The organism is Mesoplasma corruscae, from assembly GCF_002930145.1.
In the GTDB taxonomy this organism is placed as follows: Bacteria; Bacillota_I; Bacilli_A; order Mycoplasmatales; family Mycoplasmataceae; genus Entomoplasma; species Entomoplasma ellychniae.
Map to the genome: position 1 here is coordinate 1 of NZ_PHNF01000003.1, position 82,742 is coordinate 82,742.

General features: G+C 24.9%; 49 protein-coding genes, 2 pseudogenes and 1 CRISPR repeat array. Of the genes and pseudogenes, 13 read left to right on the forward strand and 38 right to left on the reverse strand.

Annotated features, from left to right (window positions below):
• The 5 genes from MCORR_RS03475 to recD2 form a co-directional block, all read right to left on the reverse strand.
• The coding region (locus tag MCORR_RS03475; RefSeq protein ID WP_146063416.1) for an ABC transporter permease family protein at positions 1–447 on the reverse strand (447 nt) is incomplete at its 3' end.
• Between the two features lie 137 nt (positions 448–584).
• Complete coding sequence (locus MCORR_RS03735) at positions 585–2,801, reverse strand: BspA family leucine-rich repeat surface protein (protein ID WP_146063417.1); 2,217 nt, start codon at positions 2,799–2,801, stop codon at positions 585–587.
• Between the two features lie 145 nt (positions 2,802–2,946).
• A complete protein-coding gene (locus MCORR_RS03485) occupies positions 2,947–3,261 on the reverse strand; it encodes a BspA family leucine-rich repeat surface protein (protein WP_104208185.1) in 315 nt (104 codons plus the stop codon).
• Positions 3,262–3,420: 159 nt separating this feature from the next.
• Positions 3,421–4,047, reverse strand: a complete 627-nt coding sequence (locus tag MCORR_RS03490) for a hypothetical protein (protein WP_104208186.1) — start codon at positions 4,045–4,047, stop codon at positions 3,421–3,423.
• A 128-nt stretch (positions 4,048–4,175) separates the two neighbouring features.
• Positions 4,176–6,407, reverse strand: coding sequence for an SF1B family DNA helicase RecD2 (gene recD2, locus MCORR_RS03495; protein ID WP_104208187.1), 2,232 nt, complete (start codon positions 6,405–6,407; stop codon positions 4,176–4,178).
• An 81-nt stretch (positions 6,408–6,488) separates the two neighbouring features.
• On the opposite strand from recD2, the gene MCORR_RS03500 reads away from it, so the two are divergent.
• Positions 6,489–7,511, forward strand: a complete 1,023-nt coding sequence (locus MCORR_RS03500; RefSeq protein ID WP_104208188.1) for an alpha/beta hydrolase — start codon at positions 6,489–6,491, stop codon at positions 7,509–7,511.
• Between the two features lie 7 nt (positions 7,512–7,518).
• Here the strand turns inward: MCORR_RS03500 and MCORR_RS03505 are convergent, their stop codons facing one another.
• From MCORR_RS03505 to MCORR_RS03555, 11 genes and pseudogenes are all read right to left on the reverse strand, one after another.
• Positions 7,519–9,090: a hypothetical protein gene (locus MCORR_RS03505; RefSeq protein WP_146063418.1), complete on the reverse strand. Its 1,572-nt coding sequence runs from the start codon at positions 9,088–9,090 to the stop codon at positions 7,519–7,521.
• A gap of 166 nt (positions 9,091–9,256) precedes the next feature.
• A complete protein-coding gene (locus MCORR_RS03510; protein ID WP_104208190.1) occupies positions 9,257–10,651 on the reverse strand; it encodes a glycoside hydrolase family 1 protein in 1,395 nt (464 codons plus the stop codon).
• A 14-nt stretch (positions 10,652–10,665) separates the two neighbouring features.
• On the reverse strand, positions 10,666–12,561 hold the full coding sequence (locus tag MCORR_RS03515; protein WP_104208191.1) for a PTS transporter subunit EIIC: 1,896 nt from the start codon (positions 12,559–12,561) through the stop codon (positions 10,666–10,668).
• Between the two features lie 68 nt (positions 12,562–12,629).
• Entirely contained in the window at positions 12,630–13,364 is a 735-nt protein-coding gene (locus tag MCORR_RS03520) for a MurR/RpiR family transcriptional regulator (protein WP_104208192.1), read from the reverse strand.
• A gap of 176 nt (positions 13,365–13,540) precedes the next feature.
• Complete coding sequence (locus MCORR_RS03525) at positions 13,541–16,252, reverse strand: DEAD/DEAH box helicase family protein (protein WP_104208193.1); 2,712 nt, start codon at positions 16,250–16,252, stop codon at positions 13,541–13,543.
• Positions 16,253–16,733: 481 nt separating this feature from the next.
• Positions 16,734–17,741: an alpha/beta hydrolase gene (locus MCORR_RS03530; protein WP_104208194.1), complete on the reverse strand. Its 1,008-nt coding sequence runs from the start codon at positions 17,739–17,741 to the stop codon at positions 16,734–16,736.
• A 92-nt stretch (positions 17,742–17,833) separates the two neighbouring features.
• Positions 17,834–20,569, reverse strand: a complete 2,736-nt coding sequence (parC, locus tag MCORR_RS03535) for a DNA topoisomerase IV subunit A (RefSeq protein ID WP_104208195.1) — start codon at positions 20,567–20,569, stop codon at positions 17,834–17,836.
• 20 nt (positions 20,570–20,589) lie between these two features.
• Entirely contained in the window at positions 20,590–22,515 is a 1,926-nt protein-coding gene (gene parE / locus MCORR_RS03540) for a DNA topoisomerase IV subunit B (RefSeq protein ID WP_104208196.1), read from the reverse strand.
• A 161-nt stretch (positions 22,516–22,676) separates the two neighbouring features.
• Positions 22,677–23,561 carry an HAD hydrolase family protein gene (locus tag MCORR_RS03545; protein WP_181021231.1) on the reverse strand — a complete coding sequence of 295 codons (885 nt, stop codon included), beginning with the start codon at positions 23,559–23,561 and terminating at the stop codon, positions 22,677–22,679.
• Between the two features lie 203 nt (positions 23,562–23,764).
• Positions 23,765–24,160: pseudogene (locus tag MCORR_RS04005) on the reverse strand (DNA topoisomerase IV subunit B); the annotation flags it as partial.
• A gap of 115 nt (positions 24,161–24,275) precedes the next feature.
• Positions 24,276–25,007: an aquaporin gene (locus MCORR_RS03555; protein WP_104208199.1), complete on the reverse strand. Its 732-nt coding sequence runs from the start codon at positions 25,005–25,007 to the stop codon at positions 24,276–24,278.
• A gap of 197 nt (positions 25,008–25,204) precedes the next feature.
• On the opposite strand from MCORR_RS03555, the gene MCORR_RS03560 reads away from it, so the two are divergent.
• The 5 genes from MCORR_RS03560 to MCORR_RS03580 all read left to right on the forward strand — a co-directional run bounded on the left by MCORR_RS03560 (position 25,205) and on the right by MCORR_RS03580 (position 34,324).
• Entirely contained in the window at positions 25,205–27,802 is a 2,598-nt protein-coding gene (locus tag MCORR_RS03560) for a glucose PTS transporter subunit IIA (protein ID WP_104208200.1), read from the forward strand.
• The gene (locus MCORR_RS03565; protein ID WP_104208201.1) at positions 27,789–29,240 is read left to right on the forward strand and encodes a glycoside hydrolase family 1 protein; all 1,452 of its coding nucleotides are present in this window, start codon (positions 27,789–27,791) and stop codon (positions 29,238–29,240) included. Before MCORR_RS03560 ends, MCORR_RS03565 begins: the two co-directional genes overlap by 14 nt.
• Positions 29,241–29,375: 135 nt before the next feature.
• Positions 29,376–31,967 (forward strand): PTS glucose transporter subunit IIABC, encoded by a 2,592-nt coding sequence (locus tag MCORR_RS03570; RefSeq protein ID WP_104208202.1) that lies wholly within the window; start codon positions 29,376–29,378, stop codon positions 31,965–31,967.
• Between the two features lie 8 nt (positions 31,968–31,975).
• On the forward strand, positions 31,976–33,391 hold the full coding sequence (locus MCORR_RS03575; RefSeq protein ID WP_104208203.1) for a glycoside hydrolase family 1 protein: 1,416 nt from the start codon (positions 31,976–31,978) through the stop codon (positions 33,389–33,391).
• Positions 33,392–33,433: 42 nt separating this feature from the next.
• Entirely contained in the window at positions 33,434–34,324 is an 891-nt protein-coding gene (locus MCORR_RS03580; RefSeq protein ID WP_104208204.1) for an HAD hydrolase family protein, read from the forward strand.
• A 57-nt stretch (positions 34,325–34,381) separates the two neighbouring features.
• Here the strand turns inward: MCORR_RS03580 and MCORR_RS03585 are convergent, their stop codons facing one another.
• Genes MCORR_RS03585 through MCORR_RS03600 form a run of 4 tightly spaced genes read right to left on the reverse strand, consistent with a single transcriptional unit; the run spans position 34,382 to position 38,265 of the window.
• Positions 34,382–35,149 (reverse strand): MurR/RpiR family transcriptional regulator, encoded by a 768-nt coding sequence (locus tag MCORR_RS03585; protein ID WP_104208205.1) that lies wholly within the window; start codon positions 35,147–35,149, stop codon positions 34,382–34,384.
• A 43-nt stretch (positions 35,150–35,192) separates the two neighbouring features.
• On the reverse strand, positions 35,193–35,813 hold the full coding sequence (udk, locus tag MCORR_RS03590) for a uridine kinase (RefSeq protein WP_104208206.1): 621 nt from the start codon (positions 35,811–35,813) through the stop codon (positions 35,193–35,195).
• A 3-nt stretch (positions 35,814–35,816) separates the two neighbouring features.
• On the reverse strand, positions 35,817–37,022 hold the full coding sequence (gene dcm, locus MCORR_RS03595; RefSeq protein ID WP_104208207.1) for a DNA (cytosine-5-)-methyltransferase: 1,206 nt from the start codon (positions 37,020–37,022) through the stop codon (positions 35,817–35,819).
• Between the two features lie 55 nt (positions 37,023–37,077).
• Positions 37,078–38,265, reverse strand: coding sequence for an MAG4270 family putative restriction endonuclease (locus MCORR_RS03600; protein WP_181021232.1), 1,188 nt, complete (start codon positions 38,263–38,265; stop codon positions 37,078–37,080).
• An 801-nt stretch (positions 38,266–39,066) separates the two neighbouring features.
• On the opposite strand from MCORR_RS03600, the gene MCORR_RS03910 reads away from it, so the two are divergent.
• The 4 genes from MCORR_RS03910 (at position 39,067) to MCORR_RS03815 (ending at position 41,057) form a co-directional block, all read left to right on the forward strand.
• Complete coding sequence (locus MCORR_RS03910; protein ID WP_245851784.1) at positions 39,067–39,258, forward strand: DNA cytosine methyltransferase; 192 nt, start codon at positions 39,067–39,069, stop codon at positions 39,256–39,258.
• Positions 39,195–39,725 carry a DNA cytosine methyltransferase gene (locus MCORR_RS04010; RefSeq protein WP_425437735.1) on the forward strand — a complete coding sequence of 177 codons (531 nt, stop codon included), beginning with the start codon at positions 39,195–39,197 and terminating at the stop codon, positions 39,723–39,725. Before MCORR_RS03910 ends, MCORR_RS04010 begins: the two co-directional genes overlap by 64 nt.
• Before the next feature lie 198 nt (positions 39,726–39,923).
• Positions 39,924–40,289, forward strand: a complete 366-nt coding sequence (locus MCORR_RS03610; RefSeq protein ID WP_104208209.1) for a DNA cytosine methyltransferase — start codon at positions 39,924–39,926, stop codon at positions 40,287–40,289.
• Positions 40,290–40,892: 603 nt separating this feature from the next.
• Positions 40,893–41,057 (forward strand): hypothetical protein, encoded by a 165-nt coding sequence (locus MCORR_RS03815; RefSeq protein WP_181021233.1) that lies wholly within the window; start codon positions 40,893–40,895, stop codon positions 41,055–41,057.
• Positions 41,058–41,656: 599 nt separating this feature from the next.
• Here MCORR_RS03815 and MCORR_RS03620 read toward each other — a convergent pair.
• The 5 genes and pseudogenes from MCORR_RS03620 to dcm (MCORR_RS03640) form a co-directional block, all read right to left on the reverse strand.
• Positions 41,657–41,812: pseudogene (locus tag MCORR_RS03620) on the reverse strand (zeta toxin family protein); the annotation flags it as partial.
• An 83-nt stretch (positions 41,813–41,895) separates the two neighbouring features.
• Positions 41,896–43,554: a DUF262 domain-containing protein gene (locus MCORR_RS03625; RefSeq protein ID WP_104208211.1), complete on the reverse strand. Its 1,659-nt coding sequence runs from the start codon at positions 43,552–43,554 to the stop codon at positions 41,896–41,898.
• Positions 43,555–43,562: 8 nt separating this feature from the next.
• The gene (locus MCORR_RS03820) at positions 43,563–44,855 is read right to left on the reverse strand and encodes an HNH endonuclease (RefSeq protein WP_181021234.1); all 1,293 of its coding nucleotides are present in this window, start codon (positions 44,853–44,855) and stop codon (positions 43,563–43,565) included.
• A gap of 4 nt (positions 44,856–44,859) precedes the next feature.
• Positions 44,860–45,969, reverse strand: a complete 1,110-nt coding sequence (locus MCORR_RS03635; protein ID WP_104208213.1) for a DNA cytosine methyltransferase — start codon at positions 45,967–45,969, stop codon at positions 44,860–44,862.
• A gap of 12 nt (positions 45,970–45,981) precedes the next feature.
• Entirely contained in the window at positions 45,982–47,049 is a 1,068-nt protein-coding gene (gene dcm, locus MCORR_RS03640; protein ID WP_104208214.1) for a DNA (cytosine-5-)-methyltransferase, read from the reverse strand.
• A gap of 1,118 nt (positions 47,050–48,167) precedes the next feature.
• On the opposite strand from dcm (MCORR_RS03640), the gene MCORR_RS03645 reads away from it, so the two are divergent.
• Positions 48,168–48,503 (forward strand): hypothetical protein, encoded by a 336-nt coding sequence (locus tag MCORR_RS03645; RefSeq protein ID WP_104208215.1) that lies wholly within the window; start codon positions 48,168–48,170, stop codon positions 48,501–48,503.
• Positions 48,504–49,153: 650 nt separating this feature from the next.
• On the opposite strand, the gene MCORR_RS03650 is transcribed toward MCORR_RS03645, so the two are convergent.
• From MCORR_RS03650 to MCORR_RS03700, 11 genes are all read right to left on the reverse strand, one after another.
• On the reverse strand, positions 49,154–49,354 hold the full coding sequence (locus MCORR_RS03650; protein ID WP_146063419.1) for a hypothetical protein: 201 nt from the start codon (positions 49,352–49,354) through the stop codon (positions 49,154–49,156).
• A gap of 599 nt (positions 49,355–49,953) precedes the next feature.
• Positions 49,954–50,979: direct repeats of the CRISPR family, unit length 36 nt; unit sequence GTTTTAGCACACAAAAATTTTACAGGGTAGAACAAC.
• Between the two features lie 84 nt (positions 50,980–51,063).
• Entirely contained in the window at positions 51,064–51,339 is a 276-nt protein-coding gene (locus MCORR_RS03655) for a hypothetical protein (RefSeq protein ID WP_104208217.1), read from the reverse strand.
• Between the two features lie 42 nt (positions 51,340–51,381).
• A complete protein-coding gene (gene cas2 / locus MCORR_RS03660) occupies positions 51,382–52,263 on the reverse strand; it encodes a CRISPR-associated endonuclease Cas2 (protein ID WP_181021235.1) in 882 nt (293 codons plus the stop codon).
• A gap of 4 nt (positions 52,264–52,267) precedes the next feature.
• The gene (gene cas1 / locus MCORR_RS03665) at positions 52,268–53,176 is read right to left on the reverse strand and encodes a type II CRISPR-associated endonuclease Cas1 (RefSeq protein ID WP_104208219.1); all 909 of its coding nucleotides are present in this window, start codon (positions 53,174–53,176) and stop codon (positions 52,268–52,270) included.
• A gap of 115 nt (positions 53,177–53,291) precedes the next feature.
• Complete coding sequence (cas9, locus tag MCORR_RS03670; RefSeq protein ID WP_104208220.1) at positions 53,292–56,510, reverse strand: type II CRISPR RNA-guided endonuclease Cas9; 3,219 nt, start codon at positions 56,508–56,510, stop codon at positions 53,292–53,294.
• 1,028 nt (positions 56,511–57,538) lie between these two features.
• Positions 57,539–57,916, reverse strand: coding sequence for a hypothetical protein (locus tag MCORR_RS03675; protein WP_104208221.1), 378 nt, complete (start codon positions 57,914–57,916; stop codon positions 57,539–57,541).
• 116 nt (positions 57,917–58,032) lie between these two features.
• Complete coding sequence (locus tag MCORR_RS03680) at positions 58,033–59,865, reverse strand: ABC transporter ATP-binding protein (protein ID WP_104208222.1); 1,833 nt, start codon at positions 59,863–59,865, stop codon at positions 58,033–58,035.
• Positions 59,866–59,875: 10 nt separating this feature from the next.
• Positions 59,876–61,702: an ABC transporter ATP-binding protein gene (locus MCORR_RS03685; RefSeq protein WP_104208223.1), complete on the reverse strand. Its 1,827-nt coding sequence runs from the start codon at positions 61,700–61,702 to the stop codon at positions 59,876–59,878.
• A gap of 64 nt (positions 61,703–61,766) precedes the next feature.
• Positions 61,767–62,480, reverse strand: a complete 714-nt coding sequence (locus MCORR_RS03690) for an RsmE family RNA methyltransferase (RefSeq protein ID WP_104208224.1) — start codon at positions 62,478–62,480, stop codon at positions 61,767–61,769.
• Positions 62,473–62,646, reverse strand: coding sequence for a hypothetical protein (locus tag MCORR_RS03825; protein ID WP_181021236.1), 174 nt, complete (start codon positions 62,644–62,646; stop codon positions 62,473–62,475). The genes MCORR_RS03690 and MCORR_RS03825 overlap by 8 nt, the downstream gene beginning before the upstream one ends.
• 226 nt (positions 62,647–62,872) lie before the next feature.
• Positions 62,873–63,526: a J domain-containing protein gene (locus MCORR_RS03700; protein ID WP_104208226.1), complete on the reverse strand. Its 654-nt coding sequence runs from the start codon at positions 63,524–63,526 to the stop codon at positions 62,873–62,875.
• A gap of 109 nt (positions 63,527–63,635) precedes the next feature.
• On the opposite strand from MCORR_RS03700, the gene MCORR_RS03705 reads away from it, so the two are divergent.
• Both MCORR_RS03705 and MCORR_RS03710 read left to right on the forward strand, forming a co-directional pair.
• Positions 63,636–64,781: a phosphatase PAP2 family protein gene (locus MCORR_RS03705; RefSeq protein ID WP_104208227.1), complete on the forward strand. Its 1,146-nt coding sequence runs from the start codon at positions 63,636–63,638 to the stop codon at positions 64,779–64,781.
• Positions 64,782–64,810: 29 nt separating this feature from the next.
• Positions 64,811–66,001 (forward strand): phosphatase PAP2 family protein, encoded by a 1,191-nt coding sequence (locus tag MCORR_RS03710; RefSeq protein ID WP_104208228.1) that lies wholly within the window; start codon positions 64,811–64,813, stop codon positions 65,999–66,001.
• A gap of 549 nt (positions 66,002–66,550) precedes the next feature.
• Here the strand turns inward: MCORR_RS03710 and MCORR_RS03715 are convergent.
• Together MCORR_RS03715 and MCORR_RS03720 are read right to left on the reverse strand one after the other, a co-directional pair.
• Positions 66,551–75,220 (reverse strand): BspA family leucine-rich repeat surface protein, encoded by an 8,670-nt coding sequence (locus MCORR_RS03715; RefSeq protein WP_104208229.1) that lies wholly within the window; start codon positions 75,218–75,220, stop codon positions 66,551–66,553.
• Between the two features lie 1,117 nt (positions 75,221–76,337).
• Positions 76,338–82,742, reverse strand: a 6,405-nt coding sequence (locus tag MCORR_RS03720; RefSeq protein WP_146063420.1) for a BspA family leucine-rich repeat surface protein, incomplete at its 5' end; no start/stop codon positions are given.

Below are 82,742 nucleotides of genomic sequence, written 5' to 3' on the forward strand. Positions count from 1 at the left end.
TAAAATATTTTGTAATTGATCTTTAATTGTAGAAATATCTTTGGTTTTGTCATTAACTTCATTTCACTCATGAATTAAAGTAACAGAATTATTGTATTTATAAGTATTTTCAAAAGTTGCATTACCAGTAAAAGTGTAAGTATCTTTGTGATAAACACGTTTATTTTCAAAGTTTTCTAATTTTTGACCAGCATCAATACTGATCCCACCAGCAACATCGATATTATCATCAATTATAGCTTGATTTAATTCTTCAACACTTCATTTACCATCAGTTTTTGAATTTAAAATATTTTGTAATTTATCCTTGATTAATGAAATATTTTCTTTTTTCTCATTAACAATTGTTTTTTGTTTTTTATTCATAACATAAATTACAGGTCCAGCAATTGCAACTATAAGTAGTAAAGATGATATTATTGCAAATAATATTTTTTTCTTTTTCATTTTTGCCTCCAAGTTAATTAAACTCAACTCAATTATTACAAAAAAAAAAAAAAACAATACATTATGAAAATAAGTTTGAAATCACAAATAATATTGATTTTAAACTTATTTCTAATATTGTTTTCTTAATTAACTTTTTATTTAGTAAAAATTGGCTGTTTATCTCATTTTATATTTTTGTCATTTCAAAATTCTGTATGGTTATTAACCTGACTAACATTTCAATTAGTTAAATCTTGTTTAAAACTCATTTCTTTACCATTAAATGATGGTAAATAATCATTTCAAAACATTTGCGTCATATCTGTAACTTTTGCTGTATCTCAAGCTGTATATTCTTCACCATTTTTATCTTTTACTTTTTTAGTAGATATATCTTGATTAAATGAAAATGCATCGCAAAACATATAGCTCATGTTAGTTACACTGCTTGTATTTCATTTCGAAATATCACCATTGAAATTTAATGCATCGCAAAACATATAGCTCATGTTAGTTACACTGCTTGTATTTCATTTCGAAATATCACCATTGAAATTTAATGCATTGCAAAACATATAGCTCATGTTAGTTACACTGCTTGTATTTCATTTCGAAATATCTTGATTAAAGTTGGCACATAGTTGAAACATTCCACTTATGTTAGTAACTTTTGATGTATCTCAATTTGATATATCTCCATTAAAAGACATTTCTTTAAATTCAGAAGTTGATGCAAACATTAATGACATATTTGTTACCTTTGATGTATCTCAATTATTTATATCTTGATTAAAATTTGATGCATTAGTAAACATAGCATACATATTAATAACATTACTTGTATTTCAATTATTTATATCTTGATTAAAATTAATTGCGTTTCTAAACATTCATGACATGCTAGTAACTTTTGATGTATCTCAATTATTTATATCTTGATTAAAATTTGATGCATTATTAAACATAGCACCCATATTAATAACATTACTTGTATTTCAATTTGAAATATCTTTATTAAAAGATGAACCATTTTGAAACATTCTGTACATATTTGTCACTTTTGAAGTATCTCAATTATTTAAATTTTGGTTAAAAGAAGAAGCACCATCAAAGGTTGATTCCATATTAGTGACATTACTTGTATCTCAATTTGAAATATCTCCATTAAAAGACGAAGCACCATCAAACATTCTAAACATATTTTTTAATGATGAAGTATTTCACCCTGAAATATCTTGATTAAAATTTTTAGCATTTAAAAACATTTGAGTTGCATTGTTTACTTTTGAAATGTTTCAGTTTGAAATATTCCCATTAAAATTAGTTGAACCATTAAAAATGTTAATCATATTTTCTACTTTTGAAGTGTCTCAATTATTTAATTCTTGGTTAAAATTGGATGCACCTTCAAACATTGACGACATATTAGTAACATTACTTGTATCTCAATTGTTTATCCCTTTAATTGAATTTAATGAAGAATTTGCAAAAAATGCTTTTAATGAAATTATTTGTTTAGGCAAAATGTTTGGTAATGATTTTACAGTTTTTAAATCATGTATTGTTGAACCATCTGTTTTAAATCCAATTTTATATATTTCAACTGCATTTAAATTTGAAAAATTTATTTCACTAGTTTCTAATAAATTACCATTTTGATCTTGATAAACAGTAATATTATCTGCTAATGGTTTACCAGAAATAATTGATGTGACTAATTCAATTGAACCATTATACTTATAATCATTATTAACTTCACCTTTACCAGTAAAAGTGTATTTTATTTGATTAACTGTTGTTGTTTCATTTTTTAAAGGTTCTAATTCTGCTTTTGCAACTTCAATTCCACCAGCAACATCAATCATAGAAGTAATTATAGCTTGATTCAATTCTTCAACACTTCATTCACCATCAGTTTTTAAATTTAAAATATTTTGTAATTTATCTTCAACTTCAGAAATATCTTGTGTTGTATCGTTTTCTTTATTTCACTCATGAATTAAAGTAACAGAATTATTGTATTTATAACTATTTTCAGAAGTCGCATTACCAGTAAAAGTGTAAGTATCTTTATGATAATCACGTTTATTTCCAAAGTTTTCTAATTTTTGACCAGCATCAATACTGATCCCACCAGCAACATCGATATTAGCATTAATTATAGCTTGATTTAATTCTTCAATACTTCATTCACCATCAGTTTTTGAATCTAAAATATTTTGTAATTTATCTTTGATTAATGAAATATTTTCTTTTTTAGCACTAACAATTGGTTTTTGTTTTTTATTCATAACATAAATTACAGGTGCAGCAATTACAACTGTAAGTAGTAAAGATGATACTATTGCAAATAATATTTTTTTCTTTTTCATTTTTGCCTCCTGTATCCAAGTCAATTAAACTCAACTCAATTATTACAAAAAAAAAAAAAAAACAATACATTATGAAAATAAGTTTGAAATCACAAATAATATTGATTTTAAACTTATTTCTAATATTGTATTCTTAATTAACTTTTTATTTAGTAAAAATTGGCTGTTTATCTCATTTTATATTTTTGTCATTTCAAAATTCTGTATGGTTATTAACCTGACTAACATTTCAATTAGTTAAATCTTGTTTAAAACTCATTTCTTTACCATTAAATGATGGAAAATAATCATTTCAAAACATTAATGACATATCTGTAACTTTTGACGTATCTCAATTTGAAATATCTTGATTAAAAGATAAAGTATTTTGAAACATTCTGTACATATTAATCACTTTTGAAGTGTTTCAATTATTTAAATCTTGATTAAAATTAATTGCGTTTCTAAACATTAATGACATATTAGTATCATTACTTTTTATTTCAATTGCTTATCCCTTAATTAAATTTAATAATGAATTTGCAAAAAAATGAGTGAAGATATTAATTAATCAAAATAAAAATTATCAACATTCAACAAAGTGATAAAAAATAAGAACAAATAAAAAACTTAATATTTTTTATATTTCTTCGTCAAATGGATTAATTTTATTTCTATTTGTTATATCTTGTTGAAGTATTTCTTGGGCTTGTTTAGTTCTATTTTGATTACTTGCTAATGCTTCAGCTTGATTTTTATCTAACTCATGTTCTTTTAAAAGATTTTTAAGTGTTTTTTGTTTATTTTCCTCATATGAAGTATATGCTTTTTGATTTAAAAAAACTTGGTATTGAATTCTTGAATATAATTCTAATATTGAACCAATCATCGATAAAACAATTATTATAACTATATGTAAAATGTATTCTCAAATAAGTATTTTTGTAAAGTGTACTAAAATAATAAAAATTATAGCAACAATAGCTTCAGCTACATAGCATGATAAAGAATACAAACCAAACCTTTTGTCTTTATTTGAAAATTTAAATTCTTTTGAAATAAAAATATCTTTTAATTTAACAAATCAATAAGTAAACAACAAACTAAAACCTATCAATCAAAATAACACTACAACTGAAGTTAATCATGATGGAACAATACTTGTTAGTTCTTTTCTTAAATAAATAAAAATTGTAGAAATACTAATTAAGAATGCAAGAGTTGCCACTGTTAATAAATATTTTAAATATACTTGTCTTTTATCCATATTATTTGTTTTCTCTCTTTTTATAAGTTTATTGGTAACTTATAATAATTTTACATTAATAAAATAATTAAAATTAAAAATCACTAATACAAGTTAGTATCAATTTTAAAAACATTTATCTAATTAATTTATTTAAATAATTTCATAGTTAATAGTTTATTAACTAAAGTTGTTTGTCTTAATCGTTCGTCTTTTTCGATTGCATCAAATAATGTATGTGAACTACTAAAAATATGTAAATTTTCTTTAGTTCTTGTTATTGCTGTATAAATAAGTGAATTAGTTAAAAATATTGAATTATAGGCATTATTATCTAATACTAATACAACGTTTTGATATTCACTTCCTTGAGTTTTATGAACACTAGTAGCATATGCTAATTTGACATCAATAAAATCAGATGGTTTAATAACTATTTCTTTTTCATTAAATTCACATACAACAGCTTTTAAACGTTTATAAGCATTATATTGAAATGCAACAATTTTACCAACATCACCATTTGATAAATCATAATCAGGTTCATTTCTTAAAAACATAATTTTATCATCAACAACAAATCTATAATCCCCTCTTTGAAATATTTTTGTTTGATCATTAATATTTTTATTAAATTTATATTGGATTTCAGCATTGATTTCATCAATTCCTAAATTTCCTCCATACATGGGGCAAATGATTTGTAAAAAATTTTGTTTTGTTTTTAAATCATCTCAATTGTTTTTTACAATTTCAGTTATTTGGTTTAAAACTTCTTCATTAGTTTTGTCTAGTTGAGAAAAAATATTTGTTTTATCAATAATGTCTGATAACTCTAATGTTTTTGCTAAAGTTTTATAAGCAATATCTATAATCTCGCTTTTGTTTTTTTGTCTATGTATTTGATTTAAAAATATTGTTGAAATTGTTTTACTATGGATCATATCTTTAAATACATTTCCATACCCAACACTTGGTAATTGATTAGCATCCCCTACAAAAACTATTTTTTCAACATTATCACAAGCTTTTAATAAGTTTGAAAATAATCAACTATCAACCATTGAACACTCATCAATGATTATTAATTGCTCTTTTAAAGGATTATTTTCATTAATTTGAAACTCATTAGTATCTTTTGCTTGCAATAGTTTATGAATAGTTGTGGCGTTAGAATTTTTAAAAGTTTCTCTGATTCGACTAGCAGCTCTTCCAGTTGGGGTTGCTATTGCGAAATTATTTGAATTATTTAGTCTATAAAATAATTTAACCATGGCTTTAATTAAAGTTGTTTTGCCAGTCCCAGGTCCACCAGTAAGAATTAATAAACGATTGTTAGCAAAAGTTTTTAAGGCTTGAATTTGAATATCATCAAATTTAAAATCTTGAATATTATTTTCATAAGCTATTTCTTGAGCTATCAAACTTATTTCAAAGTCTAATTTATTTTGATTAACTAGTTTTGATTTTAATTTACAAAATGCCAAAGATTTTTCAGCAATTACTATCTCTTCTTCATAAGATTCTTTAGTATATATTTTATTATCTTCAAAAATTAAAATACCTTCTTTTTTAGCAAATAAAAATCCTTTCATAATTAAATCTGGTTCTAAAATATTTAACTTTTTAATTAATAGTCTTGATAAAACATTTTTATCAGTATAAGAATCGCCTTTATCAAATAATATCTCATTTGTTAATTTTCAAGCTCAATAACCAATTCTTTCATCTGAATGTAAATCTAATCCAAATCAAACAGCCACTTTATCTAGATCATCAAATGACGCTATATTCTTTTGATAAGTGTATGACAAAAAATTATTTTCAAAATAATTTTGAATAGTTTGATTATCATTTTCAAATTTGTTTTCCATTCAATCTAAAATAGAAGTTTTTAATCCATTTTCAAAAAAGATGTATCTTAATCTTTGTTGTCCTTCTTTTTCGATATTGTCTTTTATTCCGTTAATAATCACTGGAATAAAAGATTTAGGTAAATCAGGAATTTGATCTAAAATATCTAAGTTTTCACTTAATTTAACAATTGCGTCTTCTTTAAAAAAGTTAACTATTGTTTCAGCTGTTTTTTTTCCAATGCCAGGAAAACTTGGACCTGATAAAAAATTAATTTGATCTTTTGTAGAATGGATTGGTGCTTTTCTAAAACTAGTTACTTTAAAGCTTCTTCCATATCTTGGATGTTCTTCAAATTCACCTGTTATTTCATATAAAGTTTTTTTAGTCATAGAACCAATAATTCCTTTGATACTTAATTGATTTTTCTCATTATCTTCCATACTAAAAATTCCAGTTCCTCAACCAGAATCATTTGATACACCATTTTTAATTAAATATCCACGATATGTTTTACTTTTTAGCATATAAACCTTTCATTATTAGATTTTATATTAAAATTCTATGTGAAAGAGAGTAAAATTAAATAAATTGATAAAGGGTGCAATATGAAAGATAAATATAATTTTAAAACTAGTAAAAAATATTTAAAAAAATATAAATATACTTTTTGAAAAAGAATATGGGTAATTCTTTTATTTCCAATAGTATATCCTTTAAGCTGATTTGTAACTCTTTTTTTTAATGCATATTTGTTTAAATATGATAGAAAAGGTCTTGATAAAAATGGAGATGAAGTTAATACTTTTAATCACTTTTTAAAAGATATAAAAGCAAAGAAATTAAAAAATTTAGAAATAGACCCAAATGCAATTAAAGCATTTGAAATTCAACATAAAAAAAATCAATCAATTAGTTGTGTGATGCTGAATAATAAAACAAGCAAATGAGTTGTAGCTTTACATGGTTTTAAACGTAATAAATACTTAGGAATTAGAAATGCGATTAATTTATTTAAACAAGGTTATAATGTTGTTAGTTTTGATGCATTTGCACATGGTGATACTTTTGGTGAGTATTCAGATTTCGGGGTTACTAATTCAAAACTTTTAAACACTGTGATATCTTGAATTAAATCGAATAATAAAGTTGAAGAAATTGGCGTGATTGGTGTAAGTATGGGGGGAGGTACTGCTGTTTATTGAGCTCAACAATTTTATCTAACTAATAAAGTTGACTGATTAGTATCAGATTGTGCTTTAACTCAACCAGTTGAACAAATAAGATTTTTTTTAAAAAGATATTTCAAATGATTTGCTTGATATTTTTGTTCTTTTAATATAAATGGAAGATTTAAAAAAGTTTCTAAAACAAATTTAAATGATATGAATACTCAGATCAATCTTGAAAGCATAAAAGATCTACCAATATTATTTATACATGGTAAAAAAGATGATTTTATTACTTATCATAATTCAATAGTTACATATTATGAGCAAAAAAAATATAGCTTTAATTCTTTATCAGAATTAAAGCTATTTGAGAATGCACGACACAGTGAAAGCATTGTTAAACATCAAGACGAATATAATGAATTAATAAATAATTTTATAAAAAAAGTTAAAAAATAATTTTATATTAATCTTTTTCTTTTTCTTCATTTTTTTTACGTGATTTATAATTTAATGATAAATAAGTTATTGAAACCACACTAACAATTCCAATTGCACCAATTATTATTGTTGATGAAGGGTCTTTTCAAAATTCAAAAGTAAAATCAGAGGTTGGAATATAGTCACCAAAAATATTTCCAGAATACATTTCTCAATAATGGATATCTTTTTTATAATTGTTAGATCTAGCTGAATTTGGTTTACTCCCAAAAGCATCAAGTGCATGTCCAAACTCATGAATTAATGTATTGAACTTTGCTGGTGAACTTCAAAATCCCATTGTATATTGAGAATTAAACTCTTTATATGTTAAACTAATTCCTGTTAATACAATGTATGAATATTCTGCGCCTTGATTTGAACTAGATGTACTAGTGTATCCCATTACATTTTCATCATTTGACTTTAAAGGGGAATCTGGAGAAACAATAAAACCAGTAAGTAAATTTTCAACTCATGTCTCGTTTGAAATTAGTGAAAATAACATGTTGTACAAAAATAAAGTCAATTCTTTTAAATTTTGTGTGTCAGCATATGTTCATTGCTCAAAATCATTTGAACTTTTAGGTGTTTTTAGTAAATAAGTTGCTTCTAAATTATCATAAATTTTTTTAAATGGTAATCTACTAACTTTATCATTTGCCTGGGAAATATCCAAAAGTTCATTATCTAATTCATCAAAGCTTGAATATGTATTGGTATTAAATGCATTAAAACTAGCAATTGATTCTGAAGAAGCTGGTGTGTATGAATCATACATTCAATTTTTTACAACACTATAAGCTTTTTCAAGAGCTGAATAATTTTGTGATGAAAATTGTTTGCTAATATAATTTAATGCTCCAGCATCATTTTGTCCTATACCTTTTCAATAATTTTTTGCAAAATTTTGTAAACTTGTTGAACCATATTTTAAATCAACTGGATCTGAAGGTAGATTTATTAAAGTAGTGTCATAAGTAACTAAACTTTCTGTGTCTATTTTTTTATTAACAATATCTACAATTTTTTCTTGAGTATATTTTAAAACTCCTGCTTGTTTTAAAATATCAGGTAAAATTTCAATAAAAAAATTATTTGTAATTTCTCAACTTTTATTTTTTTGTTCATCAGGTGTATTTAATCATTTTGAAAAAGATTCGGCAAAAAATTCAGCATCACTACTTGAACCATAAATACTGATATTTATTGTAGATGAAAGTAAATTTTGAATTGCAAATGCTTTATCTGCATCACTAAAATCTGCAAAAAATAATTCTAATTCATCAATATCTGTGTCTTTAACTTTAATTGAATTTGCATAATAGTATTTTAAAACTCTACCATAATACAAAATACTTTCTTGCTCTGTGGATGTTGATGACGGTGGAATAAAATCATTATAGTTAAATGTTTGAGTTGATTCACTTTTATTTAAAACATCATCATGAATAAAACTTTGATAAACTTTTTGCTCAGTTTGAATAAAGCTTAGAGTATACAAAATAAAAGTTGTTAATAATAAACTAGCAATTAAAATTTTAAATTTTTTTTTCATCAATTTCATTTTTCCCTAATTAATTATATGATTATTCTATTTATTATAACTTATTCAAAAGTATAATAACAAAAAATTAAATCAAAATTTAAAAAACTGATATTTGATAAAATTATCACAAATATTAGTTTACAGATTAGTTGTTATTTACTTGTATTTTTTTATTTTAAAGGTTTTCACCGTTTTCTGCAATTAATTTTTTATATCAAAAAAAACTTTTTTTTGGGTACCTTTTTAAAGACTTTAGGTCAAATTCATCTCTATCAACAAAGATGAAACCATATCGTTTCTTAACACCTTCATGTGTTGAAACTAAATCTATAGCACTTCAAGGGTTATATCCAATAACATTAACACCATCTAGTAAAATTGCCTTTTTCAATTCAGCTAAGTGTAATTGATAATAATCAATTCTGTATTGATCATTTACAACTCCGTTTTCTAATGTATCATACCCTCCAATACCGTTTTCAGTAATCATTAAAGGAAGATTATATCTATCTCAAAGTTCACGCAATACTATTCTAAATCCTAATGGATCAATTTCTCAACCAAATTGAGTTTTAGGTAAATTGTCATTTTTGACCTGATGATATAAACCTTTTAAACTTTTTATTTTTTGTTGATCTGCTATGCTTTCAAAATCTTCTTCTAATGTAAACTTTGCAGTTGAAGAAGCATAATAGTTAAAGGCAATAAAATCAGGTTTACCTTCTTTTAAAATTTTTTGTTCTTCATCTGTTATTTGAAACATTGCATTATTTTTAATTAAATAGTTAATAACATTTTTGTTATATTCACCAAAAACACAAGTATCTAAATAAAATCAATTTCTAAAATGTCGCATGTTAAATGCAGCGATTTGATCAATTGGATCATTTGAGTTTGCATAAACCGGATTAATATTTGGTGCAGGACCAATAAGACCATTTTTAACTATTTTGTGACATTTTATAATTGCTTTAGCTTGAGCTAACATCATATGATGATTTATTTTATATAAATCTTTTGTTTTATTTTCAGACTTAGATAAATCTATACCTACTATTTCACCAAAAAGTATCATTACATTTTGTTCATTTATTGTTAATCAGTATTTAACATATTCACCAAAATGTGTATATAAAGTTTCAGCATACTTTTCAAAGTATTGTACTATATCAGGGTTTAATCATCCCCCAAGTTTTTCTAAACCATAAGGTAAATCAAAATGATACATTGTTATAATTGGTTCAATATTGTATTTTTTTAATTCTTTAATTAAATTTTTATAAAACTTTAAACCTTCTTTGTTTATCTCACCATACCCTAAAGGCATTATTCTAGATCATGATATTGAAAATCGATACGATTTAAGCCCCATTTCAGCCATTAAAGTAACGTCTTCTTGTCATTTGTTATAATGATCTGAAGCAATTTTAAAGTCAGTTGTGCCTTCAGGGATATTAGTTCTGACATCTTGTATTGATGGTCCCTTCCCATCTTGGTTTCAACCACCTTCAACTTGATAAGCACTAGTTGATGCTCCTCATAAAAAATTATTTGGAAATTTATTTTTCATATTATTTACCTCTTCTAATTTGAATAGTAAGCTTCAATTGAATTTAAAGCTTCTTTATATTTCATTAAAATATCTTCATTTTTAATTTCAATTTTAATTTTGTTTGTTAAATCTTTAATTAACAAATTATATCTTTCTTGAACTTTTTCTAACTCTAAAATTAGAACGTTTCTTTTATTAATTAAAATTGATATTTTATTAACCAAATATTTATTATATTTTATTCTTAATATCTCTACTTTTTCTTTTTGACCTTTTAAGTGTAGTTTATTAGCTTTTTCTTTGATTTTAAATTTAGTCTGATTTTGATTTTCTTCTAAAGTCTCTATAGTACTGTCAAGTTTTATTTTACCTTGCAATAAATCTTCATATTTTTTAATAACTTCATTAGTTTTTAAAACTGCAACTACTTCAGAAAGAGTTTTGTTAGTATTTTTTTTGAAAGTTTTTTTATTGATTTTTTTAACTAAAATATATTCTGGTATCCTATCTTTAAATAGCATCAAAGTTATAATTAATGCTACGCTTAAAGAAACAAATCCAGATATAATTCCCATATATAAACTAACACCTGTTCCAAGTCCCATTCATGACATTATACCAGTTCCTGTTCTTTGAAACTGAGCTACACCAGTTGCACCAGCTAAAAGACCACCAAATAATCCACCTATACAACCAAATAAAAATGGTTTTATTTTAGGTAAATTGATACCATAAATTAAAGGTTCTGTAATTCCAAATATTGCACCTGGAATACCACCCATAATTGCAATTTTAGTTTTTTGATTTTTTGCTAGAATAGCAACTGCAATACTAGCTCCTATTTGACCCATAACAGCAATTTGAACCGCTGTATACATTGGTGAAGGATCTCCTGTAGTTGTCATGGGTAAAGTTATAGCAGTTACAACAGCTACATGTGTACCAGTAAGAACAAGAGGTTGTCATATCATAGCTAATATACCAGTTCCGATTCCCCCTGGTATTTTACCTGTCAAAATAACAAATTTACTTATAAACTGTTCTATTATTCTAAAGAATGGCCCAATAGTAAACAACATTATAATAAAGCAAGTAAAAAAAACAATTGCAGGTCTAAATACAACATCAATTTGAGTTGGCATTCATGATTTTACTCATTTATTTATATAGTGTAATAAGAATCCAGCTGCAATCATAGGCAGCACTGTTCCCTCATAAGATTTAATTGTTATTGGTTGTCCAAAAAGTGTGAATAGTTCTCAACCATTGCCAAATAAATATCTTGAAGTTAATCCTAAAGCTAAAAATATTGCTAAATAAATATCTCCTTTAAGATAGTTAACTACACTTATAAGAAATACCACTCCAACTAATTCTAGACCAACCTTTGATGCTACAAACATAATAGCACTAATTAAGTTTAAATCTGTTATACTACCCCCAGGAGCTGGAGTTTGCAAAACATGTAAAATAACTAATAATGATTGAATTCCTCCAATAATTCCGCTACCTATAAGAATAGGAATCGTTGGGAATACAACTGCTGTAATTGCAGGCATTATTTTTTTAGTAAATTTAATATTATTTTTTTTAACTTCTAATTCACTTTTCTCTAAAATAAAATTATCTTTTTGGTTATAAAAATTCTCAATAGCTTTTTCTAAAGATATACCTTCATTTAAAATAATGTTGCACTGGTCTTTAACTTTATAACAATCACCACCAATAATTATTTGTAATTCATCACCATTTCAATTAGTGTTTTTTACAATATTAACTTTTTTGATTTCTTCTTCGTTTACTAACTTTTTGTCAACTATTTTAAATCTAAGTCTTGTCATGCAATTATAAACATTAGTCTGATTTGAAATACCACCAATAGCTTTAAAGAAAGTTAAGGCATACTCATAATATTTACTTTTTTCCATATTTACCTTTCATTGTTAGAAATTTTTCTAACTACTTTAATTTTATATTTGAAAACAAGAAAAAAATTTTACTGTTTGTAAAATTTTTTTGTGTAATATTCAGTTACTTTTATTATTAATTCATCAATATTGTGAGTTCTATACATAGTTCTTAAAATAAACTCTTTACTTTTTATCTGATCTTCTACAAAATATGATGAATCTTCTAAATTATATTTTTTTACTAAATCACGATTTGCTTCAGTTGTGATTAAAAATATATTTATTTTATAGTTCATATATAAGTCTATATTATTTCACAATTCGCTAATTTCTAAACCTGTCGCAAATACTATAAACAAAGTTTTATTATCTATAAAATTAACATAATACTTTTCTAATTTCCTTCTTTTTGTAAAAACAACTTTTTTTTCAAAAGATAGAATACTAATCAAAAAATCTATAAAAACACTTGAAGTTTCTTCTGATTTTAAAAAAAATATTTTTTCACTGTTATGAATTCTGTTAACTAAATCTAAAATTTTAGGATCATTGTTTTCTTTATTATTTGAAATTATATTTTTTTCAGTCTTATAAAACTCTTTTTCTATCATTACCCTGTAGTATAATTCTGAATATCCATCATAGCCTAATCTTTTAGAAAAAAGTGTTAATGTTGAAACTGAAACATTACATAATTGAGAAATTACTTTTGGTTTTATACTCTTGTTTTGTTCATAATTTAATAAAATTTTATGTGCTATTAAAGAATCAAGACCATTGTTGTAGTTAACTAGTTCTTTTAATCTGCCTATAGTTCTCATTTTTACCCCATTATTTTATTATAGTTCATATTTGTTTATTAAAAACAATTAAACCTGTTTTATAAGGATTGATTTTAAATAAAAGCTATCTTGTATTCTAACAACTTTTGAATATTTTTACTAGAATTTTAGTTTATTTTTTTACATACTTTGATTTTGTAAAAATGTTTAGCATACTATAATTTAAACTTAACTGTTAAAACATCTTCAAATAGCATTTCTTCAAATTTACCAACTCCAACAAATTTATATAGTTTTAAAAATAAGTTTTTTGTATTATAGTTTTGCTTATCATGAATAAACAAATACTTTTTAATAGCTTTATTTTCAAAGTCTTTAATAATTTTATTTTTAATTGTCATTTTTTCAGGTAAAGATCAGTAAAAAAGCTTATCTTCACTTTGATATTTGGTTTTCTTTCCATAATTTTCACTATCTTCATCTGCTAAAATAATTTGTTTTGAATTATCAAAAGTTAAATATCCAGCTTGAAATGTTAAAACTTTTAAATCGTCTCGATAGTGTAAAAAATTTGTACGATTAACAACTGATAATACTTGTTTTACCGTATAAGTTGCTTTTAGGTTTAATAAAGGTTCAACTTCATTGGCAAATATTAAAGTTTCATTTTCCAACTTATATTTTAAAATCATTATTAATTCTTCAACAATTATTTTATTATGTAAAATAAAATGTTCAACAAGATCATTAATTTGTAGATATTCTGGATATAAACTTAAAAATTTTTCCATACTTGTTATTTCATATAAACATGAAGTTATTAATAAATTATCTAAATCTAAATCAATTTTTTTATTTGTAATTTTTAAAGTTAATCTGTTGTAGAAATATTTAACAATTTTATAGTTATCTAAAAATAAAAATTGTTTTAATATATTTTTATTTCTTTTTGTATCATTTTCAAAAGGGTTGTACTGATTTATTTGTTTGGCTATTGGTATAAATAAATTATCTAAGTTATTATAAAAATCTAAAATTGAAATTTCATAATCCTTTAATAACATTTTAAAAGCATCCTCTTGATATTTTTCATAATATTCAACAATATAACTTTTTATTGAATTTTTATTAATGTATCATTTTTTTAAACTATTAATTATAATTTCTTCTGTATGTTTTTCTAAATTAATAGTGCAATTGTAAGGCAAACCCTCTTTTGCACTAAATGATTTGTTATTTTTTATCATTGGATTAAATAAATTTCTAATTCCTAGTGTGATATCATATTTATTATCAATATTTGAAATTAAATCATATACTTCTAATTTATTTTTAAGTTCAGTTTTTCTTAAGCCTCTACCTAATTGTTGCAAATAAACTGTTTTTGAATTTGTTGGTCTTAACAAAATTATAGTATTAATTTCAGGTATATCTACACCTTCATTAAAAATATTTACAACACATAAATAATTAATACGTCCAATTGCAAATTCATGTAAAATTCTTTTACGATCTTTTGTATTTTCTGAAGTTAAAGCTTCAGCTTTTAAGTTTTTTGATTTTAAGTAATTTGCTATATTAATTGCGTGTTTTACAGTAACACAAAAAATAAGCGTAGTTGGCCTTGCATGAACTCCTAAATATTTACTAATTGTTTTATATAATAATTCATTTCTAGAATCTGTATTAATAACTTTAAATATTTCTTTATCAGAATTTAAATCAACACCATTTAGATTAGTATTTGTATCATCAATACAATAATAATCAAAAGGACATAATAATTTTTGATTAATAGCATCTCATAGTCTTAATTCAGTTGCATATTCATTGTCAAAGTATACTTTAATATCTTTGTTATCTTCTCTTTCTGGAGTTGCTGTTAATCCAAGAATTTGTTTTGGTTTAAAGTAGTTAAATACTTTATCAAAAGACATCGCTGAAATATGGTGAGCTTCATCAAAAACTATAATATCAAAATCATTTGGTTTAAACAGATTAAGCCTTGTTGACAAAGTTTGAATTGTTGCAAATAAATGTTTTGGATTATTATTAATAGTTCCATCATACATAACATCACCAAATTCATTGTCTTCAAGCACTTGACGATATGTTTTAATAGCTTGATCAATTATTTCTCTTTGATGTGCTAAGAATAAAAGTCTAAGACTAGTTTTAGCTTGATCTATTTGTCTTTTGTAATCAAATGCAGATACTAAGGTTTTACCAGTTCCAGTAGCCATAATAACTAAGTTTTTATTTTTATTTGTATATCTTCGATAACTTAATTTATCAACAATATCTTTTTGAAATTTATATAAGTATTTTTTAGTCAAACTACTAGTTAGTAATTCTAATTTTGAATTATATAGTGTTTCTTGGTTTTCTTTAATTTTTTGAATTAATAAATCTCTTTCAAATGAATCTGAAAAATCAATAAGTTCTTCTTTTCATAAACTTTCAAATTCATTAATCATTTTTTCAATTAAATCTTTATTATTTTTTTCTGTAAGTTTGATATTTCATTCCCTTCCAGAAATCATACCTTTAACAGTTAAATTAGATGAACCTATAATAGCAGTAGATAAACCATTTTCTTTTTTAAAAATAGATGCTTTAATATGAATTCTTTCACTATTTCTTTCTAAGTTATTTTCAATTTTAATTTTAATATTAGAATACTTTTCAACTAATATTTTTAATTCATTCAAATTGTTAAATTGAGATAAATCGTCAAAAGTAGTTGAAATAATTTTAATCTTAATATTATTGTTTTTACAAAACTCAAAAGTTTTAGATATCTTATTTAAAATATTTTTAGATATAAAAGGATAAATTAAATAAACTTCTTTAGAAGTTATAATTTCATTATTTATTTCTTCTAAAAGCGATTGCTCATCTTTATTTGTAAAAAGTTTTTCTTTCATTAGTTTATGCCTTTTCTATTTATTATATTTTCTCATAGTTTATGTTTTTAATGAAACTTTTATAGTTTCTTTAAAACAGACATCCTTCTTTGACTCCACTTGTGTTATCTTTAGGCTGTCTATTTTAGAATTAGTATAATTTCAAATATAATTATAGAACTATAATTTTCCTGATTTTTTAATTTTAAATCAATATAATTATTTGAAAAATCTTTCTTTTTAAATTTTATTGTACTTAATTTCTACTTTATCATAATTATCATTTTTAACTTTTTTTGAAAATTTAAATTATTTAAAAGTACACAAATAGGCAGTATCAGTATTAAAATACCTAATAATAGTTTCATTTTTTGTTTTCATTATTAATGTTTACTAGTTTAGTCTTAGTTTATTTTTTAGTCAAACTATTCGCTTGAGATATTAATATAAAAATTAGTAACATTAATAAACAAAAAAATAATTAGTTAAAATAAATAACTAATTATTTTTCATTTTTGTTTGCAAAAGCAATTGTTTTTTCTACATAATCTTTATTTAAATCAGCAATAATTCAAACATGACCAGATGAATTTGGTGTTCAAAGTTCACTTATTATTTTTTTCTCATAAATTACTTTTTCAACAAACATTTCTTCACTCATAAAACAAGGAACAAATGTATCTTTCTTAGAATGAATAAAAAATATTGGTATTTCTTTAGCTAACTTCATTTTCTTCATTAAATTAAATTTATTTTGATTTGATTTTGTAATTTTTGAAAATTTCTTAATGAATGCAAAACAAACTTTATATCAATCTTGTTTAGCAAAATTTTGCTGATTATAATATCTGTATTGCAGTTTAATATCATTAAACCCACAATCAGCAACAATTCAATTAATCATTTCTTTATTGTTAGCTTTTTGTGCATATAAAACAGCTGAAGAAGCCCCCATACTATTACCAATTAATCCAATATGCGAAGCTTTAAATTCGACTTTAATATAATCAACTACTTTTTCAACAATTGGTAATGATGATAGCCCAATATCAGTATTATCACCATAAGTATCACCATGAGCATAACTATCAAATGTTAATACGTTATATCCAACTTGTCAGTAATGAAATACTAATCTTAAAGCAAGATACTTGTCTTCTGTTCAACCATGCATCCCAACAACTCATTTATTAGAATTAGGATTAGTTATATAAATACAACTAATATTTTTACCACTCAAATTTAAATTTAATGTTTTAATATCTTTTTTATCAAAAGTTGTTAAACTCATTTCTTTTCATTTTAGATCTTTAATGTGTGCTTCGTATGAGTTAACAATAATTGGTTCATCTAATGCTTTTGAATAATCACTAACTCTTGGATAATTTAAACAAAAGTCTTTATAAGCTTTGAAGTTAGCATTTGAAGCTTTTTTTACTTTAATAAAATTAAAAATTGTATAAAGTATAGTTTTTAAATTGTATTTATAATTTTTACTGTTTTGATTCATTTTAATTACCTTGCTTTATTTTTAAAATATCTTTTATCATTATATACTATTTAAAGTGTGCAAATAAATAAAAAAAGAACTCATATTGTTCTTTAATCAAATAAATCATCTAATTCTAATTGTATATCTTTAACTTTTTCTTTTTTATCTTTTGGTTTATTAGCACCAACATTATCTAGTAATGAAGAAATGTCACCTAAAAGATCTCCAAGACCAGATGATAAAGAATGAATTCTTTGCGCACTTTCTTCTTTATTAGTTTTACTTATTACAACTTTTGAAGATGCTTTAGTTTTATTAAATTCTTGTTTTTCTCTAATTTGTGCTTTCGACACATAACCTTCATTATCATCACTAGCTGATAATGAAGATGGTGGAATATCATTATTAATACTAATATTAAAATTTTGAAAACTAGCATGCAAAATATCTTTAATTTCAAAATCACCAGTAACACTTGTTAATTCCACATGATGATATTTTGAAATATTTGCTTCATGATAAGCGTCTTTTTTATCTATTGCCTTAATAATAACTTCTTCATTTGAACTAAACTTAGCAACATAAATAATGTCTTCCGTTCCTCTTTTTCTTTCAGGAAGAATTCTAACCCCACGTTTTGGTCTTGTGTAAACTGGTAAAATATTTGATCTTAATTTTTTAATTCCATCTTTTTCAGTTAAAAAAACAATTGAGTCATTAAGGTTTAAACTTAATCCAGAAACAATTTCATCATCAGCATTTAAATTAGCTGCTTTAACCCCTTTTGAATTAGTTCCTTGTACAGGAACATCTTCAATGTTATAACAAACACCATATCCTTTTTTAGTAATGATTCCAACAATTTGTGTTTTAGAGCCAACTAATTGTGCGCTAACAATTTCATCATCATTAAGTGTTTTCATTATTCTAAATGCTTTAGTAAAGATTTTAGTTTCTAAATCTTTAATTGGGGTTCTTTTGATATTACCATTTTTAGAAGTAATTAAAATTTGTTGAGTTGCTTGATCAAAACCATTTACTATAAAACTACTAATTAAGTATTCTGAAGGGTCCATTGTAGCAATCGTATTAACATGCACTCCTATTTCTTTTCATTTATTCATAGCCAATTTATATAAAGGAATTGAATAATATGTTCCTTTATTAGTAATTAACAACAAATGCGATAAGTTAGAAACAACACCACTTGATATTCAAATATCATTTGGTTTTCTTCCAAATAATAATGGATCATTTCTTGAAATTAGATTAGATTCAATTGCTTTTAAATAACCATCTCTTGACACTCATAAATCAAATGTTTTTTCAACTAAAACTTCTTTAGCTTCAACATCAAGGTTTTCAACATCATTTTCAACAATTGATCTTCTTGGTATTGCAAATTGTTTTTTAACTTCTTTTAATCTAGCAACAATAGTTTCATCTAATACTTCACTACTATTTAAAATTTCTTTTAATAGTTTAATGTTATCTAATAACTCATTTTTTTCATTTTCTAGTTTGACAACATCAGTTGAAGTTAAGCGATATAAACGCATATCAACAATAGCTTGTGATTGGGGTTGAGTAAATGCAAACTCATTAATTAAATTTTCAATAGCATCAATTCTATTGTTAGATTTTCTAATCACTCTAATAACTTGATCTAATATATCCATTGCTTTGATCAAACCCAAAACAATTTCTAATCTTTTTTCTGCTTTATTTAAATCAAATTGAGTTTTGTATGTAAACACTTGCTTGTAGTGGTTAATATATGCTTGTAGTAATGCTACAATATTTAATTGTTTTGGTTGTAAGTCAACAATAGCAACATTATTATAGTTATATGAAACAGATAATGGTGTTGATTTAAATAAGAATTTTCTTACAGTGTCAATATTAGCTTTATCAGATAAATCAATCGCTATTCTTAAACCATTTCTATCAGTTTCATCTCTAACTTCTAAAATACCTAATCCAGGATTAGCATCAATTACATCACCAATCTTTTTAACTAAATCTTGTTTAACAACTTCGTATGGTATTTCATCAATAATAATGTTATTTTTTTCTTCATGTCATTTTGAATTAATAATAACTTTACCTTTACCAGTTTCAAAAGCATCTTTAATTCCGTTACGCCCTTGAACAATACCACCAGTTGGAAAATCTGGGCCCTTAACAACGTCTAAAATAGTTTCTATTCTAGTATTTGGTGTTCTGATTAACTTAACAGTTGCATCAATTATTTCACCTAAGTTATGTGGCGGCATGTTTGTAGCATAACCAGCTGCAATTCCAGTTGAGCCATTAACTAAGATATTTGGAAAGTATGCTGGTAATACTGTTGGTTCTTTTTCACTATCATCAAAGTTTGGTGCAAATGCTACTGTATTTTTATTTAAATCATCTAATAATAAATCAGAAATTTTTTCTAAACGTGTTTCAGTATAACGCATCGCAGCTGCACTATCACCATCAATAGACCCATTATTTCCTTGCATATCAATTAATGGCATGTTTAGTTTTCATCATTGACTCATTCTAACCAACGCATCATAAATAGAAGTATCTCCATGAGGGTGGTACTTACCAATAACTTCTCCAACAACTCTAGCTGATTTTTTATAAGCTTTTTCTGATGTTAATCCCAATTCATTCATTGCATATAAAATACGTCTTTGAACTGGTTTTAAACCATCTCTTGCATCTGGTAGTGCACGTTCTTGAATAATATATTTAGCATATCTTCCAAAACGATCTCCCATTAGTTCATCTAAAGGAAAACTAATGATACCTTTTTGATTTTCAACATTTGAATTGTCTATTAATTTTTTAGCCATATTAGTTTTCCTTTCTTTTTTTAATTATTAATAATATCTATTTGTTCATCTTCTAAAGTAAACTTAACATTTTCTTGTATTCATTCTTTTCTTTTTTCAGCATCTTCACCCATTAAGGTTCTAAATGATTTTTCAGCTAATAATACATCTTCAATTGTTACTAAAATTAATTTTCTAGCTTGAGGATTCATTGTTGTTTCTCATAATTGATCAGCATTCATTTCACCCAACCCTTTATATCTTTGTAATTCAAATTTCTTTGAATTAACTTTATTAAAGTCATTTAATTCTATTTCATCTCACAAGTATATGAATTTTTTATCAGCAAATGTAACTTTATATAATGGAGGTAAAGCAATAAAAATATGTTTGTTAGTAATAAGGTCTTTCATATATCTATAAAAGAAAGTTAACAATAATGTTTGAATATGTGCTCCATCAGTATCAGCATCAGTCATAATAATAACTTTTCCATAGTTAATATCACTAACATCAAAATCTTGACCAATTCCAGCTCCAATTGCTGCAATAATTGTTTGAATTTCTTCATTTTTTAACAATTCATTCAACTTAGCTTTTTCAGAATTAATCACTTTTCCTCTTAAAGGTAAAATGGCTTGAAAAACTCTATCTCTGCCAGATTTAGCACTACCCCCAGCACTATCTCCTTCAACAAGGTATAATTCATTAATTTCTTTTTTTCGACCTTGAGCTGGTGTTAATTTTCCAAGCATTGTTCTTGAAGTTTTTTTACCTTTAGAATCTCTAACAGCTTGTCTGGCTTTTCTAGCTTCATCTCTTGCTTTTCTTGCAAGAATTGCTTTTTCAATAATTTTAGTAGCAGCAACTTTATTTTCAATTAATCAAAAGTTCATAAAATCATAAACAACTTGTTCAACTGCATTTTTAGCATCTGGAGTTCCTAGTTTTGCTTTTGTTTGTCCTTCATATTCGATTAGATCTTCAGGAATCTTAACAGTCACAATAGCTACTAATCCTTCTCTTAAATCATTTGAATCTAAACGAGCATCTTTATCTTTTAATATTTTGTTATTTTTAGCATAATCATTAATTGCTCTAACTAATCCAATTTTAAATCCAGTTATATGTGTTCCACCATCTCCTGTTTTAACATTATTAGCAAATCCTAAAATAGTTTCATTAAAATCTTCTGTATATTGTAAACATATTTCAGATTCAATTCTTTTAGCTGCATTTTTAATTGTGATAGGTTCAGTAATTGGTGTAAACTCACTAGATAATTCTTTAACAAATTCAATTAATCCATTTTCAAATTGATATTCAACTGATTTAGAATTTATTTTATCTTCTAAGGCTATTTTTAATCCTGAATTTAATAAAGCTGATTCTTTTAATCTTTCACTAATAACTGAAAATGAATATTTAGTTGTATTAAAAATTGAATCATCTGGTAAGAAGTTAACCATAGTTCCTGTTTTATAAGTTGTTGAAACTTGAGTTAATGGTTGAACTAATTTCCCACCATTCCCAAACTCTATTTCATGAACTTGTTTATCTCTATAAATTGTTACTTTGAATTTTTTAGATAAAGCATTAACAACACTTGAACCAACTCCATGTAATCCTCCAGAAGTTTTATATCCACTTCCACCAAATTTACCACCAGCATGTAAAATACTAAAAATTACTTCTGGTGTTGATTTACCAGTCGCGTGCATTCCTGTTGGAACTCCTCTTCCATTATCTGAAACAGTGACACTTCCATTTTTTTCTAATACAACATTAATTTCATTACAATATCCAGCTAAAGCTTCATCAATTGAGTTATCAACTATTTCTCAAACTAAATGGTGAAGTCCACGTGTGTCAGTTGAACCAATATACATTCCAGGACGTTTACGAACTGCTTCTAGTCCTTCCAGGACCTGAATAGCAGATTCATCATATTTAACTTCTTTAGCCATTGATTCACCTTTTCTATTTAACAAATTATATTATACAATATTTTCATTACCCACACAACATAAGGATTATTAAAGCACAAAACAATTATTAAAAGTATTAATTAAATTTGATTAATTTTTTATTTTCAAAACTTAGGTAAAAATCTAAGTTTTTACTTTAATTAAACTAATATTTTTTTTAAATAAAACCCAATTGCCCCATCTTTTGAATCACATGATATATCAAATGCAAGTTCTTTAATCTCTGGTATAGCATCATTTACAGCTATACAGTATTTAAGATTTTTAAAGACTGATAAGTCATTTTCATTATCACCAAAATAAATAACATTATTTAATGTTAAATTAGTATCATTTTCACTATTTATAATTTTTAACAAATGTTTAATTCCATTATATTTATTAGTTGTACCTATCGTTAAATCAACACCATCATCAGATCACCATGTGGTATTAATTTTTTCATCTTTAAATTCTTCTTCAAATATTTTAATTATTTCAAGTTTATCTTGAGGTAGCACATTTTTCATGGATATTCTTGGTGAATATTTAAAGTTATTTAAAATTTCTTGTGTTAAATCTTTTCGATGTAAACGACCATTCAATGAATTGTCTTGTTGTATTAATTTTTCTTTAAACACACGATCAGAAAAATAGATCACATCCCCGTTTTCACTAGCAATAAAATAAACTAATTTGTACTTTTTTATTTTATCAACAATTTTCATTATTAATTCTTTATCAAAATAGTTTTCAACTATAGACTCATTTGTCTTAAAATTGTAAATTAAATTGCCAGTGCAAGAAATAAAATATTTATTGTAATCATTAATTTCACCTGAAATATCAATTAACATATCTTTTAAAAAGAATGGTAAATTACCTGTATTCATTACAAAGTATATATTGTTTTGAATTGCTTTTTTAACTCAATCAATATTTTGCTGATTATTGACACGTCATAATGCTTTATGATCCATTGGATATAATGTGCCGTCTATATCAGTTATAATTATTTTAATTTCATCGCTATTAATTTTAAACATAGTTCTCCTTTTTAAATTAATCAACTTATATTTTTTATGATAATAACCTAAATCCCATTTGTCAGCATTATAAGAGATATCAAAAGCTTTTGTTTTATCTTGGGTATGCATTACTAAAAGTTGTGTGCATTTTAAATTTTCAAATACAAAATAGATCATATTATCTAAAGTATAACTTATGGTTTTTTCTTCATTAATTATTTAACAGTCATGCCTGTTTTATATGTTTTTGAAACTTGAGTTAATGGTTGAACTAATTTCCCTCCATTACCAAACTCTATTTCATGAACTTGTTTGTCTTTATAAATTGTTACTAAAAATTACTTCTAGTGCTGATTTACTAGTGGTATGATTCCAATTGGAAATCATATAACATTATCTGAAGCAGTTACACTTCCATTTTTTTCTAATACAACATTAATTTCATTACAATATCCAGCTAAAACTTCATCAATTGAGTTATCAACTATTTCTCAAACTAAATGGTGAAGACCTCGTGTGTCAGTTGAAGCAATATACATTTCAGGAGGTTTTTCAACAGCTTTTAGTTCTTTGAAGACGTGAATAGCTGATTCATCATATTTAAATTCTTTACCAATAATTAACTTTTCTATTTAACGATTTATATTATAAACAAAAAACTAAAAAGTAATCTAAGTTTATTTTCAAAACAAAAAGATAAAAACAAATTTTAGAGTTTATTATAAATAAGTTTTAAATTATTAAAAATACTAACCCTATCACTATTGTTCCCAAAATAGACCCTAAAATCAGTGGAACACTCTCTTTAAATTCACTAGAACCTTTATTTTTAAAAGGAATTATTTTATGCATAAGTCTTAATGAAATATCTCTTGTTGGAGATAATGAAGGTCCTGTAACACCACCAAGTGATAAAACAATACAAATAACAATAATAAAAATGAAAATAAAAGAAGTGTGAGGACTTAATATTTGACGAGGATTTTCAATTATAAAATAAATTGCTAATAAGAAGAAAATAGCACCGATAAATTCAGCGATAAAAACTTTCATAAATTTTTCATTGTTTCTTGTATAACAATATGAGTTTAAATATTCTTGTTTAAACCCATCAGCCAAAGATTGTTTTATTTTTCCTTGATACAAAAAAACAACACAAATTTGTCCTAAGACAAAACCTATAATTTGTGCAATGATAAATATCCAAAACAATCAATATGGCCCAATCGAACTTCAATTATAGATTAAATAAAATAAAGAAATAATAGCATTGAGATGTCCAACACCCCCAAGCATTAAAGAGAATACTATTCCAACAGTTACTCCAGAAGCCCAACAAATGGCAATAATTACTTCGTTTGGCTTCTTTTTAGTTAATAATTGATTAGCCATACCACCATTGCCTAAAAGTGACAAAACTAACGAACCAATTATTTCAGATAAAAATACAGTGCCAATTGACATATTATCACCTCTTTTAAAATATTTTTTATTATATTATAAAAATCAGCAAAATAATAATCAAAAGACTTTTAATATTTAAAAATCTAATAAGTGTGAAATATTTCACAAAGTGTATTGTTTTTTACATGCCATTTAAACTTCAAAAATTAGAATTGTTTTAATCATAAAATTATCTTGAAAAAATAGAAAGGATTAAAATGAAAAAAATAATTAAGATCTATTCACCTGTTGATGGAATAGTTAAACCATTAGTTGAATTAAATGATGGAGTTTTTTCAGAAGAAATGCTAGGTATTGGTTTTTATATTGAACCAAAATCAAATGTGTTTTTTTCTCCATTGGCAGAAGGTGAATTGACACAGATTTTTAATACAAAGCATGCTTATTATTTTAAAGATTCACAAGGACCAGCATTTTTAATGCATATTGGTTTAGATACAGTTAATTTAGAAGGAAAGCCATTTGATGTAAAAGCTCAAATTGGTGATAAACTTTCTTTAAAAAAAGAAATAGTAGCTGTTGATTTTAAAATGATTGAAAAACATAAAATGTTAAAAGCAACACCAATTGTTTTAGATTTAAATGAATTTACTGGATGAAAATTTGAAATGCAAAAAGATGGTGAAGTTAAACAAGGTGATTTGATTGGAACTTTTACTCATAATGATGTTCAAAAGGAAGAAAAAAATGTTAGAAATATTGTTTTAGATATTTTAGAATCTAAAAACAAATATAGTATTCTAGCTGAAAAAATTTTAAATTTAGTTGGGGGGCAAAGCAATTACACTCAAGTACACAATTGTATGACTCGTTTAAGATTTGAAATAATTAATAAAGATAATGTTGATAATGAGTCGATTAAAAAAATCGCAACAGTTAAAGGTGTTGTTTGAGTTGGTAACCAAATTCAAATAATCATCGGACAAGATGTATACAAAGTTAAAGATGCTTTGTTAATAAATATTGAAAATTCCAAACACTCAACACTTGCTCAAAATGAAAAAATTAATATTAAAGCAAGAACTAATTTCTTTATGCGGCTTATAAAAGCTTTTATTGCAATTATAGTTCCGAACATTCCAGTTTTAATGGCTTCAGGGCTTCTTATGGGAATTAAATCAATTTTAGTTTTAACAAACTCAATTCAAGACATGGGAATTGGCGGACAATTAAATACAAATATTGATGCTTTCTCAATATTTGTAAATGTATTGTCAGAAACCGGTTTAAAACTTTTAGGAATATTTATAGCCTATAACACTATCAGATATTTAGGAGGGCCTGAATTAACTCAAATTTTTATTTCATTAATCATAACTGGAGCTACAATTGGTTTAAGTTCTTTACCATCAGTCAATTTATTTTCTTTAGGAAGCATCGATTTTAAATTAAGTTTTTATACAAATTCAATCATTCCTCATATGGTATCAGCGGTAATTTTATATCATGTTGACAAATTCTTAAAAAATTGAGTTCCTAGTTCATTAGATATAATTTTTAGACCTTTTTTATCAGCTGTTATAGTCTTTGGATCAATTTATTTTATTTTAGGGCCTTTTCTTTTTTTAATCGAACAAGGATTAGGAAGTGTGGTTGGTTTTGTATCATCAATCCCTTATGGTATTGGTTGTTGCTTATTTGGTGTTCTATGACAACCGTTGGTATTGATTGGCATGGCTGGTATTCCGGGAATACCAGTTTCAATGGCACTTATTGGTGGAGAACCTTCAGTTTTAATTACATCCATTACAATAAGTGGTTTTGCACAATTAGGAGCTGTGATTGGTGTTGGTTTAAAAACTAAAAATAAAATTACAACAGTTGCAGCACTAGCAACAATCCCTGGTGGGCTTTTAGGCATAACAGAACCTATAATGTATGGAATAAATTTGCCAAAAATAAAACCATTTATAGCAGCTTTAATTTCAACAGCGATCATTAGTTTATTTGTTGGTTTACTAGGGATTGAAGCAAGAGTAATGTCAGGTAGTGGTATTTTAAGTTTTACAGGAATCTTGATTCCTCCAAAACCAAATTCTTTTGCAAACATTTTTACAGGTTCAGCTAATGGACTTGTCTTAAACACTATATTGTGATTCTTAGCTATTGTGGCTGTATCAGTATTAGCACTTTGTTTATCATATATTATGTATTACGACCGTTTAAGTGAAAAAAAATCAATTGCAAAAACTAATAAAAAATATATGAAAATGCTTGCAAAAATAACAAATCAAAAAGTAAAAAATTTAGATTCTAATTATTTAAGTTCATTAAACAATGTAATAACACAAGATGATGTTGAAAGAATAAAAGAAATTGAAAATGAATTAATCTTAATAACAAACAAAAATGTTTTATTAGCAAAAAAAGAAGAACAAATTGAAAAAAAACATCAAAAGCTATTTAATCAAGTTACTAAAATTGAAACATCAAAAATGGATGAAAAAGAAAAATTACTTCAGCAAGAAATACTTATTGACAAATATGAAATGTATGTTGATAAGACAAATCTTAAAAAAGTTGAAAATGAATTAATTGAACTTAAAGTTAATAATGAAAAAAACATTGTGTGAATTAATGAATTTGTAAACTCAAAAATAAAATTAATTTTAAATAAAATCAAAGAAATTAATTCACAGAATAACTCAGATGTTCTTTTAGATATAAAAAATGATTACTGAAATTCTCTTAACTCTTTACAAATAACTTATCAATTAGTCGAGAAAAAACCAATTTTAATTAATAATAAAAATTTAAAAATTTCAAATAAGGAGAATAAAAATGTACAAAAATAATAAAGATTTTTTGTGGGGTGGTGCAACTTCTGCATGTCAAATAGAAGGTGGCTATGATATTGGCGGTAAAAGTTTAACTATTTCTGAAATGAGACCATTTAACCCTAAATTAAATAGAAAGAATTTATCCGAAGTTTTTGCTTACAATAAACAAGACTACATTGATTCCATAAAAAATGATAAAGGTTTACATTATCCAAAAAGATATGGAATTAATTTTTATAATAACTACAAAGAAGATATTGCTTTATTTAAAGAATCTGGAATGAATGTTTTTAGACTTTCTATTTCTTGAGCTAGATTTTTTCCAAAGGGGGATGAAGAAAATCCTTGCAAAGAGGCTATTGAATTTTACAAAAATGTTTTTACAGAATGTCATAAAAATTCCATAGAACCAGTAGTAACAATTGAGCACTCAGATTTACCTTATTCAATAATTGAAAAATATAATGGTTGATTAAATCCTGTGACAATTAAATTATTTATGAAACTAGTTAAAGTTTTATTTAAAGAATTTAACCAATATGTAAAATATTGAATGCCATTTAATGAAATAAATACTGTGCTCATGGCCCCTGATTCTGGAGCTGGAATTTTTAGAGAAGACTTTAAAAATGAACACGAATATTTACAAGCTTCATATCAGTCTTTACATCACAAATTTATAGCACAAGCTGAAGTTGTTAAATTAGCACATAGTGACTATAAAAATATTCACATAGGGTGTATGGTAGCCAATATTAGCACCTACCCAATAGATTGCAATCCAATTAACGTTTTAGAAAATGAAAAATACCAACAGTTAATGAAATATTTCTTTTTTGATGTGATGGCTAAAGGTTTTTATCCAACTTACATGCTAAAATATTTTAAAAATAATAGTATCGTTTTAGACATAAGTGATTATGACTTAAATTTATTAAAAGAAAATACAGTTGATTTTATTTCATTTAGTTATTATTCTTCAGGCACAATGGGTCAAAAAAACGAAGAAGTAAATTCAAGCAATTTAGTTTTATTAGGAAAAAATCCTTTCTTAAAAGAAACTGAGTGAGGATGACAAATTGATCCTATAGGTTTAAGAATAACTCTCAATGATTTATGAAATCGTTACAATTTACCTTTATTTATTTCAGAAAATGGAATTGGTGTTTTAGAAGAATTAAACTCTGATGAAACTGTTGATGATTATTACAGAATTGATTATTTAAAATCTCATATTAAACAATTATTACTAGCTATCGAAGATGGCGTAGACCTTTTTGGTTATACAATGTGAACACCAATTGATGTAGTCTCAGCTTCTACAAATGAGATGTCTAAAAGGTATGGTATGATCTATGTCGATTATGATGATTATCATAAAGGTACAGGTAAACGTTATAAAAAATCTTCATTCCACTGATTTAAAAACTTTAGAAAAACTGGAAAACTTTAATTTTGAAGAAGTTAGCTTGTAATTTTAATTTAAAATCAGAATTTTGTAAATGTGAAAATACAATCGTTGTTTTTGCACAACTTAAAAATAATAAAATTAGATTTAAATTAATGATATAAAAATGAAAGGATTAAAATGAAAAAAATAATTAAGATTTATTCACCTGTTGATGGAATAGTTAAACCATTAGTTGAATTAAATGATGGAGTTTTTTCAGAAGAAATGCTAGGTATTGGTTTTTATATTGAACCAAAATCAAATGTGTTTTTTTCTCCATTGGCTGAAGGTGAATTGATACAGATTTTTAATACAAAGCATGCTTATTATTTTAAAGATTCACAAGGACCAGCATTTTTAATGCATATTGGTTTAGATACAGTTAATTTAGAAGGAAAGCCATTTGATGTAAAAGCTCAAATTGGTGATAAACTTTCTTTAAAAAAAGAAATAGTAGCTGTTGATTTTAAAATGATTGAAAAACATAAAATGTTAAAAGCAACACCAATTGTTTTAGATTTAAATGAATTTACTGGATGAAAATTTGAAATGCAAAAAGATGGTGAAGTTAAACAAGGTGATTTGATTGGAACTTTTACTCATAATGATGTTCAAAAAGAAGTAAGTTATACTGATGATATTAAAGAAATTTTAGAGTCAAAAAATCATTATCAAATAACTGCTGGTAAGATTTTTAATTTGATTGGAGGTGAGTCTAATTATACAAATGTTTATAATTGTATGACAAGACTAAGGTTTGAAATAATAGATAAAAACAAAGTAGATCAAGAAGCTATTAAACAATTATCAATTGTTAAAGGTGTGCTTTGAGCTGGTAATCAAATACAAATAGTTATTGGTGGTGAAGTTTACAAAGTTAAAGATGCAGTTTTAGAGCACGTAGAAAATTTGCATAAAAACCCAAATGAAAAATCAAATGCAAGAACTTTTACAAAAGTTTCAATACCTAAAAAATTAATGCAAGCTTTTGCAGCTATTATTTTACCAGCATTGCCTATAATGATGACATCTGGTCTATTAATGGGAATAAAAACAATCTTAGTTATGACTGGTGCTATTGTTGATATGAAAATTGGGTTAGGTTCACCTATAAACATGCAAGTCGATGCTTTTTCAGTATTTATGAATGTAGCTGCTGAAACTGGTTTAAAACTTTTAGGTATATATATTGGTTATAACACGATAAAATGGTTAGGCGGTCCTGAGATAATTCAAATATTTGTATCATTAATGATTGCTGGGGCTACATTAGGATTAGGTTTAGTTCCTAACTTATCGCTTTTCTCAATAGGAAACTTTTCAGTTAAAATAAGTTTTTATTCTTCATCAATTATTCCTCACATTGTATCTGCTTTTATTTTGTATTATGCAGACAAATGGATTAAAACATGAATGCCAACTTCAATTGATGTTTTATTTAGACCTTTATTGGGTGTGATGTTTGTGTTTATTTTAATATTCTTTGCTTTAGGACCAATTTTATTTTTAATTGAACAAGGAATAACAAAATTTATGGGGCTTTTATCACAAATACCATACGGAATTGGAGTTGGATTATTTGCCATAGTATGACAACCTTTAGTTTTAACAGGTATGCACACATCAATAATTGTGCCGATATCAATAGCAGTATCTCAAGGAATACCTTCAACTTTACTAGCACCAACAAATATTGCTGTTTTTACTCAAGTTGGGGCTGCTATAGGAGTTTGTATTCTAACAAAAAATAAAATTACAAAAGTGGCTTGTTTAGCAGCTTTACCTGGTGGGATTGTTGGGGTTACTGAGCCTATATTATATGGAATAAATCTTCCAAAATGAAGACCATTTTTAGCAGGATTAATAACAGCTGGGATTATTGGGCTATTTTCAGGACTTTTAGGAGTTGAAAATAGAACTACTGGAGGATTAGGAATTTTTGGATTTACAGCTTTACTAATGGAGCCAAGCAAAAACAGTGTTAATAATGTGTTTATAGGTGCACCAAATACTCCTGTAATGAATTGTGTATTTTGATTAGTTACTAACTTGTTAGCAATTCCATTAGCAGCTTTTGTTTGCTATCTGATTTATGTTGACAGAATTAATGAGAATAAAGGTGTTGGTAAAACAACAAATTTACTTATTAAAGTTTTAGCATTAAAAAATCATCAAAAATTAAAAGATTTAAATACAAAATATGCTAACGAAATAAAAAATTTAAAAAATATTTTTTCAAAAGAAGAAATTGAAAAGTTAAAAAAAATAGAAAATCAAATTGTTTTAATCACAAATAAATCTGTTTCATTAGACAAAGCACAAATGCACTTAGAAAAACAAAAAGAAAAATTAAAACATCAAATAAAAAAAATAGAATTATCCAAAATTATTGGAAAAGCAAAAATTGAAAAACAAAAACCATTAATTGATAAATATAATTTAATCAAAAATGGAGAATTAACTCATAAATTAGAAAAAGAAATTGAAAAATTACAAATAGACAATGCAACTGATATGCAATGAATTTCAAAAACTTTAAATACAAAGTTTGAATACATTGAAAATATTATTGACAAAATATTTAAAGAAAACAATTCTGAAGATTGTAATAAAATTATGAATAATTATTGAAACTCACTTCATTCACTAGAATTAAATTATGAATTAGTGGCTAAAAAAATAAACATTATAACAAAAAAAGAAATTAAAAAAGCATTAAAAAATGCATAGGAGAAAATATGAAAAAAATACCCAGTAATTTTTTATGAGGAGCATCAACTAGTGCTTATCAAGTTGAAGGTGGTTGAAATATTGATGGTAAGGGTCCATCAGTTCAAGATGTTTCAAATGGTGGTTTTCTTTCTGATTTAAAAGTTGGAGGAATTACAGACTTTAAAGTTTGTGCTGATCATTATCATCATTGAAAAGAAGATGTTGCCTTAATGGCTGAAATGGGATTTAAGTCTTATCGATTTTCAATAAACTGAACAAGAATATATCCAACAGGGTTTGAGGATAAACCCAATTCTAAAGGATTAGAATTCTATCATAATTTAATTGATGAATTATTAAAACATGAAATCGAGCCTTTAGTAACAATTCATCACTTTGATGCACCAATTGTTTTAGAAGAAAAAGGTGGTTGAGCTAATAGAGAAGTGATGGTACCAGCTTATTTAAAATTTGCAAAAACACTATTTTTAGAGTTTAAAGATAAAATTAATTATTGACAAACTATTAATGAATTAAATATGGTAATTTTATTTTCACATGTATTAAGGAAACAAAAAAAAGGTCATGATACTGGAACTGAATCTTATCAATCATTTCATAATGCAAATGTTGCACAAGCTTTAGCAATTAAAGAACTACGTAAGATTTCTCCAAGTGCTAAAATAGGCCCTGCGCCAAATATATCATTAGTTTATCCAAAAACATGTGCTCCAAGTGATGTTTTAGCAGCAGATAATGCGAATGTTTTAAGAAACTGAAGTTATATAGATCCTTTTGTAAAAGGATATTACAGTGAGATTTTAATTGAATATTGAAAAGCTAATAACTATCAAGTTGTAATCCTACCAGAAGATGAAGAGTTGTTTAAATCAGTAAGTATTGATTTTATTGCTTTTAACTATTACAATAGCACAACAGCACAAGCTCCTATTAAAGATTCTGAATACAAAGTTGGAGATCAAGAAATGGGATTTAATATTGAAAATATGTTCCAATCAGCTGATAATAAGTATTTAGAAAAAACACCATATGGATGACAAATTGACCCAATTGGTTTTAGATTGACCTCAAGAGCATTACATGATAGATACAATTTACCTATTATTATTACTGAAAACGGATTGGGTGCTAAAGATGTTTTAACAAGTGATGGAAAAATTCACGATGATTATCGTATTGCTTATTTAAGAGATCATATAGCTCAAATACCTTTAATTTTAGCTGATGGAGTTAAGTTAATTGGTTATAACCCTTGAAGTGCTATTGATTTAGTATCAACACACCAAGGAATTTCAAAAAGATATGGGTTTATTTATGTTAATCGTGACGAAGATGATTTAAAAGATTTAAAACGTTACCGTAAAGATTCTTTTTACTGATATAAAAAAGTGATTGCATCAGGTGGAGAGGATTTAAAATAATCTTAAATTACAACCAAATGTGATAGTTACAAAGGGGGATTAATGTTTAAAATAAATAACGATGAAATTAAAGTTATCATTACTGATATGGATGGAACATTATATAGTTTAGACCCTAACAAAAAAAGTGAGCACAAAAATCATATAAACAATATCAGATGATTGAAACAAGCAATTAAAGATGGTGTTTATGTTGTTATGAATACTGGGAATCTTCCGTTTTTTATGAAATGAGCAGTTAATGAATTAACTGGTGATATTCAAGAATTTAATAAGTATTTTATTTCTTGTACAGGAAATTTAATACATGATTTTCAGTCAAATAAAACTTGAATTGAAAATGTGTTTAATCATAAAATAATGTTAGAAATAATTACAATTATTAAAAAGTTTGATTTAGTTTATGACATAACTTCTCAAAAAGGTGATGTAATTTATTACTCAAATGAAGATTTTAGAGATTTAATGCGAAGTGTGCAAAAAACAGGCGATGCTAATTATAATCACCAAATTTTAACTGATGAAATACTTAACTCAATCCATGATACACCTAAAATAACTATGAAAAGAATTAATCTTTTACAAAAACCAGAAATAATAAAAATAATTGAACAAACATTCTCAAAGTACAATGTTAAAGCAACCTGGTGATCTGTTGATGGTGTTGATTTAGTAATTGGTGAAACTAATAAATATAACGGTATTTTAAAACTTTTAGATATTATCAATCAAGATACAAAGCAAACCTTGAAACCAAAGAATGTTATTTACTTTGGAGATAGTCACAATGATATATCTGTTTTTGAAAATTTAAAATATTGTATTGCTGTTAAAGATGCAACACCTGAAGTCATAGCAAAAGCCTATGATGTTTCATGTGATTCTCACGATGGTGCTTTAGGGCATTACTTAGCTAAAATTTATCATAAGTAAATTAACTCTTAATAACAAAAAATTACTTTAAAAATAAAGTAATTTTTTTTGTTTTATTTAATTTAAATGTAAATCAATTTGCATAATAATATAGCTTAATGAAAATGTTCTTTCAAAGAAATTATGACTTAAAAAGTCTGTATCAATAATTATAGAATTATTGGGGTAATTAAATTTAAAAATTTTAGAGTGTGTACAAAATAAAAAAATATTTTCAACTTGAAATTTATTATATAATTGTTGAAAATAAAAGTTAATTTCATCTGAACCACTACCCCCAATAAAAAATAAACATAAGTCTTTTTTAGAAATATTATCAAAAATTGATATCATGCTATTTAGTTTATTCATGTAAACAACATTTATCCCTTTAGATAAAAGCATGATATTCATTAATTTAGCAACATCTGAAAAATAGTTTGTTGAAAAAATATAAATTTTATTAGCGTTTTTTATTAGATTAATTAAAGAGTTCAACTTCTCTTTTATAAGTTGAAAATCTCTAATAGTATTAATAGCATTAATTTCATTTTCTTTAAATAAACTATCTGAGTTATCAAAAATAGTGCTAATATTTTTATGACTTCGATCAATTATTTCAATTTGCATTTTTACGCTTAATTCTTTATATCCATTAAATCCTAAGTTTTTAGAAAACTTGGTAATCATTGATGGAGATACAAAACAAGAATTAGCTAAAGTTACTAAATTAGGTAATTCTTGTTTGTTCTTATAAAACTTTATTAGTTCACTTGAAATCTTTCAAGAAGTTGTATTTTTAGTTTCACTACACATAGAAGCTATTTGATCTAATACTGAATGCATATATACCTCTTTATATTAATTAAAGCACAAATACATACTTATTTTAACTTAATAAACTACTGATTTTAGTAGCCACTAAATCAATTGCAACTTCATTGCCTTCTTTATAAGGAACAATTAAATCTGCATATTCAATGCTTGATCCAATAAAAGTATCATGCATTGGTTTAACTTCAGTTAAATACTGATGTATAACACTTTCAATAGTTCTATCTCTTTCAATCATATCTCTTTGTAATCTTCTGATAAATCTTAAATCATCTTCTGTTTTAATAAAAATTTTAATATCACCAAATTTTCGTATATCTTTAATAGCTAAAGTAAATATACCATCCAAAATAACTACATCACTTGGTTTATAAGTGATAAACTCTTCTGTTCTTGCAGAAGTTTTAAAATCATAGATTGGAACTTTAATTGGTTGATAATCTAATAATGCAGTTAAATCATTTGTTAACATTTCAACATCAACACTATTAGGGTGATCAAAGTTTATTTTTTTTCTTTCATCAAAAGTTAACTCACTAAAATCTTTATAATAATTATCCATTGATATATGAGTTACTGATTTATCTTTTAGTATTTCATTAGCTAATCTATGAGCTACAGTTGTTTTACCAGAAGCAGTACCACCAGCGATCAGTATTATTGTTACCTTCTTCATAAATTATTGATTCCTTTTTTCTAATTCATAAATTAGTTTAAAAATAGATTCTAAAACATTAACAACTATTGAGTTTCCAGCAAATCCCCTTATTTTCTCATCACTCAAATTCATTTTAATCATTTTAGAATAATCTTTTTTGTCAAAACCCATAAGTCTTAAATTGTCTAACCCCGATAATTTCTTAACTTCAAACTCATTGTTGTTGTTTTGGTTCAATACTCTTATTCTAGAATTCTCTCCTGAAAATGTTATTGTTGATATATTTTGTTCTTCTATTCCATGAACTATATTAGCTTGATTAAAAGATGGGTATACACTAAGATTCTTAAATTTGTGTTGCAATGGTTTTTCAATGTTATCATTATGAATACATTTTTGTATGGCTAATACATATTGTTCCCACCTTGGAGTTAATTGCATATTATTTCATTCTATAAATTCTTTAAATTTTCTATTGCTTTTTGTATAAAATTTTTCAAGATTTAATTTATTGTCTTCAGAAAATTCTAGTATAGATAACATAAAAAATCTTTTTCTTTGTTGAGGAATTCCATGATCTACAGCGTTTTCAATAAATTCAAAAGAAGAATACCCTAGTTCTTTTAATTCTTTTTTAAATGAATTTAAATTGTCAACATGTTTTATATGTTTTATAGCTGTAACGTTTTCCATCAATAAATACTTAGGTAGTTTTTGGTGTTCTTTTAATTCAACTAATATTCTTTTTATGTTTCAAAGTAAACTACTTCTAGAATTTGTCTCTTCAGACATTCCTTTACCCTTGCCAGCTATAGATAAATCTTGACATGGAAATGAATAAGTAAGCAGATCTATTTTTTCTACTAGCTGACTTCCTTTTATGCTTTTAATATCTCCTAAATTATTATTTCTAATATTTGAATTATAAAGAGTCTCAAAATATTTTGGGTTCTTTTTAATTTTTGTTTCAATATTAGCAATTGGGGTTTTACTATCTTTAGAAAAAGTGAATTTTGAAAAGTATTGAGTTAGTTCTGTTAATGTTATTTTTGTGTTCTTTTTATTATCATGATGAATTGCATCATATGCTATTATTGCATCAGAATATCACTCACTAGTATAAGAAATTTTAAAATCAAAATCATTAAATTGTTCTTTAACTCTTTTTAAAGCTTTATGCTGCGAACCTATGCCTGCAAATGTTTCAAATACATTTAATTTGATCATAATTTCTCCTTTCGTTATATTTTATCAAGTTAAAGTTTGAATGTCGAGTCATTTCTTAAAAGTTAAATATTTTTCTGTTATTTAATGATATATCTCATTCTATGTATTTTAAAAACTTATCATTTTTGACTATCTCTTCTTTTAACTCAATTTGATTGTATTCTTTTTGAATTAATTCACCTCTTGGCGTGTTGTTGTATATTATTTTTCCAGTTGAAGAAAAATAAATTTCATTTGAATCAAATGCTTTATGTAAATTAGGTTCTAATAATAAACAGTTGTACGGATCAATAGCTGATTCATAATCTTTAAGTATCTCTACCAAATAAGAAAATTGTACAATGTGTGCTTTTTCTACTATTGGAAAGTTTGAGTTTTTAATGTAGTTTTTTATCAATAATTTTTTAGATAAAGCTTCAACTCTAAAAGAGAAAATAGTTCTAAGCCTTCTTTTGAAAGTTTCTACAGTCATTTCATTCATCTCATATGTTTTTTTAAGAATTTCTAATCCCTCTTTATAATAAGAATCACAAACTTTTTTTTGCTTAATTAAAATCAATGTATCAGCCAGAACATTATCTTCTAGTTTTGCATATTTCTGATTTTCATATTCTTCATAGTTATCTATTGAAATATCAAAATTGTATTCTAAAAAAGTTTTTTTATGAATATCAAATTCTTCAAAAAAATCATCAATGTTGATCATATTAATTTCTTTTAAATCAGTATATTCAAATTTTGTTCTACCTTCTTTACTTAAAGTTATTTTTTTAAAAAAATTAATAAACCTATAAAATTTATATTTTGTTGTATTGTTTTTAATACCATCGATAAGAATTGGTGAATTATTTAACTTAGTCTCAGAACCAGATGTATTGCTTCCTGTTAAAAACTCATTTGTTTTTAAATGGGTTGTGAAAATACTATTATTTTGCATTTTACTATTTATTATTTTTACTTCTTCTTTTGTAAGTGTTTTTATCTCTGGTTTATCAGTAAAAGGAAAAATTTCTTTCCTTAATTCTATAAATTTTTGATTTCGCCAATATTCTGTTTTTTGCATTTGAGCATCATTGGTTCTATATTCACACCCTTCGTTTATTTGAGTAAATGTTTGAGTTATAAAACCATTTTCATTAAAAACATAAAATATTGTTCCTGAAAAACTGTATTTATTGCTTTTTGAACCTAACTTTAAATATTTTTTACTTCCAAATTCTACTTTTAAATACCTAATTGCCATTATTACCTCTTTTTTAGATTTTATCATTTTGATACAAAATAATATATAATATTTTATAAAATTAGATAAGGGTTATTCTTGAGAAAAATAAGTAAATACTTATTGATATTTTTTATAATTTTTATTTCGAAGGGTGCATAAGTTTTTTGTTGGACATAATGATTCAAATTTCGACAATAATCAAATTGATCAAGATACATGAAAAAATACAAAAAGATTTCATAATCCTTTTGAACCAAAATAACACATTCTATTAAACATTAAAGGTATTCAATTAATGTAATGTTATTGAGATATCTTTGTGTCTAAAAAACTATAAAAAGGTCCAAAAAGAAAAATAACAAAGTGATTTGAGGAACTATATTAATATAGTAGGTATTCAATCAAAAAGCATTTTAATTTAGTTATTGATAAGAATGGAGTTAATAAATAATGGATAAAGAAATTAAAAATATAATTAGATAACTTTATGTGGTCATTCTATCCAGATCCAGAAGAAAGAACTGAGTAAAAATACAAATCGTTCTGGTGAGTGATTAATTAGAAAAATAAAATCGGTTACTATATTGAAATTAATTGAATTTTAAAAATTTATTTAATAGGAAAAATAATACTCAAAAGCCAGATTGAAGATAAAGAAGTCTTACATACATGCCCTATCAAAAACACTAAGAAAAATAAGTTTTTAATGTTATTAGAAACTATAAAAAAAGAAAATTAAAAAGGGTAAATGGCTAAAATTTGATTAAAATGTTATAATTAATTTAGTTTTTAATATCGCTTTAGAAGGAGTTCATTTATATGAAAAAAGTTAAGTTTATTGATTTATTCGCAGGTATTGGTGGTTTTCATAAGGCATTAGAATTAGTTGCTAAAAAAATAATTATAATATTAAGTGTGTATTCGTTAGTGAAATTGATCAAGAATCAATTCAAACATATTCTAATAATTTTTCAATATCAAAAGAAAAAATTATTAATATTCGTGATTTAGATGAAAATGCATCTCAAGTCCCAGAACATGATTTTTTATTTGCGGGTTTTCCATGTCAAACCTTTTCAAATGCAGGTAAAAAGAAAGGTTTTTTAAACAAAATAAGAGGAACATTATTTTTTGATATTGTAAAAATATTAAAAAATAAAAAACCTAAGTATATTTTATTAGAAAATGTAAAACATTTAGTAAATCATGATAATGGAAAGACATGAGATATAATAATTAAAACTCTAAAAGATGATTTAGGTTATATTATTCCTGAAAAACCACTTATATTGTCACCACATGAATTTGGAATTCCACAAGAAAGACAACGTGTATTTATTCCCGGAGTTTTAAAAGAAAAAACATCAATTAAAGAGGAATATATTTCATTCAATTTTGATAATTTAAAATTGAATGAATTTGCGATAATGATTCAAATCCTGATGAAATTAGAAAATATATTTTTGATAATTTTTTAAAAAAAAATGTTGATGATAAATATATTTTAAATAAAAAGAAAGATTCATACTTATTGAATGTATTTGAAGCTTGAGACGATTTCTTAAAAAATGTAAAAAAACAAGTGGATAGAACATTACCAGTAATTTGAACTTATGAATTTGGTAAAAATTATAATTTAGAAGGATTTCCTGAATGAAAAAAAATATATTTTAGATATGAGAAATATCTACGAAATAAATAAAGATTTTATAGATAACTGATTGATAAAATACCAAGTTAATAAATGAAAAAAACGTGAGCAAAAATTTGAATGACAAGCAGGTAAAGATATAAGTGATTTAAAATACTCTTTTATTCAGTTAAGACAGTCAGGAATAAGATGTAAGAGACCGATAAAATTTCCTACATTAGTAGCAATGGTTCAGATACCTATAATTTATGATAATTTTAATAATGCATGGCGTTATTTAACACCTAGAGAAACTGCAAATTTGCAAAGTTTCCCTAAAAACTATAAGTTGCATAATGAAATTAAATTAGAAAATAAAGATTTTTATTCTTATAAACAAACAGTTTGGTAATTCGGTCAACGTTTCAATAGTTTCATATATTCAAGAATATTTATTAGAAAATTATTAGAGTCATTTAGAAAAGAATATCCTTATAAATATAAACATATAGTTTCAGAAAAAATTATTGATTCAAAGAAATCACACCCATTAGATCATTTAAAGGATAATCAATTTTTATTTAATGATTTGAATACATATTTATTTGAAGATATAAGTGAAAAGAAGAAGAATTTATTTAGAAACTATCTAAATAAAATGTACTATAATATTTTTATTAAATTTCTAGATGGTAGTGGAATAGACAAAAGTTTTAATAAAACTGATAAAATAATTGTAATTCCACACCATCAAAACTCTTTCATAAATATTATTAATAATTATGAAAAAGTTTTAGTTGTAAATATTTATGTTCCCCCTAATACTAAAGGAGAATCTGATTTTTTAAGGAGGTTTATTTGACCGTTGACCCTAAAGAATTTTATCTGTCAAAGGTTGTTGAAAAAGGAAATAGCAATTCGTCTTCTAGATGAATTAAATTGGAAGATATAATTGATGTAATCAAAAATAAAATATATAAGCAAAAGAATATCTATATTATTTAAGGATAAAAACATGAATTTAAAACAATTAAAAAATCAAAATGGTTTTATTGATGTTACAAAATATACAAGCAGAAGAAAAGTATTTCAAGGTATTTATCATCAAATTTATCCAACAAATATTTGGTTTGAAACTTTAATTCCATTTAAAACAGTTATAGAAAGTACACAAAAATAACGAGGGAAAACCTATGAGATGTACAGTTACAACAGGTGCAGAAATGGGAAAAGAATTTTTATATAATAATCATTATCTGAGTATACATTAGAAAATGCTTCTATTGATAAGACATTTAAAGTTACAAGACAATATTTGTTTTTAAGAAAATGGCGCCTGAATTAATTTCAAAAGAGTTAAGTAAAAATTGAAGCTTCAAGTGCATAACTTCAATACAAAAGTAAAAAAATCTAGATACTGCCATTGATGCTCCAAAATTAAGAATTCAAAAAGTTAATTTGAGAGAAAAGGGCTAGATATTCACAATCAAATAATTGATCAATGTTATTTACAAAGAATGGATACACAAAAGGATTTTATGTTAAATTAATTGAATCATTAAAAGTCTTTGATTTCGTTTTCAAAGATGAAACACAACATAACCTGAAGAATAGTTGATACTATTCTTTTTTAAATTAAAAAGAGAAAACATGGTAGGTACAAAAAATAATTAAACTAAAAAAATTATTAAAAATAATAGATTTATGATTTAAAGAAAATTTTAAATAATTGTGTTAATTGCTTAGTTAAGCATCCTACAAAAAAGTTAAGCACCCAAAAGTTAGTTCACTAAAATCTTTATAATAATTATCCATTGATATATGAGTTACTGATTTATCTTTTAGTATTTCATTAGCTAATCTATGAGCTACAGTTGTTTTACCAGAAGCAGTACCACCAGCGATCAGTATTATTGTTACTTTTTTGTTTTTCATTTTAACTAAATTCTCCTAAAACTTTAATTCATTTATTTTTATCAAAATAATGGGTAAAATATGCTATAAAAAACACATCATAGCTATAGACTTATTGTAAATATTTTACAAATTGTTTTTGCCAGTTCCTCAGTTCTTTGTTCAATTTCTAGTTTACCTCACTTATTTGATTCAAGTATATACTTATTTAAAATTGTAAACTTAGAATTTTGCTCTTTTAAAATTCTTTTCTTTTCATTAAAAGTTTTGTTTGACAAGTCGGGATTATAACCAGTTAAGCTTAGATTGCCAATTTTATGCAAGTACTTTTCATGAATATCTTTGTAATGTTCTCCAAGCTCAGTTTTCCATTCATTAGTTAACTTTTGGGGCATTATGTGCTCAATAGATATTTTATCAAGTGAAACGGTTTCTTTACTTCCATTATGTTCTATTTCTTGAAGGACAAAATTACAAATTGATGCTTTTACACGGTATAGGTTTATATTTTTCAATGATTCCATAAATTCAAAATCTTTTGGAACCCTATCTGATGTATCTACCTCATTCATATAGTCAATAATTGCTTGTTGATAATTTTTTTTATTAAATCTTGAAAAAATTTTAGCATATAAATTTGCAAAAAATTTGTTTAAGTTTTTGGTGCTTTTATCAACTATTATTCTTCTTAAAATATAATTTTTAATGTAGATAAAGCAATTCAACATTGTGTTCTCAGAAATAATTTTATCACTATAATCTCTTACTATGTGCATAAGAAATGGATAAACAGTTTTTTGATTAAGTAAATGAAAGTCATTAATAATTTTTTTAAATTTATGATTTGTAATATTTTGTCTTCCTATTATCAATGAAAAATACTGAGATGCTTTTAACATTTCCTCTAAAAAAACTTCTCTATCTCAATTATTTTTTTTAAAAAAATCTTTAAATGATTCGTAAATTTTATTTGACGCAATAGCTTCTTCTGATTTATATATTAAAAAATAATGCATAAAAAGTTCAATATTTTTAGTTTCTAGATCTTTTTCCATTTTATATCAATAATCTCTAAATATTTTTTCCTCGTAACCATCTTTCATCATTAAAAAGTTTCTTATTAAGTCAGTTGGCGTTAATTTTATACCTGTAGAATTTATTCTCTCAAAAATTATTTGAGGATGATCATTATTGTTTATAAATATCATCACAGATACAAGTTTGTTAACACCATTAATAATGTCTTTAATTGAAAATAAATTATCATTTTTTAAATAATAGCTTATTTTATTAAAAAAATAGTTGTAATTTATTCATATTTCACTTTTTTTATTAATTGTTTCATCATTTTTTAACAAACTAATGAAATTTTTATTATCCTCTAGATTTAACACTAATTTTATAATGGGCTCATCTGAAACAGATTCTTTTCTTATAAAAAGAAATTCATCTAGTTGTTTAATTTCTATATCGTTTGTGGATAAATCTCTTAAAACTTTCATCAATAAAAAAATTGTAGTAATTCTTTGCTGGCCATCAATAATAATATTTTCATTTATAAACGTTTTATTGTTAGATTTTCTATCTAATACGAAATTACCTAAGTAATGTTCTTTATTTTTTATTCCTGCCTCAATGATATCATTTAATAAAGTGTCGCACTGTTTTTTTTGTCAAGAGTAATTTCTTTGAAAAACAGGCACCAAATATTTTTCACTTTGTTCTAAAATATTGTTTCTTATATGTTGTTTATTTGCTTCCATTTAGTATTTTAACCTCATTTCTTTTTTAAAATTTCTTTATATGCTTTTAAGAGTCATTCAATTTCAATCATTCCATAGGATTCAATAAAATTATGAGTTCTCTTAGATAAAAGCAATTTCTCCAATGATTTTTTTTGTTCTTCTTCTTTTGAAAAATGAACTTTTCTGTGGCAGTTAGGGCATAAAGAAACCAAGTTATTTCAATAATCAAATGTACGAATATTTTCTCCGTATTCTTTTTTATACAATTCATACATCTTTTTATTATGCGGAATTAAATGATGAATTTCAAAATAATTCTCATTTTTATCATTAACCAAAAAAGTATTTTCAACAAAACAAAGTTCACACTTTTTACTAGAATCATAATATTGTTTTCTTAATGTCACATTTCTAGATAATTTTTTTTTAGTTTCCGTAAATATATGTTCTAATTCTTCATTTTTAAATTCTGGGGCTATAGTGTCTGATTTAGCAAATAACGAACTTTGATAGTTTTCAAAAATATCTTCATCTAAATTTGAATTGTCTCAAATATTATCCAATGTTCTTATTTCTTCATTTTCGAATTCTGGGGCTATAGTGTCTGCTTTAGCAAATAACGAACTTTGATAGTTTTCAAAAATATCTTCATCTAAATTTGAATTGTCTAAAATATTATCCAATGATTTTATTTCCTTTTTTGTATTTTTTAAAACCATAGTTTTTGACCTGAAGTCAAGATAGATATTAGTTAATCCTCCTATAAATAAGTCTTTTAAAATAATTGATTTTTCACCTCAAGGAACTAATTCATTTTTAACCATTTCAAAAAAATTACATTGTACCCTACTATCATTATAATCTCAATCAGGTAAAGCTTTTTTAGTTTTAAAACCACTTGGCTGTATTTTTATATATATTTTAATATTACTATTATAATTATTTTCGTTAAATTTTATTGTTTCTTCATAGTTTATAAAATCATTTTTTTGAATTAAAACTTCTTTTTTAGCTTCTTTTATGTATTCTTTTATATTTTTTTTGCAAAGATTCATTTCAATATAATTATCATTATAATATTCTTTTTTTAAAACTTCGAAAAGATTTAAAAAAAGATATGGTTGTTCTTGTTTATCTTTATTTGAGTTTCATGTTCCTAAGTGAATATCATAATATCCACTATTTATTTTATCTTTATCATTGTTTTTTCTTTTATATTTTGTACCATGTCTTGCTGATAATTGTATTGGTAAAATTTTATTATTAAGTTTTTTGTATAATTCTTCTTCTGTAAAATTTCTAAACTCATTATTATTCATATTTTTAATTAAAAACTCCACTTTTTTCTATTTCTTTCAGAATATTTTGTGCTACTGTAACAACAATCGAATTTCCAAATTGTTTGTATGCTTGAGACCTAGATACAACTACTTTGAATGAATCTGGAAAACCCATTAATCTAGCAACTTCTCTTTCATGTAGTCTTCTAATTTTTCCTTCTGGGGTTAGAGTGTAATTATCGATTCCAGCTCTATGAGTATTTCCCATAGTTTTAAGCAAAGTTCTTGCAATTTTTAAGTTTATTTCAGGTTTTTGATAAAAAGTACCTGTACCACCCTTTAAAATATATTTTACCAATTTATCAGAAAGTATACAGTCATATGGTATAAAACCTTTTCCTTTTTTAACTGTTGGGACCATTTTTTTATATGAAAAGCTTCCTACAGCGCAATCGTCAAGTAATAAATCTTGCATAGAAAGTTTTAAATCATATTTATTCGGAAAATTAAAATTAGTTGCATTTTTTTTAAAACCAACAACAAATATTCTTCGTCTTGTTTGAGGTATCTGATAATCACTTGAATTTAAAATTTTGAATTTAAATTCATACCCTAATTCAGCAAAAGTTTGTTTAATGATTTCTCATGTTTTTCCTTTATCGTGGTTAATCACATTTCTAACATTTTCATAAATAAACACTTTTGGCTGAGATTCTTTTATAAGTCTTGCAAATTCAAAAAAAAGCGTACCTCTAGTGTCTTCAAATCCTCCTTTTTGACCAACTGAAGAAAAACTTTGACAAGGAGAACCACCGATCAGCAAATCTAGTTTACCATTATATTTATATCCATCTAAAAACCTTATGTCTTGATAAAAATTTTTATGGTCTAAATTAAAATTGGTTAAATATGTTCTTTGAACAAAATTTTGTTTATTTGACTTAGCATAAATTAATTCTATAATTTTGGTTATATTTTCTCTTTCAATATTTTCGTCAAACTTTTTTTTAAAATCATTATAATTTTCTATAATTATTTCTCTTTCGCCATTATCACAAGCAAAGACAATTTCATGTTCAAAGCCTAAATTTTTAAAAGCTTGTTCAAATGAGCCAATTCCTGAAAAAACTGTGGCAACTTTTATTTTTTTCATATATGTCCTTTCTTATTTTAAATTATTTATAACTTGTTTAAAAATTTCTTTTAAAACAGGTACAGCAATCGAATTACCACTTTGTCTATATAATTTTTGATCGTTTATTTCATCTTTTGGAATGATAAATTTTCTTGAGAAGCCCATTAAATTAAAACACTCTCTCGGAGTCAATTTTCTTATACTTCCAAATTCACCGTTAAATAAACCAAAATGTTTGCCTTCAATTTTTTTATTTTTTTCAAAAATAAAGTTTCCATTTCAATTAAATTGTTGATTAGCTTTTTGACACATTATTATTTTTTCATTAACTTTTGCTCTATTTTTGTATTTTTTATTTGTAACAAATGCAAAACCCTTTGGACTTAAGTAATAATCATTTGAAATTTCTTTTTCCAAAAAATCAAACATCGATAGTTTTAACTCTACTTTACTAAATTCCAAGACATTTTTAGGTTTATTTAAGAATCCAATTAAGAAAACTCTTATTCTATTTTGCGGAAGATTAAAGTCTTTCGCATTTAAAATATATTCGTTAACTTCATATCCTAGTTCTTTAACAATTTCTTTCATTCTTAATCAGGTTTCACCACTGTCAATATTTGTTATCCCTAAAACATTTTCATATATGAAAACTTTTGGCTTACATTCGTCTATTGCTCTAGCAAAATCATAAAATAATGTTCCTCTAGCATCATTAATTCCTTTTCTTTTTCCTAATGCAGAAAAAGATTGACAAGGAGAACCGCCTATCAAAATATCAACTTTATCTTTATAGTAACTAAAATCCCCAAATCTAATATCTTCTATCCAATCACCGTGGTTGAGTTTATTATTTGCTAAATATGTTATTTTTGGATAGTTAATTTTTTTTGTCTCTTCGAAATAAAGTTCTTCTATGTATTGATTAGTTTTTTTTGAAGACATTCCTTTTGTTAATTTTTTTATTTCATTGTAACTAGATTTTAATTCTCTTTCTCCATTATCTGATGCAAAAACTACTTTATGCTTTATTTTAAGCTGTCTTAAAGCTTCCTCAGGAGCTCCTATCCCTGAAAATAATGTTGCTATTTTTAACATTTAAACCTCTTCTCTGATATATTATATCAGACAAAAATAAAAATCAGTGTTAATTAAACAAGATAATTACATTATATAAAACTTGATAAGAGATACCTTCGAGAAAAATAAGTAATACCTTTTTATTTAATAGCTTTTTGCTTTTTTGCTTTTTTTTAGTTTTAAAGCACCAATATAATTGTTGACATGATTATCATTTCTAAATTTATAAAAACCTTAAACTTGCAATGCAGTTAAGATAGTTAAATTGGTAATAATTAAAAAGATAACTCAAGCTAAGTAAACTTTCCATTTAGTTTGAATAATATAATCTTCAAGATAGGTAACTATCTTTACCAAAATATCCCAATAAATATTAACGCTATCCACATTATTAATCAAGATAAACTTAACTTATTGTATAGTTTTTTACAAACCATATGATATGTTGGTTCCTTCCATATTTAAAAAAATGTAACAGTTTTTGATCTATTATAAAATCCTTTTCTATTAATAATTGGAATAGTTGATTGATAAAACATTATTAATTATTTACATAAATTGCAAGTTATTTTCCACCTTTTTAATAAATATACAAGTCTTTTTTCTTTATTGTTTTAATAGTCATATTGTATTCATTTTTAATAAAGAAAAGTTTTATTAATTAAATAAGTAAAAAAATAATATAGTTTATCTAAAAGTGTTAATATTTTATGAATACAAAAAACAAAGAAAATTAATTTTCTAATTTTGAAATTATTAAATATTTATTGTAAAAATATTTAAATGATTAGTTATATGAGTTATTTATTTTTATTTTAGCTTGCATTTCTATTCCTGGCTTTATTTATTAGTAAATAGTATTTAACAAAAATAATGAATATTACATTTTAGCTTCTTATTTATTATTAACATCTATTTTTTATTTATAACAAAAAAAAGTTAACAACATTAATTCATCTATTGAATAAAAATATAACGAGAATAATCAATATTTACAAAAAATAAAATGAATCACAAAAAATAAGTAGTAATTAAAAAATTAGTACATCCAATTTAAGAAAAAAATAACATTTTTTGAAATATTAAAAAAGCAAAAGTTTCAGTAAAAATTTTATAAAATTAGAAAAGGGGTAATCTTGAGAAAAATAAGTAAATACTTATTGATAATTTTGACAATTTTTATTTCAAACATAGTAACTTATAATTTTGTAATAAAGCCAATACAAGTTTTACATGCTGAAAAAGATAATGAAAAATATTTATTATTTTTAGAACAAACTTTGTCATCACAAATAGAGCATTTTGTATTTTTAAAAAAAACTAATAAATCAATTCAAACGAATTTAAAATTATTAAATTCAGTAATAGAAATTGAAAATAAAATGAAAAATAATCAAAAAAGTGTAAAGCTTTTCATGAAATTGATTACTGAATTTAATTTAGCAATTAAAAAATATATTGACAGTGAATAGAAAATAATTTTCTTTTATAAATTTAAATTGGAAGTACAGTGCTTCTAAACAAGTACCTCATAAAATTCTTGAATTGATTTATAGTTCAGAATTTTATGAGGTATTTTATTTATTTGATTTAACGTCTAATTATATTAAATTTAACTTTTTAATAATTTAATTGTTGATTCTTATGGGCAGTGACTAAATCAAAGTTGGGGAGTCTAGAAAAAGTAGGAAAATCTCACTTTTTTATTTGTTAATTGATACATATATAGTGTTTCTAATTTTCTATATATGAAAAACACTTTTTGTACCCATTTTAATATTCAAATTGAGTGGGCTTTTCTATATATAGTTATAAAAATGTTGATAAAAATGCAGCGCTTATTGTATCGACTGTAATACGTTATAACTTTTCCTTAAGGAAAAGTTATGAATAGTGTATTATGTCTTGAATATCTTAATGATATAATACATAAAATTTTTTTAATAATTTATCAAGGTCATTTATACTCTACATTAACATTTCTGGTTCATATTTATCTTTGAAGTACTTTACTTGTTCTTTAAGTTGAACAATTTCTTCTTTTAGTTGTGCATTCTCTGTCTTGAGTTCATTTATTGTATTTATAGCAAATTCTTTGAATTCTTCAAATTCTTTTCTTAGCTTAAAATATTCAATTAGAATCTTTTAAGTCTCTATTAGTCAACATTTGAACTTTGAACTTTGCATTTTCAGGATTATAACTAAGTATGCAAGCTATTCTTTTTTCTGGTTTATTTTTTGTTTTTTTAAAGTTGTCTCCATACAATGGTGAAACAACATTAACTCATTCGTAAAATCTTCATATTTTTTCTGGTTTTTTCATATAATCAATATAAAAAAGAGCAATCAATGTTGCTCTTAAATATTTACTTCATGTCCACCTCTTTTGTCGATGAAAGGATGGTATGCAAGAATTCAATCAACACATTGACTGCTTAAAGATTGCTTGCCGGTCATAATTACTAACCACTTACAAGATTTGCACCTTGTACATAAATATTATACAACAATTATTTCAATAATGTAATCGACTCTTTTTTATTTTTTCTATAAAGTTACACTTTCTTCGATTTCTTTAGAATCTTCTTGTTCCAAATTTTTTCTATGATCATCAACTCATTTTTTTACTTCTTGAGTGTTAGCTTTAAGAATTTTATCAAATTCAAAGAAAGTGATTTCTTCACTAGTGAATGATTTAGTTTCTCTTATTTTATTTCTAATACTGAAATTTTAATAATTTTGGTTTCAGGTAAATTAACTCTAAAGAATGATTGTTTATCAAATAACGAATTAACTTCTTTAAATTATTAATTTTTTTCTTTAAGTTTGGTTTTAGAGAAGTTGTAATTTTGTAGAAAGTGACACTCAAATTCTTTTTTCTTAACCGTTTTTTTAGTGATTTGAATTCTATACTAGCTAATTCTTTTAGCACACAAAAATTTTACAGGGTAGAACAACAACTTCTTGTTTTGACAACTCACCAAAAATGTTTTAGCACACAAAAATTTTACAGGGTATAACAACTGAATTGCAAAACCCAATCGATAATCCAAAGTTTTAGCACACAAAAATTTTACAGGGTAGAACAACACCTTTTATTTTTATAGCTTGTGTTTTAAGTTTTAGCACACAAAAATTTTACAGGGTAGAACAACGACTATACACTTTTTAATCACATATTATTAGTTTTAGCACACAAAAATTTTACAGGGTAGAACAACGCATCAGATTTATTTGGTTCTTGCAAATTAGTTTTAGCACACAAAAATTTTACAGGGTAGAACAACAGGATTAAAGCTTCTATCTAAAAAGATAATGTTTTAGCACACAAAAATTTTACAGGGTAGAACAACGTCATAGAAGTTGCTGATTTTTCTAAAACTTGTTTTAGCACACAAAAATTTTACAGGGTAGAACAACGAAAAAGAGTTACATTCCCTTTATATAAACGTTTTAGCACACAAAAATTTTACAGGGTAGAACAACATGGTCTAACAGATGAAGATGTTTGAAATAGTTTTAGCACACAAAAATTTTACAGGGTAGAACAACATATATATATTATCTCATAAATTAACTTAAGTTTTAGCACACAAAAATTTTACAGGGTAGAACAACTAATCTCTCAAATTACTTTCGGATTACTTTGTTTTAGCACACAAAAATTTTACAGGGTAGAACAACAAAATACATTGTCTGAAAATGACTGACAAAGTTTTAGCACACAAAAATTTTACAGGGTAGAACAACTTAAACAGAGTTTTGACGAAAATGAAAAGTGTTTTAGCACACAAAAATTTTACAGGGTAGAACAACGATAATCAACTTCAACATCACCTTTTAAATGTTTTAGCACACAAAAATTTTACAGGGTAGAACAACAACTAGTTATATTAAAGCACAATTATTTTTGTTTTAGCACACAAAAATTTTACAGGGTAGAACAACCTCAAGTCAAGTCTTTTATGAAAAAAATTATTTAATTATAAAAAAATGCTTTGAATAGAGTTTCTGAATGAACATCACTAAATTTTATTTTTTCAAAAAAATTGAATCATATAAATTATAATTTTCTAAAAAGATTTTTAAAATTTTTGGTAAAAGTTTTTTTATATCAATTTCGCAATAAATTTGATAATTTTCTATATTATTTAAAATTGAACTAAAATCTTTATTAAAATTTTTGTCTATTAAACAAATATTTTTTATTTCATCATCACTAACATATGGGATTCAACTTGCAATAATAAATTTATTCTTTAATTTTTCTAGACTTTTAAAATATTGTTTTGCTTCTTCGTAATTCATTCCTATAAATGGATCATTAAAAATAAAAATAATTTCTTTTTCTTAAAATGTTTCAAATATTGATAAAAATCTTAAATAAATTTGTTTCAAATCGTAAATGGTAATATTGGTCTCATCGACTAAATTATTGTCTTTCTCAAAATCAATGGAAATTGAATTAACAAGAAATGATACGAAATTAGGGTTAAAGAAAGTTTTTAGTTTTATTTTTAAGTCATTTTCTACTTCATTAAACTCATTGTTAATATATTCGTTCTCATTTTCTATTTTAAAAGTATTTAATATATTTGCTGCTTCAATTAAAATCTCACTTTTAGATTCTAAGGTTTCTAATAGAACTGTTAGCATAAGTTTATAAACACTTTTTGTTCCTAAAAGAAAATCTTTCTGAAAATCAATAAAACTCGGCACCTCAATTATCTCTAAATTTTTAAAGTTATAAGCATTATCATAATCATCAATTTTTATTTCTGCATCACTTTTTTTATTTTGGAAAAATGTTTTCAAAATATTGATAAGATCTGCATTAAAAAGCAAGTCACGACATAAAAAATATTTGTTATCAGTTAAATTAAAGTTCAAATATTTAATACGGTTATAATTTCTAATAATCATTAAATCACCACCAATCTTTTGTCATTTTGGAATATTTCTTGATTGCTTTTTTTTACCGCTTATAATTTTCATTTTTAAATATTGCTTTTCTGTAACCTGTAGAATTCTTACGTTTCCATATTTAGGTGAAAGTTTTTCTACTTTTTTGATTGCTAAATTTAATGAATCTTGGTTAGTGCAAAATTTAGAATAAATTGAGTATTGCATCATCACAAAACCATTACGAATTAAATTATTTCTAAATTGAGTATAAATTTTTACATATTGACGAGAATTCATTGGTAAATCATAAAGAATAATTAAACGCATGAATCTATAACTCATAATATATGGGCTGGGTCGTAATTAATGGAAAAACTATTTCATCAACATTCAATGTTTCCATGTAATTAATTATTTTTTCAATATATACATTAATTGCATTATGGACATATAACATTTTATTATCGAATAATACTTGTGAATTTAAAATATTTATAAGTTCCATCTTTTGATTTTTTCCAAAATAATCTCACTTAATGTGATTATTGTATACATAATCATCAATAATAGGTCTAAATGGTTCCATTAAGTCGTCTGACAAAGCAAAATAGTCATAACGATTAGAATGGAATAATGAAATCGACGGGTGAAGTCCTTTAGCGACTATACTTCGAGAAAACGCTGCTCTTAATATAGTGTATCCATAATTAAGAGCTGAGTTTATTAATGAATTTTGTTCTCGATTAAAATCTCTTCCGAATAATTCATTAAAATACACTTTTGCTGCATGGCCTTCTCGATTAGTTAAATCGCCTTCTTGGATTTGTTGAATATATTCATACAATTTAATGATTTTACTTTGATTTTTCCTATTTATTTTTAAAATATCAATTTGATTTTCAATTTTTTGCTTGACAATTAGAGTCCACAAGACTCTTTTATCGAGATAATTCCAATTAATTTGATCACGAATTCTTTTTTGTTGGATATAATGTCCTTTAATGGATTGCATTAACACTGAAGGTTCATTGCTTTCGTTACAAATAATTATCATAACATTATTTTCAACAAGTTTAGAAATGATTTTTGTTGTTAGTAATGTTTTATAATCCTCAATTATAATTGAGTTTATATCTGAAATTAAAAATTTTGTACTTATACCTTTTTGAGAAATTACAATATTATCTAAAAATAATGATAGTTTATCTGAATCTCTTATAATTAATGTTTTTCAGCTCATAGTTGCTTTCAAAAATAAAAAAAGGGCAAAGCCCTTTGGCTACAGTTTAAAACTTTTTTGTCCTAGACCTGTAAAATTTTTGTGTGCTAGTAAACACCGCTAAATGTTTACAAAATTATTTTAACACATATTTAGAAGATTTAATACCAAGAATGTCAATATTTAATAATTTAATATCTTGAAATCTTGATGTTGACATTAAATCTCGATTGTTCCCAACTTTTTCCTCATTACTTTTCAAGATGTTTCGATGAAATCTTTTTACTTCGAAAGTTCCTGGCTCTTGTCCACCAACAGCATATCAAAGTGTTCATTCATTATTCACTTTAATTGCTATTGTGTCTGAAGGTTGAACAGATAAGTAAAAATCAAAATTATCATCTATTTTTAATGATTTTAAATGGCTTTGATATTTTAAAGGGTCAATTTTAATTTCTTTATCACTGACAATGTTTTTAACATCATTTACATTTACTAAGCACATTCGAAAATTTTTAGTTTTCTTATCTCTATAAAAATCAATTCTAAGAGGTTTTAAACTCTCAAAACCAACGATTTTATCAGAAGAAATGTTTGAATATTTATGAGAAATATTCAACAGTTTATTTGATTTATTACCAATGTATTTAATAGATTTAATAGGGATTTCTGAACTAGTATTTTGTTTAACAATTTTATAACCGAGTTCTTCAGTAACATATATAAAAGGATTTTTTACGATTAACTCTTTTACTTGAATTTTTTTATCTTTATCTGTATATTCCTTAACATATTTCATATCAATAAAATCATTAAATATTTTTTTTAAATATTCAAATGATTGTCTATCTTGTTTGTACATTAAAACATTTTCAGGTTTAACATTAAAAATTTCATTGAGTTTCTCTTTACCACTATTAAATAAATCAAGTGTTAGAATTTTACGGAATTCTCCATCTTCTGACTTACGAAATGAATATAAAGTTTCATCTGTTTGTTTTTTATTATAATTATTGGTCTTCATTTTTGAAAAACGATAATCAAAATTATTTATCAAAACTTTTTGATAAGCTCATTGTTCTTTATTATTAGACTCATTCATAATTAATGATGAATATGATAACACAATTGCATCAATTGCATGATGTTTAAAGTCATCGCGATTTTTTGCATCTAGGTAGAAATAATTTGTTCTGAAATTATGTGTTACTGAACCATTTATTGTTTTAATTTTAAATTTTTTTTGATATGTGTTTTTATATTGTTCAAGATATTCTTTAAATAAAACAGTGGCATACCTTGTATCATTTAAATTACGATTAATAAAATCGTCTTTAGTATCTTGTTTAGAAAAGTCGTTTTCGTTCAAAAGATTATCAATTTTTCTATTAAAATATTTTTTATTAATTTTGGTTTTATTTTCATCATAGAAATCATTTAGTATAGAATTTTTAAAATCATTCCAAGACATTGATGATTTTTTAGAAGAAAAATACTTAAACGGTGTTAAATTATTTTTAACACTATTTTCAATACTATGCGCTAAAACAAGGTTATCCATTGAAGATGTAAACGAAATACTTTCAGGAATAATATGGTCAATATCAACATAGTTTGAATTTATAACTTTTTTTAAATCTAATTCTTCAAAACAATAAATGCACTTATGATTTTGTTCAATCCACAACTTTACTTTTTGGATATTTTTTTTATTAAATGGAATATTAGCACCATGTTGCATGATAATATCTTTAATATCTTTATTATTCTGTTCATTATTTTTTTGTTTTTTATTAATAAATTCTTTAAAATCTTTTTCGTTTTTTTCTCGTGCAAGTTCTATAACAATTTCATCAATCAGATAATCAGGGTATTTTCTTTGAATTTCTTTTAAAATTTTAAGGGCTTGAATAAAGCTTCTTTTGACAACTGGTGAAATAAACATTTCATTAATCTCAGAAACATAGACCGGGATCGTTTTTGAATTATTATTGAATTTAAATTTGGTCTTTTTTTTCATATTAAGCGATGAGAATAGAGCTTGAGCATTTTTGTTGCTATCCATCATTTCATTAATTAAAATTTTAATTGTTTTATTGCTTAAAGAATGAGTGCCACTTAGTTTTATAAATGCTAACGTTTCACTAATTTCTTTGCTTTGAGTTATTTTATTTTCAACCAAAACTTGTGAAATTTCTTTTGAACGCGTTTCATAAGACTGACGTGTTGATAAAATTTCAACCACTTTATCAATTGAATCAATATTGTCGAAATTAATTCACGAGTAATCAAAATTTTTTTCCACTAAAATTTTAATAATTTTTCCCAAAGCTTCAAATTTAGTAAACTCAGGCTTTTGAGAACTATTAATTCTATACTTTGATATTTGATTAACATTAACCTTGAGAATTTTAGCTAATGAATTAATAGTAATATTATTTTGTTTGCCTTTGCTAAAATCAAAAACGAAATTAATTATCTGTTCTTTTTCACTAAAACTTATTTTTGATGATTGTCTAGAACTATCAGAAATTTCAAGATTATTGAGATCGTTAAGTAGATTGTATAAATTGGCATATATCCCAAATTTTGGAGCTCTTAATTCCTCATAATTGTATAAATCTCTACCCAATAGACGTTTGTAGAATTCTTCTTCACTTTGATTTCATCCTCACTTTGAACCAGGTCCTGGCCCTGTATAAAATTCTCTTTTTCGATTAAATAACTCTAAATAATCATTTGCAAAATTTTTAGAAATCAATTTAAAATGTATTTGTTTGTTAAGTAGTAATTCAATTTCCTTTGAATACATTTTGTGAGTGATCAATCTGTTACCTGAACCGCGAAATTTTCCTGTTTCATTAAACGATTTTAATTGTATATCAATTGGTAAGATTTCTTCATTTTCGTTAAAAACACTAATATTATCATCTTTATTACTTTTGATAGATTCATCAATTAAATCATCAACAAAATTAAAAGTTCCACGTCTTTTCATGTAATTAAAGAGAACAACAATGATTTCTTCTTTTGTTAATTCTTCTGTGAGTCCTTTTTTTCTTAAGAATAACAAATTTTCACTTTCCAAAAAAATACTATACAAATCATCAGGTGAATTGATAATCTCATATTTGATAAATAATCTAATTAAATCTTCTCTTCTTAACTTATTACGGCGGTATTGACGGCGTTTAGAACGATTTTCACGTGTTGAAGCAGCAGTTTGGTAATTTGTATTGTTAGCCTCATTAAATATTCTTGAACCTGCATCAATGATTTCAAATTTATCAGCATTTACAATTGCTCATCCAACTGATGCAATACCTATATCAAGTCCAATATTAACTTTTTTCATAATTACTCCTTATGATTATAATTATAATAAAAAAAGTAATTTTTAATTGTTTTCAATAAATCGAAAGTGATTTTATTGTTTTTTTAGTAGTTAAAAAATTTAGTATCATTTTGTAAGTGTGTGACTTTAACAAAACTTTTTAAGACACAAAATTAATCCTAAAACTTTTAATTTACTAAATATTTGCATTTTAAAAAAGACATGATTAGGATTTAATAATAACAATAAACAAAGCTACTTATTTGAATCGCAATTCAATAAAAAAGCATCGAATATTTGCTTCATCAATTTTAAAGTTGTTTTTCCAATTTGCTAAGCGCTTACAGAAACTTGAATAGCTTGTAACTTTGCAAAATAATAGGTTTAACACCCGTTTAAAATCAAATCGTTAAATACATTAACCACAATTACTAAAGAATTATTTCCAATTTAATACCTTATGGCTTTTCGTACCATCCCCTTTCTTTTTATTTTTTTATTATGAATTAAATATTAGGTCTAACCAATCTGGGTCTTTTTTGACCCAATATACTTTATAAACTTTATAAGCATTCATTAATTCTTTATCTTCAATTTGGTTTATGATATATCGGTTTTATAAAAATAAATTTTTAAATAATTATAGATTCTATAGAAAATATGATTCTCTTATTCAAACGCTTTATCAAAAACTTTTTTTAAGCTGAATAAAATGATGTAAAAAATTTGTTGATAATTTAAATAACCTAAAAAAGAATATTTTTTTCGTTTTTTAAAAGGGAAATATTAAATAGAATAAATAAAAAAATGAGAATAAAAGAAATTTATCATCATTTAACAGAATATATAAATGGATACAATTATAATAGAATACAAAGATATTGAAATGAAAAACGCCAGCTTTCGCTAGCGCTAATTAATGCATTCAACTGTTTTTTATTTTTGCTTGTTTATAACTAACAATTATCTGGTTGTTTAATTATTTAATAAGGCTTTATCCAACTTTTCAATCATTACATTTTTTCATATTAAATTAATTTCAATGATTATTACTTTTTACTTTCAGAATTCTTAATTTCTTTAATTACCTGTTTTAACTGATGTTCATAAATCATTTTAACTTCTTCATCAATATAGTCATCAGCATAGTTATATTTTCTCAACTTAATTGTTGAAATTACAATACCAACCACAAAAGAAGTAAGACTAAAAATTCCAAATACAATGCCAAGCGTAAAAAACAAAATATCCAAAAATTTGAAAACGCTTTCATGTGAAGAAAAATAAATTGCAAAAAGAATTAGAAAAACAAAGAATGGTATTACAAATAACATTGTTATTAACAAACTCCAACCAAGATGTTTTTTTCATAACTTTTCACAACCTAAATGATTAGCTACAAAATATGCGGGTAAGCCCATTACCATATTGCTATTTGGATTATAAACTACAGTTGTAGATCTGCCTTTAGTTGAAATTAATTGATATGGTTTTAAGGGTTGTTTACAAAGCGAACAAGTATTCTTTCTTCCTCACTAAATTTCTATAATTCAATTTCTTTGACCATTTTACCTGCATCATATAGATTTTTAAAATGACCAGGTGTTGTTGTTAATTCTTTAAAAGTTCCTTGTTGAATAATTCCAGCACCATTACCACCTAAAACAACAATTTGATCGACGTTTTTAATAGTTGATAATTTATGTGCAATAGTCACACTTGTTCTACCCTTCATCAGTTCATTTAATTTTGCTTGAATTTCTTTTTCAACAATATTGTCTAGTGCTGAAGTAGCTTCATCTAAAATTAATAACTCAGGATTTTTTAAAAACATTCTAGCAATAACTAATCTTTGTTTTTGACCACCCGATAACATAAATCCACGTTCACCAAGAATAGTTTGATAACCTTCTGGTCATGACATAACTAACGCATGTAATTCTGCTTTTTTACAAGCTTCAATTGCTTCATCATCAGTTTTTGCAAAACTACCATATTTAATATTTTCTAAAACATTCCCAAAAAGAATTTGAGGTTCTTGTTCTACATATCCAACATGATTTAAATATGTTGAAAGATTAACTTCTTTTAAATCATTATTTTTATTAATTAAAACTCTACCTTCACTTGGATCATAAAATCTTAATAATAATTTAGCAATCGTAGATTTACCAGACCCAGTTTCACCAACAAACGCATATGATTTTCCATATTGTAAAGTAAAGTTAAAATTAGGCAGAATTAAATTTTCTGGTTTTTCTGGATATCTAAAGTTAATATTTTCAAAAATAATATCACCTTTTAAATCTTTTAACTCTATGCCTTGATTATAATGAAAATCAAGTCTTGAAGGTGCGTTTAAAGTTCTAAGAATTCTTGAAGAAGAAACCCCAGCCATAGCTAATCCCCCAGATATTAAGAACAAAGATATAATCGGTACGGTTAACATTCCTTGTGCCATTACAAATGCTGGGAAAATACTAAAGAATTGTTGAATTCTACTACTATCAGCTCCACCACCATAAAATACAGCAGCAAATACAGGAGCTGTAAATAACAATAAAAAGTCCCCAGCAAAAACAACAACAGCAAATGCACTAATTCATTTACCAATAGGTTTTCCTAAATTATAGTAATCAACATGTTTATCTTTAAAATTTTGTGTTTCATATGCTTCTGTTCCAGATGATTTAATTAATCTAACAGATATCACACGATCAATAACATCACCATTAGTTTTTTCCATAGTTAATCTAACTTTTTCTCATTTAGATACTAATGCAAAATAACAAATTAAAAACATTGTAAAAATTAATGCAAATAAAATAAAACCAACAAGAGCAATTTTTCATTCTAAAATAAAAGTTAATAATAAACCAATTGCTAATTGAAAAATTGAACTGGCTATAGTCATTGGTATATTAATGGCTTGATTACCTACAATTTGTGAATCTGAAATAACATTTGTTAATAATTCACCTATTTTTTTATCAGAATAATAGGATATATCTTGTCTTATTAATTTTTCTAATATTTCATTTCTTAAATGAGTTTCAATTTGTTTAGCAAATGTGTTTGACCATCAATTAAATAAAAATGAATTAAATACATTTAAAAATAATAAAGTCATTGATAATCAAATTAATTGCAAGATTGATAAACCTCAATCATCAATCAACCAAAATCCAACTTTTATTTTTTCTGCTTGAAATGATAAATTTATTTGGTTAGTTATTAACGGGGCCATAAACAATAAGAATGCTCAAAAAATAAAGTTAGGAATAACTCATCAATTTTTTTTAAAATCTTGTTTATAGTATTTAACAAATAAATGAATAAAAGCTCTATTTTTACTTATTTCTTTATGTCTTTTCATCATAACCTCCTTACATATTTTCTTGTGCTTCTAATAATCCTGCTTCATACAGATTTTTAAAGTGACCAGGCACTTTAACAAGCTGTTTAAAATTTCCTTGTTGAACAATTCCAGCACCATTGCCACCAAGAACAATAATATGATCTACATCTTTAATTGTTGAAAGTCTGTGTGCAATAGTGAAACTTGTTCTACCCTTCATTAATTCGTTTAGTTTTACTTGAATTTCTTTTTCAACAATATTATCTAATGCTGAAGTTGCTTCATCTAATATTAAAATTTCAGGATCTTTTAAAAACATTCTAGCAATAACCAATCTTTGTTTTTGCCCACCAGATAGCATAAACCCACGTTCTCCAAGAACTGTATTATATCCTTCTGGTCATGATGTTATTAATTTATGTATTTCAGCTTTTTTACAAGCTTCAATTACTTGTTCGTCAGTTGCATCAAATTTACCATACTTAACATTTTCAAATACATCCCCAAATAATATTTGTGGTTCTTGTTCTACATATCCAACATGACTTAAATAACTTGATAAATTTAAATCTTTTAAATTATTCTTTTGGTTAATAATAATTTCTCCATTACTTGGGTCATAAAATCTTAACAATAATCTAGCAATTGTAGACTTACCAGAACCAGTTTCTCCAACAAAAGCATATGATTTACCTTCTTCAAAAGTGAAATTAAATTTTGGCAAAATCAATTTTGCTGGTTTTTCTGGATATCTAAATTCAATATCTTTAAAAACAATATCACCTTTAATTTCTTTAACAATAACTCCATCATAATAATGCGGATCCATTATTGATTGAGAACCTAATAGTTCATTTATATGTATACTAGCAACACCCGACATTGCTAATCCAAACGTAATTCCCATTAAACCAGAAAAAGTAGCTATTAAGTTTGCTTGATTAATTATATAAGCAGGAAACACATTACTAAAAAAATCAGTAGCAGCCGTATCATTACCAAGAACAGAATAATAAATCCCAGCAATTATAGGAACTGCAAATTGCAAAATCATTGATCCAGCATAAACAGTTGTAATTAAAAGTGTTAAATTAAAAATAGCTGGTTTGTGTGCTTTATAGTTTATTTTTTGTTGTTCTTCAAAATAAGCTTTTTCGTAATCTTCAGTTCCCGAAGCTTTTATTAATCTTACAGTACCAATTCTATCAGTTACATTACCATTAACTTCTTCATAAACTTCTCTTACAACTGCATATTTTTTAACAGTTCTAGCATAAAATACAAAATAAAGAGTTAATAAAGAAAAATAAATTATACCACCAAAAAAAGCAATAACTGGAGCCAATACAAATGTCATTATAAAGGCCACTATAAATTGAGATAAAGAAATTCCAATACTTGTTGGAATATTAACAGCACCTTCACCCACATTTTGAGTATCAGTAATAACACTTGTTAATATCTCTCCAATTTTTTTATCAGAATAATAAGAAATATCTTGTCTTACTAATTTTTCAAGGATTTTATTTCTTAAATCAACTTCAATTTTTCTTCCAAATATTCAAGAAAGATAATTAAATAAGTAAGTACCAATTGCATCAAGTGCAATCATACTAATTGATAAAATAATGTTTGTAGTTAATGATAAACCTCAATACCCATTAACAGGAATATTGTTTTCATGTTTAATTGCAAATGTTATTTGTTGTGTTAATAAAGGTATTGATATTCTAGTTAAACAAAACGATAAAATTATCAAAATTAATGATATTGCAATTCATCAATATGTTATATAATATCTACCTATAAGCTTAAAAAAAGCTGTATATCTAGATACTTTATTATTAGTTTTCATGTTTTGTCTCTCCTATTGCTAAATATAATGTTATCATTTAGTTTTTATTAGTGTTAACTTAACATTACTTATTTAAATAAATAAGTGAACTCAATATATATAAGGGTGCTGTTTCTGCTCTTAATATATTATTACCAAGACTGACATTATTAAAACCTATAGCATTTAGTTTTTTAATTTCTTTAATGTCAATTCCACCTTCACAACCAATAATAAAACTAATTGAGTTAAAATCTTTTTCTAAATAATTGTTTAAAGGTATGTCTAACTCTTCTTCTCAAGCTACTAAATTAATATCGTTTAAATATTGTTTCAATTCATAAAGATCTTCAACAATATCACAAACTAATGGTATCTTGTTTCTTTTGGATTGTTTAGCTGCAGTATCACAAATTGTTTGTCATCTTTTAACTTTATTAGCTTTTTTATTGATATCAATTTTCACAACATTACGACTAAAAACTACAGGTACAATTTGATCAACACCCAATTCTGTTGCTTTTTGTAATAATCAATCTCATTTTTGTTCTCTTAATACACCAGCAATTAATGTTTTTTGAACTTTAACACTATTAGTTTTAATTAATTGCAATTCTTTTGCCAAAACAATGTCTCTTTGTGATAAGTCTGATATTTCAGATAAATAGACATTATTTTCAAAAACACATTCAATTTTTTCACCAACTTGTAGTTTAATTACATTTTTAATATGATGAGTATCTTTTCTTTCAATTAAGAAATTATCCTTTATTTTTTTATTTACAAAAAACCTAAACATTTTGATCCTCTTTTTGAAGTCTTTTAACTGATTTTAAAACCTTAGTTAATTCTTTTTGATTGATCAATAAATTAAAAAAGTTTTTTTTACCATCTTTAATTCTTTTAAAGATGTATGAAGAAAATATTTGTTTGTTTTCAATTGAAAATTTGAAATGTTTAATCATAGCTTTTCTTTTCAAAAAAATAAATTAAGTGTAATAAAAAGATTATATACCATAACATAAAATCAAATAAGATTATATCTTGGCCCACTTTATTACTAGTAGTGGTCAAGCTTGATCATGTAATTATTACTAAATTGATTAAAGCTTCTATAATTAGCATAATTAATACGGTTAGCTTTAATTGTTTTATTTGTGTTTTCATTTAACTCCTAATTTATTTAAATAATTATAAACCTTTTAAAAATGTTTTTATATTGTTATATGCTTTATTTAAGTTTTTAGTTATTTGTTCAGAATAATAACTTTTATTTTTATCTGGGTGAAATTGCTTACAAAGATTTATATAAGCCTTTTTAATAACTTTAAAATCTTTTGTGGGACTAATCATTAAAACTTCAAAAGCATATAAAATATTATTATCTAAATTTAATGTGTTAGTTTTATTATAGTTTTCAAAAGCATGAAAATCATTAAACACAACTTTAACTGTTTGTTCAAGTTTTTGCTCAAAATTAGTTATTAAAAATATTTTATATTCTTTGTAAAATGATAACATTTTTTCTTTTGCTTGATAATAAGCTATTTGGATTTTTTCGCTTAAAGAATTTTGCTCGATTTGATTATTTAAGACATTATTCAAAAACAATTCTTGTTGATTAAATAAATAATCACTAAACTTTTTTATAAATTCAGATTGTTTCATTTTTAATTTCGAATTTTTTAAATTATCTAATTTTATAGAATTTTCAAACATTTCATTCATTTTTACAGTTAATTTATAAAAATCAAATAACAATGAATCTATTTTTTGAATATCATCATTATTATAATTTTTAATTAATAATATTTTATCTTTTAAATTACCATCAACAAAATACATAGCACCTTCTTTTAATAAATTATATTATAGTTAATGTTTTTAAAACTTATTTTGATAAAATAAAAAAATGAATAGTAATTTTAAATTAAAAAATAAAAGCAATAAAAAGATGAGACTTTTTTTAATCTCAGTTTTTATTATTGCACTTTTGTTTTTTATTGCTTCTTCATTTTATGATAAAAAAATTATGGACTTTTTTGTAGGTTTTTACAAAGTAGATATCATTCACTGAATTTCTACCTGAAGTTATGAACTTGGAAGCATGCTACTAATTGGTTTTATAGTACCAATTTGTTTAATATGTCTTTCAGATAGAATAATAATTGTAAACAAAAATAAAAGAGTGTTTAGATGACTATATATGCATAAAAATGCTTTTTTGATTTTTTTATTTTGAGTTTTTTTAATAATAGGATTATCAAATACAACTCATAATTCAATTCAAGATATTTGATATGGAATTAATAATCAAGGTATGATATGAATTGATAAAATTGATTTAGCTCATTTATTAACTTATTTTCAAGTTGGTGTTATTAAACTTTTAATGGTTTTAATGATCTTATTATTTAATGTTTTATTTTTCTTTATATATTTAAAAGATATGATAATGACTAATTATATCTCTGAAAATGATTTAATAAAACCCACAATTACAATGATTTATTATATGTGTTTTTGTTTTGCTGCAGTTTTTGTTATAAAACACATTTCAGGTAGACCATTATATTCAAATAGCGTTTGAACAAGACAAAATGCTATTAATATGGGATTAAACCCTAATAATTCTGTTGAAGAAATGTTTAAAATATATGGTTGAGATTTTTTTGACCCTAAAGGTTTAGGAAGATTTAGCCCTGCTAAATATCATGAATGATGAGAGCCTAACAATACACTTGAAAATTGAAAAAATTGGTTTACTTATCCTGAAAAAGATTTTTGAATAGATTTAGAAGATAACTATATGGACATGGACTTTCCATCTGGTCATATTATGAGTTATTCAAACTTATTAGCTACTTGTTACTTCTTTTATTTTACTAAGTCATATAAACAAACTGAAAAATTTTCAAATGTACAAAAAAGTCTTTTTTCTTTATGTCTAGTTTTATTAGCATTATCTATTTTTACATTAATGATTCAAATGTTTCATTGACCAACTGATATTTTATTTTCAATTTGTTGTGCTTGTTTGATTTTTGCTGGATGTCAAAAATTAACAAATAAAAACAGATTAAAAAAACTTATTAAATAAAATAAAAAATTTTTTGATAAAATTAGAAAATGAATAACTACTTTGATATTAAAAACAAAAACACAAAAATGAAACAGGGTATAATTCTTATTTTTTTAATTTCACTTTTAATGTTTATTACTTCTTCTTTTTTTGATAGAGAAATAATGGATTTTTTTGTTGACTTATTTAAAATAGATGCCATTAAACTAGTTTCAGTTCTAAGTTATGAACTTGGCAATATGGTATTGATTGGTTTTGTAATTCCTTTATGTTCAATATGCATATTAAATTGAATTATTATTAAATATAAAAACAAAAACATATTTAAAATGCTATCTTTAAATAAAAAAAGTTTTTTAAAACTTGTATTTTGATTATTTATCATAATTGGTACATTTCCTTTACTATTTACTTCATTAAATGATTTGATTAATGGACTAAAAATTTATAATTCAAAATCAGATGTTACCTTAGATGGTATAGATATTCATTTACTTGTTACTTTATTTGAAAAAGGGATTATTAATTTAATTATTGTTTTTGCAATTATTGTTTTCAATTTATATTTTTATTTCAAGCACTTAAACTATATGATTGAAACAAATTATTTAGAAGATAATAATTTTGTTAAACCAGCAATTACAGTTGTAAGTTCGATTATTTTTTCTTACTTAGTTATAGTGGTGTTGAAACACGCTTCTGGACGACCTTTTTATTTAAATGTTGCTTGAACAAATAATAGTGCTAAAATAGCTGGTTTAGATCCTAATAATTCAATTGAAGAATTGTTTAAACTATATGGGTGAAACTTTTATGATCCAAAAGGGATTGATATATTTAGTGAAGCTAACTATTATGAATGATGACAGACTAATAATACTTTAAAAAATTGGATTAACTGACTTACTTACCCTGAGATTCCTTGAATCGATTATGGAGATCATTATAGAGATATGGACTTTCCTTCTGGTCATATGATTAGTTATTCAAATTTAGTAGCTATGGCTTACTTTTTTTATTTTACAAAAAGTTATCAAACTACTAATAAATTTACAAACGAACAAAAAAGTGTTTTTGCTATCAGTTGTATATTATGAATAATTCCAGTATTCACTTTGCAAATTCAAATGTTTCATTGACCAACTGATATTTTCTTTTCAGTTTGTTTTGCTATTTTATTTTTTGTTATTTGTAAGAAAATTATTAATAGGATTTTTTATAAAAAAATTATTAAGTAAATCTTTACTTATTCATCTTTTATTTTTAATGTATTTAAAAACAAAATTTGTTTCACTATTTCTTTTTTCACAAAAATGTTTCTCAGGACTCTATAATAATTGCATTAAAATTTTAAATCTTTTAATGGTTGTTGCTTTTATGATGTTTAAGATAGTTATGATAATTAATTATTTCCTAATTTTTTAGACACGATTTTGATAAATGTTTAAAATGTTGCATTTATTTTACTGATCTACTTTTTTTAAAATTTTTGTTTAATTAACAAAGATATAAATAATTTTTAATTTATAAGATCTAGAGTATATAAAAGCCTACTCAAAATTGGATATTAAATGGATACAAAATTGGATACAAAATTGGATATAAAATTAGAAGAACTATATATGTAAATTAGTAAATAAAAAAGTGGGAGTTACCCACTTTTTCTAGTTACCCAAAACTTTGATTTAATTCCAAAGAATAAAGAACAAAGCAATTTATCTCTTTCAAAATTAAATATATTATAATAAAAAATACAAATAATATTAAGTAACTATTTTTAAATAAGTCTAATTAAATTTAGGCTGATTTTCTCATTTTTCAGATGTTTTATAATTTCAAAAATCATTATGTTTGGAAACTTTAGAAGTAATTCAAGTTGTTAAATTTTGATTAAATACCATTTTTGTTGTGTCATTGTTTTCATCTTTTCAAAACATTTTTTCCATAGTTATAACGTTTGAGGTATCTCAATTTGAAATATCTTGATTAAAGCTTAATGCATTTTCAAAAGTATTATCCATTTTATAAACTTTTTTTGTAATTCATGCTAAATATTCTCTATCTCCAATATGAACCATTTTCGTACCTATATCTTGATTAAATAAAATGGCATTTTTAAACATTGCACCAAAAGTAATCACATTTGAGGTATCTCAATTGGAAATATCTCCATTAAAACAAGAAGCACCTTCAAACATTGAACCCATATCAGTTACATTTGATGTATCTCAAGCTAAATATGTTTTTCCATCTTTTTCTACTATTTTAGTTAATAAATCTTGATTAAAACTTTCTGCATTCATAAACATGCAATATATCTTATCAACTTTAGAAATATTTCAATCGGATATATTTTGATTAAAGGTTTTTGCCCCAGAAAACATATAAGTCATTTTTATAACATTTGAGGTATCTCAATTTGAAATATCTTGATTAAAACTTTCTGCATTTTCAAAAGTATTATCCATTTTATAAACTTTTTTTGTAATTCATGCTAAATATTCTCTATCTCCAATATGAACCATTTTCGTACCTATATCTTGATTAAATAAAATGGCATTTTTAAACATTGCACCAAAAGTAATCACATTTGAGGTATCTCAATTGGAAATATCTCCATTAAAACAAGAAGCACCTTCAAACATTGAACCCATATCAGTTACATTTGATGTATCTCAAGCTAAATATGTTTTTCCATCTTTTTCTACTATTTTAGTTAATAAATCTTGATTAAAACTTTCTGCATTCATAAACATGCAATATATCTTATCAACTTTAGAAATATTTCAATCGGATATATTTTGATTAAAGGTTTTTGCCCTAGAAAACATATAAGTCATTTTTATAACATTTGATGTATCTCAATTTGAAATGTCGTAATTAAAAGATGAAGCATTGTTAAACATATAGGACATATCTGTAACTTTTGATGTATCTCAATTTGAAATATCACCATTAAAATTAGATGCATTTTCAAACATGCGGCTCATATTTGTTACTTTTGAAATATCTCAATTTTCAATTCCTTCAATTGTTGAAAATGAATTATTGTTGAAAAAGTTTGCTAAGTTTTTAATACCTTCTGGTAAAACACTTGTAATATATTTTACATTAACATAATTTAATGTATTTCCGCTACTGTTATAACCAATTTTATAAATATTTTTTGCATTTTTTTGACTAAAATCAAAATCTTTTGTTACTAAAAGTTCATCATCATTTGTTAAATAAAGTGAGGATGATGTGTTTTGAGCTGTTTCTTCTGATAATGTAATAACATCTTGCTTGAAAATATCAGAACCACCTTCTTTAGTTGATATTACATATTCATATCTATCAACAGAATCATTTGAATTAGAACTTTTTTTCGAATCAGTAATTTTTATACTATCTATAGATAATTTCATATCCACATCTTTATATAAATTTTCAATAGCTACAATTAAATCCTCTTTATTTCATTGTTCATATTGCTTTGAATTTATAATATTTTGTATTTCTTTGCTAATAATTTTAATTGAAAACTTATTAATTACAATTTCATTTTGACCAATTAAATAATAAGAATTATCTTTTGCTGTAATTTTTAATGAACCATCATTAATACCATAATCTGGTTTGATTATATCTATAATTAAATCTTCTCGACTTATATCTTCAATTCCAGTAATTAATTTAATTTGTTTGATTATATCATCTTCATTAATTGATGAATAATCATCAATGTGAATGCTTATAGTATCTAAATTTATTTTAGGAATTTTTGGTATTACAAAATTTGTATCTCCTTTTAAATAAATTGATTCATCAATTGCTTTAATTATTATTCCACCAATATTTTTGTATGTAGATGGTGAGAGAACAATTGTAAAATCATCAAGAGATAAATCACTAATACCAGTTGCTATTTGCAGTTCATTTAAAATTTCTTGATCTGTTGTATCATTATTAAATTCTTCTTTAATGATGATTTCATCAAGACTAACAGGGGGTACTTTTGGAATTGTTAAAGTTTTATTTCCTGTAATTCTAACAGAATCAGTTTTAGCACTAATTTCAACAATTCCTTGTTTGCCATAATAAGCATCAGTTTTACTAAAGTCAAAATCACCAAGAGTTAAATCACTAATACCAGTAGCTTTTTTTAAAGCTTCTAAAACTTGTTCAGCAGTTAAGTCATTTGATAAATTTAAGTCAAGAGCAAGTTGAGTAATATCTTTTTTAGCCAAAACAGGAATTGTCAAAGATTTATTTCCTGTAATTCTAACAGAATCTACTTTAGCACTAATTTCAATACTTCCTTCTTGACCATAATAAGCATCAGTTTTATTAAGATCAAAATCATCAAGTGTTAAATCACTAATACCAGTAGCTTTTTTTAAAGCTTCTAATACATCTTCTTTTGTTAAGTCATTTGATAAATTTAAGTCAAGAACAAGTAGTGTAATATCTTTTTTAGAAAAAGCAGAAATAGTTAAAGTTTTATTTCCTGAAATTCTAACTGATTCAGTTTTAGCACTAATTTCAACAATTCCTTCTTTACCATAATAAGCATCAGTTTTATTAAAATCAAAATCATCAAGAGTTAAATCACTAATACCAGTAGCTTTTTTTAAAGCTTCTAAAACTTGTTCAGCAGTTAAGTCATTTGATAAATTTAAGTCAAGAGCTATTTGAGTAATGTCGTTTTTAGCAAAAGCAGAAATAGTTAAAGTTTGATCTCCTGAAATTCGCACTGAATCAACTTTAGCACTAATTTCAACAATTCCTTGTTTACCATAACCAGCATTAGTTTTACTAAAGTCAAAATCATCAAGAGTTAAATCATTAATACCAGTAGCTTTCTTTAAAGCTTCTAATACTTGTTCAGCAGTTAAATCATTTGATAAATTTAAGTCAAGAACAAGTTGAGTAATATCTTTTTTAGCAAAAGCTGGAATGGTTAAATTTTGATTTCCTGTAATTCTAACAGAATCAGTTTTAGCACTAATTTCAACAATTCCTTGTTGACCATAATAAGCATCAGTTTTATTAAATTCAAAATCCCCAAGAGTTAAATCACTAATACCAGTAGCTTTTTTTAAAGCTTCTAATACTTGTTCAGCAGTTAAGTCATTTGATAAATTTAAGTCAAGAGCAATTTGAGTAATGTCTTTTTTAGCCAAAGCTGGAATGGTTAAATTTTGATTTCCTGTAATTCTAACAGAATCAGTTTTAGCACTAATTTCAACAATTCCTTGTTTACCATAATAAGCATCAGTTTTACTAAAGTCAAAATCATCAAGTGCTAAATCACTAATACCAGTAGCTTTCTTTAAAGCTTCTAATACTTGTTCAGCAGTTAAATCATTTGATAAATTTAAGTCAAGAACAAGTTGAGTAATATCTTTTTTAGCCAAAGCAGGAATTCTTAAAGTTTTATTTCCTGAAATTCTAACAGATTCAGTTTTAGCACTAATTTCAACACTTCCTTGTTTACCATAATAAGCATCAGTTTTATTAAATTCAAAATCACCAAGAGTTAAATCAGTAATCCCTGTGGCTTTTTTTAAAGCTTCTAATACATCTTGTTTTGCTAAATCATTTGACAGATTTAAGTCAAGAACAAGTTGAGTAATATCTTTTTTAGCCAAAGCAGGAATTGTTAAAGTTTGATCTCCTGAAATTCGCACTGAATCAACTTTAGCACTAATTTCAACAATTCCTTGTTTACCATAATAAGCATCAGTTTTATTAAAATTAAAATCATCAAGTGTTAAATCACTAATACCAGTGACTTTTTTTAAAGCTTCTAATACTTGTTCAGCAGTTAAGTCATTTGATAAATTTAAGTCAAGAACAAGTTGAGTAATATCTTTTTTAGCAAAAGCAGAAATAGTTAAAGTTTGATCTCCTGTAATTCGCACTGATTCAGTTTTAGCACTAATTTCAACAATTCCTTGTTTACCATAATAAGCATCAGTTTTACTAAAGTCAAAATCATCAAGTGCTAAATCACTAATACCAGTAGCTTTCTTTAAAGCTTCTAATACTTGTTCAGCAGTTAAATCATTTGATAAATTTAAGTCAAGAACAAGTTGAGTAATATCTTTTTTAGCAAAAGCAGAAATAGTTAAAGTTTGATTTCCTGTAATTCGCACTGATTCAGCTTTTGCAGTAATTTCAACACTTCCTTGTTTACCATAATAAGCATCAGTTTTATTAAATTCAAAATCCCCAAGAGTTAAATCATTAATACCAGTAGCTTTCTTTAAAGCTTCTAATATTTGTTCTTTTGTTAAGTCATTTGATAAATTTAAGTCAAGAACAAGTTGAGTAATATCTTTTTTAGCAAAAGCTGGAATGGTTAAAGTTTGATTTCCTGTAATTCGCACTGATTCAGCTTTTGCAGTAATTTCAACACTTCCTTGTTTACCATAATAAGCATCAGTTTTATTAAATTCAAAATCACCAAGAGTTAAATCATTAATACCAGTAGCTTTCTTTAAAGCTTCTAATACTTGTTCAGCAGTTAAATCATTTGATAAATTTAAGTCAAGAACAAGTTGAGTAATATCTTTTTTAGCCAAAGCTGGAATGGTTAAATTTTGATTTCCTGTAATTCTAACAGAATCAGCTTTAGCACTAATTTCAACAATTCCTTGTTTACCATAATAAGCATCAGTTTTATTAAATTCAAAATCATCAAAAGTTAAATCAGTAATCCCTGTGGCTTTTTTTAAAGCTTCTAATACTTGTTCAGCAGTTAAATCATTTGATAAATTCAAGTCAAGAGCTATTTGAGTAATGTCGTTTTTAGCAAGAGCAGAAATAGTTAAAGTTTTATTTCCTGTAATTCTAACAGATTCAGCTTTAGCACTAATTTTAACACTTCCTTGTTGACCATAATAAGCATCAGTTTTACTAAAGTCAAAATCATCAAGAGTTAAATCAGTAATCCCTGTGGCTTTTTTTAAAGCTTCTAATACTTGTTCAGCAGTTAAGCCATTTGATAAATTTAAGTCAAGAACAAGTTGAGTAATATCTTTTTTATCCAAAACAGGAATTGTTAAAGTTTGATTTCCTGTAATTCGCACTGATTCAGTTTTAGCACTAATTTCAACAATTCCTTGTTGACCATAATAAGCATTAGTTTTATTAAAATTAAAATCATCAAAAGTTAAATCACTAATACCAGTAGCTTTTTTTAAAGCTTCTAAAACTTGTTCAGCAGTTAAGTCATTTGATAAATTTAAGTCAAGAACAAGTTGAGTAATATCTTTTTTAGCCAAAACAGGAATTGTTAAAGTTTTATTTCCTGTAATTCTAACAGATTCAATTTTAGCACTAATTTCAACAATTCCTTCTTTACCATAATAAGCATCAGTTTTATTAAAATTAAAATCATCAAAAGTTAAATCAGTAATCCCTGTGGCTTTTTTTAAAGCTTCTAATACTTGTTCAGCAGTTAAGCCATTTGATAAATTTAAGTCAAGAACAAGTTGAGTAATATCTTTTTTATCCAAAACAGGAATTGTTAAAGTTTTATTTCCTGTAATTCTAACAGATTCAGTTTTAGCACTAATTTCAACACTTCCTTGTTGACCATAATAAGCATCAGTTTTATTAAAATCAAAATCACCAAGAGTTAAATCATTAATACCAGTGACTTTTTTTAAAGCTTCTAATACTTGTTCAGCAGTTAAGTCATTTGATAAATTTAAGTCAAGAACAAGTTGAGTAATATCTTTTTTAGCAAAAGCAGAAATAGTTAAAGTTTGATCTCCTGTAATTCTAACAGATTCAACTTTAGCACTAATTTCAACAATTCCTTCTTTACCATAATAAGCATCAGTTTTATTAAAATCAAAATCACCAAGAGATAAATCAGTAATACCAGTAGCTTTCTTTAACGCTTCTAATACTTGTTCAGCAGTTAAGTCATTTGATAAATTTAAGTCAAGAGCAATTTGAGTAATGTCTTTTTTAGCCAAAGCAGGAATAGTTAAAGTTTGATCTCCTGTAATTCGCACTGATTCAGTTTTAGCACTAATTTCAACAATTCCTTGTTTACCATAATAAGCATCAGTTTTACTAAAGTCAAAATCACCAAGAGTTAAATCAGTAATCCCTGTGGCTTTTTTTAAAGCTTCTAATATTTGTTCTTTTGTTAAATCATTTGATAAATTTAAGTCAATAGCAATTTGAGTAATGTCTTTTTTAGCAAAAGCAGAAATAGTTAAGTTTTGATCTCCTGTAATTCTAACAGAATCAGTTTTAGCACTAATTTCAACAATTCCTTGTTTACCATAACCAGCATTAGTTTTGACCAAGTCAAAATCACCAAGAGTTAAATCATTAATACCAGTGACTTTTTTTAAAGCTTTTAATACTTGTTCAGCAGTTAAGTCATTTGATAAATTTAAGTCAAGAACAAGTTGAGTGATGTCTTTTTTAGCAAAAGCAGAAATAGTTAAAGTTTGATCTCCTGTAATTCTAACAGAATCTACTTTAGCACTAATTTCAATACTTCCTTCTTGACCATAATAAGCATCAGTTTTATTAAGATCAAAATCATCAAGAGTTAAATCACTAATACCAGTAGCTTTTTTTAAAGCTTCTAATACTTGTTCAGCAGTTAAATCATTTGATAAATTTAAGTCAAGAACAAGTTGAGTAATATCTTTTTTAGCAAAAGCAGAAATAGTTAAAGTTTTATTTCCTGTAATTCTAACTGATTCAGCTTTAGCACTAATTTCAACACTTCCTTCTTTACCATAATAAGCATCAGTTTTATTAAATTCAAAATCACCAAGAGTTAAATCAGTAATCCCTGTGGCTTTTTTTAAAACTTCTAATACTTGTTCAGCAGTTAAGTCATTTGATAAATTTAAGTCAAGAACAAGTTGAGTAATATCTTTTTTAGCAAAAGCTGGAATAGTTAAAGTTTGATTTCCTGTAATTCTAACAGAATCAGCTTTTGCACTAATTTCAACAATTCCTTGCTTACCATAATAAGCATCAGTTTTACTAAAGTCAAAATCATCAAGAGTTAAATCAGTAATCCCAGTGACTTTCTTTAAAGCTTCTAATACTTGTTCAGCAGTTAAATCATTTGATAAATTTAAGCCAAGATCAAGTTGAGTAATGTCTTTTTTATCCAAAACAGAAATAGTTAAAGTTTTATTTCCTGTAATTCTAACAGAATCTACTTTAGCACTAATTTCAACAATTCCTTGCTTACCATAATAAGCATCAGTTTTACTAAAGTCAAAATCACCAAGAGTTAAATCATTAATACCAGTAGCTTTTTTTAAAGCTTCTAATACTTGTTGATCAGTTAAGTCATTTGATAAATTTAAGTCAAGAGCAATTTGAGTAATGTCCTTTTTAGCAAAAGCTGAAATAGTTAAAGTTTGATCTCCTGAAATTCGCACTGAATCAGTTTTAGCACTAATTTTAACACTTCCTTCTTTACCATAACCAGCATTAGTTTTGACCAAGTCAAAATCACCAAGAGTTAAATCAGTAATCCCTGTGGCTTTTTTTAAAGCTTCTAATACTTGTTCAGCAGTTAAGTCATTTGATAAATTTAAGTCAAGAGCAATTTGAGTAATATCTTTTTTAGCAAAAGCAGAAATAGTTAAAGTTTGATTTCCTGTAATTCGCGTTGAATCAGTTTTAGCACTAATTTCAACAATTCCTTGTTGACCATAATAAGCATCAGTTCTACTAAAGTCAAAATCACCAAGAGTTAAATCAGTAATCCCTGTGACTTTTTTTAAAGCTTCTAATACTTGTTCAGCAGTTAAATCATTTGATAAATTCAAACTAAGATTAATATTATTAATATCAACTGCAGACAATTTTGGAATTGTTAAAGTTTTCTGACTTTTTAAATAAATAGAGTTTTCAGTGGCATTTATAATCACCATACCATTAGAACCAAAATTTGGTTTAGATAAGGTTAATTCAAAATCAGAGATGGATAAATTTTTGTTATTTGTTTTAGTCTTTAAATCATTAAGAATTAACACCTTGATATCATCTTCTTGATTTTTAATTCACTGAACATGATTTCAGTTATCAAAAATATTTGAATCATAATTTTCTAGATCCATTTTTTCTAACTTTTTCAATTCTTGATATAAAACGATTTCACCACTATATTTGAAATCATTGTTTTTACTAGAATTACCAACAAAAACAAAACCTTTTTTCAAAAGTGAATCACCAGAAGATTGATCTGTTTTAAAATGTACAGTTATGCCTTTAAGTTTATCAATTCCTTTATTATATATTTCTATTTCTAACTCACTTATAGTTCAAAATTCATTAGTCTTTGAATCTAAAAGTGATTGAAGCTGTTCTTTAATAATTGAAATATCTTTTCTTGGAGTATTATTAGAAGCTACAAAAGTTATAATTGGCAACGATGCCAAATTCAAAGCTGATAATATTAATAATAATTTTTTCATATTTATCCTTTCAAAAGAAACTTTTTAAATGAAATTTCAAAATTAATTCCAATTTAGCTATGAATTCATGAAACTACATAATCTTATATAAAATTTACAAAGAATAAAAAAACTAATTACTTACTTAAAAGTAAATATTAGTAAACTTAAATTATTTTTTTTATAACTAATATATTTTGATTTTAAGATTTTTTTGTTTTCAATAGCCTTTAACTATAGACTCTATTAAGAGTGATCATTTTTTCTTGCTTTAATATGTATGATGTTCTAAAAAATCTATTTTATTCATGATAGCTCCTTTATTAAAAGTAAATAACAATAAAATGACTTTACATCATTGTTGTTGGTTTTAAATTTTATATTTTTTTGCATATCCATAAAAATAAACTTAGATCTATTAAGTGAAAAAAATAACTTTATATTCTTTTTATTTTTATTCAAATTAAAGTTTATCAAAAAAAAAAAAAAAAACAAGTCAATCCCAAATAAAGGGTGATGAATTGTAAATGATAATGCTTCAATTAATTTGAAAGTAGAAAAATCCAAGCCTTAAAATTATATTTTAGATGAAGAAATTAGAACAGAGTTTGATTATATCAAAAGAAATACATTCGTAGTTATTCAACAATTACTTAAAAGACTTACTTAAGCAAAAAAATCAATAGTTTTAAATTGATCTATAAGAACTATAGACATAAAAAATAAAAGAATAATTAGATTTATATAAGCTAACTGCAATCAAAACCAAATAAAATTGTTTCAAAAATTAAAAAGTTTTTAACGAATTGTTGGTTTGTCATTTTTTGATAAGTGGTTAAATGATATATTTATTTTAGTGATCTTCTTTTTTTAAAAATTTTAGTTTAATTAACAAAGATATAAATAATTTTAAATATATAAGATCTAGAGTATATAAGAGCCAGCTCAATATTAAATGGATACAAAATCGAAGGACTATATATGTAAATTAGTAAATAAAAAAGTGGGAGTTACCCACTTTTTCTTGACACCCAAACTTTGATTTAATTCAAAGAATAAAGAACAGAGCAATTTATCTCTTTTAAAATTAAATATATTATAATAAAAAATAATATTAAGTAACTATTTTTAAATAAGTCTAATTAAATTTAGGCTGATTTTCTCATTTTTCAGATGTTTTATAATTTCAAAAATCATTATGGTTCAAAACCTTAGAAGTAATTCAAGATGTTAAATTTTGATTAAATACCATTTTTGTTGTATCATTGTTTTCATCTTTTCAAAACATTTTTTCCATAGTTTTAACGTTTGAGGTATCTCAATTTGAAATATTCGCATTAAAATTTGAAGCATTATTAAACATATAACTCATGTCTGTAACTTTTGATGTATCTCAATTTGAAATATCCCCATTAAAAGATGAAGCATTTTGAAAAATTGCCACCATATTAGTTACATTACTTGTATCTCAAGCTGTATATTCTTTACCATTTTGATCTTTTACTTTTTTAGTATATAAATCTTGATTAAAATTTAAAGCATTTGCAAACATTGCTCTCATATTAGTAACACTACTTGTATCTCAATTTGAAATATTCGAATTAAAAGATGAAGCACCACTAAACATATAACTCATGTCTGTAACTTTTGATGTATCTCAATTTGAAATATTCCCATTAAAAGATGAAGCACCACTAAACATAAAATTCATGTCAACTACATGGCTTGTATCTCAATTTGAAATATCCCCATTAAAATTTGAAGCATTTTGAAAAATTGCCACCATATTATTAACATTACTTGTATCTCAGGCTATATATTCATTTCCTTTTTGATCTTTTACTTTTTTAGTAGATAAATCTTGATTAAAATTTAAAGCATTTGCAAACATTGTTCTCATATTAGTAACACTACTTGTATCTCAATTTGAAATATTCGAATTAAAAGATGAAGCTCCGTTAAACATATAACTCATGTCTGTAACTTTTGATGTATCTCAATTTGAAATATTCCCATTAAAATTTGAAGCATTTTGAAAAATTGCCACCATATTATTAACATTACTTGTATCTCAGGCTATATATTCATTTCCTTTTTGATCTTTTACTTTTTTAGTAGATAAATCTTGATTAAAATTTAAAGCATTTGCAAACATTGTTCCCATATTAGTAACACTACTTGTATCTCAATTTGAAATATTCGAATTAAAAGATGAAGCGCCGTTAAACATATAACTCATGTCTGTAACTTTTGATGTATCTCAATTTAAAATATTCCCATTAAAATTTGAAGCACCACTAAACATATAGGACATGTTTGTAATTTTTGATATATCTCAATTTGAAATATTCCCATTAAAATTTGAAGCATTTTGAAAAATTGCCACCATATTATTAACATTGCTTGTATCTCAGGCTATATATTCATTTCCTTTTTGATCTTTTACTTTTTTAGTAGATAAATCTTGATTAAAATTTAAAGCACTTCCAAACATTGTTCCCATATTAGTAACACTACTTGTATCTCAATTTGAAATATTCGAATTAAAAGATGAAGCATTATTAAACATATAACTCATGTCTGTAACTTTTGATGTATCTCAATTTGAAATATTTGAATTAAAAGTTGAAGCACCATTAAACATATACGACATGTTTGTAACATTTGATGTATCTCAATTTTCAATTCCTTCAATTGTTGAAAAAGAATTATTATTGAAAAAGTTTGTTAAGTTTTTAATGCCTTCAGGTAAAATACTTGTAATATATTTTGCATTAACAAAAATTAATGTATTTCCGCTACTGTTATAACCAATTTTATAAATATTTTTTGCATTTTTTTGACTAAAATTAAAGTCTGTTGTTAGTAAAAGTTCACCATCATTTGTTAAATAAAGTGAGGATGATGTGTTTTGAGCTGTTTCTTCTGATAATGTAATAACATCTTGCTTGAAAATATCAGAACCACCTTCTTTAGTTGATATTACATATTCATATTTATCAACAGAATCATTTGAATTTGAGCTTTTTTTCGAATCAGTAATTTTAATACTATCTATAGATAATTTCATATCCACATCTTTATATAAATTTTCAATAGCTACAATTAAATCCTCTTTATTTCATTGTTCATATTGCTTTGAATTTATAATATTTTGTATTTCTTTGCTAATAATTTTAATTGAAAACTTATTAATTACAATTTCATTTTGACCAATTAAATAATAAGAATTATCTTTTGCTGTAATTTTTAATGAACCATCATTAATACCATAATCTGGTTTGATTATATCTATAATTAAATCTTCTCGACTTATATCTTCAATTCCAGTAATTAATTTAATTTGTTTGATTATATCATCTTCATTAATTGATAAATAATCATCAATGTGAATGCTTATAGTATGTAAATTTATTTTAGGAATTTTTGGTATTACAAAATTTGTATCTCCTTTTAAATAAATTGATCCATCAATTGCTTTAATTATTATTCCACCAATATTTTTGTATGTAGATGGTGAGAGAACAATTGTAAAATCATCAAGAGATAAATCACTAATACCAGTTGCTATTTGCAGTTCATTTAAAATTTCTTGATCTGTTGTATCATTATTAAATTCTTCTTTAATGATGATTTCATCAAGACTAACAGGGGGTACTTTTGGAATTGTTAAAGTTTTATTTCCTGTAATTCTAACTGAATCAGTTTTAGCACTAATTTCAACACTTCCTTCTTGACCATAATAAGCATCAGTTTTATTAAATTCAAAATCATCAAGAGTTAAATCATTAATACCAGTAGCTTTCTTTAAAGCTTCTAATACTTGTTCAGCAGTTAAGTCATTTGATAAATTTAAGTCAAGAACAAGTTGAGTAATATCTTTTTTAGCCAAAGCAGAAATAGTTAAAGTTTTATTTCCTGTAATTCTAACAGATTCAGTTTTAGCACTAATTTCAATACTTCCTTCTTGACCATAATAAGCATCAGTTTTATTAAATTCAAAATCATCAAGAGTTAAATCATTAATACCAGTAGCTTTTTTTAAAGCTTCTAATACTTGTTCAGCAGTTAAGTCATTTGATAAATTTAAGTCAAGAACAAGTTGAGTAATATCTTTTTTAGCAAAAGCAGAAATAGTTAAAGTTTTATTTCCTGTAATTCTAACAGATTCAGTTTTAGCACTAATTTCAATACTTCCTTCTTGACCATAATAAGCATCAGTTTTATTAAATTCAAAATCATCAAGAGTTAAATCATTAATACCAGTGGCTTTTTTTAAAGCTTCTAATACTTGTTGATCAGTTAAATCATTTGATAAATTTAAGTCAAGAACAAGTTGAGTAATATCTTTTTTAGCAAAAGCTGGAATGGTTAAATTTTGATTTCCTGTGATTCTAACAGAATCAGCTTTAGCACTAATTTCAACAATTCCTTGTTGACCATAGTAAGCATCAGTTTTATTAAAATTAAAATCACCAAGAGTTAAATCAGTAATCCCTGTGGCTTTTTTTAAAGCTTCTAATACTTGTTCAGCAGTTAAGTCATTTGATAAATTTAAGTCAAGAGCAATTTGAGTAATGTCCTTTTTAGCAAAAGCAGAAATAGTTAAAGTTTGATTTCCTGTAATTCTAACTGATTCAGTTTTAGCACTTATTTTAACATTTCCTTGTTTACCATAACCAGCATTAGTTTTATTAAATTCAAAATCTCCAAGAGTTAAATCATTAATACCAGTAGCTTTTTTTAAAGCTTCTAATACTTGTTCAGCAGTTAAGTCATTTGATAAATTTAAGTCAAGAACAAGTTGAGTAATGTCCTTTTTAGCAAAAGCAGAAATAGTTAAAGTTTGATTTCCTGTAATTCGCACTGATTCAGTTTTAGCAGTAATTTCAACACTTCCTTCTTTACCATAACCAGCATTAGTTTTATTAAATTCAAAATCATCAAGTGTTAAATCACTAATACCAGTAGCTTTTTTTAAAGCTTCTAATACTTGTTCAGCAGTTAAGTCATTTGATAAATTTAAGTCAAGAATAAGTTGAGTAATGTCTTTTTTAGCAAAAGCAGAAATAGTTAAAGTTTGATTTCCTGTAATTCTAACAGAATCAGCTTTAGCACTAATTTCAACAATTCCTTGTTTACCAAAATAAGAATCAGTTTTATTAAATTCAAAATCACCAAGAGTTAAATCATTAATACCAGTGACTTTTTTTAAAGCTTCTAATACTTGTTCAGCAGTTAAGTCATTTGATAAATTTAAACCAAGAGCAATTTGAGTAATGTCCTTTTTAGCAAAAGCAGAAATAGTTAAAGTTTGATTTCCTGTAATTCTAACAGAATCAGCTTTAGCACTAATTTCAACAATTCCTTGTTTACCATAATAAGCATCAGTTTTATTAAATTCAAAATCACCAAGAGTTAAATCATTAATACCAGTGACTTTTTTTAAAGCTTCTAATACTTGTTCTTTTGTTAAATCATTTGAAACATTCAATCCAAGAGCAAGTTGAGTAATATCTTTTTTATCCAAAACAGGAATTGTTAAAGTTTTATTTCCTGTAATTCGCACTGAATCTGTTTTAGCACTAATTTCAACAATTCCTTGTTTAGCATAATAAGCATCAGTTTTACTAAAGTCAAAATCATCAAGTGTTAAATCATTAATACCAGTAGCTTTTTTTAAAGCTTCTAATACTTGTTCTTTTGTTAAATCATTTGAAACATTCAATCCAAGAGCAAGTTGAGTAATATCTTTTTTATCCAAAGCAAAAATAGTTAAAGTTTTATTTCCTGTAATTCTAACTGATTCAGTTTTAGCACTAATTTCAACACTTCCTTCTTTACCATAATAAGCATCAGTTTTATTAAATTCAAAATCATCAAGTGTTAAATCATTAATACCAGTAGCTTTCTTTAAAGCTTCTAATACTTGTTCAGCAGTTAAGTCATTTGATAAATTTAAGTCAAGAGCAATTTGAGTGATGTCTTTTTTAGCAAAAGCAGAAATAGTTAAAGTTTGATTTCCTGTAATTCGCACTGAATCAGTTTTAGCACTAATTTCAACACTTCCTTGTTGACCATAATAAGCATCAGTTTTATTAAATTCAAAATCATCAAGAGTTAAATCAGTAATCCCTGTGGCTTTTTTTAAAACTTCTAATACTTGTTCAGCAGTTAAGTCATTTGATAAATTTAAGTCAAGAACAAGTTGAGTAATGTCTTTTTTAGCCAAAGCAGGAATTGTTAAAGTTTGATCTCCTGTAATTCTAACAGAATCAGCTTTAGCACTAATTTCAACAATTCCTTCTTTACCATAATAAGCATCAGTTTTACTAAAGTCAAAATCATCAAGAGTTAAATCAGTAATACCAGTGACTTTTTTTAAAGCTTCTAATACTTGTTCAGCAGTTAAGTCATTTGATAAATTTAAGTCAAGAACAAGTTGAGTAATATCTTTTTTATCCAAAACAGGAATTGTTAAAGTTTTATTTCCTGTAATTCGCACTGAATCAGTTTTAGCACTAATTTCAACACTTCCTTGTTTACCATAATAAGCATCAGTTTTACTAAAGTCAAAATCATCAAGAGTTAAATCAGTAATACCAGTGACTTTTTTTAAAGCTTCTAATACTTGTTCAGCAGTTAAGTCATTTGATAAATTTAAGTCAAGAACAAGTTGAGTAATATCTTTTTTATCCAAAACAGGAATTGTTAAAGTTTTATTTCCTGTAATTCGCACTGATTCAGTTTTAGCACTAATTTCAACACTTCCTTCTTGACCATAATAAGCATCAGTTTTATTAAATTCAAAATCATCAAGAGTTAAATCATTAATACCAGTAGCTTTTTTTAAAGCTTCTAATACTTGTTCAGCAGTTAAGTCATTTGATAAATTTAAGTCAAGTGCAATTTGAGTAATGTCCTTTTTAGCAAAAGCAGAAATAGTTAAAGTTTGATTTCCTGTAATTCTAACAGAATCAGCTTTAGCACTAATTTCAACAATTCCTTGTTGACCATAATAAGCATCAGTTTTATTAAATTCAAAATCACCAAGAGTTAAATCATTAATACCAGTGACTTTTTTTAAAGCTTCTAATACTTGTTCTTTTGTTAAATCATTTGAAACATTCAATCCAAGAGCAAGTTGAGTAATATCTTTTTTATCCAAAACAGGAATTGTTAAAGTTTTATTTCCTGTAATTCGCACTGAATCTGTTTTAGCACTAATTTCAACAATTCCTTGTTTAGCATAATAAGCATCAGTTTTACTAAAGTCAAAATCATCAAGAGTTAAATCATTAATACCAGTAGCTTTTTTTAAAGCTTCTAATACTTGTTCTTTTGTTAAATCATTTGAAACATTCAATCCAAGAGCAAGTTGAGTAATATCTTTTTTATCCAAAACAGGAATTGTTAAAGTTTTATTTCCTGTAATTCTAACTGATTCAGTTTTAGCACTAATTTCAACACTTCCTTCTTTACCATAATAAGCATCAGTTTTATTAAATTCAAAATCATCAAGTGTTAAATCATTAATACCAGT